Source organism: Tsuneonella sp. HG249 (assembly GCF_053819205.1).
Map to the genome: position 1 here is coordinate 892,792 of NZ_JBSOQY010000001.1, position 109,932 is coordinate 1,002,723.

Sequence of the window (109,932 nt, forward strand, 5' to 3'; positions counted from 1 at the left end):
AGCTTTCCGCGAAGACATCCGCGCGGCCGGCCCCGACTTGGCCGATTTGGCCGGGGCGCTGCCCGACTGGGAGCGCGTTTTTCTCCTGTCGGTTTCACTCGACCGATTGACCGAATGGAGCCGACCGGGATTGCTGGCCATCGGCGACGCGGCGCATGCGATGAGCCCAGTTGGTGGCATTGGGATCAATTTGGCCGTTCAGGACGCAATCGCCACCGCCAACCTGCTCGGGGCGCCGCTGGCCCGCGGAGATTCGGTCGATAGCCTGCTGCCTAAGGTGCAGCGGCGACGGCTATTCCCGACGCGATTGATCCAGTCCGCCCAGCGAACGGTTCACGAAAGCCTGCTGACGCCGGTGATTTCAGGCGTTCGCTCTTTGCCCGAGAAGCCGCCGCTACCGATGCGGTTGCTCGACCGCTACCCACTGCTGCGCCGCATTCCCGGCTGGTTCATCGGCCACGGTGTGCGGCAGGAGCACGTCCGCTCCCCTGTCGCCGGGAACGCCTAGCTCAGGCCGACGCGGCCATTTCCTTCTCGAGGTTCTCTACGATCGCCTCGAAGAACTGCTCGGTGGTCATCCACGCCTGCTCGGGCCCGATAAGAAGCGCCAAGTCCTTGGTCATCTTGCCGCTTTCGACGGTTTCGATGCACACCCGCTCAAGCGTTTCGGCGAACTTCTGCACTTCGGGCGTCCCGTCGAACTTGCCGCGGTAGTAAAGCCCCCGGGTCCAGGCGAAGATGCTGGCGATGGGATTGGTGCTGGTCGCCTTGCCCTGCTGGTGCTGGCGGTAGTGGCGGGTGACGGTGCCGTGCGCGGCTTCGGCCTCGACGGTCTTGCCGTCGGGCGTCAGCAGCACCGAAGTCATCAGGCCGAGCGACCCGAAGCCCTGGGCCACCTGGTCCGACTGCACGTCACCGTCGTAGTTCTTGCACGCCCAGACGAACTTGCCCGACCACTTGAGCGCCGATGCCACCATGTCGTCGATCAGGCGGTGCTCGTAGACGATGCCGGCGTCCTTGAACTTCTGCGCGAAGCCTTCGCGGTCGAACACTTCCTGGAACAGGTCCTTGAAGCGCCCGTCGTAGGCCTTGAGGATGGTGTTCTTGGTGCTGAGATAAACCGGCCAACCGAGGTTGAGGCCATAGTTGAACGACGAGCGGGCGAAGTCCCGGATCGAATCGTCGAGGTTGTACATCGCCATCGCGACGCCGCCGCCGTTGAAGTTGAACACCTCGCGGTCGATCACCTGGCCGTCGGCCCCTTCGAACACCAGCCGCAGCTTGCCGGGGCCGGGCACCACGAAGTCGGTCGCGCGGTACTGGTCGCCGAATGCATGACGGCCCACCACGATCGGATCGGTCCAGCCGGGGATCAGCCGCGGCACGTTCTGGATCACGATCGGCTCGCGGAAGATCGTGCCGCCGAGGATGTTGCGGATCGTCCCGTTGGGGCTCTTCCACATCGACTTTAGCTTGAATTCCTCGACCCGCGCCTCGTCGGGCGTGATGGTCGCGCACTTCACGGCCACGCCGTACTTCTTGGTCGCTTCGGCTGAATCGATCGTGATCTGGTCGTCGGTCTCGTCGCGTTTCTCGACCGAGAGGTCGTAATACTTCAGGTCGATGTCGAGGTAGGGCAGGATCAGCCGTTCGCGGATCCACTGCCAGATGATGCGGGTCATCTCGTCGCCGTCCATCTCGACGACGGGGTTCGCTACCTTGATCTTCGCCATTTTGGTCCTGCTGTGTCTTTGAGTTGGGCGCGCTTTAGCAGGGCGCGGCGGGGGTGCAAGGGAGCGGCCGCAAACGAAAAAGGCCCCGCCTAGCGGGGCCTTTCGATGGTGGGCGTAGCAAGGATTGAACTTGCGACCCCTACGATGTCAACATAGTGCTCTACCACTGAGCTATACGCCCACACCATCGAGCGGACGCGCATCTAGCGAGCGCGTTGCCGCTAGGCAAGAGCCTCAGACGCGGGCTGCCGCTTCCGAGTGAAACATACGGTCGACTTCCATCACCAAGTCCTTGAGATGGAAAGGCTTGGACAGGACCTTGGCGCGGGGTTGCTCGCGGCTCGCCTTTAGTGTGACCGCGGCGAACCCTGTGATGAACATGACCTTCGTGGTTGGGCTCACCTCGTTGCAGCGCTGGGCGAGCTCGATCCCGTCCATCTCCGGCATGACGATGTCCGACAGTAAAAGATCAAAGTGCTCGGATTCCAGCAGCGGCACCGCCGCCGTGCCCCGGTCGACCGCTGCCACGCTGTAGCCGGCATTCTCGAGCGCGCGCGCGAGATAGGTGCGCATGGCTTCCTCGTCTTCGGCGAGGAGAATGCGGATCGGTTGGTGCTCGTTCATCCCATTCCCATAGCGCAAGGCGCTTAAGAAATCTTTCGCGTTGTTCGCCGCGACCTGCTTTGACACAAGGGACTGCATGGTTACTCTGGCGTCCATGACGACAGGGTTGATCGAGGGCGAGCCAGGCGGTGAAATCCCCGGAAGCCGGGCGGCGGCCTTCACTATCCGCCGGCCGCCGGGCACTCCTGTGCCGGTGCTGATCGCGGCGCCGCACGGCGGGCGCGCCTACCCGCCGGAACTGCTCGGCCGAATGCGCGATGCGCCGTACGCCCAGTTGCGGCTGGAAGACCGCCACTGCGACGCCATGGCCGATGCGATCGCCGAACAGACGGGGGCTGGCGTGCTGGTCGCCCATGCGCCGCGCGCAATGCTCGACCTCAACCGGGCACCGGACGACATGGACTGGTCGATGGTTATCGACGGCGCGCCGCAGGGCGCCCGGCACTCGCTGGCCAACCGGCGCGCGCGCAGTGGCCTGGGCCTCGTCCCGCGGCGGCTGCCGGGGCTCGGGGAAGTGTGGAAGCACCGCATGACCCGCGCGGATCTCGACGCGCGCATCGTCGGTATCCACGCGCCCTATCACGCGGCTCTCGCCGCCGCGCTCGAGGACATACGGGATCGCTGGGGAGCTGCGCTACTTATCGACCTCCATTCGATGCCGCCCCTGCGTGCTCGCCACGCCGGGGAGCAGCCCGGCGAATTCGTGCTCGGCGACCGTTTCGGCGCAAGCTGCAATCCGCACCTGGTCGCGAGCGCGTTCGCCTGGTTCGAGGCGAACGGGCGGGTGGCGGTCCACAACCGGCCCTACGCGGGGGGATACGTACTCGATCGCCACGCCGCCCCGGCGCGGGGCATCCATGCGCTACAGGTGGAAGTCTGCCGCGCGACCTACCTCGACGCGCGCCTGGCGGAGCCCAGCGGCCGGTTCGCCGGGGTCGTGCGGGCCCTAGCCGGGCTCGTCCGCCTGCTGGCCGGCGAAGTGGCGCAGATGGGCGGCAGTCGGCTACCGCTCGCGGCCGAGTAAGAAAAAGCCACCTCGTGCAAACGCACGAGGTGGCCAAGGTTCAGGGAGGAGGTGCACCGAAGCGCACCAGCCCGATTCGGCCATGAGGGAAGCGCGAACCGGGTATTGCAAAGGTAGGACCGTGACAAATCGGTTTCAAGCCCCATCCGGTCGTGCGGAAGGGGCATTTTGTCGCGTTCAGGCGGCGGGTTCGGCCTGCGGTGCGGGCATCTTGCCCTGTGCGATTTGGCGTTCGAATACCACGCTCATACGGTCGAGGGAGAAGAGATGGGCGAACAGCAGCGCGAGCAGGCCGTTGCCGGTCCATTCCTTGACGACGTCACCGTCGAGCGCGCGAAGCTTCTCTTCGTTGACCATGCGGAAGCCACGATAGACGTAGGGCTTGTCGGGGTTCGCGCTCTGCGTGATCGCGACTTCGCCATCCATCAGCAAATCGTGCTTCTTGAGCTCTTCCAGGAACGCCTGGGTGCGGGCCCCGGCTTGCTCGAACTGCTCGCAGAACTGCAGCGCGGCTTCCACCGGGCCGGCGGGCTTACCGTCATCGCTGAACAGCGCTTCACCTTCGTCGAAGGCGCCGAGCAGGTCGGTGGTCGGATCGAAGCACAGCGAGAGCTCTTCCGCGTCCGGGTTCAGGCGGGCGAGCATGTACGGATACCGGCGCGCATACGCCGGCACGTAGAAAGTGCCGATCGGCTTGCCATCTACCTCGACGAAGGTGTTCACGCCCTCGTTAAGGCCCATCAGCGCGAGCGGAACGGGGTTGTCGCCGGCGCTGAAGACAATGGGATAGTCGCGCTGCGCCTGGATGAACTCCTCCGCTGTGAGGGGGACTGCGTGCTCTTTGGCCAGCCACTTGAGCGTGTCGGTCGGCTTGGTGCGCCACTTCGCGTGGTCGCGGCTGTTGAGCGGCATCAGGTCCTGATAGAAAAGGGGCAGGGTAGGTTGCGGCGCGCTGGCCATCGGTATCTCCGGTTAAGCGTGATCTGGGTCGCACTTCGGCCGGAGCCGGGCGCGGGAAGCGCGCGCTTTAGTTGCTGGAGTTCCCAGGCGCAAGCGCGAGCAGTTTCCCTGGGTTGAGGATGCCCAGCGGGTCCAGCGCGTCCTTCACGGCGCGCATCATTCCCAGCGCAACCGGGTCGCCCAATCGTTCCAGCGTGTCGCGCTTCAATTGCCCGATACCGTGCTCGGCACTGATCGAACCGTTCCAGTCGGTGACGATGCCGTAGACCTCGTCGCTGATCGCCTTGCCGTCGGTCACCTGCCAAGCGATGGGCTCGGCCCCGGGCGGGGCGATCACGTGGAAGTGCACGTTGCCATCGCCAAGATGACCGAAAGCGATCGCCCTGGTGCCAGGCCAGCTTCGTTCGATCTGCCCGACCGCTGCGCTGACGAAGGCGGGCATCCGTTCGACCGCGACCGAAATATCGTGCTGCACTGCGGGGCCCTTGGCGCGCTCGGCCGAAGCGATCGAATCGCGCAGCAACCAGAACGCCTCGGCCTGTGTTTCGTTGGCGGCGATTGCGGCGTCCTCGAGCAGATTCGCCTCGAGCGCGGTCGACAGCAGTTCCTCCGCCATTCCCGGCAGCCGCTCGGCCGAAGCCTTGTCCGCCACGAGTTCGATCAATGCATGCCACTCGTGTCGCTCTTCCAGTGGGGGGCGGGCGTTCGGCAGGTATTCGATCACATCGTCGAGGGTCTCCTGCGCGAGCACTTCGAAGCCCTCGAGGGCCGGCCCGGCTTTTGCCTCGGCGTGGAGCAGGAGCGCGCGGGCGGCTTCGAGGGAGGGCACCCCCACCCACAGCACTTGTCGGTCCGCGATCGCGGGAAGCAGCCGCAAGGTCGCGGCGGTGACGATGCCCAGCGTGCCCTCGGAGCCGATCAGCAACTGCTTGAGATCGAACCCGCGGTTGTCCTTCTTGAGCGGCGTCAACGCGGAATATACCTCGCCGGTCGCCACGACGGCCTCGAGGCCAAGCACCTGCGCGCGCATCGAGCCATGGCGCAGCACCTGGGTCCCGCCGGCATTCGTCGAGACGAGCCCGCCGACGGTCGCCGAGCCCTTCCCGCCGAGCGTGAGCGGAAACCGCAAGCCTTCAGCCTGTGCGGTCTCATGGAGTGTCTGGAGGACCACCCCCGCCTCGCACACTACTTGCCGCGCCTCGCTAACGAATGAGCGGACCGCGTTCATTCGCCGCAGCGACAGGAGTATGGCTCCGCCTTCTTCATCCGGCGTCGCCCCGCCGCACATGCCGCTGTTCCCTCCTTGCGGCACGATCGGGACCCGGTTGCGCGCGCACAGGGCTACGAGCGCGGCGACCTCGGCCGTCGAGGCCGGAGAAGCCATAGCCAGAGCGCGGCCGGTGAAACGGCCTCGCCAGTCGGTCAGCCAGGGCGACATCGCCTCGGCATCGGTGGTGAAACCCTTCGGGCCCAGCAGGTCGGCCGCTTCGCCAAGGAAAGAATCGCGCGCAGTCATCGGGCGCGGTTGATGCACGATGCGCCTTGCCGGGACCAGCGCTTGCGGCCTTTCCCGTTCGGATTAAGCCGCTATTCAAGCGTATGCGCTATCCGCGCTGCAACCGACGCCATGCATCCATCCCTAGCTCTTCTCGCGCCCCTCGCGTTGCTGGTCCCCACGCTGGGGGCAGACCGCACCGTGCCGGACGAAGCCGAGCTGCTGCCGCAGCCTTCTCCGGCCCCGGTCGCCGTCGGCGAGGCGCTGACGATGGTTGATCCAACGGAGGACCCGCTGGCGAACCAGGTGCGGATCGAGCAGCGGGTGACCATCCGCATCGCGCCCCGCGATCCGGCTATTCGGCCCTCGATGCTGCCGGAGATGTCGCTTACTGCTCCACCCCGGGTGATCGAGCGCAAGATCGGCAAGTGCGTGCCCGTCTCCGGGATTGCGGCCGTGCAGCCGGATGGCGGGCGCCTTCTGCTGTTCATGCGCGACCAGCGGCTGGTGGCTGCCAGTCTCGAAAAGGCCTGCAGGGCGCGCGATTTCTACAGAGGCTTCTATCTCGAGCGCACCGGCGATGGGCTGCTGTGCATCGAGCGGGACAAGCTCCATTCCCGCGCGGGCGCCAGTTGCGAGGTGAGCAAAATCCGCCAGCTCGTCAACGTCGACGACTGAGCGCGCCATTCCTTGACTTTTCGTGCGCTCGCGCGCAGGGGCGCGCGCGGAACGGGGAGGGGGCTTTCCTCGTTCAAACCGGGCTTTCCCAAGGCCCGCCTAACCCGGACATCGAAACCCGCATGACTTTTGCCGACCTCGGCCTCTCTCCCGAATTGCTCAAGGCGGTCGAAGCGGCCGGCTACACCGAGCCGACGCCGATCCAGGCGCAAGCGATCCCGCCGGTGCTGATGATGAAAGACATCGTCGGTATCGCCCAGACCGGCACCGGCAAGACGGCCAGCTTCGTGTTGCCGATGATCGACGTGCTCGCCCACGGCCGCCGCCGTGCGCTGATGCCGCGCTCGCTCATCCTCGAGCCCACGCGCGAGCTCGCGGCGCAGGTCGCCGAGAATTTCGAAAAGTACGGCACCAACCATAACCTCAAGATGGCGCTGCTCATCGGCGGCGTGCAGATGGGGGACCAGCTCAAGGCGCTTAGCGAAGGCGTCGACGTGCTGATTGCCACGCCCGGCCGGCTGATGGACCTGTTCGAGCGCGGCAAGATCCTCCTCAACGGTTGCGAGCTGCTGGTGATCGACGAGGCGGACCGGATGCTCGACATGGGATTCATCCCCGACATCGAGTTCATCTGCTCGAAGCTGCCAGAAACCCGCCAGACGATGCTGTTTTCGGCCACGATGCCCAAGCCGATCGAGAACCTCGCGAAGAAGTTCCTCAACAACCCCAAGCGGATCGAGGTCGGTCGCCGCGCGTCGAACAACGAGAACATCACCGCGTTCAAGGTTCCCGTGAAGTCACGCGACAAGCGCGACACCCTGCGCTGGTTCCTCAACAACGATCTCGTCGAAACTGCGATCATCTTCGCCAACCGCAAAACCACGGTTCGCGAGATTAACAAGAACCTGCAGAGCTACGGCTTCGCGAGCGCCGAGATACACGGCGACATGGATCAGGCGAGTCGGATCAAGGAGCTCGACCGCTTCAAGAAAGGCGAAGTCACCATTCTCGTCGCGTCGGACGTTGCCGCCCGAGGGCTCGACATCAAGGGCGTGAGCCACGTGTTCAACTTCGACACGCCCTGGCATCCCGACGATTACGTGCACCGTGTCGGCAGGACGGGCCGTGCCGGCGCGAAGGGACGCGCCTTCACTTTCGTGGCGGAGGACGACGCCGAGGCGATTTCGAACGTCGAGAAGCTGACCCAGTCGCCCATCCCGGTGTTCGGCAAGAACGACGTGCGCGTTGAGCTCAAGGCGGCGGAGCCGACGTCCGAAACACAACCGGAAGCCGCGCCGGCGCAGGCGGAGCGCGAGGAACGCCCGCGCCGTGCCCGCGAGCCGCGTGAAAGCCGCGAAGCGCGCCCGCCGCGCGAGCCACGTGAGCAGCGCGCCCCGCGCGAAGAGCGCCCGCGCCGCGACGAGCGGACCGAGCGCGAGCCTCCTGCTCCCCGGAATGTGGATGACGGCGCTCCAGCGGCACCGGGCGAGTGGAACGGCCCCGTGCCGGGCTTCCTCGGTTTGTCGGCCCTCTAGCGGCTGCGGTCAGCTTACTTCGATCGCCACGAACACCGCCCCGGTGTTTTGCTTGTCCTGTGCGACGTCGAATGCCTGGTTGATTTCATCGAGTTTGAAGTGGTGGGTAATCAGCTTGTTCACCGGCAGCTTACCTCTGGAGATAAGCTCGATCACCTCGCCCTGCTCGGCGTAAATCTCGCGATAAGCGAAACTCGCGGTCGGCACGAGCTGGATCTCGGACATCTGGATACGCTGCCATTCGAGCGGGATTGCGGTCTCCCCTTCGTCGAAGCCGCCGATGATCATCACTTTGCCGCCCCGCCGCACCATCTTGGTAGCCAGGGGTAGAGTGACCGGCATCGCCTCCCCGCCCGCGCATTCGAAGACGATGTCTGCGCCCCGACCCTCCGTCCACTCCATGGCCTTTTTAACAACGTCCTCGCCGGCGGGGTTGCAGACAACGTCGGCGCCGAGGTCTTTCGCCAGTTCGAGCGCGCTGTTGACCAAGTCGGTGATCATGACGTCGGCACCGCTGGCCTTCGCGAGCATGAGTTGGCCGAGGCCGATCGGTCCGGCTCCGATGATGCATATCTTGTCGTTGATCGTCAGACCGGAAAGATGCTGCGCGTGGAGGCAAACGGCGAGGGTGTCGACCAGCGTGGCGTCGTCGAAGCTCACGTTGTCGGGCAGGCGGTACATCTTCTCCGAAGGGCCCACGAGGTACTCGCCGTAGGCATGGTAGACGTACTTCATGCGCACGTCGTAGAGATGCTCACAGATGTTGTAGCGCTGGATGCGGCAGTAGGGGCAGACGCCGTCGCCCATTACGGTTTCCACCACTACGCGGTCGCCCGGCTTCACGTTGGTGACCGACTGCCCCACCGCCACCACTTCGCCGGCGACCTCGTGGCCCGTGATCTTGCCGCACAGCTTCTCGTCGGGCTGGCGCCAGTGCCGCAGGTCGGTGCCGCAGATGCCCGCCACCCGGACCTTGACCTTCACGAAGTCGCGGGTGAGGAGGACCGGCTCCTCGACCTCCTCGATCGCGAAGGTTCCCTCGGCAGTCTTAATCGCGGCCTTCATCGGCTATTCAGCTCCGTCAGCGGGATTTCGGGGGCAGCGCGGCCCTCCCTCCGATGGCCAACCGGGACCGAGCAGCGCGGTTCCGCTAACAACCTAGGTTAGGGCGACCTATAGTGACCCGGAGTTGTCGCCGCCCTTGCGATTTTCGCGGTCGCGGGCGTTCGACTTGTTCGGGTCGCGGCCTTCCATCTCTTGCTCGGCCTGGTTCGGCGCGCCGCTGCCGCGGTTCTCCTTACGCCCTTGCGCGTTGCCGGTTTCACTCGACATTCTTCTTCTCCTTCAGCCGGTCAACGAGTGGGCGCGGTGAGGTTTCCGATTCCCCGCGCGGCTCAGCCGCTGACGCGCGCCGAACGGAGGATGCGGCCCGCTGTGTTGGTGACCACCTCGTAAACGATGCCGTCCGCACCGCGCAGGCGCCGCACCGTTTCGCCCGTGGCATTGACCGTCTCGCCGACCACGGTCAGCCCGGTGCGGGCGATGTCGAGCACCGCGCCCGAGCGCAGCACGCCTTGGGTGAGGTCGCCGACGTTGCGCACCGTGCTATTCACCACGCCGCCGGTGGCATTGACCGCGTTGTCCACAGTGCCGGTCAGTTGGGTGATAATCTGAGGGTTGTTGTCCAGTGTCTGCAGGGTGCGCTCGATGATCGCTCGAACGTTGTCGAGCCGAACGATCAGCGCGGCTTGGGCCTGTACACCCTTGATATCGAGTTTGACCGAATCGAGCTTGGCATCCGCGCCCGCGGTGAGATGCAGCAGGCTGGCAAGCCTCGCGTCGAGCGCCACGTGGGCCTCGAGCCCTTGGACTTCGAGCGTGATCGATTCCACCGACAGGTTGGGAATGTCGAGCACTACGTCCGGTTGCTGATCGGCCGGGACCGCGGTGAGAATCGCCACCGCCGGGCTGCTACCGCTTGCTTGCGTGCGCGCTCGGTTCTGCGCCGCGGCGGGCTGGGCCAGCAGAGCCGCGGAAACGAATGCGGTAGCGACAATGCTAGGGCGGAGTGGCTTCATCTGTATTCCCCTGTTGCGTGGTATTGGGCGGCACGAACGGATCCGCGATGCGGACGGCCCCGCGGACCGTGATCGTGAGATTTCGATAGTTTTGGGCTCCGGCCGGCGCGGAGCGCTCGACCTCGACAGGTGGCGCAACGCCGGGCGATACACTAAGTGCCAGCGAAGCCCGACCTTGTTGCCGCACCGCGGCTTCACGTGCGCGCGCGCGAGCGGATACTTCGATGTCATGTGGAAAGGTGCCGGTTTGCGTTGTGGCAAGCTGGAGCAAGGCAAGTGCGAGGCCGGGCATTGACGCGTAAACGACGGTTATTGCAGGCAGTTCCGCGTCATTTGGTGATTATCGGCGGTTGCATGCTAGAGACGGAAAGCGGAACCTTTCGGGGGTCGACCGATCGTCGGGAAACCAACCAGGAATTTTCCCGTTGCTGCGTTCGAACTGAAGTCTAATTATTGGCAAGCAACGCTGGGTTAAGCCGCGCGCGGGCTCGGATGGTGAGCTTACAGAAAGGGGCCCGTGGACACTTCGATCGCCGATCAGACCGGTCAGACCGCTGGCCAGATTACCTTCCGGGAACTCGCCGACGCCATGCCGCAGATGGTCTGGTCGACGCTGCCCGACGGCGCTCACGATTACTACAACGCCCAGTGGTACTCGTTCACCGGGATGCCCGAGGGTTCGACCGACGGCGAGGGCTGGAACGACATGTTCCACCCCGATGACCAGGAACGAGCCTGGGCGGTGTGGCGCCATAGCCTCGCGACGGGCGACCCCTACGAGATCGAGTACCGCCTGCGCCATCATTCCGGCCAGTATCGCTGGACGCTCGGTCGTGCGTTGCCGGTGCGGGGTGAGGGCGGCCGGATCATCCGCTGGGTCGGCACCTGCACCGACATCCACGAGCACAAGGAAACCGCGCAGCAGAACGAGATTCTCAGCCGCGAACTCAGCCACCGGATCAAGAACATCTTCGCCGTGCTGAACGGCTTGATCGGCCTCTCGGCGCGCCAGTTTCCCGACATGAAAGAGTTTGCGCGCCAATTGCAGGCCCGCGTTGCCGCGCTGGGCCGGGCGCACGACTACGTCCGCCCGCACAGCGAGGAAAGCACGCCGCACGATGGGCCACGAACGCTGATCGAACTCTTGACGCGATTGCTGAAGCCCTATCCCGCGCTCGACGAGGGGCGCCTTACGATCGAGGGCGACGATATCGCGGTAGACGATCGCGGGGCCACGCCGATCGGGCTCGTCTTTCACGAACTCGCGACGAACTCTTCCAAGTACGGTGCCCTGTCCGCGCCCGAGGGAACGGTCCGCATACGGATCGACAATCACGCCGGGAAGGTCGTGGTCACTTGGGAAGAACTTGGCGGCCCGCCGATCGACGGGGAGCCCAGCTACAAGGGGTTCGGTGCGCGATTGACCGATCTCAGCATCACCGATCAGCTCGGCGGGAAGATCGAGCGAACGTGGGCGCCGGAAGGCCTGCGGGTCCGCGTGGAAGTCGCGGCCGACCGGGTCAGCCGCGGCTGATCAGCCGAAGCAGCGGATAAACGGCGGCGCTTCGACAGAGTCGCCCACCTTTCGGCGAAGACCGTACCGCACGGCCGACAAGAGCACGTTTTCATCGGTAGGCTTGGTGATTACCCCGATCGTGCCGGAAATGCCCTTGCCGAGGAGACGCGGGTTGGCAGTGACGAATAGCACCGCAGCGTCATGCTCCTTGGCGAGGCGCTCGCCGATCTCGGGCCCGGTGAGCCCGTCGCGCAAGTTGAGATCAACCAGAGCGAGATCTATGTTGCGGTTCGTGTAGGCGAGCGCGCCTTCGAGATCGGCGGCGATCCCCAACACGTCGTAGCCCTCGTCCTCGAGGATGCATTGCATCTCAAGTGCGACGAGGAACTCATCTTCCACGATCAGAATAGTCTTCGACATCACGGAGGAACGCGGAGGAACACCCTCGGTTCCACCGATTTCGCCTGAAATTAGTCCTTTGCGTCGAAGCGAGGTCGGCGGCTCAGGCGACAGACACGAAGCTGTCGATGACCCGCTTACGGCCAGCCTGCTCGAACTCGATCTCGAGCTTGTTACCTTCCTGGTCGACCACCTCCCCATAGCCGAACTTGTCGTGGAACACCCGCTGGCCGACCGCGATGTCGCCGCGCGGCTTGGCGGCGAAGCTGGCGGCGCTGCGGATATTCTCCTTCACCCGATGGGGTGTGGCGTCGTAGCCGGTGGTCAGAGCCCTCTGCCACCCCGGACCGCGCGTCAGGGTGCGCGCGGGCTGCGCCCGCGCGAGGTGGGCGAATGGGTCGTCGTGCTCGCTCATCTGCGCGCGCCACAGCGAAGCGCCGCCGGTGAGCGTGGTTTCTTCCGAGATGTTGTCGGCGGGCAGCTCTCCGACGAAGCGACTCGGGATCGAGCTGGTCCACTGCCCATAGATGCGGCGGTTGGCGGCGTGGAGGATCGTGCAGCGCCGCCGCGCGCGGGTGATCGCGACGTAGGCTAGGCGACGCTCTTCCTCGAGCGAGGCGAGGCCGCCCTCGTCGAGCGCGCGCTGGCTGGGGAAGACGCCTTCCTCCCAGCCGGGGAGGAAGAGGTGGTCGAACTCGAGGCCTTTGGCCGCGTGGATGGTCATGATGGTGACCTTCTCGCCCCCGTCGTTGCGGTCATTGTCCATTACCAGCGCGACGTGCTCGAGGAAATCGCCGAGGGTGTCGTATTCCTCCATCGCGCGGGCCAGCTCGGAGAGGTTTTCGAGTCGCCCGGCGGCCTCGGCGCTCTTTTCCGCTTTGAGCATCGCCTCGTAGCCGCTCTCGGCGAGCACCAGGCGGATGAGCTCGGCGGACGCGGTGGTCTCGGCCATGTCCCGCCAGCGAAGGAACTGGCCCATCAGCTGCGCGATCGTGCCGCGCGCGCGGGGTGGCAGCTCGTCGGAGTCCGCGAGCTGGAGCGAAGCGGCGGCAAGCGGCATCCCGGTGGCGCGGGCGTGGCGGTGCATCTGCTCGAGCGTCTTGGCGCCGAGGCCACGCTTGGGCTGGTTGTAGATACGCTCGAACGCGAGGTCGTCGGACGGGCTGGCGATCACCCGCAGGTAGGCAAGGGCATCGCGGATCTCGGTGCGCTCGTAGAAGCGGAAGCCGCCGATGATGCGGTAATTGAGGCCGATCTGGATGAAGCGGTCCTCGAACTCGCGCGTCTGGTATTGCGCGCGAACGAGGATGGCGACCTGGTCTAGGCCCGCGCCCTCGCGCTCGAGCCGCTCGATCTCCTCGCCGACGCGGCGCGCTTCCTCGGGCCCGTCCCAGACGCCGATCACGCGAACCTTTTCGCCCGCGGGAACCTCGGTCCACAGCGTCTTGCCGAGCCGTTCGCTGTTGGCGTTGATGAGGCCCGAGGCGGCAGCGAGGATGTGCGGGGTCGAGCGGTAGTTCTGTTCGAGCTTGATCACCGCCGCGCCGGGGAAATCCTTCTCGAACTTGAGGATGTTGGCGACCTCAGCACCGCGCCACGAGTAGATCGACTGGTCGTCGTCCCCCACCACGCAGATGTTCTTGCGCTCCTGCGCGAGCAGGCGGAGCCATAGGTACTGGACCTGGTTGGTGTCCTGGTATTCGTCGACGAGGATGTACTTGAAGCGCTGCTGGTAGTGCTGGAGCACCTCGCGGTTGCTGCGGAACACGTTGAGCATGTGGAGCAGCAGGTCGCCGAAGTCGCAGGCGTTCAATGCCTTCAGCCGGTCCTGGTAGAGCCGGTAGAATTGCTGCCCCTTGCCGTTAGCGTAGGCTTCGTTCTCGATCGCATCGAGGTCCTGCGGATTGAGCCCGCGGTTCTTCCACCGGTCGAGTAGCCCAGCGAGCTGGCGCGCGGGCCAGCGCTTTTCGTCGAGGCCTTCGGCGACGATCAGCGTCTTCAGAAGGCGTAGCTGATCGTCGGTGTCGATGATCGTGTAGTTCGATTGCAGTCCGACGAGCTCGGCGTGGCGGCGCAGCATCTTGGCGCCGATCGAGTGGAACGTGCCGAGCCAGGGCATTCCCTCGACCGCTGGGCCGATGTGCCGCCCGACACGCTCGCGCATCTCGCGGGCGGCCTTGTTGGTGAAGGTGACACAGAGGATCTCGCTGGGCCAAGCTCGCCGCGTCGCGACGAGGTGGGCGAGTCTTGCGGTGAGCGCCGCAGTCTTTCCGGTACCCGCGCCGGCTAACATAAGCACGGGGCCCTCGGTGGTCAGAACTGCCTCGCGCTGTGGCGCGTTAAGTCCTTGCGCATAGGCCGGAACTTGTTCGTCGGCGGGAGGCGCAGGGATGGCGGGATCGGACGTCATGGGGATGCGAACAGCTAGGGAACATCGCCCGTGGGCGCAACCCGCCGTCGGAACCTGCGGAATGTTTAGTGCGTAGTCAAAGGGACACCCCATCAGGAGAGAACCGATGAACAAGCTGATTTTCGCCGGCGCCGCCGCGCTGGCGCTGGCCATTCCGGCCGGAGCACAGGAACTCGCCGTCGCCGCTGACGGCGACGTGTATGTGCTGACCCCGACGCAGAAACCAGTCTACGACGCGTGGCCGCTCGAGCGACGCTCAGGCTACGACGCATGGTCGAACGACTTCAAAGTATATTACTGGACGCTCACGCCCACCCAGCAGGAAGGCTGGTGGATGCTAAACGACGAGCAACGCACTCGACTCTACGCGATGGCCCCAGAGGCGCGCGTCGCTGCTTGGGAATCGATCGCAAAGCAGATGGCGAGCCTCCCGTCGGCCAATGCCTCGGCTACCGCGCAAGTTGCTACCACAGCGGCGGCCGCGAATGCCGTCGCCGGCCGCGACCCGCAGATGGTCAGCAACGCAGTCACTCAGACCACCCCAGCGGCGACGGCGGGCGAATATCCGCTGTGCAGCGCGACCGTGACCGACAGCTGCATTAACCCGCGTGAAGCGGGCAAGAACTACGGCAACCGTCCGCTCAACTACTGGCCGGGACGGCCGGCCAGCGAGATCCCGGGCAAGAAGCCGCAGAAGTAATCCGTCCGGGTCGCAGAAACGGGGAGGGGCGCTCTGCGAGGGGCGCCCTTTGCCCATCTGGGCACCGTGTCGCCTAGCTAGCGAGGCGAAGCAGGGTGAGCTTGGCTTTGCCGACCTTCCTCTCCGCATCGACGGTCAGCCGGTCCACTTCGACCGCCTCCTTGCTTCCCGTTTCGGCTGCGATCCAGGTCGCGGGGCCGATCCAGCCCAATCGCAGTAATCGGTCGCAGGCAACCGCCGCCGCGCCGGTGCCGTATGGCGGGTCGAGCAGGATGAGGTCGAAGGGGGTCCCCACCGCGCCGAGCGCCATCACCGACCCGGCGCGCACATCAGCCCGGCCGCGCGCGCCGAACGCCGAAATGTTGGCGCGGATCGCATCGAGCGCGCTCTTGTCGCTGTCGGCGAACAGGCACGATGCCGCGCCGCGCGACAGCGCTTCCAGGCCGAGGGCTCCCGACCCGGCGAAGAGATCGGCGACCGCCAGCCCCTCCAAGCTGCCGACCCGGCTCGTGAGCATGTTGAACAGGGTTTCGCGCGTCCGGTCGGCCGTGGGCCGCGTTGCCTCTCCCTTGGGCGCGACGAGCTTGCGGCCGCGCCATTCGCCGGCGATTATCCTCATGCCTTGAGGCTCTTGCGCAGCCTCTCGACCTGCACTTGCGGAATTTCGGCAACCGTGCCGCGCGGCAGGTCACCGAGATTGAACGGGCCGTAGCCGACGCGCAGCAGGCGGCTGACCTGGAGCCCGAGATGTTCCAGCACGCGCCGCACCTCGCGGTTCTTCCCCTCGGTCAAGGTGAGCAGGATCCACCGGTTGCGCCCGGCACCGCGCTCGAGGTCGGCTTCGATCTTGCCGTAGCGCACGCCGTCGATTTCGACGCCTTCGATCAGCTCGTCGAGATCCGCCTGGCTGACATCGCCGAAAGTGCGGGCGCGATACGTGCGGGGCACGTTGGACGATGGCAGCTCGAGCGCACGCTTCAGGCCGCCGTCGTTGGTGAGGAGGAGCAGGCCCTCGGTATTGAGATCGAGCCGCCCGATCGGCATCACCCGGGGGGCATTGCGCGGCATGGCGTTGCGCAGCGCGGTGTAGATCGTCGGCCGGCCCGAGAAGTCGCGCTCGGCGGTGATCAGACCCGCCGGCTTGTGAAACGCGAACACCCGCGTGGGCTCGGCGCGTTCGACCGGCTTGCCGTCGACGGTGACGCCCTTGAGATCGGGCAGGATCGTTGCCGGCGTGTCGAGCACTTTGCCCGCAATCGACACGCGGCCCTCGGCGATCATCCGCTCGACCTCGCGCCGGCTGGCGACGCCCGCGCGCGCGAGCAGCTTGGCGATGCGTTCGCCTTCGGGTCGTGGGCTATCGGGCATGGCGGGGCGACTAGGCTTTCAGTTCGCCGCGCGCAACGCCTCGCTGACGGTCTGGTGGAAGCGCTGGATGCCGCCTTCGAGGGTGCCCAGCGTCAAGTGCGGAACCGCGCCGGTCGAGAGACCCTGTTGGCCGAGCTCGGCGGCGCGGAAGTCCTCGGCCGCGAACACCCCGCCGTCGAGCAGCGCCCAACTCCGTTCCCAGTGGTCGCGCGCCTTGTCGGTGGCGGGAGGCTCAGGGATCAGCATGAAATCCTCGACCAGCGTGCGGTCGTGCGAGGTGGGCCACAGCGCCATCACGTTGATGTAGTCGGGGCTGGGGATGATCACCGTCGCGGGGAGTAGCTGGTAGGCGAACGTCACCCGGCGACGCAGCGCGGCCATGTCGGTGAGGTCGATCCCGTCGAGTTCGTCCACTCGGCCAACGGCACTTCGGGCGTGCGGCCCGATCATGTCGCCGCTGGTCACCCCATCCTTGAAGAACGGCCCGATCGTCTTCGCGTGGAGGCGGGTGACGTGGTAGCTTTCAAGGAACGCGTCCATGATCAGCTTCCAGTTTCCACGTACCTCGTGCGTCTTGCGGCGAAAGTGGAAGTGGTCGGCCGCCCCGAACGCGTCCATGTCCTCGCCCAGCGTGCGGGCGAGTGTGAAGTCTGCTTCGTCTTTCGGAGAATACCAGATCAGCCCGCCTGCCTCGCAACTCGGCAGCTCGACGAGATGGTAATCGGCTTTGTCGAGGCCCGGAAACGCATCGGGCCGCGGCAACGCGAGAAGCGCGCCGTCGAGCCGATAGGTCCAAGCGTGGTAGGGGCACACCAGACGCGCGGCGCACTCCGCCTCGGTACCTTCGACCAGCCGCGTGCCGCGATGACGGCACACATTGAGGAACACGTGGGCTGCGCCCGCCTTGTCGCGAGTGACGAGCAGCGGCTTGCCGGTCAGGTCGTGCGGCACCGCCATGCCCGGTTCGGGCAGGAGCGCGCTGGGGCAGAGCACCTGCGGCAGTCGATCGAAAAGCGCTGCCTTCTCGCGCGCGAAATGGTCTGGGTCGGTGTAAACCGATGCGGGAACCTGCGTAATCCCGCTCGCGGGCCGCGTCTCGCCGCGCGCGAGGGCCTCGGCGAGCGCGAGCTGGCCGGCGGTGGGGCTTTTCCCCGGCGCGGTTACGGCCTCGTTCATGGCCATCTTCCCTATTCCTCTGCCGGCGCTAATTGTCGCACGAAACAACGATATCGGGAAGGACGCTAGGGAATGGCCGAAGCCGCTGCGAAGAAACCGGGGTTCCGCACGCTCGTGCGCGCATTGGGCAACCGCAAAGTCGGATTCATGGCGCTGTTCGGCTTTGCCAGCGGCCTGCCCTTCGCGCTGTTTCTCGGCACGCTCTATGCCTGGCTGACCGAGGCCGAGGTCGATCTCGAGACCATGGGCGTGTTCAGCCTGATCGGGCTTTCCTACGCCTTCCAGTTCCTGTGGTCGCCGCTGGTCGACCGGATCGACATCCCGTTCTTCCGCAAGCTCGGCAAGCGCAAGCAGTGGATCGTCCCGGCTCAGCTGGTCCTGGGCGGCGTGCTGGTGGTCATGAGCCTGCTCGACCCGCGCAGCGCCCTCGGGCTGTTCAGCCTGCTGGCGGCGATCGGCGCCTTCGCCAGCGCCACGCAGGACATCGCCATCAACGCCTGGCGTATCGACATCGCCGACGACGATGCGCCCCTCGACATCTTGTCGACCGTCTACCAAATGGGCTTTCGCCTCTCGTCGCTGGTGGGCGGCGCGCTGGCATTGATCCTGGCAGCGCGGATCGGCTGGCCGCAGACCTACCTGCTGATGGGCGGAATCCTGCTGGCGATCGGTATCGCTGGCCTGTTCGCGCCCGACGCCGACGTCGTTGCGCCTACGGCGGAGCAACAGGACGCGATGCTGGAGTTGCGCCGCAAGGGTCAGCTATCGCCGAAGGTCCGCATGCAGGCGTTGCTGGCGATCGGAACGCTGTGGGCCGCCGCGCTCACCACCGTGATCGTGTTCATGGTCATGTCGATGACCGCTGCGCCCGACGACCGGCCCGACCCGACCGCGTTCACCGCTACCGCCGGGCCGCTGATCGTCATCGCGACCATCGTTCTTCCCGCGCTGATCGCCGGCTGGCTGGTCGGCAAGCAACGCAACCCCGACCTGCTTTTGCAGGAGGACGTTCCGGTCGCCACTGGCGGTGCAGTGGTCGCCGACCATCTCTACCGCGCGCTGGTTCTCCCGTTGGTCGAGTTCGTCGGCCGGCTCGGCTGGTCGCTGGTACTGATCCTCGCGCTGGTGCTCACCTACCGCATCTGCGACGCGATCTGGGGCACGTTCGCTTACCCATTCTATCTCGGTGAGTTGAAGTACACCAACGACGAGGTGGCGCTGGCTTCCAAGTTCATCGGCGTGGGGGCGATCGTCGCGGGGCTCGCTATCGGCGGCACGCTGCTCACCACGATCGGCCGGATGGCGACACTCACTCTGGGTGCTGTGCTCGCCTCGCTAACCAACCTCCTCTACGCGGACCTCGCGGCGGGCGGGCATACGATGGGCGCGGTAAGCGACGGCGTGGGCTTGACCGCCATGGTGGAGAGCTTCGGCGCACGGCCCGAGCTTGCGAAGCTGATCATCACGATCGGCGCCGAGAACCTCGCCGTCGGCATCGCCGGGGCGGCGTTTGTTGCGTGGCTCTCGTCGATCGTCGCCAAGGGCTACAGCGCGGTGCAGTACGCGCTGTTGTCCTCCCTGACCCTGCTTGTCGGCACTCTCGGACGCGGTGCGCTGGGGCAGGCGATCGAGGAGCGTGGCTTCTACGACGTGTTCATCTTCACCACCGCCATCGGCGGGATCGCAGTGGTGCTCTGCCTGCTCGAATGGGCGCGCGAACGGCGCTCGGCCAATTCCGGAGTGGTAGCCCCCGAAGCGGCTTAGTCGGGGATCTCGCCGTTGGCGCGCAGCACTTCGCCGGCGAGGTAGAGCGACCCGCAGATCAGGATGGGTTTTCGGTCGGCGGGAACGCTGCGCAGTGCGTCATCCACGGTAGGGTAAGCGCGCGCGCGAGATCCGAATGCCTCGGCTGGATGGCTCTCGCTGCCTGGCACCGGGACTACGGCTATGCCGGCGATGCGATCGCCGAGCGGATCGACGATCGCCAGCGGGTTCTTGCTCGCCAGCATCCCGATGACGAGGTGCAACGGGCGATCGAAGTGCCGCGCGATCGCGGCGCCCGCATCGGGGTTGTGCCCGCCGTCGAGCCAGACCTCGGTGCCGGGAACGAGCGAGGTCAGCGGCCCCTCGCCGAGCCGTTGGAGCCGGGCGGGCCAGCGAGCGTCGGCGATACCTTCGGCCAGCGCTCGGGCGCTCACGGGTACGAAGTCCTGGTGGCGCAACATCGCTACCGCGAGCGCGGCGTTGTCGGCTTGGTGCGCTCCGGGCAGCGCGGGGTAGGGGAGTGCGAGGCGCCCATGCCGGTCCTCGTACTCGATTTCCTTGGCCAGATGCGCGGACCAATCCCGCCCGCGCATATGCAGCGGAGCGGCCGCGATAAGCGCGGCGCGCTCGATCTCGAGCTCGGCGGCCTCCGGATAGGCTTGCGTGATGAGCGGACGGCCGGAGCGGACTATGCCCGCCTTTTCAAAGGCGATACGGGCCAGCGGATCGTCGGGCGTGCCTTCCTCGGGGGCGAGCAGGAATGCTTCGTGGTCGATGCCGAGGCTGGCGATGCCGCAGGCCGCCGGATGCTGGATCACGTTGGTCGCGTCGAAGCGGCCACCGAGGCCGACCTCGATCACGCAGGCGTCGGCCGGGCTTGCCGCGAAAGCGAGGAAAGTGGCGGCCGTGGTGACCTCGAAAAAGCTCGGGCCGAGGTCTTCGCCCGCGTCGAGCACTTCCTGTAGGCGCGCGGCCAGCTCGGCGTCCGAGATCAGCGCGCCGGCGATCCGGATGCGCTCGTTATAGCGAACCAGGTGCGGCTTGGTGGCCGCGTGAACGGTCAGCCCCTCGGCCTCGAGGATCGCGCGCAAGTAGGCGCAGGTCGAGCCCTTACCGTTGGTGCCGGCGACGTGAAACACCGGCGGAACGCGGTCCTGCGGGTTGCCGACGCGGGCCAGCAGCGCGCGAATCGTCTCGAGCCCGAAGCGCCCTTGCGGCAGGGAGAGCTTGGCCAGCCGGTCGAGCTGCGCCTGGACCGCCGGATCGCCGGAGCGCGCGAAGTCCTTCAAGGCCGTGCCCTCAGGCTGCTTTGGAGGGCGCCAGGTAGTCGATCAGCGTCGCCAGTGTCGATCTGAGGTCTTTGCGCGCCACGACCATGTCGACCATGCCGTGCTTGTGGAGGTACTCGGCGCGCTGGAAGCCTTCGGGAAGTTGCTCACGGATGGTGTCCTGGATCACTCGCTGACCGGCAAATCCGATCAATGCGCCCGGCTCGGCAATGTGGACGTCGCCGAGCATGGCGTAGCTGGCGGTGACGCCGCCGGTGGTGGGGTCGGTCAGAACGACGATGTAGGGCAGTCCGGCTTCTCTGAGGCGGCGGGTCATCACCGTCGCCTTGGGCATCTGCATCAGGCTGAGGATGCCCTCCTGCATCCGCGCGCCGCCGGCCGCGGTGACGACGATGTAGGGGCAGCGGCGGCTGAGCGCCCGCTCGGCCCCGGCGCAGAAGGCGGTGCCCACTGCCATGCCCATGCTGCCCCCCATGAAGGTGAAATCCTGCACCCCGACGACGGCTGCGCGGCCGTCGATGCTTCCGGAGGCGACGCTGAACGCATCATGGTGCGGGTTCTTGGCGCGCGCCTTTTTGAGGCGGTCGGTGTACTTGGAAGTGTCCTTGAACTTGAGTGGGTCTTCGCGGACCGAAGGCTGGGGCAACAGGTCGAAGCCTGCATCCATCAGGATTGCAAGCCGCGTGTCGGCGTCGATCCGCCCGTGATGCTCGCAGCGCGGACAGACGTGGAGGTTCTCCTCGTATTCCTTGACGAACAGCATCTCCTGGCAGCTCGGGCACTTGACCCACAGGTTGTCGGGCGTCTCGCGTTTGGGCGCGAAGGGCAGCGCGTTGCGGACGCGGGTGATCCAGCTCATAGAAGTTCCTTCCGTGCGGCGTGGACGGCCTCGGCTAGCGAAGCGGTCAATGCTTGCAAGCGTTCCGGTGCGCCGGGCTGGGCGCACAGCTCGACCAGCGCTGAGCCCACGACCACGCCATCCGCGACCCGCGCGATGGCGCCGGCCTGCTCGGAGGTGCGGACGCCGAAGCCCACCGCGATCGGCAGGTCGGTGGCCACCTTCAGACGGGCAACCGCGCTTTCGATCGAACCGGTGGCAGCCTGCTGCAGACCAGTGATCCCGGCGACCGAGACGTAGTAGACGAACCCTGAGGAGCCTTCGAGCACCGTCGGCAGGCGTGCCGTGTCGGTGGTCGGGGTGGCGAGGCGGATGAGGTCGATGCCTGATGCGCGCAAGGCGGGGCCGAGCGAGTCGTCTTCCTCGGGTGGGATGTCGACGCAGATCACACCGTCGACCCCGCACCCCGCGGCCTCGGCGGCGAACCACTCGGGCCCGCGGCGGATCATCGGGTTGGCATAACCCATCAGCACGAGCGGAACATCCCGGTGGCGCTCGCGAAATTCGTTGGCGATCATCAGGACATCGCGCGTAGTCGTGCCGGAGGCTAGGCTGCGCAAGTTGGCCGCCTGGATCGCCGGCCCATCGGCCATCGGATCGGTGAACGGCATGCCCAACTCGATCACGTCCGCGCCCCCCGCGACCAGCGCGTCGAGATTGGCCGCAGTGTCACCGTCGCCTGCGGTGATGAAGCACACGAGCGCCGGGCGCCCCTTGGCGAAGGCGGCGGCGAGGCGGGTCACATCGCGACCCCGAGATGCTCGGCCACGGTGAATATGTCCTTGTCGCCGCGCCCACAAAGGTTGGCGAGGATGATCGCGTCGCGGTCCATCTCCTTCGCTCGCTTGGCGACCGCCGCGATGGCGTGGCTGGGTTCGAGCGCGGGGATGATGCCTTCGGTGCGGCAGAGGAGCTGGAAGGCGTCCAATGCTTCATCGTCGGTTATCGAGGTGTATTCGACCCGGCCGGTGTCCTTGAGCCAGGCATGCTCTGGGCCGATCCCGGGGTAGTCAAGGCCAGCGCTGATCGAGTGCGCCTCGGCGATCTGGCCGTCCTGGTCCTGCAGCAGGTAGGTCTTGTTGCCGTGAAGCACGCCGGGCGATCCGCCGGCGAGGCTGGCGGCGTGTTGCTTGTCGAGCCCGTGCCCTGCCGCCTCGACGCCGAGCATTTTCACATCCGCATCGTCGAGGAACGGGTGGAACAGCCCGATCGCGTTGCTTCCGCCGCCGATCGCCGCCACCAGCAGGTCGGGCAGGCGGCCGGTGCGATCGAGCATCTGCGCGCGGGCTTCCTTGCCGATCACCGACTGGAAGTCGCGCACCAGCTCGGGGTAAGGGTGTGGGCCTGCCGCGGTACCGATGATGTAGAACGTGTTCTCGACGTGGGCGACCCAGTGGCGCAGCGCCTCGTTCATCGCGTCCTTCAGCGTCGCCGCGCCGCTGGTGACCGGGATCACTTCGGCGCCCAAAAGCTTCATGCGGAACACATTGGGCTGCTGGCGGGCGACGTCGGTCGCACCCATGAAGATCGTGCAGGGCAGGCCGAACCGCGCGCAGACGGTGGCGGTGGCGACCCCGTGCTGGCCCGCGCCGGTTTCGGCGATGATCTTCTGCTTGCCCATGCGGATCGCGAGCAGGATCTGGCCGATGCAGTTGTTGATCTTGTGCGCGCCGGTGTGATTGAGCTCGTCGCGCTTGAACCACACCTGCGCGCCGCCCAGCGCCTCGGTCAGCCGCTCGGCGAAGTAGAGCGGGCTGGGGCGGCCGACGTAGTGCGCCATCAGGTCGTCGAACTGCGCCTGGAACGCCGGATCGGCCTGCGCCGCGCGGTAGGCCGCCTCGAGTTCGAGGATCAGCGGCATCAGCGTCTCGGCGACGTAGCGGCCGCCGTAGTCCCCGAAGTGACCCCGTTCGTCGGGCATGTTGCGATATGAATTGGGTGCGCTGTCCATCACTGCTCCCATTGGCCCGCCGCCTGAGTGAAGTCGAGACAGGATTGGTGCGTCAGGCCGCGCGGGCAGCTTGCACGAATGCACGAATGCGCCCGGCGTCCTTCACCCCCGGTGCAGTCTCGAGCCCGCTGGAGGCGTCGACCAGTGGGGCGTCGGTCACCCGGATAGCTTCAGCCACGTTGTCCGGCGTCAGCCCCCCTGCGAGGCCCCACGGAATCTGATGCTGGAAGCCCGCCAGCAGCGACCAGTCGATGGTCAGGCCGTTGCCGCCAGGCAGCGCGCCTTTGGCGGAATCGTAGAGTATGCGGTGCGCCGCGTCCTTGAACCGCAGCGTCTTGGTCAACGTCTCGGCATTGCGGAGGCCGACAGCCTTCCACAACTCGTGCGGCACCGCCTGGCGGAGCAGGCCGAGCCACTGCTCGGTCTCGCCACCATGGAACTGGACCACATCCGGCTTCACCGTGTCGACCGCTTGCGCCGTGGGGATCGGTTGCTGGTTGACCAGCAGCAGCACGACCTTGGTCGAGGGCGGCACGCGGGCCCGCAGCCGGGCACCCTGTTCAAGGGTGACGTGGCGCGGCGAAGATTCGAAATGAACCAGGCCGATGTAGTCCGCGCCCGCGTCGACCGCCGCGTCGACCGCTTCGGAGGTGTTGCACCCGCATACCTTGACCAGACGTCCGCTCATGGCCCGCGCAGATAGCGAGCCCACGCGGGACCGCAAGCGCTCAGCGGGGTGCGAGCTCGAACTGCATCGTGACGCTGGTTGTCATCTGCAGCTCGCCGGGCTGCACCGGCGCGGGCGGAGGCGGCGGGGCCGAACCGGTCACCATGATGTCGCGCGCGAACTGCACCTGCGGCGGGCCGTAATAGCCGCCCGATTCGTTGATCGAGAGGATGCGCACGATCCTGAGGCCCGTGGCGTTCGCATAGAGCTCACCGCGCGCGCGCGCCGTCTTCACCGCTTCGAGCCGCGCCTGGTCGAGTGCGGGATCGGGCTGGTCGAGCTGGAACATCGGCCCGCTGATCTGGTTCGCCCCGGCGCCGGCCAAGGTGTCGATCACGGTGCCGAACCGTTTGAGGTCGCGCTGGCGCACAGCAACGTTGTTGCTCGCCTGGTAGCCTATGATTTGCGGGATCCGCTGCTCGGGTGGCGGCGGAATGTAGGGCTGCCCGCTCATCCGCGAGGCCATGATCGCATCGCGGTTCGGGTCGGCGTAGACCGGCTGGATCGACAGGTTCGACGTCTGGATATCGCGCTCGGCGATGCCGGCGGCGCGCAGCGCGGCGATGACCCGTTCCATCGCGCGCGAGTTCTCCGCGAGCGCGGCAGCGGCGGTGGTGCCCTGCGTGGTCACTCCGGCGTTGAACACGGCGAGGTCGGGCTCGCGGATCGTTTTGCCTTCCGCGGTCACCGTTAGGACGCTGTTGCCGGGCGCGACTTCCAGCGGCCGCTGGGCGGGCTGGGCAGCTGCGGGTACGGCAAGCGCTGACAAGGCCAGGCTGGCAAGAAGTGCTGCGGTCCTCATAAACGTTTCTCCCACTTTACAGCGGGTAACGCCCGACAGGGCGTTCGGGTCCTAGAGCGTCGCCTCGATCGCGCGGGCGGCGGCGAGCGGGTCGTCCGCGCGGCTTATCGGGCGGCCGACGACGAGCACGCTGGCGCCGTCGTCGCGCGCCTTGCGCGGGGTGACGACGCGTTTCTGGTCGCCGACCCCGGCATCGGGCAGGCGCAGGCCCGGGACGACGAAAAAGCCGTCCTTCCACTGCTCGCGCACGGCCTTCACTTCGTGGCCGGAGCAGACGATCCCGTCCAGCCCCGCCGCGTGCGCCAGTTCCGCCAGCCGCATGACCTGGTCGTGGGAATTGCCCGCTACGCCGGTCCGCAGGAGGTCGCGCTCGTCGAGGCTGGTCAGCATCGTCACCGCGACGATCCTCGTTCCGTTGGCAGCGGCGGCCTTGGCATCCTCCATCATCGCCCGCCCCCCCGAGGCGTGGACCGTCACGATCGCCGGCTCGAGCACGTGAATCGCCTGCATCGCGCCGGCGACAGTATTGGGAATGTCGTGCAGCTTGAGGTCGAGGAAAATCGGCAGACCGACCCGCGCGATCTCGTGAACGCCGTGGTGTCCGTGGGCGCAGAAGAACTCGAGACCCAGCTTGAGCCCGCCGACGTGGGACTTGACCTTTTCCGCCAGCGCCCTCGCGGCGTCGAGCTTCGGAAGGTCGAGGGCCAGGTAGACGGGGTTGGTCATTTGAGGATTTCGTCGCGCGGCTTGGGCGCGCCATCGACCGGGGTCGCCGGCACGGGCGGTTCGGCGGTAGGCGTCGCTGCCACAGTAGTTGCCGTCGTGCTGGCGGGGGCCGCGGACGTCGGGACCGCCACGGCGGCGTTGCGCGCCGCTGTTTCGAGGTTCGAGATCCGCCGCTGCAAGCGCCACTTCGTGCCGCGGTGGATCATCCACATCGGGATGAGGCCGAGCAGGAAGGAGACGACCACCACCGCGGGCAGGCGGGTATCCCACACCAGCTCCGGCCAGATGTGAACGCTTAGCGCCTTGTCCCAATTGAGTACCGTGAAGGCGACGAACACGACCAGCAGGGCGACCCAGATGATGGTGCGGACGATTTGCATCTTGTCTCTCCCGATGTTTGTCCGAGGCTTAGGGCGGCCCGCCGGCAAAGTGAAGGGAGCTAGCCGCCGAACACGCGCGCGAAAATTGTGTCCACTTGCGCGTAGTGGTAGGCGAGGTCGAACTTGTCCTCGAGCTCATCCGGAGACAGCGCCGCGGTCACCTCCGGATCGGCCTTGAGCAGGTCGAGCAGCGAGAGCGCGCCGTCCGAATCCCACACTTTCATCGCGTTGCGCTGGACGAGGCGGTAGGCGTCTTCGCGGCTCACGCCGGCCTGGGTTAGCGCCAGCAGCACGCGCTGCGAGTGGACCAGCCCTCCCATCCGGTCGAGGTTCTTCCGCATCCGCTCGGGATAGACGAGCAGCTTGTCGACCACCCCGGTCAGGCGAGCGAGCGCAAAGTTGAGCGTGATCGTGGCATCGGGCCCGATGAAACGCTCCACCGAGGAGTGGCTGATGTCCCGCTCGTGCCACAAGGCGACGTTTTCCATAGCCGGGATGACTGCGCTGCGGACCATGCGCGCGAGCCCGGTGAGGTTCTCGGTCAGCACCGGGTTGCGCTTGTGCGGCATCGCCGAGCTGCCCTTCTGCCCAGGCGAGAAGTATTCCTCCGCCTCGAGCACTTCGGTCCGTTGCAGGTGGCGGATCTCGGTCGCGAGACGCTCAATCGAGCTCGCGATTACGCCCAGCACCGCGAAGAACATCGCGTGCCGGTCGCGCGGGATGACCTGGGTGGAGATCGGCTCGATCGCGAGACCGAGCTTGTCCGCGACATGGGCTTCCACCCGCGGATCGACATTGGCGAAGGTGCCGACCGCGCCGCTAATAGCGCAGGTAGCGATCTCCGCTCGCGCGGCGACCAGCCGCTCGCGGCAACGGGCGAATTCGGCATATGCTTGCGCAAGCTTCAAACCGAAGGTCACCGGCTCGGCATGGATGCCGTGGCTGCGGCCGATGGTGGGGGTGTACTTGTGCTCCTCGGCCCGCCGCTTGAGCGCCGCGAGCAGCTGGTCGAGGTCTTCGATCAGCAGGTCGCTCGCGCGGGCGAGCTGGACGCTGAGGGTGGTATCGAGCACGTCGGAGCTGGTCATGCCCTGGTGCATGAACCGGGCTTCGTCGCCCACCTGCTCGGCGACCCAGGTGAGGAAGGCGATAACGTCGTGTTTGGTCACCTCCTCTATCGCGTCGATCGCCTCGACGTCGATCTTGGGATCGGTCGACCACCAGTCCCACAGCGCCTTGGCCGCGCTTTCCGGCACCACGCCCAGCTCGCCGAGCTTTTCGGTCGCGTGCGCTTCGATCTCGAACCAGATGCGATAGCGCGCCTCGGCCTCCCAGATCGCGGTCATGGCTGGGCGGGCGTAACGGGGGACCATCGTCGACTCCGGTTGGGCAGTTGCGGCTGCGGCTAGGGGCCGCGCCGGGCTATATCAACCCCTTGGCCTTCAGGCTCACGTGCCCGTCGCGACCGACGATCACGTGGTCGTGGACGACGATGCCGAGGAGACGCCCGGCTTCGGCGATGCGGCGGGTGATGTCGATGTCGGCGCGGCTGGGTTCGGGGTTGCCGCTCGGATGGTTGTGGACGAGGATCATCGCGGTCGAACCGACGTCCATCGCCTTGCGGATGACCTCGCGCGGATGGATCGCCGCCTCGTCGATCGAACCGTCGCCGACGTGGTGATCCACGATCAGGCGGTTCCGCGTATCGAGATAGAGCACGCGCACGCGCTCGACCGTCAGGTGCGCCATGTCGATGGTGAGGTAGTCGAGCAGTGCCTGCCAACTACCGAGGACCGGCTTCTGAACGACTTCCCCGCGCGCCATCCGGCGGGCGGCGAGGGCGACGGCCTTGAGCGCGGCGGCGCCCGTCTCGCCGATGCGGGGCACCTGCGTCAGCGCGCCCGGTTCCGCGTTGAGGACCGCATTCAGCGAGCCGAACCGTTCGAGGAGCGCCTTGGCGAGCGGCTTGGTGTCGCCGCGGGGGTTGGCGGCAAACAGCAGGTATTCCAGCACCTCGTAGTCGGCGAGCGCCTCCGCCCCGCCGCCGAGCAGCCGCTGCCGCAGGCGGGACCGGTGTCCGGAATGGCCGGGCACGGCCCTTTCGTCTTCAGGCTGCGGCAACCTTTCCCCCGGCAACGCGTTGACCTTTCAGCGCCTTGCCCATGCCGGCCGATGCGCGCAAGTGGGGTGCATGGCGAACGCGCAAAGCGAGCCTGACGCGGAGATGGTCGTCGCCGAAAGCGCGCGCACGCGCCGCTTGTGGCCGCGCGTCCTTCTGACGCTCGGGCTGATTTTCCTGATAGCGATCGCCATCGTGTGGTTTTCGCGCGAGCGCATCGCGGGCAATTTCATCGAGGATCAACTCGAGACGTACGATATCCCGGCGACGTACGAGATCGAGAGTATCGCACCCGATCGCCAGGTGCTGACCGATATCGTAGTCGGCGACCCGCGTTCTCCGGACATGACCATCGAGCGCGCGGAAGTCGCCATCCTCTATCGGCTGGGCACCCCGCAACTCGGCCGCATTACGCTCGTCCGCCCCCGCCTCTATGGCACGCTGCGCGGTGGCAAGTTGAGCTTCGGGTCGCTCGACAAGGCCTTGTTCCGCGACACCCGCGAGCCGCCGGGCCTGCCGGAGCTCGATGTCCGACTGATCGACGGCCGCAGCCTGATCGAAAGCGATTGGGGGCGTTTGGGGATCAAGGTCGAGGGCGTCGGGCGGATCGATAGCGGCTTCGCCGGCATACTTGCGGTGGTGGCGCCCACGCTCGACGGCGGCGGCTGCGCGGCACAGGGGGCCTCGCTCTATGGCAAGGTCACCACCTCAGGCGGCAAGCCGACCATTGAAGGCCCACTGCGGCTGAAGGAGCTCGACTGCCGGGCGCAGGGCATAATGATGCGGGACGCCGCGATCACGCTCGATGCCACCGCCGACGCGGACTTCGGCGGCATTGAAGGTGACGGGCGGATCGCGACTGGCGCGCTCGCGGCAGCGGGGACCCGCGCCAATGGACTGACCGGCACGATGCGCGCGACCTGGCGCGATTCGGCCCTTACAGCGCGCTATTCGCTCGCCGCACGCGGGCTTGCCCATCCGCAGGCCCGCGCGGCGCTGCTGACCGCGGAAGGCTCGTTGCGCGGACGCGATGGATTGCAGGCGCTCGAACTGCAGGCAGACCTTGAAGGCAACGGGATCCGCATGGGCGATGGCCTCGACCGGGCGCTGGCGAGCGCGGCGGCTTCGACCGACGGGACCTTGCTGGCTCCGCTGCTGCGGCAGGCGCGCACCGCCCTGGCTCGAGAAGGTCGGGCGAGCAGCTTCGTCGGCAGCCTGTCCGCGCGCCGGACGGGAGACGTGCTCAGCCTGATCGTCCCCAAGGCTTCGCTGCGGGGAGGCAGCGGGGCGACCCTCCTCGCGCTCAGCCGCGCACAGATCAGCCAGGCGGGCAGTGGCGCGCCACGTTTCTCCGGCAACCTCGCGACGGGGGGTGCGGGGCTGCCGCGCTTCGTCGGGCGGATGGAGCGTTCGCCCGGCGGCAATGCTGTGCTGCGGCTGGCGATGGCCGAATACACCGCTGGTGGCAGCTCGCTCGCCATACCCGAACTGGTCCTCGCCCAAGGCGCGAACGGAGCTCTAGGATTTTCCGGCCGGGCAAGGGCGAGTGGTCCGCTGCCCGGGGGATCGACCCGCAATCTGGCCGTCCCCCTCAGCGGGAGCTGGTCGCCACGCGGCGGTCTCGCCTTGTGGAACCGCTGCATCGACGTCCGCTTCGATCGGCTCGCGGTCGCCTCGCTCACGCTCGAGCGGCGCGGGCTGACCTTATGTCCCAGTCGAGGTCAGGCGATAGTGCGGCAGGACGCTCGCGGGCTACGCATCGCCGCCGGGGCACCCTCGCTCGACCTTTCCGGACGGCTGGCCGACACGCCGATCCGGCTGCGCAGCGGCCCGGTCGGCTTTGCCTATCCGGGCGCGGTGAGCGCGCGCGCGGTCGACATCGCGCTCGGACCGGCCGCTACGGCGAGCACGTTCCGCATTTCCAACCTGACCGCCACGTTCGGCAGGGAGATCGCCGGCCGCTTCGAAGACGCGGACGTGCGCCTGTTCCAGGTTCCACTGAACCTCGTGAACACGTCGGGCGACTGGAACTACGCGGGCGGCGTCCTGCGCTTATCCGAGGCGTCTTTCCGTCTGGTCGACCGGCAAGCCGATCCACGCTTCAATCCGCTGGTGGCCGAGGGCGGTACGCTGACCTTGCGCGACAATGTCATCCGCGCGGAGGCGATCCTGCGCGAGCCCTCGACCCAACGCGAAGTGACCGACGTCGACATCGTCCACAACCTAGCCACGCAGGCAGGGCATGCCGATCTCGCTGTCGACGGCGTGCTGTTCGACCGCAGCCTGCAGCCCGACACGCTGCTGCCCCGCGCCAAGGGCGTCATCGCCAACGCGCGCGGAACGGTGCGCGGCACGGGGCGGATCGACTGGACCGAAGGCGGGGTGACGAGCCGCGGGAGCTTCTCCAGCGACAACTTCGATTTCGCCGCGGCCTTTGGGCCGGTTCGGGGCGCGAGCGGGACGGTCGAGTTCACCGACCTTCTCGGCCTGACGACCGCGCCTAACCAGCGCCTGCGCATCGGCTCGGTCAACCCGGGCATCGAAGTGCTCGAGGGCGAGCTGGTGTTCTCGCTACGCGGCGGTCAATTCCTGTCTGTCGAGGGCGCCACCTGGCCGTTCATGGGCGGAACCCTGACCTTGCGCTCCACCAGTCTCAATCTCGGCACCAGCGAAGAGCGGCGCTACGTCTTCGAGATCGAGGGCCTCGAAGCGGCGCAGTTCATCGAGCGCATGGAGTTGCCGAACATCGCCGCCACCGGCACATTCGACGGCACGCTGCCGATCATATTCGATACCAGTGGGAACGGGCGGATCGAAGGCGGCTTGCTGATCGCCCGGCCGCCCGGAGGCAACGTGTCATACGTTGGCGAGCTAAGCCGCGAAGACCTGGGCACGATGGCGAACTTCGCGTTCGACGCGCTTAAGTCGCTCGACTACCAGCAGATGTCGATTGCGATGGACGGCAACCTCACCGGCGAGATCGTCACCCGCGTGCGCTTCGACGGGGTCAAGCAGGGCGCGGGCGCCAAGCGCAACTTCATCACCAAGCGGTTCGAGAACCTGCCGCTGCGCTTCAACGTCAACATCAAGGCGCCGTTCTATCAGCTGATCACCTCGTTGAAGGCGATGTACGACCCCTCCTCGGTGCGCGACCCGCGCGAACTGGGTCTGCTGACCGACGACGGCCGCGTGCTCAAGCGCCAAACCACCGCGCCTCCCCCCGCCATCAAGCCCGACGACATCATTCCAGATGAAGCACCCGTTCAGACCTCGGAAAGCGAGAAAAGGCCATGATCCGAACCGAATTGACCCGGCCCCTCGGGCTTGCGACAATCATCTCGATGATGAGGCGTGAGCACAAGCGTGGATGGCGACGGGCGCTGCCGCTGGCGATGCTGGGCGCGGTTATGATCGGGGGGTGCGTCAATGTGACCGCACCCGACAAGCCGATCGTGATCGAGCTCAACGTCAACATCCGGCAGGAAGTGATCTACCGGCTCGCGGCCGACGCGGGCAATACGATCGAAGAAAACGAGGACATCTTCTGATGCGCAAGTTCCTGATCATCGCCGCTGCCGCAGGCCTGCTCGCGACCCCAGCGCTCGCCCAGCGGGATCCCGCTTACGACGCCGCGCGCGCGGCCGGCCAGGTCGGCGAGAAGATGGACGGCTATCTCGGGATCGTCGGCGCGAGCACGCCGGCTCTCCAGCAGATCGTCAACGACATCAACATCAAGCGCCGCGCCGTCTACGCCGCGAAGGCGACAAGCGCGAACGCGACGCTGGAGGAATACGCCCTCACCGCGGGCTGCCTGGCGATCGCACGCACCTCACCCGGCGAGAAATACCAGGCGCCGGACGGCAGCTGGCAGACGCGCACCAGCGCTCCCCCGATGCGGGACAGCCGCTGCCCGGCCTGATCCGGGATACTCTCAAGGTCTTGAGCCGTCGCGGCATCGCGCCGCGGCGGCTTTTTCGTGAGCTCAGCCGACCCAGTCGGCGACCTGGCCGGCCACTTCGTTGGCGGCCTGATTGAGCGCCGCGCCGATCGGCGCCGCTTCGGGCAGCACGCCGGGAACGGTGGCGGAGAAGCGCCTGGTGCGTACCTGCGTTCCGTTGACGTCGCGCACCGCGTCGTAGGTCACGACTACCGCCGAGCTGCGGGCATCGTAACCGAAGTCGATCAAGGTGCCGCGCAACTGGTTGGTCGGCGTGAGCGCCGGGTCGTCGTGGTCGATCACCAGTCGGTTGCCCTTGGCGCGGATCGTCTCGCCTAGCAGGCGGCGGAACAGGCGGCTGGGTTTGTCGACCCACATCGCGTCCTCGACGTAGGCGATGTTGGTGTCGTCCACCTGCACGGGCACGCGGTTGTTGGCGAGCTTGGCGGGCGTCTCCGGCTCTTCGACCGCGATCGCCTGCGCAATGTCGCCGTTGATCGTGGTGCCGGCGGCGACGGTCGACGTCGGGGTGAGGTTCAGCAGGCTCTCCGGGGTCTTCGGCCCGAAGCTGAGGCAGCCCGCGAGCAGTACGCTCGCGCCGAGGGCCAAGGCGATCCTGGTGCGTTTCATGGCGTCTCTCATGGCTTGTAGTCGGGGAGCTTGGGGCCGCCGAGCAATCCGCCCGCGCCCTCGCTCTCGAGGCGTTCGGTGACGCTGCGCAGCGCCTGGCTGGTCGCGCGCAGATCGCGCAGCGTCGCTTCGGCGGCCGGCAGGGTGCTCTCGGAGAGCTGGCGCGCCGCTGGGCGGGCATCGTCGAGCGTCGCCGACAGCGACTTGGCCGCGCCTTCCGCCGAGTTGAGAGTCTGCCGGAGCTGGGCGGCGAGGTTCTGGCCTTCCTGGTTGAGCAGGCGGTCGGTCGAGGCGGTGACCTTCTCGAACTGGTCGAGCGCCTCGCCCGCTTCCCGCAGCGTTACCTGCAGCTCGGCCATCGTGCGCTGGACCTGCGGGGTGGCCTGCGCGAGGTCGCCGGTCATCCGCTCGGTATTGGCGAGAATGCCCTGGATCGATTCCTGATTGCGGTCCGACAGCATCAGCGTCAGCCGTTCGGTCAGCGTCGCCAGCCGCTCCATCAGCAGCGGCGCGTTGGCGAGTAGCTCGCCCAGGCCGCCTGGCTTGGTCGGGATCACCGGCACGCCTTCGGGGCAAGCCGTCTTGCCGACGCCTTCGCCTTCGCACGTCAGCGCGGGCGCGTTGCGGCGCGCGCCGTCGAGCAGGATCGTCGAGACCCCGGTAAAGGAGCCCTGGATGGTGGCTGTGGTGCCGACGAGGATCGGCGTCGTCTCGTCGACCTTGATCCGCACGCGGACGAACTCGGGATCCTTGGGCCAGAGCTGGATCTGGGTCACCTGGCCAGAGGGTACGCCGGAGAAACTGACTTCGGACCCGTTGGCGAGGCCGGCGACCGACTGCTTGAAAAAGATATCGTATTCGTTCTGCTCGCCCTTGTTGAGCCCGGCAAGCCAGACGATGAACAGTGCAAGCGCGGCGAGCAGGGCCAGGGTGACCGCTCCGACCCAGACATGATTGGCCCGTGTTTCCATCGCCTTGCCCTATGCCTTGCCCGCTGGGGCGCTGTCCAACGATTTGGCGCGGTCCTGGCTCGCCCTGGCGGCGCGGCCGCGCGGCCCGTTGAAGTATTCCTCGATCCACGGGTGACCGGTCTCGAGCAGTTCGGGGATCGTCCCCACCGCCACCACCTTCCTGTCGGCCAGCACCGCCACCCGGTCGCAAATCTCGTACAGCGTATCGAGGTCGTGGGTGATCAGGAATACCGTGAGACCGAGCGTCTCCTGCAGCGCCTTGGTCAGCTCGTCGAACGCCGCGGCGCCGATCGGGTCGAGCCCCGCGGTGGGCTCGTCGAGGAACAGCAGCTCCGGGTCGAGCGCCAATGCGCGGGCGAGGCCGGCGCGCTTCTTCATTCCGCCCGACAGCTCGCTTGGGTACTTGGCGACAGCATCGGCGGGCAACCCCGTCAGCATCACCTTGTAGCGCGCGATCTCGTGCATCAGCTCGGGCGCGATGTCGGGATAGAACTGCTTCAGCGGCACTTCGACGTTCTCGCCCACTGTCAGCGTCGAGAACAGCGCGCCGCCCTGGAACAGCACGCCCCAACGATTGCGCACGCCGACCACTTCTTCCGGGTCGCCGTCGGTGATCGAGCGCCCGAACACCTCTATGTGGCCCTCGTCCGGGGTCTGCAGCCCGATGATCGAGCGCATCAGGACCGACTTGCCGGTGCCCGAGCCGCCGACCACGCCGATGATCTCGCCGCGGTTGACCTTCAACGACAACCCTTCGTGAATCACTGCCTCGCCGAAGCTGTTCTTGAGGCCATCGACAACGATCGGGTGCTCGCCCTTGAAGCGCTCGAACCGGCGGTTGACGTCGGGATCGCCGAACTCGGCTTCGCCATCCGCCACGCCTGCGACCGGCTGGCCTTCGTCGACCTCGTCGTCGGTCATGCCCAGCCCACGTTGGTGAAGAACACCGCGAAGAACGCATCGAGCACGATCACGGTGAAGATCGCGAACACCACCGCGTTGGTGGTCTTGAGGCCGACTTCCTCGGAATTGCCCTGGACCTTCATGCCCTGATAGCAGCCGGTCATGCCCACGATCAGGCCGAACACCGGCGCCTTCACGAGCCCTACCCACAAGTCGTAGATCGGCACCACTTCCTTGATCCGGGTGAGGAAGCTTCCGAACGGTATGCCGAGGGACAGCTCGCCGACCACCGCGCCCCCGATGATGGCCACCACGGAGGCATAGAAACCCAGCACGATCATCATGAAGGTCACCGCAAGCACGCGCGGGACCACCAGCGCCTCCATCGGCGAGATGCCGATCGTGCGCATCGCGTCGACTTCTTCAGTCAGCTTCATGGTGCCGATCTGCGCGGCAAACGCACTGCCCGAGCGGCCGGCGACCATGATCGCGGTCATCAGCACGCCAAGCTCGCGCAAGGTGATGCGCCCCACCAGGTTCACCGTCAGCGTCTCGGCGCCGAACTGGGCCAATTGGACCGAACCCTGCTGCGCGATAACGATGCCGATAAGAAAGCTCATCAGCCCAATGATACCGAGGGCGGAGACCCCCACCAGCTCCAGCTGGCGGACGAACGCCTTGGTGCGGAACCGGCGCGGATGGCGGACGATCATGCCGACTGCCATGATGAACTGGCCCATAAAGGCGATCGAGCCGACGGCACCGCGCCTTGCGCCGTCCATTCGCTCGCCGGTCGCTTCAAACACCCGCTCGAACAGCGGCGGGCGGTCGGGATGGACTTCGCCGCCCGACTCGGTTTCGCTCAGCGCTTCTATCAGCCGGGCCGCGCGCTCGTTGGCGCCGACGATCTTGCCGCCGGTCTCGCGCGAGAGCCGCAGCGCGATCCACGCGCCCACGGTATCGATCTCGCGCACACCCTTGAGGTCAATCTCGGCCAGATTCCCGTCGAGCGAAAGCAGCCGCTGGTCGATCGGGCCGATGGTCGAGACGAGGTAGTTGCCCGTCAGCACCAGCCGCCGGCCGCCCTGCCCGTCCTCGATCGCGAAGTCTGCCCCGTCGCTCATGCGCGGGAAGCTATGGGGCGAAACGCGTGAGCCTACAAGCCGATGCGTCATCTACATTGCACCTGCGAACAGGCGCTGGCATGGGCCTCGGCCTTATGACGAGCGAATTGCCCAAGACTTTCGACCCCGCCGAGATCGAGGCGCGATGGTACCCGCATTGGGAGGCGAACGGCTGCTTCCGGCCGGATCGGCCCGAGGCGCCGCCGTACACGATCGTCAATCCTCCGCCGAACGTGACGGGCAGCCTCCACATCGGCCACGCGCTCGACAACACGCTGCAGGACGTCGTGATCCGCTATGAGCGGATGCGCGGCAAGGACGCGATGTGGGTGGTTGGCATGGACCACGCCGGGATCGCCACTCAGATGGTGGTCGAGCGCAACCTCGCCAGCCAGGGCGTCAAGCGCACCGATATGTCTCGTGAGGCCTTCGTCGAGCACGTCTGGGAATGGAAGGAACAGTCCGGTGGCTCCATCACCCGCCAGCTCCGCCGGCTGGGCTGCTCGATGGACTGGAGCCGCGAGCAGTTCACCATGGACCCGCATTTCACCGGGGCCGTAGTGAAGGTATTCGTCGACCTCTACAACCAGGGGCTGATCTACCGCGACAAGCGGCTCGTGAACTGGGACCCGGCGCTCAAGACCGCGATCTCCGACCTCGAGGTCGAGAGCCGCGAGGTGCAGGGCCACATGTGGCACTTCAAGTACCCGCTCGCGGACGGGGAAACCTACACTTACGTCGAGCGCGATGCCGACGGGAACGTCGTTCTTGAAGAGACCCGCGACTACATCTCGATCGCTACCACCCGGCCAGAGACGATGCTCGGCGACGGCGCGGTCGCGGTGCACCCGAGCGATACCCGCTACGCCCCGATTGTGGGCAAGCTGTGCGAGATCCCGGTTGGGCCCAAGGAACATCGCCGTTTCATCCCGATCATCACCGACGATTATCCCGATCCCGATTTCGGGTCGGGCGCGGTCAAGATCACCGGCGCGCATGACGAGAACGACTACGGCGTCGCCCAGCGGAACGGCATCCCGATGTACCGGCTGATGGACGAAGTCGCCGCGATGCGGGCCGACGGCGTCCCCTATGCCGAAGCCTCGGCCCGCGCCCGCGAGATTGCCACGGGCGCTTCATTCGACGCCAAGGAGGTCGACGCACTCAACCTCGTCCCCGACGAATACCGCGGCCTCGACCGCTACGTCGCGCGCGAGCGGGTGGTGGCGGACATCGATGCAGAAGGCCTGATGATCGCAGTCGAGGACAAGGCGATCATGCAGCCGTTCGGAGACCGAGGCGGCGTGGTGATCGAGCCGATGCTCACCGACCAGTGGTATGTCGACGCCGCCACACTCGCCAAAGAGCCAATAGCGGCCGTCCGTGACGGGCGGATCGAGATCGTCCCCAAGACTTGGGAGAAAACCTTCTTCAACTGGATGGAGAACATCCAGCCGTGGTGCGTCAGCCGCCAACTGTGGTGGGGACACCGTATCCCGGCATGGTACGACGAGAATGGGAAGATCTACGTCGCCGAGACCGAGGCGAAGGCCTACGCGCTTGCCGGGCCCGGTGCTGTGCTTGCGCAAGACGACGACGTGCTCGACACGTGGTTCTCCTCCGCTCTGTGGCCCTTCGCCACGCTCGGCTGGCCCGAGCAGACCGACCTGCTCCAGCGCCACTACCCTAACGATCTGCTGATTTCCGGCTTCGACATTTTGTTCTTCTGGGACGCGCGGATGGCGATGCAGGGGATGCATCTGATGCATGAAGCTCCGTGGAAGCGGCTCTATCTCCACGGGCTGGTGCGCGCCGCCGACGGTCAGAAGATGTCCAAGTCGAAGGGCAATGTGGTCGATCCGCTGTTGCTGATCGACAAGTTCGGCGCCGATGCGCTGCGCTTCTTCATGTGTGCCATGGAAAGCCAGGGCCGCGACGTCAAAATGGACGAGAGCCGGGTCGAGGGATACCGCAACTTCGCCACTAAGCTGTGGAACGCGACCCGTTTCTGTCAGGCCAACGGGATCGGCGCATCGCAGCAGATCGCCGCGCCGAGCGCGACGCAGGCGGTCAATCGCTGGATCATCGGCGAGGTCGTCGCGACCCAGGCCGCGCTCGACAAGGCGATGGCCGAACTGCGCTTCGACGCCGCCGCGGGCGCGATCTACCGCTTCGCGTGGGACACGTTCTGCGACTGGTATCTCGAGCTCATCAAGGGCCAGATCGACGACGAAACCCGCGCGGTTGCCGGCTGGGCGCTCGACCAGATCCTGGTCATGCTCCATCCCTTCATGCCGTTCATCACCGAAGAGCTGTGGCACGCGCAGGGCGAGCGGCCCTATGAGCTGATCGTCGCCAAGTGGCCCGACCCGCGCGCCGAGGCCGATGCAGCGGCGAAGGCCGAGGTCGAGTGGCTGATCGATCTCACCCGCTCGCTGCGCACGGCCAAGAACGAGCTCGGTTTGCCGCCGGGTGCCAAGCTCGAAGCGTGGCTCGCCACCCCATCGGATACGGCTAGCAAGATGCTCTCGGGTAGCGCGGCGGCGATCGAACGCGTGGCGCGGCTCAGCGCCGTGCATGTCGCCCCCGCTCCTGAGGGCGCTGCGATGCAGATTGGCGCTGGTAGCGATGCGCTGGTCATCCCCCTGGAAGGGCTGATCGACATCGAGGCTGAAAAGGCCCGCCTGACCAAGGCGCTCGCCACTTCCGAAAAGGAAGCCTCCGCGCTTGCCGGACGGCTCGGCAACGCTTCATTCGTAGAGCGAGCCAAGACCGAGGCGGTGGAGAAGGCCCGCGCCGACCACGCGCACCACGCGGCCGAAGCCGAGCGGCTCAAGGCGGCGCTGGAACGACTGGGCTGACCGCATGAAGCTCGATCACCTGGTGATATTGGTGCGTTCGCTCGAGGCGAGCTTGCCGTGGTACGATAATTTACTTGGCCTGCTCGGCTTCACCAAGAGCCGCGATCACGTCTGGGGCAATTCCGACGGCGTCTTTGTTGATCTCAAACAGGCGAAGCCGGGCACCCGCGATTACGAGAGGTACGGGCCCGGCCTCAACCACCTCGGCTTTACTGCTGTCGACGAAGCCGATCTCGACCGGGTGCGCGATAGGATGTCGGCGGCCGGCTTCGAAGTACCGGAAAAGCAGCGGATCGGTAGCGAGCTGGCGACCTTCTTTCGCGATCCCGACGGGATGCGGATCGAGGTAACGGTCTACTGCTGACTGCTCCGCGTTTTCCTACAGCGGCGGATTATGCAAAGGCGGGCGAATGCGCGCTTTCGCCCCGGCCTGTCAGACGATTGAACCCGTACTACGGCTGGGCCTGATTCCTTCGCCAGAACAGTGTGCCATGTGTGCCAAGTCCTACAAGCCGTGCCGCTGATCCTCGCCACCGACGACTCGGGCGGACCGGAGATCTTCGCCTCGTTGCAGGGGGAGGGTCCCTCGGCGGGCCAGCCGTGCGCGTTCATCCGCCTGAGCCGCTGCAACCTCGCGTGCGTGTGGTGCGACACGGCCTACACCTGGCGCTTCGAGGGCGACAACCGCCCGCATCGCGACGGCGTGGCCTTTGATCGCCTGGCCAACCAGGTTTCGCTCTCGGCGCTTGAAGCGGCGCGCACGATCGACCGCTTGCCGCCGCGACGGCTGGTGGTCACCGGCGGCGAGCCGCTGCTCCAGGCAGGCCCGCTGGCCGAACTGGCCGCTCTGCTGCCCGAGCACACGATCGAGGTTGAAACGAACGGCACGGTGGAGCCGAGCGCCCGGTTCGACGCCTATGTCGAGCAGTACACCGTCAGCCCGAAGCTGGCACACAGCGGCAACCCGGCGAGCCTCGCACTGCCGCCCGAGCGCCTGCGCCAGTGGGCGGCCGAGCCGCGGGCCTTCTTCAAGTTCGTGATCGCCGCCCCGGGCGACGTGACCCAGATCCTGGCACTGCAGGCCGGCTTCGGCATCGCGCCGGGCCGGATCTACCTGATGCCCGAGGGCACCGACAGTGCCATTCTGCGGATGCGCGAGCAATGGCTCGCGCCGCTATGCGTCGAGCACGGCTTCCGGCTGTCGGATCGCCTCCACATCCACCTATACGGCGATACGCGGGGGACCTGACGGCGCCCCTACTTGCCCTGGGACCGCCAGCGCTGGACAATGCGGTGGACCCGCTCCTCCTCGCCGCCCGACTGGCGCCAGAGGTCGACGAAGCTCGGGTCTTCCGAGGCCGGCCGCTTCTGTTCCTCGAGCGCGTCGAAACTGACGCGAATGGGAATGGCGACACCCTCGCCGCAGATGATGCACTCGCGGTTGCGCAGCGCGGGGATGGAGTCGAGGAAGCCGCGCGCGCCTTCGGGCATGGCGGCCTTCACGAACGCCTGGTCGCGGTCGTTGTTGAGGCGCATCGAGATGATCGTGCCGCACTGCGACAGCACCCCTTCGGCGAGGTCCGACGGGCGCTGGGTGATGAGGCCCAGGCTGATGCCGTACTTGCGGCCTTCCTTGGCGATGCGGCTGAGGATCTTGCCGACCGAGGAACCGTCGGCGTTCTTCTCGTTCGGCACGTACCGGTGCGCCTCCTCGCAGACCAGCAGAATGGGACGGGTGCGTTCCTCGCGGCCCCAGATGGCGAAATCGAACACCAGCCGCGCGAGCACCGCGACCACCGTCGATGTGATGTCGCTGGGCACGCCCGAAACGTCGACGATCGCGATCGGCTTGCCGGCGCTCGGCATGCGGAAGATCTTGCTCAGGAAGTCCGCCATCGTGTCGCCGACCAGCATGCCCGAGAACATGAATTGGTAGCGGGGGTCGGCCTTAAGCTCGTCGAGCTTGGTCTTGAGCCGCTGGTAAGGCGCCGAGTTGGTCGCCTTGTCGAGCTTGCCCATCTCGTTCTGGATCTCGTTGGAGAGGTCGGAAAGGAGATAGGGGATCGGCGAATCGACCGTGATCTTGCCTTGCATCTCGGCGAGCCGGTTCTTGCCGCGCGCCTTGAGCAGACATTTGGCGAGAATGTCGGCATCGATCTGCCGGTCGTCTCCGTTGGCGGTCAGCAACACCTCGCAGTGTTCCTCGAAGTTCATCAGCCAGTACGGCATCTGCAGGTTGCCGACGTCGAGGATGAGCCCGGTATTGCGGAACGCAGCCGAATATTCGCCGTGGGGGTCGATCATCACGATGTGGCCGTCAGGCGCGGCATCGCAGATCCGGTGGAGGATCAACGCCGCGCTGGTCGACTTGCCGGTACCGGTCGAGCCAAGCAGGGCGAAGTGCTTGCCGAGCATCGCATCGATGTAGAGGCCGGCGCGGATGTCCTTGGTGGGATACACGGTACCAATCTGGATGTTGCTGCGCCCGTCGCTGGCGTAGATCTGGCGCAAGTCGGCGGTCGTGGCGGGGTAGATCAAGGCACCGGGCACAGGATAGCGCGTGACGCCGCGGCGGAAGCCGCTGATCCGTCCAGTAAGCTTTTCCTCGTCGCCCTCGCCGAGGAAGTCGATGTTGGCGATGACCCCGCTGCCGTTGCGGCGGTCCTGCTTCTGGTTGCGCACGCTGGCGAGCAGCCACTGGTTGCCGACGCGGATCTTCACCTGACTGCCGACCTGCCCGGCGAGCGCGACCGAGGGATCGTCGTCGGCCATGCATTCGTTGAGGCGTTGCAGGTCGAGCGCGATCTGCGAGCCCGAGCCGGCAATTTCGAGCACGACCCCGATGGGCTGCAGCGCATTGTCGGCCGGCGCGACGATAGCCTCGCCTGCCGGGATAGCCTGCGCAGAATCGAAACCCTGCCTGTCCATATCGCTCATCGTCGCGCTGTCTCCCTAGTCGATCCCGCGCGCACCCTGCGCTGGACGCGGTTAAGATCGGGTCAACGATAATGCGCGGCTTGCGCTCAAATGAGAGCGAACAGGCGCCCGGCGATCCACCCCATGCCGACCGACAACGCGACCGCAAGCAACCCGTAGAAGAGCGACTGCGACTGGGCGAACACTTCGACGAAGCGCTCGAAACCGACCTTGCGCACCTCTACCTCGGCGACGGCGGAGGACACCACCCGCCCGTCGGTCACCGCAAACGTCTCGGCGGTATAGGTTCCTGTCTGCACGTTCGACGGCAGCACCATGCGCGCCTGGTAGAGCACCCCCTCGCGGATCTGCACGCCGCGCATGTCCTCCTGATAAAGGCCTTGCCTTCGTTTGAGGTCGACCAGCCCGTTCGAGAACCGCCCCTGTTCGACAGGGTCGATCTCGCCGGTGGGGGAAAGCTGGATGAAGTCCGTTCCGAACTCGTAGATCGCCGCGGTCTTCTCGTCGACAATATCGGCGATGGGGCGCGAGGCCGCGACCGCGAAGTAGGACGGCGCCGAGCGGAAGTCCGTGCTGGCGACGTTGACCCACATGCCGCCGACTTTCTCCTTTTCCCGAAGGCGGATCGCCTGCGATGGCCCCTTCAGCACCACCACGACATCGTAACCGCGCGCAGACCGGGTGCCTGCCGGGTCGAGGATCACTCCGAAAAGCAGCAACTCGGTGCCGACGAAGCCCTGTCGGACCCGCACCTCGTGCTGGCTCACCTCGGGCACCAGTATGGGATCGCGTTGAGCCCCTGCTGGCTGGAGAGGCAGGAACGCCAGCAAGACCGTCAGCATGAGCAACCGCCTCATAGCGGGCTCACCGTGTAGATCTCGTCGGGGCGGACCCCGAGGCCGAACAGCATCCGCAGCGCCACCAGGAGGACGACCGTGGCCAGCACCAGGCGCAGGACTTCGGGCTTGGCTTTCTGAGCGAGCTGAGTGCCGTACTGAGCACCCATCACCGATCCCAGCAGGAGCAGGCCGGCGAGAACGATGTCGACCGCCTTTGTGGTCAACGCGTGCATCATGGTGGTGACCATCGTCACGAACAGGATGTTGAACAGGCTAGTGCCGACCACCACCCCCGCACTCATGCCCAGGATGTAGAGCATCGCCGGCACGAGTATGAATCCTCCGCCCACGCCCATGAGCATCGTCAGCGCGCCGACCCCGGCGCCGAGGATGAGGGGCGCGAGCGGGGAGATATAGAGACCGGACCGATAAAACCTCCACCGCCCCGGGAGCGCGGCGACCAGGGGGTGATGGCGGCGCTTTGCTGCTCTCTGACGCTCCCCCGCTTTGCCGGCCCGGATCGTCAGCCACGCTTCGCGCGCCATCAGCGTACCGATCGTCCCGAGCATGACCACGTAGAGGATCGAAATAACGGTATCTATCTGGCCCAACGCCTGGAAAAAACGGAACAACAGGGCGCCCACGCCGCTGCCAATCGCCCCGCCGACGACGGTAACCGCACCCATTCGATAATCGACGCCATTGCGGCGATTGTGTGCGAGCACGCCGGAGACGCTCGCTCCAGTTACCTGGGTGGAGGCCGACGCCGCGGCGACTGTGGGCGGAATGCCGTAGAAGATCAGCAAAGGCGTCGTCAGAAAGCCCCCGCCGACTCCGAAAAGACCGGACAGAATGCCGGTGAGCGCCCCCAGGGCGACGATCACCAGCCCGTTGACCGACAGGTTGGCGATCGGGAGGTAGACGTCCATGCAGCCGGTTCTAGGCAAAGGGCGACGGGGTGGGAAGGCGCGGGGACCTAGAAACCCGTCGAAAGCGTGACCGCCACCCCGCTCCCGGGACGTGCATCTCCGGCGACCTGATAGCGGTAGTCGACTGAGAGGCGGGCGGGAAACGCGCCTTCTCGCAAGTCGAGCGTGACCGTCGGCCCGATGTCGACTCGCTCGGCGAATTTCTGCGCACCCCCCCATGCCCCGACGCCGAGACGGATTTCCGCGGTACCATCCGCAATGACAGCCCGGTCAACACGGACCTGGCCGTCGGCGAAGCCGGTGGAATAACGGCCGCCGATCCATCCGGCCTGACCGTATCCCTCAGCTTGCAGACCTAACGGCAAGTCGAACACGGGCAATTCCGTTACCGCCAGAACCGAGGGACGCACTGCCGTGACCCCCGCCGACTGAGTGACGCGGCCCTCTGCCTGCAAGCGCACGGGGAGCCGCTCCAATGGCCTGACCCCAACCCCGAGGGCAAAATCGGCCTGACGTGGTCGCTCCGGTGCCCACACGGCGCGCAAGTAAGCCTGCGGACGTATCGCCGATGATCCCAGATCTAGCCTGGCGAGAATTCCGGCTTGCGATCCGCCATAACCCGCCGTGAGCGGCTGGCCCGGTGCGGCGAGCGGCAACCCGGTGCCTTGCCGCCAGGCAGACCAACCGTCGACACGCCATCGCTTCATTGCAGGCAATCGCTGCGTACTCGAGGACTGGGCGGCGAGGCTCGACGCTGGTCCCCCGATCTGCGCGCTCGAATTGGCCTGCGAGAGCAGTTCGCTCGAAGGCGCGGGAGGCGATGTCGAAGCATAGCTCTGCGCGGCCATTCGAAGACCATCGCGCCCGGGAGCGAGAGGACCGATCTTGGACGCCGGCGAGGTCAAATCGCCAACCGGCCCGGAAGGTGTGGTCTCGGAGACCAAGCGCGGGCCGCGCTCGGTGACGGCTGGAGCGGCGTTCGACCGCGGTAAAGGATTAGTTAGAGCGGGCGGCCAGGGCGATTGCCAGGCGAACGCGCGGATGGTGATCCAGCACAAGGCGATCGCGGCGAGAGCAAGCAGCGGCTCGCCGCGGCGGCGGACTTGCTCGCCAGGTCCGGTCACCGGGCGCCGCCGCTGTCGAGGGCAGGGTGTACCGTGTGGCGGGTCTTGTCCCATTGCGGGGCTCGGCCGAGCAAAGTCGCCAGATAGTCGCGCACAGCCCGTCGGCCCGCCATGATCGCGATAACGTTGGCAACCGGTATGCGCAGCACCGCACGCAGGCCTTCGCGCCAGCCATACTCACGCGCCGTGAAAGCAAAGCGCCACACTGCCCGCCAGGCGAAGCCGGCAAGGTTCACCGCCAACAGCACTGCGACCGTCGCGTCGACTGGCGCGCTCGGCAGGACCCCGGTCACATGCCCGAGCCAACCGAGCGACACGAGCACCAGCAACAGGTATCCCACTGCCAGCACCAGCGCCGTCAGGGGACCTCGACGGTCGCGCAGGCGCATCCATAAGTCCGCGGGGCGCGAACCCCAGCCGAGCCTGTCCCAAGATTGCAGGGCGATGCCATGCACCCAGCGAGTCTTCTGGCGGACTGCCCAGTCGAGCCGGGCAGGAAAGCATGCGCGGGTGGCCACCAGGCGCCCGTCGCGATGCCGCGCGCGGAGGAACCGCGTCCGCTTGCCCAGCATTGCCAGACCGATGCCCAGTTCGTAGTCTTCGGTCAGACTGTCAGCGTCGAATGGCCCTCCGCCACCGCGCCGCGCCGCCAGTTCGGCGAGCGCTCCGCGCGAGATGGCGCAGCCGACACCCGCGGTGGGGATGCCGGCGCGAAGCCAGTCGCGCACGACCATAGCTTTGCCGTGCGCTTCGGCAAATTCCTCGCAATAATGCGACGCGACCCATCTGGACTTCGCCATGGGCTCGGGCAGGACGGGCAATTGGGCGAGATCGACCTCGTCTAAGGCCGCGTCGAGCAACGACAGCGCGGCCGGATCGACCATGTCTTCGGCGTCATGGATCACCACCATGCGCACTTGGTCACCGGCATGACGTTCGTCCGCCTCGAGCGCGCGGTACAGGCAGTTCAGGCAATCGGCTTTGGTTGTCGGCCCGTGCCGGTCGTGCACCACGAGCCGCAAGCGGGGGTCCTCGCTGGCCGCGGCAAACGCGGCTTCGGCAGACTGGGGGTCGTTGCAGTATGTCCCCACGTAAAGACGCAAGTTGGCATGTGGCCACACCGAAAGGGCGTGACGCACGGTCGCGCCAATCACCGCCGCTTCGCGCCAAGCCGCGATGAAGACGGCTGCCTCGCCCTTCAACTGCGTGGGTGGCTCGATCGGCTCCGGCAACCAGGCTGTGCGGTGACGTCCCGTTAGCTTGAGCGCGGTCCAGATGAGGTCGACGGCGAGCTCGTCGATCGCGCCGATTAGAAAGAAAACGGCTGCGAACAGCAGCAGTTCGTGCTCGACGAGCACGAGCCATTCTCCAGGCGTGAATATCCCCCCAGGCACGTGCGACCCCGTTCTTGCCCGCCGGAGCGGTTAGCGGCGCAAATCCCACTTGGCAACGCGCAAGCTATTGAGAGACAAGGTTTCTGCGTGGTTACCGGGCTTGTCCGGCTAACCGGTAGCAGCGCGCGCGAACTCCGTGGCGCGCAGGAAATCGGCCTTGCGCCGTTCCCTGCGCTGTTCCGCTTCCCAGTCCGAGCCCCACAGTTCCATCTGCCAGGTCTCTTCGAGTTCGGCGGCCGCCCATAACTCATCGATGTCGGCCTCAGCGTCCAGTGCCGAGAGCGCGACGACAAGTGAAGCGCTTAGCGAGGCCATGGCCTCCAGCGGGGCAAGGACGAAGGCATCCATCGCTTCGAGCCGCAAGCGGATGGCTGCTAGCGTCGCAGGGGGCTGGGGCTTGTGGAGCACGCCGCTGACCCGTTCGAGCCGCACGCCTTCACGCTTCTCGAACGCGCTCACGATCGGCTCCCACGCGCTCCACTGGCGCTTGTGCAGCGGTTCGTCGGGATGGGCGCGATAGCAGAGAGTGTCGGTTTCGGCGAAGCGCAGCAGCTTGCCGATCGCGCCGGCGCGGTCGGCGGCGATCATGTCGATGGCATAGTCGGCCATGTCGCGCATCGGGAAGGCGGCTGGGTCGATCGTTTCGCCTTGCGACGACCACTCGCCCGCCAGCAGCTCGGCGAGCGCTCGGGTCGGCACTATTTGCTCTGCGCGGTTCTGGGTCTTGATCGCACGCCCGTCGAGCAGCACCCGCCAGCCGCCGTCAACCTGCTCGAGCGAAACTTCCTTCCAGAAGCGCCTCATTCGGGCGGGGTCCGCCATCGGCGCGCCAACACGCGCGGCATCACGAACACGTCGATCAGGCCGACGGCAAGGAACACCCATCCGACCACGTCGGGCCAGTCGACTTTCCCGTTGAGGATGAGCAGCCCGATAACGATGAGCGCGACGCCTGTAATGCGGGTAGCGCCGATGATGAAGAACCGCGCCCGCGCCGCGTCGGGAGCGGACGGGACGTGTTCGGGCGGTCGGCTAGCCATCGATGAGACCTCTCAGTTCGGCAACGTCGGCCGCTACCGCATGCGCTCCGGCGACGAGCAATTCCTGTGCGCCGTGATAGCCCCAGGCTACCCCGATGGCCCGCACTCCGGCCGCGCGCGCCATTGCCATGTCGAAACTGGTGTCGCCAATCATCACTGCTTGGTCTGGAGTGGCGCCAGTTTCCAGCATCGCCGCCTCGAGCATCGCCGGATGCGGCTTGGAGGGATGATCGTCCGCAGTCTGCAGCGAGCCAAAGCGATCGGCGATGCCATGCCCGGCGAGGCATGCGGAGAGCCCACGACTGGACTTGCCGGTCGCCACCGCGAGCGTCCAGCCGCTCGCCTGCAAGCCTTCGAGAAGGTCCGCGATGCCGTCGAACAGCGGCTCCTCGAGCCGACCCTCTTCGCGCGTGGCGCGAAAGGCGGTCTTGTAGGCCGCGACCGCCGCGGCCTGGCGTGGAGGGTCCGCCGCCGGCGCCAGGTGACGTACCGCCTGGGGCAGGCTCAGGCCCACGATGCGCCGTATCGCGTTGCGCTCGGGCCGGGGTAGCCCGGCCTCGGCGAAGGCGGCCTCCATGGCATCGCAAACAGCCGCCTGACCATCGACTAGAGTGCCGTCGCAATCGAACACCGCCAGCTTCATGCCTCGATAGTGCGCATCAGTTGCGCGAGCGCGGGCGATCCCGCTTCCTCGAGCCCGGCGGCGATCGAGGCGCGTTCGTGTGCCGACTTTTTCTGTGACAGCTTCAGTGTCGGCCGCCACGCCAGGACTTCGAGTTCGAAGCCGACGATCGCTGCGATCAGCTTGTCCCACAATTCGCGAGGGGTCTCGCTCGCCGCCCACTGATCGCCGCCGAGCCGCGCTTCGTGCTTTTCGATCAGGGTGTAAAGCAGCGGGTCGAGCCCATCGCGGTCCATCTTGCGCACTCGGCCTTCGAGTTCGAGGGAAACGTAGTCCCACGTCGGTACCGTTGCCCGGTCGGCGTACCATCGCGGGCTGATATAGGCATCGGGGCCGTTGACGGTGACAAGCGCGGTCGCCCCGTCGAGCCAACGGGTGATGCCGTTGCCCCGTGCGAGATGGAACTGCACCCCGCCGTCGCCCGTGGAAAGCAGCGGCGTATGCGCCACGCGAGGGCCATCGGGGGTGGTGAGAAACACCATACCGAAGCCGATCTCGTCGATCAGCGCCTCCAGCAGCGCGCGGTCGTCGCTGCGAAAGAGTGGGTTGGGATGCATCAGCGCTTGCCCCGGCCGGAGGGCTTCCCCGCGGGCTTGGCGGTCGCCCGGCCGCGGCGGGTGGGGCGGTCCTTGCGCGCCTGCTTGGCGTGCTGGCGCGCCGCCTGCTTCTTCTGTTCTTTCGAGGGCGGGGGCGGACCCTGCGTGGGCGATGCATCGCTGAGATTTTCGTCGAAGCCCAGTTGCACCATGCTGGCCGCGAAGTGCTCCGGCAGGGGCGCGGTCACGTCGAGCTTCTGCCCATCCGGGTGGTCGATTATCAGGCGGCGCGCGTGAAGATGCATTTTACGGCTTATGCTGCCGGTGAGGAACGCGTCGTGCCCGCCGTACTTGCCATCGCCGACGATAGGGTGGCCGATAGCGGCCATGTGTGCCCGGAGCTGGTGGGTCCGCCCCGTCAGGGGCTCCAGCTCGACCCAGGCGGCGGCATTGCCGGCGCGCTCGACCATGCGGTAGCGCGTCTTCGCGGGCTGCCCGTTCTCCTCGTCGACGTGCATTTTCTCGCCGCCGGTGCCCGGCTGCTTGGCGAGCGGCGCCTCGATCATCCCGTGCGCCACGTCGGGGACTCCGGCGACGAGGGCCCAGTAGACCTTCTTTGCGCTACGGCCGGAAAAACGCTTGGAGAAGAATGCCGCGCTGCCCGGCGTGCGGGCGATGAGAAGCACGCCCGAGGTATCCTTGTCGAGCCGGTGCACGAGCCGCGGACGCGGGTCCTGGCCGAACGCATCGAGCAGTCCGTCAACATGGCTATGCGTTTTGGTTCCGCCCTGCGTGGCCAGCCCAGGCGGCTTGTTGAGCACGATCGCGGCGTCGGTCTTGGTGAGGACCATTGCTTCGGCTTCCGCGATCTGATCGTCGCTGAGCTCGGCGCGCGGCTTGGCTGTCTTGGTCTTGGGAAGGTCGCCTCCGGGTGGAACCCGCAGCACCTGGCCCGCCGCGAGCCGATCTTCGGGCTTGGCGCGCTTGCCGTCGACCCGAATCTGGCCGGTGCGGGCCCAGCGGCTGACCGTGGCGAAGCCCACTTGCGGCAGATGGCGCTTAAACCAGCGATCGAGCCGAATGTCGTCGTCGTCGGGCGCGACCGTGAACTGGCGGACCTCGTCGCTCATGCCAGTCGCATCGCGATCAGGCCGATGTAGAGGCCGGTGAGGGCCGCTAGCACCGAGACCGCGGCATAGGCGAACGCGGTCCCCGGCTGACCCCGCTCGATAAGCAGCATCAACTCGAGGCTGAAGGCGGAGAAGGTGGTGAACCCGCCGAGCAGACCCACACCGAGGAACAAGCGCCAGTGTTCGCCGACAGCGCCGGATTTGGCCAGCCATCCGGCCAGAAGGCCCATCGCCAGGCTGCCGGAGACATTGACCGCCAACGTCGCCCAGGGGAACGCGCTCACGACCACCGGACCCAGCCATCCGGTCATCGCCCGCCCTACCTGGTGGCGCAGCACGGCGCCAATGCCGCCGCCGGCGAAGACGATCAGGCTGGCGGACATTGCGGAAGGGGTGCTCATCGAAGCGCGCCTTAGCGGCGGCGGTGTTACATGCAAAGCACGGCCTCGCGCTTGCAGAATCATGCCAACGGGGTTAAGGGCGCCCGGCTTGCGGGACATCCGGCATGGATGACTCGCCGTTTTTTCGTTATGTATCAAGGGTGCATCCCCGCCGAGGACGCGGGCTTTGTGCTTCTTGCAATGAGGTGTGAAGGCTACATGCAAATCATCGTTCGCGATAACAACGTCGACCAGGCTCTGCGCGCGCTCAAGAAGAAGCTGCAGCGCGAAGGCGTCTATCGCGAAATGAAGCTGCGCCGTCACTACGAGAAGCCGAGCGAAGTGCGCGCCCGCGAGAAGGCCGCCGCGGTGCGCCGCGCGCGGAAGATGGAACGCAAGCGGGCGGAGCGCGACGGCTCTAAGTAAGCCGCGCTTGCGCCTCGGCAGGCACTAAGGCATCGGGGCGCGGAGCAATCCGCGCCCTTTCCTTTTCACAGGAACCAGCATGACCGAGATCACCCGCGTTCCCCTTCAGCCGATCGCCAAGGGATCGCTCGCCAAGCTGTGGATCGGTCTCGCCGCCGGGGTGCTCGCCGCTGGCGGTCTTGCCTGGGCGAGCATGCCGGCAGGCGTCGAGGTCGAGACGCTGACCGCTGGGACAGGACCGAGCCCCAAGGCTTCCGACGTCGTGTTCGTGAAGTATGTCGGCAAGTTGGAGGACGGCACCGAGTTCGACCGCTCGAAGGACCTCCCGTTTCCCACCAACGGCCTGATCCCCGATGGAATGCCGATGCAGGTATCCGGCGTCGTCCCTGGTTTTGCCGAAGGGCTTCAGCAGATGCAGAAGGGCGGCAAGTACCGCCTCAACATCCCCGCCGACAAGGCATACGGCGCCACGCCCCCGCAGGGCGCGCCGATTCCGCCCAATGCCGATCTCGTGTTTGACGTCGAGCTGATCGACTTCATGACCGAGCAGGAAGCCCAGCAGCGCTTCCAGATGCTGCAACAGATGATGCAACAGCAGCAGGGCCAGCCGGGTCAACCTGGGCAGAACCCCGGCGCGCCGCAGCCCGGCCCACAGGCTGGGCCCGACGCGCGGCAGTAGGCTTTTCACCGATTGCTCACCGGCCGCTCATGCATTGCCTGGGCGAATAGACTAGTGCAACTCCTTGAAATCGAGGAGCACGCATGACCGAGCAAACGATCGATCAACACGAGTGGCCGATGCGCCCGTGGGTGCTTGCCGCGCTGCTCGGTGTTGCAGGGCTGCTCGTCCACTTCGCCAGCGGCGGCGATGGACCGGACACCAGGGACGGCTGGCGCGCGGCGCTGACTGCGCTGTTCTTCTTCGGGCCGGTCGCATTGGCGTTCACTCTCGATCGCGGCGCGTGGAAGGAGCCGCTGGCATTTGGGGCGATCGTGGGCCTGGTCATGGCGGGGCTCGCATGGCGCGCCGTGTCGGGCGCGGAAAGCTATGCCTCTCCCGAGTACGGTTTCATTGCCGGGTTGGTCGCCACCGCGATCGCTTTGCCCCTTTTCCAGTCGGGCTTCCACCGGACCCGCTTTGCAACGCCGTACCCGCTGATCCACGGCCACGCCTGGAGCGACGCCATCGGCGCGGCTGGAGCGCTCGCCTTCACCGGCGCCTCGTGGCTTCTGCTGCTCGTGCTCAGCGAGCTGTTTCGCCTGCTCAAGATAGATTTCCTGCGCGACCTCATGGGCGAGGGATGGTTCGGCTGGGCATGGTCGGGTGTGGCTTTCGGAGCGGCTCTCGGCGTGCTTCGCAACGAATCGAAGATTCTCGGCACGCTTCAGCGGGTGGTCATGGTCGTCATGTCCATCCTCGCAGTACCGCTTGCGGCCGGCCTTGCTGTGTTCCTAATCGCGATGATCGTGTCCGGTCCGCAAGTCCTGTGGGAAGCGACCCGCAGTGCGACACCGGTGCTGCTGCTCTGTGCAGGCGGAGCCTGGCTACTTGCCAACGCGATCGTGCGCGACAGCGACGAGGAAACTAGCGGCAACCGCCTGCTCCGTATTGCCGCTCTTGCTCTGACGGTCGCGGTCCTGCCGCTTACGGTATTCGCGGCGGTTTCGCTCGGTACGCGTATCGCGCAGCACGGCCTCAGTCCCGAGCGGGTATGGGGGTTGATCGCAATCGCTGTCGCCTGTGCCTACGGCGTTGCGTGGTTGGTGGCGGTGGCACGCGGCTGGCGCGGGCAAGCCTGGCGCGAGAACATGCGCCGGGCCAATCTCCACCTTGCGGTAACAATCAGCCTGATCGCTCTCTTGCTGGCGCTGCCGATCTTCGACTTCGGCGCGATTAGCGCGCGAAATCAGCTCGCCAGGCTCGACCGCGGCGCCGTGAGCGCGGACGAGTTCGACTATTCGGCTTTGCGGTGGGATTTCGGCGGCGCGGGTCGCCGTGCGCTCGCCCGACTGGAGAAGAGCGGCAACGCGACCGTCGCCAAGCTGGCGAAGGAAGCGGGCGAGGAAACGGCCAGGGTCTGGCGTGGTTATCCGGTGCCCGATGACGTGGATCTCCGCGTGCAGCCCGAGGATCCCGCCCTGCAACGTATGGTCAAAGCGTATCTCCGGGCCAATCCCTGGCCTTGTACGGACCGATGCGTCGCGCTCGAACTCGCGCGCTATCCGGACGGGCGGCGGCGTGTGGCGTTGATCCAGAGCAACAGCTACATCGACGTGACTCTTCCGACCGACAAGTCCTACGCCGAGGTCGCTCCCGCTCCGCGCAACGTGGTCCTGCTGCCGGACAGCAAGATCGAGGTCCGCACGCTCCCCAGGCGGTACATCACCGTGGATGGCGTGCCGGTCGGGCAGCCGCTCGACGATAGCCGGGTTGAAGGCGCGCCGCCCCCCCGCTAGGGCGCGCGCCATGTCCGTTTCCCGAAAGACCGTGGCCAAGGTCGGCAGCCTCGCGCGCATCAAGCTCGATGACGCGGCGCTCGACCACATGGTGCCCGAACTGAACAATATCCTCGCCTGGGTCGAGCAGCTGGCCGAGGTCGACACCAGCGGCGTGGAACCGATGACCGCGGTAATCCCCAACACGCTGCGCCTGCGCGACGATGTGGTCGATGCCGATCCGCTCACCGGCGGCGGCATCCGCGACAAGGTCCTGGCGAACGCGCCCGCGGCTGAGCACGGCTTCTTCGGCGTGCCCAAGGTGATCGAGTAATGGCCGACCTTACCGATCTGGGCGTCCAGGCGATCCGAGACGGGGTGGCCGGGGGCGAGTTCTCCGCGCGCGAGGTGGCCGAGGCGTTCAACGCCAACGTCGCCGCCGCGCAGAGCGCCCTCAATGCATTCATCGTCGCCACGCCTGAAAAGGCGCTCGAAGCCGCTGATGCGGTCGATGCTGCGCGGGCTAAAGGGGAAGCGCTCGGGAAAATGGCCGGCGTGCCGATCGGCATGAAGGACCTTTTCGCCACCCAAGGCGTGCAGACCACGGCCGCAAGCCACATCCTCGAAGGTTTCGTGCCGGAGTACGAGAGCACGGTTTCCGCCAACTTGTGGCGTGCGGGCGCGGGGATGCTGGGCAAGCTCAACCTCGACCAGTTCGCGATGGGTTCGTCGAACGAGACGAGCTATTTCGGCAACGTCATCTCCCCCTGGCGCAAGGCGGGCAGCAACGCCGGCCTCGCGCCCGGCGGCTCATCGGGCGGCAGTTCTACGGCGGTGGCCGCGCGGCTGTGCCCGGCGGCGACCGGGACCGATACAGGCGGCTCGATCCGCCAGCCGGCCGCGTTCACCGGCATTTCGGGCATCAAGCCGACCTATGGCCGCTGCAGCCGCTGGGGCGTGGTCGCCTTCGCCAGCAGCCTCGACCAGGCCGGGCCGATGGCGCGCGACGTCACCGACTGCGCGATCATGCTCGAGGCGATGGCCGGGTTCGATCCGAAAGACGCCACCAGCCTCGATATGCCGGTTCCTGAGTGGGAAGCGGGCCTGAACCCCGACATGCGCGGCAAACGCGTTGGCGTCCCGCGCGAATACCGGATGGACGGCACCGACCCCGAAATCCTCGCCAGCTGGGACCGCGGGATCGAGTGGCTCAAGGATGCCGGGGCCGAGGTGGTCGAGGTCAGCCTGCCACACACCAAGTACGCGCTCCCCGCGTACTACATCGTCGCCCCCGCCGAGGCCTCGAGCAACCTCGCCCGTTACGACGGGGTCCGCTACGGCTTGCGCGACTTGCCGCCGGGTGCGAACCTGCAGGACATGTACGCCGCCACCCGCGCCGCCGGGTTCGGTGACGAGGTCAAGCGCCGCATCCTCATCGGCACTTACGTTCTCTCGGCGGGCTTCTACGACGCCTACTACAACCAGGCGCAGAAGGTCCGCACGCTGATCGCGCGGGACTTCGACGAAGCCTTCACGCAGTCCGACGTGATCCTTGCGCCCACGACGCCAACCGCCAGCTTCCCGCTCGGTGACAAGGTCGACGATCCGCTGGCGATGTACCTCAACGACGTATTCGCCGTCCCCGCCAGCCTCGCCGGCCTTCCCGCGATGAGCGTCCCCTGCGGCCTCAACGGCGACGGCCTGCCGCTCGGCCTGCAGCTCATCGGCCGCGCTTTCGACGAGCAGGGCGTGCTCAACGCAGGGCTGGCCATCGAGCAGCGGGCGATGTTCAACGCCAGGCCGGAGAAATGGTGGTGAACATCGGGGCGATGGAGACGGTAGCGGGGATCGCTGTGGTAATCGTTCTGTCCATCATCCCGGCGATTGTCGCACGTCGGGTGAAGCACGGCGAGGCGCGCTTCGATAAGGATGGAAAGCTGATTGACGATGAGTAGCTACCGCATCCAAGGCGCCACCGGCGAATGGGAGGTCGTGATCGGCCTCGAGGTTCATGCGCAGGTGACCTCGAACGCCAAGCTGTTCTCGGGAGCCTCAACGACGTTCGGGGCCGAGCCCAACGCACAGGTCTCCCTCGTCGACGCTGCGATGCCGGGGATGCTGCCGGTGCCCAACCGCGAGTGCATCCGCCAGGCGGTGCGCACCGGGATGGCGATCGAGGCGCAGATCAATCGCTGGAGCCGGTTCGACCGCAAGAACTACTTCTACGCCGACCTGCCGCAGGGCTACCAGATCAGCCAGCTCTACCACCCGCTGGTGGGCGAGGGCGCGCTGTCGATCGAGGCGGACGAGAAGGCGGGCATCCCCACCGACAAGACCATCGGCATCGAGCGCATTCACGTCGAGCAGGACGCCGGCAAGCTGATGCACGACCAGCATCCGTCGATGTCCTACGTCGATCTCAACCGCAGCGGCGTGGCGCTGATGGAGATCGTCAGCAAGCCGGACATGCGCTCGCCCGCCGAGGCGGGGGCCTACGTGCGCAAGCTGCGCGCGATCCTGCGCTATGTCGGTAGCTGCGACGGCAACATGGAAGAAGGCTCGATGCGTGCCGACGTCAACGTCAGCGTACGCAAGCCGGGTGACGAATTCGGCACGCGTACCGAGACCAAGAACGTCAACTCGGTGCGCTTCGTCATGCAGACGATCGAGCACGAGGCGCGCCGCCAGGTCGATGTGCTGGAGGATGGTGGTTCGATCGTGCAGGAAACCCGTCTGTTCGATCCCGGTACCGGCACCACCCGCGCGATGCGCAGTAAGGAAGACGCGCACGATTACCGTTACTTCCCCGATCCGGACCTCCTGCCGCTGGAACTCGACGATGCGTTTCTGAGCGAGTGTCGCGAGAGCCTGCCCGAACTGCCCGACCCTAAGCGCCGGCGCTACGTCGAGGAACTAGGTTTGAGCGCCTACAATGCGGGCCAGCTGACTGCCGACGTCGAGGGCTTTCGCCGCTTCGAAGAGCTGCTCGAGGCCACCGCCACGGCGCTCGGCAAGCCGGGCAAGGAAATCGCCACGCAGGTCGCCAACTGGACGCTGTCGGTCGCTCCCGGGGTGCTCAACGCGCTCGGCGCCGAGGCGGACGAGGCGCACGCCACCGCCGATGCGCAAGCGGCGATCCTCAAGATGCAGGCCGCAGGCGAGATCAGCGGCGGCCAAGCCAAGGAAATCTACGAGATCGTCCTCAAGACCGGCCGCGACCCGGCCGAAATCGCCGACACCGAAGGCCTCAAGCAGCAGTCCGACACCGGCGCGATCGAAGCGGTGATCGACGAGGTGCTCGCCGCCAATGCCGACAAGGTCGAAGAATACCGCGGCGGCAAGGACAAGCTGTTCGGCTTCTTCGTCGGCCAGACGATGAAGGCGATGGCTGGCAAGGGTAATCCGGGGGTGGTCAACCAGCTGCTCAAGGCCAAGCTCGACGGATGAACGGGTTTTTCATGGCGCATTAAGCGCTTGCGATGCAATTTGGCGCCTTCCGTGACTGGGGGGTCGCACACCCGATGAAACCGATTCGACTGGCTCTGGCTTTGTCCGTGACCGCGGCGATCGTGCCGATCGCGCCGGCCCATGCCCAGTTTGGTGGAGGAGAATCCACCGCGGTGCAGGAAGGCTTTCGACTGCCCGCGGGCGAGGTGAAGATTCTCGTCTTCCGCCCCAACGTCGCCGTCGGCGAGCAAACCACCGGGGGGATGAATGAGCCAAGCGTCGAGTGGACCGAAGCGGCCAAGACCCATTTAATCGCCGCGCTTACCCGCCAGCAGGCCGCGCGCGGCACTAGCCTGGTGATGGTTCCCGAGCTCGAAGGGCCGCAAAACCAGCTCGTCTCGGACTATACCGCGCTGTTCCGCACGGTCGCGGAGGCGGCTTTCAACCACAAGATGTTCCCGGGCAACCGTCTGCCGACCAAGAAGAAGGAATTCGACTGGACGCTGGGTGACGAGGCCGCGCAGCTCAGGGCGCTGGGCGGCGACTACGGGTTGTTTTTCTACACTTACGACTCCTACGGCTCGACCGGCCGCAAGGTGGCGCAGATCCTCGGCGCGGTGATGGGCTTCGGCCTGATGCCGTCGGGCGTTCACGTCGGCTACGCGGGGCTCGTCGATCTCACCACCGGGGACCTCGTCTGGCTCAATGCCGACCTGGCCATGGGGGGCGACGTACGGACCCCCGACGGCGCCGACAAACGCGTCGCGCAGTTGCTCGAGGAGTTTCCCGCGAAGGCCACCGGTCCGGTGCTCGCCGCTCCGGAACCCGTCCCTGTCCCTGATCCGAAGGGAGCGGCCACGATCGAGTTGCCCGGCACCGGGACGGTCGAAGACAAGCAGGATGGGCCGAAGCCGGAGCCGAAACCGTGAAGGCGCGCCAACTCGTCGCCGCGCTGATGGCCGGTACGCTGGCCGCGCAACCACTCGCGGCCGCGGATACGGCTCCGAGCACCACGGGCTATCAGCCGAGCGACGAGCTCGAACGCGGGCTGTGGTACCAGATGGACGAAGCCGAACGCGAGCTGAAGACGAGCAAGTTCCTCGTCACCGACCCCGCGCTCAACCAATACGTGCGCGAGGTGCTGTGCCGGGCCGTGAGCGAGGAGCGGTGCCGCTCGGTGCGGCTCTACATCGTGCGCACGCCCTATTTCAACGCGAGCATGGCGCCTAACGGGCTGACCATCGTCAACACGGGCCTGCTCCTGCGCATGCGCAACGAAGCGCAGCTGGCCGCCGTGCTGGGACACGAGTTCACGCACTTCGAGAACCGTCATTCGCTGCGGCTGTTCAAGGATATCCGCAAGAAGACCGATGCGCTGAGCTGGCTGAGTTTCATCCCGATTCCGTACCTCGGGATGGCGAGCCAGATCGCACTCATCGGTAGCGTCTATTCCTTCAGCCGCGACATGGAGCGCGAGGCGGACGCCGGCTCGATCGACGAAATGGTGCGGGGCGGTTACGATCCGCGCGCGGCATCGGCGGTATGGTCGCAACTGGGCGCGGAGCTCGACGCGACGGCGGCGGCGCGCCATCACAAGAGCCAGAAGGACAAGACCGGCGGCATGTTCGCGACTCACCCGCGCTCGACGGAGCGGATGGGCACGCTAGCCAAGCTCGCCGAGGCCAAGGCAGGTGCCGACCCGGGGGAAACCCGTGCCGACGAATACAGGTCGGCGATCGGCCCATGGTGGGCCCGCCTGATCGACGATCAGATCTCGCTAGGCGATTTCGGCGGGACCGAATATCTGCTGGCGACGCTGGCGGGAACCGAGCCCTCCGGCTGGACCGGCGACCTGCTTTATGCCCGCGCCGAGCTCTACCGGGCGCGGGGCAAGGGTGATGACTTCGCCAAGGCGGCTGAATTCTACCGACAGGCGATCGCCAAGGGCGACGCCCCTGCGGAAAGCGGCCGCGGGCTGGGGCTTGCGCTGCTGCGAAGCGGCGACAAGGCGGGGGGGCAGGCGGCCCTGCGCGATTACCTGGTGCAGAACCCGGAAGCCTACGACTACGCGATGCTCAAGGCGATGGCGGGAGAAGGCGCATGAAGCGGATCCTCATGGCGCTCGCGCTCGCCAGCGCAGCAGTGTCCAGCCCCGCCGCCGCGCAGTGGCGGCTCGTCGAGTCGGGCACGCCGCGCGAGGTGGTGGGCGGCGCCCTCGTGGTGACGCCGCCCGATGATTGGAACCGCGCCACCGAGCGGCCCACCCGGCGCACCGAGATCTGGACCAAGGACGGGACGACGCTCGGCGAACTCGATTTCTGGCTCGGCGTGAGGGCGGGCGAGCCGCTGTTCAAGGAAAAGAGCAAGAAGAAGGCACCGCTCCCGAAGTTCGACCCGAAGATGCTGCCGACAGATTTGGTCGAATTCTTCGAGGATACCGCCCGCACGGTGCTGGGTGGATCGCTTTTCGAGGTGAACTACGTCCGTCCCGCCACGCTCGCCGGGCATCCGGGGGTGGAATTCGAGCATACCTTCACCGGGGCCGACGAAGTCGCCCGTAAGGGGCTGGTGCGCGGCGCGATCATCGGGGACCGCCTATACCTGATCAACTGGGACGCCCCCAAGTTGCACTACTTCGACGCGCATCTGGGGGAAGTCCGCGCGATCATGGATAGCGCGAAGCTCGGCAAAGCGGGGCGATAGCCCGGGCGGCCACGACGCCGCGATGCTAGTGCGCGCGAGCCCGCGGGAGAGCCCGCTCGACCCGGTTGCGGCCCCGCGATTTCGCCGCGAGGAGCGCCAGTTCCGCTTCCCGCAGCGTCGCATCGGCGGAGCCCGCGAACCGTGCGACCCCGGCACTGGCGGTGAGACGGGCCCGGCTCGCCCCTTCGTTGAGCTCCGTCATGGCCGCTATCACCCGCGCGCAGGCCGAGTGCGCCGTCGCTGCATCGACATCGGGCAGAAGCACGCCGAACGTGCCCCCACCCATCCGGCTGACGATGTCGTCGTCCCGCAGGAGGCTGCGGAGCAGGCGCGCGAATGCCACCAGCACCCGGTCGCCGCCGCTGTGGCCGTGATTGAGGTTGATGGTGCGGAAGTGATCGAGGTCGAACAGGCCCACATGCCCGGCAGTCCCGCTCTCCACCAAGTGCGAGAGCATGCGGTTGAAAGCCTCCCGATTCGAAAGGTGAGTGAGCGGATCGGTCATCGACGCGACGAACAGCCGATCCTCGAGCGCGCGGCGGTCGTCGATCGAGCGGAAGATGCCCAAAGCCCCGTCGTGATCGGGTAGCGCGCCGAGCTTCATCTCGAGCCAGCGATGGCCGCCGTCCTGCGCCAGTGCCAGCACTTCGAGCCAGCCGCTGCGCGCGTCACCGCCGACCGCCGCGGCATGCTCCGCCAGCACGATCTCCGAGTACGAGGGGTGCAGCAGTTCGAGCAAATGCCTGCCGACCGGGTCGCCCGCCAAGGCGAGACCGAGACCGGCGGTCGCCGGCGTGGCATGGACGATACGCCCCATGCGATCCGTCTTGAGCACAAGGTCGGTCGGGCTTTCCGCGACCAGCCGATAGAGCGCCGAGCATTCGCCCGGCGAAATATTGCCCCACATATTCAAATCGCCCCTGTTCGGCGCCCACACCAACCGATTCGCTGGTATGGAACTAACGAAGACCCCCAGTTGCGTGAGCCGAAACTAACGCAAAACGATCGAAAAGAGTATTGCCCCTCTGTCCGGTCAACAGTACACGTTAGAAGTCGTGTTAGCTTCGGCTAACGATTTGAGTTATCGACAGAAAAACGCGATTTGTTAACTACGTTTTCTTTTATCAGTTGGGGAAAACTTGCAAGGGGATTTTGACAATTGGGCCGTTGTCAGAGCTCGATCATGATCCGCACGCGCGACGGTTCGACGCCGTAGGCCTCGGCGATCTGGCGCCGGCCCCGCTCGACTGCCTGGGGGGAGCCCGCGGGTGCCGGCTCCAGGCCGCCCGGAGTGACCCCAAGTGCTTCGGCAAGGCCGGTGAGCCGCCGCTCGACCGGGCGCGACTTGCCATGCTCCCAGGCCCATACCGTGGGTTTGCTGACGCCGAGGCGGTCGGCGATGTCGGCCAGCGAGAGTCCGCGCTCGATGCGCAGGCGACGCAGCCGGGTGCCGAAGTCTTCGGCTGAGATCGCATCCTCAACCTCGCTGGGGCGGACCGCGCTTTGGAGTTGCGCGGCGCTCAGCGCACCCGAGGAAAGCGGTTCATCGAACCGGCATCCGTGCATCGGTACGTCGGACCAGACGACAATGGCGCTCCGTTCGCCCGCCAGTGGCAGGTCGACCGAAATCCGCTCGCCTTCGGCTAGGGGAGTCTCCGTTTCCAAAAGCAGGCCAGTGGCAGACAGGTTGTGCACGGTGACGTGGCCTTCGCCGCCGGTGCTGAAACGCCCGCTGACGCCAAGCTGCAGCGTGCGCCGCGCGGCTTGGCGCTCGTCCGCCGGACGTTCTTCGAAACGGGCCTGGATACTCAACCGCCGACTCCTTGCGCTGTGCCAACCGCACAGTCGCCGGACGGGGTTAAAGGCGAGTTAGCTCGCGACCGATTTCACCGCTGGCGCGGCTCGTTTCGCCGGATCATGCCTTCCTGCGCGACGCTGGCCACGAGCCGTCCGTCCTGGAATATCTGTCCCCGGTTGAAGCCCCGGCTGCCGCCGGACCACGGGCTGTCGCAGGTGTAGAGCAGCCATTCATCGGCGCGGAACGGTGCATGGAACCAGATCGCGTGGTCAAGGCTGGCGCTTTTCACCTCGCCGCGCATCCAGCTGAGGCCGTGAGGCATGATGCTGGTACCGAGCAGTTGCATGTCGCTGAGGTAGGCCAGCACCGCGCGGTGTATGCGTGGGTCGTCGGGCAGTGCACTGCGCGCGCGGAACCACGAGTTCTGCACCGGCTCCTGCGGGCCTTCGCTCAGCCAGTGGCGACTGGTGGTGGCCTTGATCTCGATCGGGCGCGGCTCGGTGAAGATGTGCCGCACGCGCTCGGGCATCTTGTCAGCGACGCGCAGGCGGAGGACTTCATCGCTTTCGAGATCATCCGGGCCAGGGACTTGCGGCGGCACCGCACGCTCGTGCTCGAGGCCGGGCTGGTGCTTCTGGAAGCTGGCCGCGAGATTGAGGATCGGCTGCATCGAGCCGTCCGGTCCCGGCTGGGCGGCGACGACGCGGCGGTTGGAAAAGCTGCCGCCGTCGAGTTGGCGGTCGACGGTGAGGTCGATCGGATGATCCTCGCTCCCGCCGCGCAGGAAGTACGCATGGAGCGAGTGCGCGGCGCGGTCCTCGTCGACGGTACGTTCCGCGGCGATAAGCGCCTGGGCGATCACCTGTCCGCCGAACACGCGGCCGACGCCACCCTTTTTGCGGGGCCCCTCGAAACGATCGTCGCCCAACGGGGTGGGATCGAGCAGGGTCAGGAGATCGGCGACTAGTTGTTCGTCGGTAGGCTTGTCGGTCATCGGCGCGGCATTGAGCCGCCTTTACGCGCCCGTCAACCGGCGCGAGATGCGCCAGGCGTAGGCTTTGCCCCGGTTGGTCGCGGGCCAGCGGCCGGGCGCGCGCGGGGTGAGGCCTGCCTTGCGCATCAGCCCGTTCCAGCAACGCGCGTCGGCTTCGGCGAACGACCAGTCGCTGCGCCAGGTGATCGACAGCGAGATCGAGCTTTGCGGCCCGTTCTTGACGTGATGCGGTGCCATCACCGGCACCATCAGCGCCTCGCCCGGGCCGAGCGCAAATGCGGTACCGCCTTCGGCGAGCTCGTCACGCCAGGTCAGCTCGCGCGGGCCGCCTGTGTGGTAGCCTTCGTGCAAGGTATCGGGCGCATATCGGTCCACGCCCGCGGGGAACTGGGTCATCACCTTGTTGCCGACGAGCTGGAGCAGGATGTTGTGCTCCGGATCGAAGTGGTACGGCGTCACCGCGTTCGGGCTTGAGATGAACACGAATCCCTGCGGCCGCAGCATGGCCCCGGTGCGCGCCTCGATGGTGGGCCTGAGCTCTTCCAGCAGCGACAACAGCAGCGCCTGGTATTCGGGCACCGCTTCGATGTTCTTGAGCACGGCCCAGCTATTGCTGGTGGCGATGTGGCGGATGGTGTCTTCGATCGAGATGCCGGTGGCGCCGGGCTTGCCATCGACCCCGATGGGGAGATCGCCGCGGTTGTACTCGATCGAGTGCTCGGGGAGCTGGGCAGCAAGGCCGGCGAGTGCGTCGAGCGTCAGCAGCGGGTGATCGCCGAGGCGTTGCGGAATGACTGCGGGCTTTTCCGGATATGCGGCGGCGAAGGCGATCCGCGCCTGCGGGCCGAATACCGCGTTGTCGAGGGCGGTGAAACCGGTGCGGGCGTCCATCTCTACAATCCTTCCAGCGGGCGGCGGGTTTCGGCGCGGAACAGCGCGGAGGCGGCCGCGCGGCGCAGAGGACCGCCGATGGCAATGCTGACCCGGACGATCCGCCGCTTCTCCCGCCAGATGCGTTCGATCATCGGGTGGTCGGCGGCGGCGCAGCTATCGGCCCATGCGATGTCCTCACGCGCGAGCAGGTCGAGATTTTCCCGCTGGAGCAGCACCCCGGGGGAAAACCGGGCGAAGCGCTCGTCGTAGGCAGTCTTGAAGCTGTAAGCGCCGGGTGGGGTAATGAAGTTCGCCAGCATCGCGATCGGCGCGCCGTCGAGGATGATGGCGAGCCGCTCGAGGCGGCCGTTGGCAGCCGCGCCCGCCAAGGCGTCATGGAAGAACGCCGTCTTGGCGGCGTCGGAGGCCAGCGCGGAGCCCTCCTTGCCTTTCCATCCCGCCGCTTCGAGTTCGAGAAACTGGTCCGCCCACGCGCGCAAACCGGTGGCGCCATGCCGCCGTTCGAACCGCACCTCGCCCTCTTCGGACAGGCGGGCAAACTGCCGGCGCAGCTCCTTGCGCTTCTTGGCACTGAGCGACGCGTTGAAGTATTCCTCCGGCGAAAGATCGGAAGCGAGCAACGCCCGCTCGGTGCGTTGCACGGCCGCGGCGGCGCGGCCCTCGGCGGCGCAGACGTCGCGCAGCGCGGTGTAGAGCGGACCGTCACCGGGTAGCTGTTCCAGATGCAGGAACAACGCAGCGCCCGCGTGACGGTCGCTCCACGAGAGGAGTTCGCGCCAGAACGCGTGCTCGTGCCCGCTCGCGACGAGCGGGGCGCCGCAGAAGGCGTTGGCGTGGCCCCAGTTGCCGAGGTGAGGGAAGGGGTACTGCTCGTAGCGCCATGAGCGCTCGAGCGGAATCACTCCGGCAAGCTCTCCCTCGACCGTAAGGGCGGCAAGGCTGACCTGGGGACCAAATGCATTGAGGCCCGCTTCGAGGCACCAGCGCTCGGCGAACGGGTTGGGCTCGGTCGCCCGCCTCGCCAGCGCATCCCAACCGGCAGGGTCGGCGAACTCACGCCACGGCACCACCGACAGCGTCGCGTCGCCGGCGAGCGAATGGTCAAAGGCGAGCGGCTGTTCCAACTCCTCCGCGCGTAGCGCAACGCGCTGGAAGAAGGCTTAACGCGGGCAGCAAAAACCCCGCCCCGTCCGGAAACGGGGCGGGGTCTGCTGATCCCGTTAACGGTGAAGCGTAGGCTTAGCCCGCGCCCCCCGCCGCCAACGCCGCGAGCAGCAGCAGCGCGACGATGTTGGTGATCTTGATCATCGGGTTCACGGCCGGGCCGGCGGTGTCCTTGTAGGGATCGCCGACCGTGTCGCCGGTCACCGCGGCCTTGTGGGCTTCGGAGCCCTTGCCGCCGTGGTGGCCGTCCTCGATGTACTTCTTGGCGTTGTCCCACGCACCGCCGCCGGCGGTCATCGAGATCGCCACGAACAGCCCGCCGACGATCACGCCGAGGAGCAGCGCGCCGAGCGCAGCGAAGCCGTTGGCCTGCCCCGCGATCGCGGCGATCACGAAGTAGACCACGATCGGCGCGGCGACCGGCAGCAGCGAGGGGACGATCATCTCCCGGATCGCCGCCTTGGTCACGAGGTCGACCGTGCGCGCGTAGTTCGGCTTGGACTCGAACGTCATGATGCCCGGGTCCTTGGCGAACTGGTCGCGCACGTCCTTGACCACCTCGCCCGCCGCGCGGCCGACGGCGGTCATGCCCATCGACCCGAACAGGTAGGGCAGCAGCGCGCCGAGCAGCAGCCCGACGATCACGTACGGGTTCTCGAGGCTGAAATCGACCGTCAGGTTCGGGAAGAACTCGCGCAAGTCGGTGGTGTAGGCGGCGAACAGCACCAGCGCGGCAAGGCCGGCCGATCCGATCGCGTAGCCCTTGGTCACCGCCTTGGTCGTGTTGCCCACCGCGTCGAGCAGGTCGGTCTTCTCGCGCACGCTGTCGTCGAGGCCCGCCATCTCGGCGATGCCGCCGGCGTTGTCGGTGACAGGACCGTAAGCGTCGAGCGCGACGACCATGCCGGCGAGCGCCAGCATCGCGGTCGCCGCGTAGGCGATGCCCATCAGCCCGGCGAGCTGGTAGGCGATGATGATCCCCGCCACGATCACCAGCGTCGGCAGCGCAGTGGCTTCCATGCTGATGGCGAGGCCCTGGATCACGTTGGTGCCGTGGCCCGTTTCCGAAGCCTTGGCGATCGAGCGCACCGGGCGGTAGTTGGTGCCGGTGTAGTACTCGGTGATCCAGATGATCAGCCCGGTGATGACCAGGCCGAGGATCGCGCACAGGAACAAGTCCCACCCGGTGAACGCGCCGGTGAGGCTCTCGGTCACAGTGCCGTCAGCATTGGCGGTGAAGGCCTGGGTGCCACCGATGGTGGCGCCAAGGTCGTCGCCGAGCGCGAGGGTCATGGCGAACCAGATCGCCGGAACCGCGAGCACAGCCGAGACAAGGAAGCCCTTGTACATCGCGCCCATCACGTTCTTGCCCCCGCCGAGACGGACGAAGTAGGTGCCGATGATCGAAGTGACGATGCACACGCCGCCGATCAGCAGCGGTAGGCTCATCATCGGCATCAGCAGGTCGCCGAGGCCCTTCATGAGCAGCGCGGTAAGCACCATCGTGGCGCCCACGGTGACGACGTAGGTCTCGAACAAGTCGGCGGCCATGCCGGCGCAGTCGCCGACGTTGTCGCCCACGTTGTCGGCGATCACCGCCGGGTTGCGTGGATCGTCTTCCGGAATGCCTGCCTCGACTTTGCCGACGAGGTCGGCGCCGACGTCGGCCGCCTTGGTGAAGATCCCGCCGCCGAGACGCGCGAAGATCGAGATCAGCGAAGCGCCGAAAGCGAGCGCGACCAGCGCGTCGATCACTTCGCGGCTGTTGGGCGCCTTGTCCATCGGCCCGGTGAGGACCCAGAAGAACACGGCGATGGCGAGCAGCGCGAGGCCGGCGACCAGCATCCCGGTGATCGCGCCGGCGCGGAAGGCGAGGGTCAGCCCCTCCTGCAGCCCGACCGAAGCGGCCTGCGCGGTCCGCACGTTCGAGCGCACCGAGATGTTCATCCCGATGAAGCCCGCCACGCCCGAGAGGATCGCGCCCAGCACGAAGCCGGCGGCGCTGATCTCGCCGAGGAAGGCGAAGACGATGACGGCGACGACCACGCCGACGATGGCGATGGTGGTGTACTGCCGGCGCAGATAGGCCTGCGCCCCTTCCTGGATCGCCGCGGCGATCTCCTGCATCTTTGCACTGCCGGGCGACGAGCGCAGCACCTGCATGCTGGTGAGCCAGCCGTAAACCACGGCGAGCGCGCCCAAAGCTATCGAAATAAGAACCAAGTCCACGGGTAAGTCCCCTCCTGCTTAACCTGGAAAAGCCGCATCTCCCGCGCGGCATGGAGCGGCGAGCTATAGGGCCGCGACTCGGGCGCGCAAGCCTGAAACCGCCCGTTTTCCGCCGTCAGGCGCCGTGCGAGTAGCCAAGCCGGTCGCCCGGTGCGGGCGGTTCGCCGTCGACCAGCAGCGGTTGCTCGCCGCGCTCGAGGACGATGCCGATCCGTTGGGCAGTCACCCGAGGCCGGCAGCCCGCCGGAGCCGTGAACAGCAGGGCGTAATCATCGCCCCACCGCAGGGCTTCGGCGCGCCGATCTTCCGGTGCGGCAACGGGCACCGCGCGGGTGTCGATATCGAGCGTGACCCCGCTCGCGGCGGCGATCCGCGAGGCATCGAGCAGCACCCCGTCCGACACGTCCATCATCGCGCTGACGTGCGGCGCCAGCGCTCGGCCTTCGGCCAGCAACGGGCAGGGGCGGCGATAGGCCATGCTGTCGCCGCCGCCGCCGTCGCGCACGGCCTCGAACCCGAGCATTGCCGCGCCCACCTGGCCGGCCAGCCAAACGCCATCTCCTGCCTGCGCGCCGGCTCGCGAGGGCACAGGTAGGTGCGTCGCCCGCCCTATAGCGGTCAGGCCCAGCGTCCGCGCTCCGCAACCGGCCACGGTATCGCCGCCCAGCAGCGGTACATCGTATGCGCGCAGCGCTTCCTGGAGCCCGGCAATGAACCGCTCGTCGCCTTCGCCAAGCGTGTGGCCGAGCAGGACGCCGGCCGGCTCCGCCCCCTTCGCCGCGAGATCCGACAGGTTCACCGCCACCAGCTTCCACGCCACGTCGGCCATGTCCTGGCCCGGCAGCCAGTGGACCCCCTCGACCATCGTGTCGTGCGTCAGGACGAGCGTCTCGCTGCCGAAGGCGAGAACCGCGCAGTCGTCTGCCAGACCGCGAGCGGCGGGATGGGTCGCCAGGCGGCGCAGGGCTTCGATGAAGGCGGCCTCGCCGCTCAGCGCACGCTCTTGGCGACGGCGTCCAGCACGCCGTTGACGAACCTGGCCTCGCGGTCGTCGAAGAAGGCCTTCGCTACATCGACCCATTCGCTGATCGCCGCGGCAACCGGCACGTCGGGGCGGGCGAGCAGTTCGTAGGCGCCGGCGCGGAGGATTTGCAGCATCGTCTTGTCGAGCCGGGCGAGAGTCCAGCCTTCGGCGAGGCGTGCGGTGAGCAGGTCGTCGATCTCGTCACGCCGCGCGAGGGCGCCCTTGACCAGGTCGTCGAAGAAATCAACTTCGGCATCGGCGAACTCGGTATCGCCCTCGTCGTCGGTCATGCCGAGGCGGTGGCGGTGGAACTCGTCGAGCAGGCGCGCTTCGCCTGTGCCTTCCATGTGCTGTTGGTAGAGCGCCTGGACGGCGGCGAGGCGGGCGGCCGAACGGGCCTGGCTGCGGGGATTGCTCATTTAAGTCTCATCTCGATCGACAGCGCGTGCGCCGGAAGCCCCTCGGCGTGCGCCAGGGCGGCGGCGGCGGGCCCGATGGCGCCGAGCGCATCGGCGCCGAGCTCGATGAAGCTAGTCCGCTTCATGAAGTCGAGCACCGACAATCCGCTGGAGAACCGCGCGCGGCGTCCGGTGGGCAGGACATGGTTGGGGCCGGCGACGTAATCGCCCACCGCTTCGGGTGCGAGACGGCCGATGAACACGCTGCCGGCGTGGCGAATGCCGTCGAGGAACGGTTCGGGGTCCGCGACCGCGAGTTCGACGTGCTCGGCGGCCAGCGCGTTGGCGAGGGGGATGGCCTGCTCGAGCCGCTCGACCACGATGATCACGCCGTGGTCGTCCCAGCTCTGGCGCGCGACCTTGCGAGTCGAGAGCATGGCGCACTGAACGTCCAGGCGGTCCTCGACCTGTTCGGCGAACATCGCGTCGTCGGTGATCAGGATCGACTGCGCGTCGGGATCGTGCTCGGCCTGGCTCAGGAGGTCGGCGGCAATCCAGTCGGGATCGTTGGCATTGTCGGCGATGACGAGAATCTCGCTCGGGCCGGCCACCATGTCGATGCCTACCACGCCGAATAGCTGGCGCTTGGCTTCGGCGACCCAGGCATTGCCCGGGCCGGTGACGACGTCGACCCGGTGGATGCGCTTGGTGCCGTAGGCGAGCGCCGCGATCGCCTGCGCCCCGCCGATGCGCCAGACTTCGTCGACCCCGGCGATGTGCGCGGCGGCCAGCACCAGCGGGTTGGTCTTGCCGCCCGGCGTGGGGGTAACCACAGCGAGTCGCTCGACCCCGGCTACCTTGGCCGGAATGGCGTTCATCAGCAGCGAGGAGGGATACGCAGCCCGCCCGCCCGGCACGTAGAGCCCGGCGGAATCGACCGGGCGCCAGCGCGCCCCGAGGCGAACCCCCGCGGCGTCGGTCTCGTCGCGGTCGGTAGGAAGCTGCCTTTCGTGGAAAGCCCGGATGCGGTCCGCCGCGAGGTTCAGGGCATCGCGAATGTTGGGATCCAGCGCGTCGAATGCCGCCCGGCAATCGGCCAGCTCGATGCGCCAGTCGCCTTCTTCGGTCAGCTGGTGGTCGTCGAACCGCTGGGTGTATTCGCTGAGCGCGGCGTCGCCGTTGTTTCTGACCCGCTCGATAATGTCGGCGACATCGGAGGCGACGTCGTCGTCACTCTCCCTGCGATTGTCCACCAGGCGCTGGAACGCCTTTTGAAACGCTGCATCGCTGGCGATCAAGCGCTTCATTGCACGTTTCCACGGAAGCGCTCGACCAGCGCGGCGACGCGCGGATCGGTCTTGAGCGCGGCGCGATTGACGATCAGCCGGGCGGTAATCTCCATGATCGTCGCCGTCTCCACGAGGCCGTTGTCCTTCAGCGTCTGCCCGCTCGAAACGAGGTCGACGATGCGCCCCGCCAGCCCGAGCGCGGGCGCGATCTCCATCGCCCCGTTGAGCTTCACGCACTCGGCCTGCACCCCTCGCGCCTCGAAATGGCGGCGGGTGAGATTGGGATACTTGGTCGCCACCCGCACGTGGCTGGCGCCGTCGATCGAAGCCGCGCCCGCGGCCGGTTCCGCGACGGAAAGGCGGCAGTGGCCGATGCCGAGATCGACCGGCGCGTAGAGATCGGAGTAGTCGAATTCCTCGATCACGTCGGCGCCGACAATCCCGGCCTGGGCGGCACCGTGGGCGACGAAGGTCGCGACGTCGAACGCCCGCACCCGGATAATTCGCGCCTCGCTTCCTTCGCAATCGAACGCCAAACGCCGGTCGCCCTTGTCGTGGAAAGCGGCTTCGGGCACCACACCCGCGCGCGCCATCAGCGGCAGCGCCTCGTCGAGGATGCGCCCCTTGGGCACGGCGAAGGTGAGCGGCTGGCGCATGGCGGCGCGCTTAGGGCGCACTATGCGAAAGGGCAACGCAAGATGGCCGAAGGCGCCGACAAGCCGAAGTACCAACCGATCGACATGCATGCACAGGGCGGCGGGGCGGTCGCGACCGCGTTCGCCAACCAGGTCGCCTACTGCTCCCACGCCGACGCCCCGATCACCGCGCGAGTGGTGTCAGCGGTCGGCACATTGCTCGCGAGCGACACTCAGGGCGAATTTCTCGGTCGCATCCGTGATTGGCAGGGCGCTCCGCTCGCCGATGCCCTACCACTGCGGGTCGCGGGCGGCATCCACTCGCTCCACCTTTCGGATGCGGAACCGTCGCTCGGGGCGATCTATCGAGGCGAGGAAGCGGATGACCTTGCGCTGATCGCCGCAGCGATCGAGCGCCACGAGGCGGCGCTGCTGCCGTGGCTCGATGGCCCACCCCAGACCAACGAGGCGGGGCGTTCGAGCAATTTCGCTGCGGCCATGCTGTGGCTGGCGGGCCGGGGGTTGCCCCCGTGCTTCGAGTGCCTTGAAATCGGCTCGTCGGCGGGGATCAACCTGATGATGGACCGCTATGCTTACGATCTTTGCGGGGTGCTGGTCGGTCCGGAGCGGCCGGTGATGGCGTTCAAGCCCCATTGGAAGGGCAATCCGCCGCCCGCGGCCGATGTCGAGATTGTCAGCCTCAAGGGCTGCGACGTCGCCCCGGTCGACCTTACCGACCCTGCGCAGGCGTTGCGGTTGACGGCCTACGTCTGGCCCGAGCACACGGTCCGCTTCGGGCGGATCGAGGCGGCCGTCGCGGCTGCCCGCGCGCAAGCGCCCGGCTTGGTGCAAATGAACGCGGCCGATTTCGTCGAGGCAGCGCTGGCCAGGCCGCAGGCGGAGGGGATCACCCGCGTGCTAATGCATTCGATCGTGTGGCAGTACGTGCCCCACGACCAGCAGGCGCGGGTGACGGCTGCGATGGAAGCGGCCGGCGCCCGGGCAACCAGTGAACGGCCGCTCGCATGGATCGCGCTCGAAGCGAACCGAGACACCCATCGCCACGAAATGGTCGTGCGCTATTGGCCCAGCGGGGGTGAGGGATTGCCGCTATCCGAAGCCCATCCACACGGCGCGTGGATCAAGTGGCTGGGCTAGACCGTTTTCCTACACGGCTTGAGTGCGCTATCGCTACGCCCTGCTCTTTGACATCGGCGGTTGAACCCAGCCTAGCTCGGTTGAGGCTGTTGGAGATCCAAAGGTCACAAATGCGACGATACCACTGGGGAATAATTATCTGATTGGAAAGATAATTTAACGCAGCGCGGTATTTTGAAATCACCCCGCTTCAGTGTCCCACCTATTCAGCTCGTGCGATCCAGGAACTCACCGATTGCCTTATTGACCGCATCGGGCGCCTCCCACGGCACGAAATGTCCGCTTCCGGGCACTTCGACCACGTCAAGGTCGTCGATGATCGCGTCGAGCCCCTCGAGGTTCTCGGGCGGTAGCGCGAGGTCGTCCATGCCCCAGATCACGAGCGTCGGGATGGTCAGGTTCGGGAGCGGCGGCGGAGCCCAGCCGTCGGGCACCTCGTAAGGCGCATCGAGCGGCGGGATATCGATCGGGCTGGCGCGGTACCAGTTGAGCATCGCGAACGCTGCGTCGCGGTCCTGCCAGTCGGCGAAGAGCTGCGCGCGCTCTTCCGGCTCCATGGCGTCGGCCCGGTCCCACTTGATCTCCTGCAGCAGGATGCCGGCTAGGCCGTGCTCGCGCACCAGCGCATCGTTCTTCGGGTCGCGGAAGCCGCGCATGTACTGGCTGGACTCGCGTTGATGCGGGTTGGTGTAGAGCAGCTTCTGGAAGATCGCCGGGTGCGGCGCGTTGGCGACCACCGCGCGGGTGACGCGGCCGTTCATTTGCCCGGCGATGGCGGTTCCCCACGCGATGGCGCCGCCCCAGTCGTGGCCGAGGATGGTGAACCGCTCGATCCCCAGCGCGTCGGCGAGCTGGAAGATGTCGCCGATCAGCTTGTCGGGCGTGTAGTCGGACACCTCGGGCGGCTTGGACGACCCGCGATAGCCGCGCTGGTCGGGCGCGATGCAGCGGTAGCGGTCGGAAAAATGCGCAATCTGGTGCCGCCACGTGCGGTGGCTTTCCGGAAAGCCATGCAGGAAGATTAGCGCGGGTGCGTCGGTGGGACCCTCATCGATGGTGTCGAGCTCGATCCCGCTCGCGAGTTTGACGCGCTTCATCGCTTATCCTTCCCTGAGCCGTTCCATGTAACCTGCGGCGACCATCGCCGCGACCTGATCGAACAGCGCATCCGGCGTGCGCCGAGCCTCGCCCATCGCGAGTTCGGGCCCGCGGGCGACGATGATCTCGCGCTGACCCGCTGCGATCGCATCGAGCATCGTATTCGCCGCCTCGTCCGGGTCGATCCCTTCGTCGATCGCCTTGTCGCTCTTGCCGCGCACCGATCCATCGGCGGTCAGCGCATTGCGGCTCACGTCGGTGCGGATCGAACCCGGATAGATCGCGTGGACGCTGACCCCGCTTTGGGACAACTCACCGCGCAAGGCATCGGCGTAGCCGGCAAGCCCGAACTTGGCGGCGCTGTAGGCGGTGCGCATGGGCACCCCGACCTTGCCCGCGATCGACGATATGAAAGCAAGCGCCCCGCTGCCTCGAGCGGTCATCGGCCGGACCAGGCTTTGCGAGAAGGCGATCTGCGCGACGAGGTCGACCTCGATGATCTCGCGGTAAACGCGCATGTCGGTATCGACCGCTGCCGAGCGCTGCGAGATGCCCGCGTTGGCCACCGCGAGATCGACCCCGCCCTTCCATTGAAGCGCCTTGGCGGCCGCAGTAGCGAGACCTGGTTCATCGCGAACGTCGAAAGGCAGCACCAGCGCCTCGGTTGGCAATCCCTCGGCCACGGCCTGCAGTCGCTCGACATCGCGGCTCGACAGCACCGCATGACCGCCGCGCCCCGCCCATTGTCGCGCCAGCGCCGCCCCGATGCCGCTCGAGGCGCCGGTGATCCAGGCGACTTTGCCGCCGAAGTTCATGGGTAGCTTACCGTGTTAGGCTGGTCGGGAATGGGAATGAATTCCTCGCTGTCGCCGGGGACCAGTGGGAAACGGCCCGCGCGCCAGTCGTCCTTAGCCTGGTTGATGCGGTCGCGGCTCGAGCTGACGAAGTTCCACCAAACATGCCGCTTGGTCCCGAACGCCTCGCCGCCCAGCAACATCACCCGGCCGCCGCGATCCGAGCGCAGCGCCATGCTTGCGCCGGGCGACAGCACTGTCAGCACGTAGGTATCGAGCGGATGGCCATCAAGCGAGGCCTCGCCGCCGACCAGCATAACCGCGCGCTCGTCGGCGTCGGGATCGACAGGGACAAGGCCGCCGGGGCCAAGGTTGATCTCGGCGTAGATGGTCTGCGAATGGCAAGTAGTGGGCGCGGTCTTGCCCCATAGCGTGCCCATGATGATCTGCGCGCTGCTGCACTCGTCGTCGAGAAAGGGCAGATCGGTCCGTGCTTCGAAGGCCGGGTCGATCTCTTCCGCGCCATCGGGCAGCGCGAGCCAGGTCTGCATGCCGTAGAGCTTGCCGCCATTTCGCTCTTCTTGCGGACTGCGCTCCGAATGGACGATCCCGCGCCCCGCGGTCATCAAGTTCACTTGCCCCGGACGAATCGTCGCCAATGTGCCCAGGCTGTCCCGGTGATCGATCGCCCCTTCGAACAGCCAGGTGACGGTGGCGAGGTTGATGTGCGGGTGCGGGCGCACGTCCATTCCCGTTCCGATTTCGAGCTGTGCGGGCCCGAACTCGTCGACGAAGATGAACGGGCCGACCATCGTCCGCCCGCGAGAAGGCAGTACTCGGCGCACCTGGAACTGGCCGAGGTCGTGGGTTACCGGCTGGATCGTGTCGGTTACACTCAAGGCGCATCTCCCGGAGCAAATGCCCGAATGGCCAGAGCGTGGACGCGGTTGCCCGGAATGTCGCCCAGCGCGGCATTGATCATGCGTTGGCGTTCGAGCCGCGACTTGTCCTTGAAGGCAGCGCTCTCGACGACGACCGTGAAATGGGATTCGCCGCTACCGTCGTCGCCCGAATGACCGCGGTGCTGGGCGCTGTCGTTGATCACTTGAAGGCGGCTCGGCGCAAACGCGGCGGTGAGCAGCGATTCGATTTCGCTCTGCAACTGGCCTGGCATGGGCGTTTTCTGGGGGTTGCGAGGCTGCTTGTCCATGCCCACTTCGCCTCCGATGCGGTCGATGCGATTTCACGGGCGGCACGAGGACCGCGTTCAGGAATGCCAGGCACCCGGGTGCGACGAAGCGGGCCAGTTCCGTGCTCCCGGATTGCGCACTGCGGGGTTCGACGGGCCGGGCGAGAGCCTGTGGTTCTGTCTCGATCACGTGCGCGAGTTCAACGCCGCGTACAACTGGTTCGACGGAATGAGCGCGGACGAAATCGTCGCCGCGCAACACCCGGCGGCCGGCTGGGCCAACTCGAGTACTACGCGGGCCTTTCGCGCAGATGCCGGAGTGGGCGGGGCGCCGCGCTGGGCCGACTTCGACGATCCGCTCGAAGCCATCGGCGCCCGGGCGAGCGATATCCGCAAGCGAGCCCAAGGCAGGGCGCAGGCGAGCCGGTTCACACGCGACGAGCAGGACGCGCTGACCACATTGGACCTGACCGCCGAGGTCGACCGCCATTCACTGCGGCGACGATACTATGAACTCGTTCGCCGTTATCACCCCGATCGCAATGGCGGCGACCGGAGGCATGAGGATCGGTTGACGAAGGTCGTCGAAGCCTACCAACTGCTACGGAAGAGCACCGCGCTGGCCTAGTTCTTGGCCTGCGCTTCGGCGATCAGGTTGCCGTCGATTGCCTTGGCCGCTTTATAGGCTTCGCGTTGGCGCAAGCGAGCGGCATACGCTTCGAACGAAGGTCGGGTAGGGATAGAGCCGAATTGAAGGCCCCAGTCGATCTGGCTGCCGACGTAAACGTCGGCCATCGTGAACCGTTCACCGCACACGTAGTCGTTGCTTGCCAGCCACCCTTCGATTGCGTCGATCGTCCGGTCGAAGTTGCCGAAGCCGGCCATTACTTCGCGATCCTTGGCGACCTCCCATCCCATCGACTTTGCCACCACGGCCTGTTCGAACGGCCCCGCCGCGAAGAAAAGCCAGCGGAAGTAGCTCGCCCTCTCGTGGTCATCGGGAAGAAGGGCGGGCGCGGTCGCCTCGGCAAGGTAATGGCAAATGGCCGCCGCCTCGCTCACCACGTGATCGTGCCCTCCGTGATGGTGGACGATCGTCGGTACCTTGCCCATCGGGTTGGCGTTCAGAAAGGCAGCGGGCTTGGCCTGCCAGTCGACCAGCACGGTTTCGTAGTCGGCAGCCGCCTCGTGGAGCGCCCACCGGGCAATCTGCCCCCGGCTCATGGGGTTATGATAGAAGGTGTAGTCTGGCATCTCGAGTCTTCCCTCTGCAGAACGGCAAGTAACTTGCACCATCAATCGCGGTCGGGCGCCCCCGGCGGGAAGTAGGAGCGGTACGGACGCGCATCGTCGACGCAGCGAACGACCGCCGGCAGCGCGAGCAGCTCTGCCCGCAATCCCGCCAGGCGCCGATGATCGACTGGGATCGGCTCAACCCAATCGGCATAAAACAACGACGGCGCCGCGGCGCAGGTAACCAGGCTGACTTGCGCGGGCAGGGCGTTTCGCTCCAGCCAATCTTCCAGCCACCGGTAGACGCGGCGCAGACCTTCCTTGCCGCTCGCGATCTCGGACCGATCGGGGTTCTGCCCGCCCGCGATGTGCGCGAAGACGACTCGGTTCATATTGTGCATCACGTAATTGTCGAACACCCGGTCGAGCATTCGCGCCGTCGCTGCTTCGGCGGGATCGCTTGGAATAAGCGGAGCGGCGCCGGCATGATGAAGCGCCAGATACTCGACGATCGAGGTGGCCTCGACGATGGTTTCATCGCCATCCACCAGCACCGGAAACTTGCCCGCCGGGTGGGCCGCGGCGACGAAAGCGCTGTTGTCGGGCCGATCTGGGCCCACCATGCGAAATTCGAATGGGGTGCCGTTGGCGTAAAGCGGGATCAGGCCCTTCCAAGTGTAGCTGGAGAAAGGGTGCCCATAGAGAGCGAGGCTCACCAGGTACCGTCCTTCATTCTTTGCTGGCGGACCTTCTCGCGCTCGCTATTCGCTCCGATCGGGCCCTCGGGCGGGTAGGGCGGCAGCTCACCACCGGGGCGATACTTGGTGATCACGGTGCCTTTTTCCGTGACTCTGTGATCGGTCATTTCGAGCTTTTCGACCGGCGCTTCATCGCCGAACAGCCGCTTGCCGGCGCCCAGGATGACCGGGAACGTCATCAAGATAAGCTCATCGATCAAACCTGCTTTCAGCAGCGCAGGATAGATCGTGCTCGAGCCTTGGATGATGATGTCCGATCCCATCTGAGCCTTGATCGTCGCTACGTCTTCAACGGATGAAAGCCGATGGCTGTTCTGCCATTCGAGAGGCTGGTCGCCTCGGGTGAGCACATACTTGTTCGCTCGGTCGAAGGCCTCGCTCATCGGCCTATTTTCGGGTTCCTCGGCATAAGGCCAGAAGGCGGCGAAAATGTCGTAGGTACGGCGGCCGAGCAGAAGGTCGTAATCGCCGGAGAAAAGCGAGCCCAGCGTCTCCTCGATGCCCGGGTCCCAAATCTTGAACATCCAGCCGCCTTCTTCGAAGCCTCCTTGGGTGTCCTCGGTCGGCCCGCCGGGCGCCTGCATCACGCCGTCGAGCGAGAGAAATGCGGCTCCAGTGATCTTACGTGCCATTGTCTCAGGCCCCCCGCCGGGCGGCGTCGATCGCCGCGACGTCGATCTTCTTCATGTCCATCATGGCGGCAAACGCGCGCTTGGCCTCCTCGCCGCCGGCTTCCATCGCTTCGGTAAGCGTGCGCGGAGTGATCTGCCAGTTGACGCCCCATCGGTCCTTGCACCAGCCGCACATGCTTTCCACCCCGCCGTTGCCGACGATGGCGTGCCAATAGCGGTCAGTCTCTTCCTGATCCTCGGTCATGATCTGGAAACTGAAGGCTTCAGTCTGGGGGAACTGGGGTCCCCCATTGAGGCCCAGACAGGGGATGCCGCAGACCGTAAACTCGACGGTGAGTTCGTCGCCCTGCTTGCCGTCTGGGAAGTCGCCGGGTGCGATGTGGACCGCGGTCACTTCGCTGTCAGGAAAGACCGAGGAGTAGAACTCGGCCGCCTCGCGAGCGCCTTTGTCGTACCATACGCAAATCGTGTTCTTGTGCGCCATCGCGTCCTCCTATTGCCCGCCGACGAGCGAGAACATCGCGCCTTGCGGGTCGATGCCCTGGACGATCCAGCCGCCGCCCGGGACCTCCATCGGGCCGTTGACTACCTGGCCGCCACTCGCCTCGATCCGGTCTTTTGCTGCAGCGATGCTCGGCACCCAAAAGTAGTGGTTCCACATCGGCTGAGGCGCACCTGGCATGGTTCCCATGATCGCGCCAACGGTCACGTCATCGTGGGCAATGAACTGGTATTTGCCCATCTCGCCCATATCCATCGGCTCAGGCAGCGACCATCCGAACAGGCCGGTGTAAAATTCGGTTTCGCGCGCCGCGTCGGCTGCCATCAGTTCGTTCCAACCGCAGTGGCCGCAATTGATGTCCGCCTGAAAGGCGGTACTCTCGCCGCCTTCCGAGCCCTCCGGAGGGCGAGCGGTCATGATGTAGAAGGGCGCGCCGCCCGGGTCGGCGACGATTGCGATGCGTCCGGCCATTTCGACATCGCGCGCAGGCATCAACGCCTTCCCGTCTTTGGCCTCGATATCGGCCAGCGCGGTGTCGACATGTTCGACTCCGATGTAACCGAGCCATCCCGACTTTGCGCCGTGCGCCGTCATCTCGCTCGTAAGCCGCAACAGCCCGCCGACCATGTTGCCGTCCGGCGCCGTCAGGAATCCGTAATCATCGGTATCACCGTGGCCGGTGGTCATCTGCCAGCCGACGACAGGCTCGTAGAAGGCTTTCGCGCCCTCTGGGTCGGTCGTCATCAGTTCGTACCAGACCCAACTACCTTGCAACGAGGCCATCACTTGCCTCCCAGCTCGACGACCGGCTCGAACCCGCCCCAGACCATGCGCTTGCCGTCGAAAGGCATCTCGAACCCTTCGGGCATCTGCATGGCGGGGTCGTTTTGCATCTTCTCGGCTGCCGCATCGCACACCGCGCGGTTGGGCCAGGTCATGTAGCTGAAGACGACCTTTTCGCCCGGCTCTGCCTTCACCCCGCGGTAGAAGTCTGTCTGCTTGCCTTCCGGCACGTCGTCACCCCATGCCTCGACCACGCTGGTTGCTCCATAGCCCTTGAACATGTCCCAGGCCTCGTCGGCCATCTTGCGATAGGCCTCTTTCTTTTCTTCAGGGACGGGGATCATGAAGCCCTGGACGTACTCGCCGGTCGAGGCCTGGCCATGGCTCACTATCGGCTGGAAACCGCCGAAGATCATGCGCTTGCCGTCGAACGGCATCGGGTTCCTTTCGGGATCCATCCGCTCGTCCTTGAAGTCCGGCGCCATGATCTTGCTCATGCAGGCGTCTCGCGTGGCCTTGTCCGGCCACTCGATCCAGCTGAAGACGATCGTTTCATCCTCCTTCGCTTCGACTGCTCCCTGGAAGTCCGTGGTGTGGCCCTTCTTCACATCGGCGCCCCAGGCTTCCAGGATGCGCGTCGCGCCGTGGTCGAGGAACACGCTGTCGCCCTTGTTGGCGTGGGCGATGAATTCGACCTTCCTCGCGGTGGGTACCGCGATGACGAAGCCGTCGAGGTAAGTCATGACATCTCTCCTTAGTGTGTTTGTTCGAGCTCAGGACGCTCGCTCGTGAACGGTGCTTTCATCACCCACCGGCACCTGCGACATGTCCATCCAGAACGCTTCCCAGACGTGCCCATCGGGATCGAGGAAGTCCCGGCCGTACATGAACCCATGGTCCTGCTTTGGATTGACGTCCGGAGTGCCGCCGGCGGGCCCCGAGGCGTCGGTAATCCGGTCGACCTCCTTCCGGCTGTCGAACGAGATCGCCAGCATCACTTCGCTCGAGCCTGGATCGGGGATTGGCCGAGACGTGAACTCAGCCCACTTGGGATGGGTCAACAGCATCACATAGATCGTTTCGGACCAGACCATGCATGCCGCCGTGGCGTCAGTGAAATTGGGCTCGTTAACGAACCCGAGGGCCGCATAAAACGCCTTCGCGCGGTCAAGATTGGCGACCGGAAGGTTCACGAAAATCTGCTTGGCCATCGGGACTTCCTCTCATCTTTTCGGCGGCTTGCGAATCAGCTCTTGCCCTTGGTTACCGCATAAGTTACAAAACACAACTGTGAAGTTACAAAAAGAAACTAAACCGGATAGGCAGAGTCACGGTCGTTGGTATGCGGACGCTTGCGGAACTGCGTTCGCGATGGAAATGATCGGCGAGCGGTGGACGTTGCTCATCGTAAGAGAACTTATGTTAGGAGCGCGGCGGTTTTCAGACCTTCGCGTCAGCCTGCCCGGAATCAGCGCCAAAACGCTGACCGAGCGCCTGCTCGCGCTTGAGGAGAGCAGGATCGTCAAGCGTCGCGAGCTGCCGCCTCCGGGCAAGGCGCAAGTCTACGAATTGACCGAATGGGGCTACGCCGCGGAACCGCTCATCCAGGAGGCAGGTCGCTGGGCAGCCCAATCGAGTGCACACGATCCGACCTTGCCACTGTCGCCTGTCTCTTTGATGATGTCGCTGCGGACGATGGTCCCGCACCAGCGTCTGCCCCAGTTCGCCAGGCGCACCTTTGGGTTCGCCATCGGCGAGGATGAGTTCGTGGCCGAACCGACAGCGCGAGAATTGCCGATCCGCCGTGGGTCGGTGCGCCTCGCCGAAGCAGTGATGCGCGCGCCGGATGCGTCCGTCATTGCCGGTGGTATCTATGCGGGCGTGCCGTGGACAGATCTCGAACGCGACGCTGGGTTGACGATCGAAGGTAACCGCGAGCTCGCCCTTCGCTTTGCTTCAATATTCAAACTTCCGGCAAAGCTAACCTAGCGCTGCCGAAAGGCCCATCGCAACGCCTCGGACATTGTCCGCGTGGCTAGTCGCGCGGGCATCGCGGTGGCTGTCGGCCGTGACAGGCCCAGCATCATCCTCGCGTAAGGAGGCAGCAGGTCGACCGCCGCCGTGCCGAGCGTGCGCTGGATGGCGACGGGCGCACCCTCTGGCCGTTGGGTGAGAACGAGGTCCGCAACCTCCCGCGCGGCTTCGCTGGCAGAGAGATCGTCCCGAAGTTCTGCCGAGATCGCATCGGCCTCGACGCGCGTCAGGGGGACCGGATCCGCCCCCAGCGCGCGGGCGATCACTGCAAACTGGCGGAAGTACTCATCCTGCTCCTTAAGAGGCATGTCCGGCCGCACATAGGCGAGATACGCTTCGAGGAAGCTTGTCGCCTCGGCTACGTGTACCCAGGCCAGCGTACGCGGATCGGTTGCCGCGTAAGGAGTCCCGTCGGGTAGGGTGCCGGTGACCTTGGTATGGATGCGATTGACCCGCTCGATGGCGGTCATTGCCTCGTCGCGATGGGCGAACGTCGTCAATGCAATGAACCGGGCGGTTCGTCGCAGTCGGCCATGCATGTCGGCCCGGAAATCCGAGTGATCGAGCACTCCCTGCAACGCGTGCGGGTGAAGCATCTGCAGCAGCAGCGAGCGAATCCCGCCGACCATCATCGAGACGACGCCAGAATGGACCATGCGGATCGGCGAGTCGCGCTCGAACAACGCGTTGTCGCTTATTGCAACGGGTCGTTCTCCCGAAGCGACATCGTTGAACACGCCGCGCACCTTGCCGACCAGGCGTCGGCGGAAAAATTCGGCTGGTGAAGGCGGTAGCATCGTGAGCTGATATCGGAGCAAGATAAGTTGCTAGCAAGGACGCTTGCGGGGTCCGGTCCCCGCGTATAGGCGTTCCGCCGAAATGAACGACATGACCGACCATCTCGACACTGCGCAGCGCACCCTGCTCGCCGCGCCGGACACCACTGTCAGCGCCCGCGAAACGTTCGGCGTAGATGTCGACTGGCAGGTACCGGCCTTCAGCAAGGCCGATGCGCGCGTTCCCGACATAGACGAAAGCTACGTGTTCGATCCGGACACCACGCTGGCGATCCTTTCGGGCTTCGCATTCAACCGCCGGGTGATGGTGCAGGGATATCACGGCACCGGCAAATCGACTCACATCGAACAGGTCGCGGCGCGGCTCAATTGGCCGTGCATCCGCATCAATCTCGACGCACACATCAGCCGCATCGACCTTGTCGGGCGCGATGCCATCGTGCTTCGCGATGGCCTGCAGGTGACCGAGTTCCGCGAAGGACTGTTGCCATGGGCTCTGCAGCATCCGGTTGCGCTTGTATTCGACGAGTACGACGCCGGGCGCCCGGATGTTATGTTCGTCATCCAGCGCGTCCTAGAGCAGCAGGGTAAGCTGACCCTGCTCGACCAGAACCGCGTTATCCGGCCCGATCCGCATTTCCGCCTCTTCGCCACTGCAAACACCGTGGGCCTCGGTGACACCAGCGGGCTCTATCACGGCACACAGGCGATCAATCAGGGCCAGATGGACCGGTGGAACATGGTCGTGGCGCTGAACTACCTGCCGGCAAAAACCGAGCAGGAGATCGTCGCGGCCAAGAGCCCGGGCACGGACCGAAAGGTCATCGCCGACATGGTCAAGGTGGCCGACATGACTCGGCAGGGCTTCATGGGTGGTGACATTTCCACCGTGATGAGCCCGCGCACCGTGATCACTTGGGCGCAAAATGCATCGATCTTTGGCGATGTCGGATTCGCTTTCCGCCTGACCTTTCTCAACAAGTGCGACGAGGCGGAGCGGGTGCTGGTGGCTGAGTACTATCAGCGCGTGTTCGGTGTCGATCTGCCCGAGAGCGTCGTCGGCAAGAACTGAGATTTGTTGCTGAATGTTCAGCAGAGCGCAGCTAGTCATTGCTGTATTGAGCTGATAACACACCGCTAATGTCGTCGCCCTGGTTTCGCCGAAAACCGGCATCCGGATCCGCCCCCCATGGCGGCTATTTCGCGTTGCACGATCGAGCTGCCGAATGGCCGGAAAAATCGCACGACATTGACGGCCGGTTTGACGAATGGGATCGCCAGCTCGACAGCATTGAGCCGGCCCGGAAGCGGACCTGGTTCGGCCGGCGTAAGCGCTGGTGGATTGTACGGGGCGCGGCGGTCCTCATTGGCTTGTTCATTCTGATCGTGGTCTGGCTCGCGGTTACGGCACCTCTATCGAAATCGCTGGCCCCGATCGCTCCTCCCCAACTGACGTTGCTGGCCGCCGACGGCACCCCGATCGCGCGCAACGGGGCGGTGATCGACAAGCCGGTCGAGGTGGAAAAGCTCCCGGATCATGTGGTCGAGGCCTTCCTGGCGATCGAGGATCGCCGCTTCTATTCCCACTGGGGCATCGATCCCCGCGGCCTCGCCCGCGCCGCCTGGACCGGGTACGGCGGAGGTTCAACGATCACCCAGCAGCTTGCCAAGTTCACCTTCCTCACCCCCGAGCAGACCCTCACGCGCAAAGCCCGGGAGATGCTCATCGCCTTCTGGCTGGAAGCGTGGCTGACGAAGGACGAGATCCTCGAGCGATACCTGTCGAACGCGTACTTCGGCGATAACGTATACGGCTTGAGGGCGGCGAGCCTGCACTATTTCTATCGCCAGCCCGAGCGGTTGAAGCCGGAGCAGGCGGCGATGCTGGCGGGTTTGGTCCAGGCACCTTCGCGTTTGGCACCGACCAAGCATTACGACCGCGCGCTCAAGCGCATGGCATTGGTCAAGGGCTCCATGGTCGACGCAGGTTACCTCACCAAGGCTGAGGCCGCCGCCATGCGCGCGCCGAAGCTCGACGTGCGACCGGCACCGAGCCTGCCCACCGGCACGTACTTCGCCGACTGGGCCCTTCCGCAGGGACGCCGGCTGGCGGAAGCGGGTTACGGAGGGCAAACGCTGACGACCACGCTCGACTCTCGGCTTCAGGCGATCGCCCGCCAGGTCACCGCACGCGCCCCGGGCAAGGCCCAGGTCGCGCTGGTGGCGATGCGGCCCAACGGAGAAGTGGTGGCGATGATCGGGGGCACCGACTACGCCAAATCGCCCTTTAATCGCGCAACTCAGGCGCGCCGCCAACCGGGCTCGACGTTCAAGCTGTTCGTCTATCTCGCCGCTCTAAAGGCAGGCATGAGTCCGGCCGACCGAATAGACAACCGGCCGATTGTGGCAGGTGGCTACCGTCCCAAGAACGCGGGCGGCAGTTACTCCGAAAGCATTACGCTTGAGGAGGCCTTCGCACGATCGAGTAATGTCGCTGCGGTACGTCTCTTGCAGACGGTCGGCAGCGACAAGGTAATCGCCACCGCTCGCGGTCTCGGGGTCCAGTCTCCGCTTGAGGAAGGCGATCCGAGCTTGGCGCTCGGCACTTCGACGATGACGCTGCTCGAACTCACGGCTGCATATGCCGGGATCGCGGCGAACGATTTTCCGGTCATGCCAAGAGCATTCGCCCAAGCGGACCAGGGCTGGCTCGCCCAGGCTTGGGATTGGAGCAAGCGCGAGCGGCTTTCCGGACGTACGCAGGCCAACATGGAGCGCATGCTCCGCGCGGCGATAAATCGGGGCACTGGGCGTGCCGCCGCGCTGCCCGTCGCGAACTACGGTAAAACGGGCACCAGCCAGGATTATCGCGATGCCTTGTTCGTGGGCTATGCGGGGGACCTCGTGGTCGGCGTATGGGTCGGCAACGACGACAATACGCCTTTGAACGGTATCACCGGTGGCAGTGTGCCGGCGCGAATCTGGCGCGACTTCATGATCCAGGCACTCGGTCGAGGTGCCAGCCAGCCGGCACCGGCGCCTGATGTGCAAGAGGATCCCGGCACGCCGATAGAACCCATGGACATGCCAAATCCTGATGCCATCCCGACCGCCGAGTTTCCGCTCGACGAGCGTTCACGAGTACGCATCGGAGGAGAGGGGGTGACCGTCACAACTGATGTCGGAGGGGTCCCGTTCGATATGCAGGTTGGCCGTAACGGGCTGCGGGTAGAGCCCGCGCAGCCCCCGCCGCGCCCTACTCCGTCACCTTCGCAGTAGGTTCTGCAGAGCCTTCCTCTTCGACCATCAGCACATTCATGACGGCGGTGGCGATCGGCCGACCGGGGTCGTCCTGCCATGCTTCGACCGCGAGATTCGCGTTGCGCCGGCCGAGGCGGATGATCCGCGCCCTTGCGTGGGTCGTGCGGGTCTTCCCGGTCGAAAGATACTGCACGGTGACGTTGATCGGCTTGAGAAAGGGCCTGCGCCCTCTGCTCGACAGCTCGGTCCGCAAGGCAGCGTAGGCAGCCGTCTCCAGCAGTCCCGCGATCGCACCACCGTGCCAGGCGCCGGGTCTTCCTTCGAGGTGGTGTTCGAACGCCAAGGACAAAACGGGCGCACTGTCCGTCGCGTCTTCCTGCGCGAAGATGCCCAACGACCGGGCGTATGCGGTCAGGTGCTCGTTCACGACGCGACCATTCGCGAAGGATCGAGAACCATGAATACGCCCGTCGTTTCAGCCACCGGATTGCCGGGATCGCCATCATGCGCGCTTCCGCGCACGAAAGCCGCGGATCGGGTCTGGCGATAGCACGTCACGCGGCCGATTACCGACGACCGTTCTCTTGCTGGGCGCAGGTAATCGACTCGCAGGTCGAGCGTCGCCACCGGGCGAAAGTTGCCATTAGAGACCCAGATCGCCATTCCGGCGGCCATGTCCAGCATGCTGACGATTGGGCCGGAGGCAAGGGCAGGAAGCCCAGCTTCGCCGACGAGGTCAGACCGCCACGATAGCTCGAGTTCGCACCAGTTCGTCCCGTGATCCCGATACCGCAGCCCGAGCCATCCGGGATGAGCGCGAGTCAGAACGTAGCGCGACAGAACCTCGGGATCGAACTTGCCTTGGAAGATTTCCGCCTCGGATTGCTTGCGAGATTGGGGATTTGGACGTCATGCAACTTCGCCGAACGCTTGCGAAGGGCAAAAAAAACGGGGCCGAAGCCCCGTTTTCAATTCAAGAAGACGACATCGGCCTTACGGGCTGACGGCATCGTCCTCGTTACCGGTGGCGACGATGATCGCAGCGATGAAAGCGGCAAGAGCGAGCACGCCGAGAATCCATCCCGAACCGCCCATCTCGCTACCTTCTTCGGTCGGAGCAGCGGCGCGCTGCGGAGCGGCCTGAGCGGCGACCGGGGCTGCCGTGAACGACAGAGCTGCGGCGGCAGCGGCAAGAGTGCGGAACTTCATACGATATCTCCTCGAAACCTTAGTCTTTAATTCATTCCGTCCCGGTCGCCCTAAGCGAAGCCGATAACGGATTCAACCCAGATTTTGGCCGGATTGTGCGAAAATTACAGGCGTTTGCCCACAAGGATTGAATGTGCTGCCTTTCGGCAACGGTCACCATTTTTGTCGCTAACCCGAACGCAGCCAACGGTTTTCAACCTCAGTGGTTCCCCGCGTCGGGAAGTCCCTCAGAGATTGGAAACTTTCGACGCTCTCGCATGACAAAGGTTGAGAACGGATTAACGACCGACGGCGGAAAGACCTTCGTCAGCCAAGAACACCCGCTCGCCGCCTATCCAGGTCTGCAGAACTTGCGCGCCACGCAGGCTCTCCGGAGAGGCCATCAGCGGGTCCCGATCGATGACGACGAAATCCGCGCGCAGGCCCGGCTTGAGTTCGCCGAAGCGCGATTCTCCGAAGCCCGCATAGGCACCTGCGACCGTGTAAGCGGCGAGCGCACCTTCGCGGGATACTGTTTCTCCAGGAAACCAGCCGCCGAAGGGTTGGCCGCTGGGGTCGGTGCGGCTGATTGCGGTGGCAAGGCCGGCAAACGGATCGGGCGATTCGACGGGAGCGTCGGTGCCAAAGGCGAGAGTTGCACCGGCGTTGGCGACAGTCCGCCACGCGTAGGCTCCTGATAACCGTGACGGGCCAAGCCGGGCTTCGGCCATATTCCGATCTGAGGTTTGATGGACCGGCTGGAACGAGGCAATGATGCCGTGACTGCCGAAAGCGGAGATGTCCGCGGGATCGATGATCTGGGCATGTTCGATGCGCCAGCGTCTATCGCCCTGGTATGTTTGGGCGAGTTCTTCGATGGCGCCGAGTGCTTCGGCGTTAGCGGCATCGCCGATGGCGTGAACGGCGACTTGAAACTTGTCGAGAGCCGCCCTGCTCATCACGTTGCGAAGCTGGGTAGCGCTCATCAGCGGAAGGCCCGTGTTGCGTGGATCATCGGCGTATGGGGCCTTGAGCCACGCACCCCGCGATCCCAGTGCGCCATCCAGATAGAGCTTCAAGCCGCCCATCCGCAGCCTGTCGTCGTACAACCAGGGGGTCGGTCCCGGGCCGCCGATCACTTCCATTGCTTCGGGGCCGGCCGCATAAGACATGATCCGCAGCCGAAGCCAGCCGGCATCCCCCGCACGGCGATAGGCTTGCCAGGCCTCGATCGTGGTGCCCATGTCGGCGACGGCGGTGACACCCTGTTTGAGCAGTATTTCCTGCGCTTTGCCCAGCGCCAAGTCCCAGTCATCCGGCCGGGGTGCCGGCACGACCCGCTGAACGAGGTCGGTCGCTTTGTCGACGAAGACGCCCGAGGGCGTCCGCGACCCGGAAAGCCGCTCGATCCGGCCCCCCGCCGGATCAGCGGTGGAAGCAGTTATCCCTGCAGCCCGAATGGCAACCGTGTTGGCCCACGATGCGTGGCCGTCGACCCGTTCGAGCAGCACCGGTCGATCGGCCACGGCCGCGTCCAGTTCTGCTGCAGTCGGAAAGCGTCCGAGGCCCCATGTTTCCTGGTTCCAGCCGCGCCCGATGATCCATTTGCGGTCGGGAAATTGTGCGGCGTAAGCGCGGATCGCCGCTTGGGCTTCGGCAAGCGAGCGAGTGGCAGACAAGTCGAGCGTCAGCGCCCCGAAACCGAGAGGCATGACGTGGAGGTGTGAATCGATGAGCCCGGGAATGACAAATGCCCCTTTGCCATCGACGGCGAAGTCGGTCCGCTGCGGCCGCCTGTCTTTGCGCTCGAGAAGCTGCTTCACCCGCCCTTCGTCATCGATCCACAGCCCGGTGAAGCGCGTGACTTTGCCTTGGCGGTCGACAGAGACGCCCTGGACATTGTCCACCAAAGTGTCGGCGAACGCGGGAGATGCGAGGCACAAGGCCAGTGTAGCGACGATGATGTTTGTCTTCATGCGCTATCGCCTAAGCAAGATTCGCTGTGATGCAAATGAACAAGCTGCAGTTTCCCCGCGTCTTCAATTGGCCTAGGGCCCCTCGAATGAGCCAGACCAAGACCATGCCCGGCGAACAGGTCGCTGCGCTACCGCTGACCATTGACGACATTCACGCCGCGGCGAAGCGAATCGAAGGGGCGGTGGTGCGCACGCCCACGCTGCATTCGCAGACTCTTTCGGCTATCGCGGGCACCCAAATTTGGCTCAAGTTCGAGAACCTGCAGTTCACCGCCGCATACAAAGAGCGCGGGGCGCTCAACGCTTTGATCCAGCTCTCTGATGAACAGCGCGCGCGCGGCGTGATCGCGGCCTCGGCGGGCAACCATTCGCAAGGATTGAGCTATCACGGGACCCGGCTCAACGTGCCGGTCACGATCGTGATGCCGCGCACGACCCCTAGTGTAAAAATCATGCAGACTGAAAGCGTCGGCGGGAAGGTTGTTCTCGAAGGCGAAACTTTCGACGATGCCTACGCGCATGCCCGCAAGCTTGAGGGCGAGCTTGGGCTGACTTTCGTCCACCCTTTCGACGATCCACACGTCGCAGCCGGAGCGGGGACCGTAGCCCTCGAAATGTTGGCCGACGCGCCGCAGATCGACTGTCTCGTGGTGCCGATCGGCGGCGGGGGACTCATCTCCGGCATGTCGACGGTGGCCAAGTCTCGCGATCCGGCCATCGAGGTCGTCGGGGTCGAAGCTGCCCTGTTCCCATCGATGTACGCACGAATCAATGGCCGTTCGATGACCTGCGGTGGAGACACCCTGGCCGAGGGCATCGCGGTCAAGGAGCCTGGTGAATTCACCTCCCGCGTGATCGCCGAGCGCGTCGACGACATATTGCTGGTCGAGGAAGACGCGCTCGAGCGGGCCGTCAGCTTGCTGCTGCAGATCGAAAAGACGGTCGTCGAAGGCGCCGGCGCCGCCGGGTTGGCTGCAGTGCTTGCACACCCGGGACGTTTTGCCGGCCGGACGCTAGGTCTCGTTCTTTGCGGGGGCAACATCGACACGCGACTGCTGGCCAACGTACTGCTGCGCGACCTGGCCCGGTCCGGTCGCCTCGCTCGCTTGCGAGTCACTCTGCAGGACAGGCCGGGTGCCCTCTACAAGGTGATGCGTGAATTCGACGAGCACTCGGTCAACATCATCGAGATTTACCACCAGCGCATCTTCACGACCTTGCCGGCCAAGGGGCTGATCACCGACATCGAGTGCGAAGCGCGCGACAAGGAGCAGATCGACGCCCTGGTTACGGCGCTGCGAGCAAATGGGTATTCTGTGAGTTTGGTGGACGTGAACTGACCGGCCGTCGCCGCTGGAAACTACTTCGCAACTGTGCAAACTAAGTTTCCGTTAACCGAGATAGATGGTTAAAGGTATTTTACCGACGGCCTGCTGCGGGCATACGTCGGTAGAAATCGCGACCCGACTCAACCCGCGCGAAGAAGAGGAACCTGGCAAAGCCGTGACGGCACCCGTTCGCTTCCCCCGCTTTTTTGTTACGAGCCCCGCGCCGTGCCCTTATCTGCCGGGCCGAAGCGAGCGGAAGGTCTTCACGGAACTCAAGGGTCCGCATGCCGACCAGTTGAACGAAGCGCTCGGCCGGATCGGTTTCCGCCGCAGCCAGACGGTTGCCTACCGGCCAAGCTGCTTAGAGTGTCAGGCATGCGTTTCGGTTCGTGTCCCGGTCGGCGAGTTCTCGCCGTCGACGACGCAGAAGCGCAACCTGCGCCGCAATTCGGACCTCGTGGCGAGCGAATGCCGCCCGTGGGCCACCGGCGAGCAATTCGATCTCCTTCGCAAGTATCTCGGCACTCGCCATCCGGGCGGCGGAATGGCCGCGATGGACGAGATTGACTACGCCGACATGGTGGAACACACCCCGGTAACAAGCTATGTTATTGAATATCGGGAGCCCTCCGAGGGATTAACACCGGGCCGCCTGGTTGGCGCATGTCTGACAGACCGGCAGGGTGACGGGTTGTCGATGATCTATTCTTTCTACGACCCAGAACATGAGGCGCGGACGGGTCTTGGCAACTACATCATCCTCGATCACATCCGGCGGGCTGCTGCCGACGGACTCGGGTACGTCTATCTCGGCTATTGGGTCGAGGGGTCTGACCGCATGCAGTACAAGATCCGCTATCGGCCAATCGAGCTTCTCGGGCGGGACGGATGGCGCCGGGTTTCGCCCGAGCGGCATGAGGCTCTCATCGCCTCCGCAGCCAACGCCAGAACGGGTCCACGCCCCAGTGCCAGTCCTGCCAAGGACGCCGCGCTGCCTCAATTCGGTCTCGCCGAGTAGCCGGGCTCTTCTGGCGCTTGCCTGTGCGGCTTTCGCGCTCGCGCCCGCATCAGCTTACGCGCAAGATCGGTCGGCGCCGCTATCGCTTGAAGATCTGATACCGGATGCAGCGGTAGAGAACCCGGAGCAATGGGCGCAGCAGGGGGCCCCCGCGGCACCCGAGGAAGACGCTGCAGCCGAGGCGGCGCTGGCCGAGGAAGTCGATCCCAATTCACCGCTGGCCGATCTGCCGCCGATCGACGTCCCTTGGCCCGACCCGCTCGAACTGCCGCTGCTCGCTCCGCTCGAACCGGATGACAGCATCCAGTTCGCCGACGCCGAAGATGATGGCGGGACCCAGCCCGGCCTCGCCGATGCGGACGTCGTACAGATAACCCCGGAACTTGCGCTCGCCTTCCCCCCCGAAGAGGAAGCGTTCCCGCAGCGTGAGGAATTCGCAGAGCGCTTCGAGCAGCTCTCGACCATCGCCGAGCTCGACAGCGACGAAGACAACATCGCCCAGATCGCCGCGCGTGCGAAATCGGACCAGGATCTGCTGGGGACGATGCTTCGGGTCTACGGCTATTACGACGGCCAGGTCATCCGTACGGTAGGAGGAGGCATCCCCGGCGAGGAGCCGGGCGCCGAGCAACCGGTGGTGCGCTTCGACCTGATCCCTGGAACGCGCTACCGCTTCGGCGCAATCGACCTCGGCGAACTGTTGAGTGCCGTCGACGGGTCGGTGTTGCGCTCGGTGTTCGAAATCGAGAGCGGCGATCCGATCTCAAGCGACACCATCGTTACCGAGCAGTTCGATCTCGATCGTGCGCTCGGCGAGACGGGCTATGCCTTCGCCGAGATCGACGAGCCGGAGCTCCTGATCGACCATGCGCGAAGCGAAGGCGATCTGACGCTCAAGGTGAGGCCGAATGGCAAGTTCGCCTTCGGCGAAGTCGTCTCGAACCTGCCTGATTTCATGTCGGGGAAGCATCTGGCGACGATTGCCCGATTCGAGCCCGGCGACGTTTACCAGCGCAGTCTGGAATACGACCTGAGGCGAGCGATCATCTCGACAGGGCTCGTTTCCTCGGTGACGGTCACTCCCCGGAAGGTAACCGAACCTTCCGCCGACCGGCCGGGTGAAGTGGCGCTGGACGTCGAGATGACAAAGGCCAAGCTACGCACGATTGCCGGCGCCATCGGTTACGGAACGGGCGAAGGATTCCGCGCTGAAGCAAGCTGGGAGCACCGTAACCTGTTCCCGCCAGAAGGCATGCTGCGCGTGCGGGGAATTGCCGGCACGCAACAACAACTTGCCGGGGTGACGTTCCGCAAGAACAACTTCCGCGGACGCGATAAGGTCCTGACAGTGGACGCTTTCGCCTCCACCATCTCGAGCGACGCGTACGACGCACGCACGCTGTCGATGATCGGCACGTACGAACGACTGTCCACTTTGCTGTTCCAGAAGCCGTTCGGCTGGTCCGTCGGTCTGGAAGCGGTCGCCACGTCGGAGCGACCCCAGCCAGTGAATGGCCTCGAGCAGCCGCGCGAGACCTTCTTCGTGGGAGCGATCCCGCTCTACGCGCTCGTCGATACCACCGACAGCCTGCTCGATCCGACCAAGGGCTTTCGCGCCGGCACCCGGCTATCCCCCGAAGTCTCACGCAATGAAGGCATGGAGAGCTTCTATCTGCGCGGCCAGTTTGATGCCTCGTACTATCAGCAGGTCACCGACCGTGTGGTTGTGGCGGGCAGGGTACGATTGGGCGCCATTCCCGGGACCGAGCTAAACAACATCGCGCCGTCGCGGCGCCTCTATTCGGGCGGCGGCGGGTCCGTGCGTGGATATGGCTATCAGGCGATCGGCCCGCGTGACGCGGGTGGCAACCCCACGGGTGGCCGCTCGCTGGTCGAAGGTGCCATCGAAGCGCGGATCGGAACGAAGTTCTTCGATGGCGCGCTGTCGGTCGTACCGTTCCTGGATGCCGGGACCGTGAGCCAGTCGGTTACTCCCGACTTCGACGTCGTTCGCTTCGGCGCCGGCGTGGGCGTGCGATACAACACCGGGTTCGGCCCCTTGCGGTTCGACGTCGCGACACCGATCAACCCGGGCCCGCAGGATAGCCGCATCGCGGTGTACGTCTCGCTCGGACAGGCATTCTGATGGCCGACGACGCGGCAACCACGGCAAGTCCCGAAGGGACGGCACCAGTGCGCCGCAGGTTTCACCGCGCTCGAAAAGCGAGCAAGTGGCTCGTCGGCATCGTCGGCGGTCTGTTGCTTTTGGCAGTCGCTGCACTGGCCCTTTTGAACAGCCCCATCGGGCAGCGCTGGGTGGTCGATCAGATTGCCCAGGTGTCGCCTGCCTCGGGGCTCGAGGTCTCGATCGGCCGCATCGACGGCAATCTTTATGGCAAGGCGCGTCTGCACGACGTGACGCTGTCGGATCCCAAGGGGCGTTTTCTCACCATCCCGCTTGTCGAGCTGGACTGGCGCCCGATGAGTTGGTTCGCTCGCGGTCTCGATGTGCGCGAACTCACCACGCACCGCGGCACACTCAATCGCCTACCGCAGCTTAACCCGGGAGACCCGGACGCCCCGATCCTGCCTAATTTCGACATCAGGATCGATAAACTGCAGATCCGCGACCTCACGATAGCCAAGGGCGTTGCCGGTCCCACCGCGCAGAAGGCGAACCTGCTTGCCAACGCCGATATCCGGGACGGTAAAGTGCTTGTCCGGGCCGACGCACGCCTGGGCCGCTTCGATCGGTTGCGCGCGCTGGTGGATGCCGAGCCCGATGGAGACAAGTTCGATCTCGAACTCGACTATCTCGCGCCGAAGGGCGGCGTGATCGCAGGACTGGTCGGGACCAAGGCCGGATTCCGCGCACGTTTGTTCGGCGATGGCAGGTGGAGCCGTTGGAACGGGGGCGGGTATGTCACGCGCGACGGCGCGAATTTCGCTGCGTTCCGGGTGACCAATGCCGCAGGTCGCTACACCATCCTCGGCCAGGCACGTCCGCAGCCGGCACTCGAAGCGGGCCTGCTGCGCGACGCGCTGGGAACGCTGGTGTCCTACAAGGCGACTGGCACTTTGGAGGACAGCGTGATGGAGGGCTCCGTCCGGCTTGTGGGACGCGGCGTAGCGGGATCGGCACGCGGGTCGCTCGACCTCGGCGAGAATGTCGCGGGGCTCCAAGTCACCGGGCGGATCAAGAACCCCGAGCTGTTCGGTCCCGGAACCCGCGTGGAAGGTGCGCGGGTCTCGGCAACCATCGACGGGGCGTTTCGCGACCTCACGATCGATCATCGTCTGCAGCTCGCCCGGTTCGTCACCGGGACTACGCAGGTCGTCGGACTGACCCAGCAGGGGGTCGCCAACTATGACGGAACTCGCTGGACGCTCCCGATCGCCGCGAAAGTGGCGCGTGTGGTGACAGGCATTGCTCAGGTCGACCCCCGACTGTTGAACGGTACCGCAACCGGCACCTTGATCTATCAGGGGACCCGGCTGGCTTCCGACGGAATATCCATCGCATTTCCCAATGCCACCGCGCGGCTCGCAGTGGCCGGCGATACGGCGGCCGGTGACTACCGCGTTTCCGGACCCGTCACGGCCAATGGCCTCACCCTTGCCAATATCGGCACCGTCAACGGCGGGGCGACAATCGCCGCAACATTCGGCAGGAACCCGTGGACGCTGACCGCGGACTTCCGAGGACGCATCCCGCGCGTGACGAATGCCACTCTCGCCAACCTCGCGGGGCCCGCCATCGCCTTCAGCGGCGGCATCACCACTGGGGGCGCGCGGCCGCTCGACTTCCGCGGCGTGCGGATCGATGCGGCGAAGCTCGATCTGGTACTCGACGGCATGATCAGGCCCGGGCGCACGAGCGTTGCCGGCCGGGGGCGACACATCGATTACGGGCCGTTCACGGTCGAGGGGGCGTACACTGCGCGGGGTCCGGAGGCGGTCCTTGTTTTCGCTGATCCGCTTCCATCAGCGGGCCTCAAGAATGTCCGCGTCGCGATTGCCCCGATCGACGATGGCTTCGCGATAGAGACCCGGGGCCAGTCGCTACTCGGGCCGTTCAACGGCAATATCGACCTGTTCGCCCCGGCGCGCGGGGCGACCCGGCTGGTGATCCGCAAGCTCGACGTTTGGAAGACCTCGGTCGCGGGCGAGTTGACGCTCGGAACAGGCGCGGTCGCCGGCACGCTGGCGCTCAATGGCGGCGGGCTCGATGGAACCATCGCACTGGCACCGCGCGCCGGCGGGCAGGCGTTCGACGTCAACCTCACCGCGCGCGAGGCGACCTTCGGCGGCGAAACGCCGATCTCGATCGGCCGCGCCGACATCGAGGCCAGCGGCTTGCTGGTCGACGGGCGCAGCACGATCGGTGGCAATGTCTTCGCGCAAGGCATTTCCTACGGCAGGCTGTTCATTGGACGGCTCGCCGCGCGCGCCGACCTCGAGAACGGCAGCGGTATCGTCACCGCCTCGATCGCCGGGCGGCGCGGCGGGCGGTTTGCGCTTCAACTGAATGCTAACGTCGCACCCAACCGTGTGGCAGTGGCGGCTCGCGGTGAGTTCGCCGGGCGCGCGATCTCGATGCCCCGCCGTGCCGTGCTGGTGAAGCAGCGCGACGGCGGCTGGCAGCTCGAACCGACGCAAGTCAACTTCGCAGGCGGCTCGCTCATCGGCTCCGGCGAGTTCGGCGGGGGACGCACGGTCGCGCGGGTGCAGATGGCCGACATGCCGCTGTCGGTCGTCGATATCTTCACCGATCTCGGCCTCGGCGGCAAGATTTCCGGGGTCGTTGACTATGCGAGCGTCGCCGGCCGCGTGCCAACCGGCGAAGCCCGTGTAAAGGTCGCCGGCCTATCCCGCTCCGGCTTGGTGCTTACGTCGCGGCCGATGGACTTGGCGCTGGTGCTCCGGCTGACTCCCGACCGGCTGGAAACCCGCGCGGTGATCGACGAAGGGGGGCAGCGCCGGGGCCGCCTTCAAGGGCGTATCGCCGGCCTGCCCGCCTCGGGCGCGCTGATGGACAGGCTCCGCGCGGGCGACCTGTTCGCGCAGCTGCGCTACAACGGCCCGGCCGATGCTCTTTGGCGCCTGGCGGCGATCGACACCTTCGACCTTACGGGGCCGCTCTCAGTGGCTGCCGACGTCACCGGGACGCTGGCCAACCCGCGGGTTCGCGGCTCGCTCGCGAGCAACGATCTCCGCCTGCGCTCGAGCCTGTCGGGCACGGACCTGCGCAATGTGCAAGCCCGCGGAACCTTCTCGGGTTCGCGCCTGCGCATCACGAGCTTCCGCGGAATGACCCCCAACGATGGGGCGGTAAGCGGCAGCGGCACCGTCGTGCTGGAGAATCTCGGCCAGCGGGGGGCCCAACTCGACATCCGCATTGCCGCCCGCAATGCGCGCCTGCTTGACGCCAACGGGTTGAGCGCGACGGTCACGGGCCCCATGAGGATCGTGTCCGACGGGATCGGCGGAACCATCGCCGGGCGCCTGCTCGTCGACCGGGCGAGTTGGCGCCTGGGCACGGCGGCGGCCGACCAGCGGCTGCCGCAGATCAAGACGCGCGAGATCAACCTGCCTTATGATGTCGCGCCGCGCGCCGTTGCCAGCCAGCCCTGGCGTTACCTGATCGACGCGCGGGCGCCGGCCCGGGTCGACGTCGACGGCATGGGCCTGGAGAGCGAATGGGCCGCCGACGTGCTCATTCGCGGCACCACCGAGAACCCCCGCATCGGCGGCGAGGCGCGCGTTGTTCGCGGCGACTATTCGTTTGCCGGGACCCGCTTCGAACTGACACGCGGCGTCATTCGCTTCGACGAGAACACGCCGATCGATCCCCGCCTCGACATCGTCGCCGAGACCGAGGAGGACGGCCTCGACGTGACGGTCAAGGTGCAGGGCAGCGCGCTGCAGCCAGAGATCACCTTCGCCTCGAACCCCGGTTTGCCCGAAGAGGAAATCCTCGCCCGCCTGCTGTTCGGGGGCTCGATCACCGAACTTTCGGCGACCGACGTCCTCCAGCTCGGCTCGGCCGCCGCGTCGCTGCGCGGGGGCGGGGGAATGGACCCCATCAACCGCCTGCGCACGGCCATCGGGCTGGACCGGCTACGGATCGTCAGCGCGGACCCAGCGCTCGGCCGAGGCACCTCGATCGCGCTGGGCAAAAACATCGGCCGCCGCTTCTATGTCGAAATCATCACCGATGGGCGAGGCTACAGCGCGACCGAGGCGGAATTCCGCATCACCTCGTGGCTGTCGATCCTCGGCAGCATCTCGACGATCGGCCGCGAGTCGATCGAGGTCGAGGCCAGCCGCGACTACTAGCACCGCGCAAAACGCCCGGGCAGCCGAAGCTGCCCGGGCGTCTCGCTGGAAACCTAGGAGCGATTATCCGGCGGGCGCCGACGGCACCTGCTTGATCAGCCCGTCGAGGGGCAGGACAACGCCGTTGCTGGCGACCACCGGCTCTCCATTGATGGTGGCCTTGGAGCCGTCGGCGGCCGTGACGGTGATGGCATCGCCCGCCGCGCTGAAGGTTACCTCGGCATCGGCGAGGGTAGTCATCGTGACCGGTCCCTTCTTGTCGGCGATCGCCTTCTTGATGGCAGCGGGTGTCAGGTGCCCGGGCAGGACATGCCCGCGCAAGATGGCGACGAGTTCGGCCCGCCGCGCGGGAGCGGTCAATGCCTCGCGGCCTTCCCCGAGCTTGGCAAAGGCGTCGTCGTCGGGCGCGAGCACCGTATAGCTACCGGGCCCGTCGAACACACTGGCGAGGCCGGCCTCGGACAAGGCGCCCGCGATGGTGGTCAGCCCGGGCGCCTCGCCGATGGCCGCCGCGAGCGTCTGGTCGCCCGCGTCGGTTGCGTTCGCGGTTTCCTCGGTCGTCGCCGCCTTCTCGCCGCAAGCCGCGAGTGGGACGACGGCGGCGAGCAGCGCGGCAGCGGTAAGCCGGCGAACGTTGCGCAACCCAGTCATACCAGCAACTCGATGATCGCCTGGATCAACTGGGTCTGCGGATCGACCTGGTACACGTAGCCGTCGGCATATCGGTAGTTGGCATCGACGCTGTCGTAGTAGCGATCCTGGTACCCGTAGGGCACGTTGTAAACATCGTAGCCCCGCGGAAGCGGCTGACCGACCGCGAACGAGTCCCCGGTCAGGAGGGCGGCGATGGAATCGATCACCCCGCTCTGCGGATCGACGCGATAGAGCACGTCGTCGGCATAGCGATAGCCGTTGTCCGGTCCGAGATTGTAGTAATCGACGTAGTAATCGGGGACCGATACCGGTTGGTAGTAGCTCGGCCAGGGGTTGCCGACCGACAGCGCGCCACCGAGCAACGGGATATACCCAAGGACCGAATTGTTGCTGCCCATGCGGAACAGGTAACCGTCGTCGTAGAAGTAGCGCCCGTCGCCGAGACGATCGTAGCCCCACCACGACGGCTGGTAATACGGATTGCGGCCGTCGAACCCGCGCTGCTTGGCGAGCCCCGGCGGCATGCAGCCGTTGTTCTTCTTGGCGAGGCCCGGGGGACACCCGTCGATCAGCCCGCGACGCCCGTCGTCGAAGGCTACGCGGCGGACGTCGCGGATGCGGACGCCGTCGTCGTCGAAATGGTCGACCTGGCGGTCGATGCGAACGTCGCGATCCACCCGGCGCTCTTGGCGATCTTCCTTGAACTGGCCGCCGCCGCGATTGTCGCCCTTGTCCGCGCGGGCCTCGTTACCGCGGTCGGCCTTGCGCTCGGCGCTCATCGAGGGGCCGCGGTCGGGCTTGGCGGCTTTTGCTTCGCGAACGGCGGGGCCTCGTTCGGCCTTGGCCTCCCGCATTGCTGGGCCCTTGGCGGGCTTGCCACCGCCGTGGTTCATCCCAGCGTGTTCCTTGCCGCTGCCTTTGTCGCCGCCGCCTCCCTTGCCGGGATCGGCGATCGCGCCCGTGGCAGCCATGGCGATTGCGGCAGCGCCAATCAGAAAGTTGCGCATTGTGTATCTCCTTCGCGCTGAGGAACGGCGTCGTCGCCCACTAGGTTCCATGAACGTCGGTTAAGGCATTAACATGGATTACCTTGACCGGTAGAGGTGCGCTTCGGCCGCACGCCGTCGAACGAGCCCCGCAAGGACCCGCCCCCCGCCGCGGTTCCATCGTCCGAACTCGCGCTGGGCCGCGGCGTAGTCGCCTTCGCAGTGCCGACGGGTGAGCGTTGCGCGGGCGATCGCCCCGGTATTGTAGTGGAAGCTGACGAGCGCATCGAATTGCCCCTGGGTAGTCGGCGCATCGCCGACGGCGCGGACGACATCGGCCGCGTGCCGCGCGACGTCGGCAGCGAGCCGCTCGTCGCATTCCTCGGGGGTCCAGACCGTGTCAGGCCCGATGTCCGGGCCGGTGGCCCCCCATCCGATCGTCCACGGCAGGCCGCCGGTGCCGGGGTCGGGGTAGGCTTCAACCAGTCCGTCAGGGCGGAGGCGGGCGCAACCTTCGAACTGCTTGATCAGGGCCAGGCCACGCCGCGAAACGGCCAGCGGGCTCGCTGTTGGATTTGGAACGCATGGTGCACAGTCCAGACAATCAAACTCCGGGGCCGGCGTGGTGCTATCGATGGCCCGGTCGAGTGTGCGCACCTCAGCCTGGGTGAACCCCCGGCCGAGGATGCGTCGAATAGCGTCGAACAGTGTCTTGCGGTGCATGCGGGGGGCCTCCGAGGAAATCGAGGCCGGGCAAGTAAGCCGGATTGCCCGCTGTAGGAAAATGGTTTTTTTGGGGCGCCGGTCAGAGCGCCGCGAGACTGGCCGCAAGGTCGAGGTTGCGGAACGGTTTGCCGAGGCGCGCGAACCCGCTGGCGATCTCGCTGTTGTCGGCATAGCCCGTGACCAGCAGGATCCGGCACGAAGGAAAGTCCTGCCTCACCCGGCGCGCCAGTTCGGTGCCCGAAATGCCGGGCATCATGTGATCGGTCACCAGGAACTGCGGCTTGAGCCCATCAGCCAGCAGCTCGATCGCCTGCTCGGCCGAGCCGGCTTCGACCACCTCGTAGCCGAGGTCGCTCAGCATGTCGGCGGTACTCATGCGCACGAGCACCTCGTCCTCGACCAACAGGACGGTCCCCTGGCCGGGCGCCCACTCCTGTGCCTGGCTGGCGGTCGCTTCCGCCACCTCGCTCCCGCCCTCCGGCAGCCAGACCTCGACCGTGGTTCCTTCGCCGGGCGCACTGCGAATTTTCACCGTGCCGCCGAGCTGCGAGGCAAGGCCGTGGACCATCGATAAGCCGAGCCCGGTGCCCTTGCCGATCCCCTTGGTCGAGAAGAACGGTTCGGTTGCGCGGGCGAGGGTCGCCTCGTCCATGCCCATGCCGTCGTCGGCGATGCACAGCCGGACGTATCGACCCGGAGCCAGCTCCCCCGGGCTTTCGCGGTCGACCTCAGCCGCTGCCGCCGCGATGGTGAGCCTGCCGCCGCCGGGCATGGCATCGCGCGCATTCACCGCGAGGTTGAGGATCGCCATTTCGAGCTGGTTGGGATCGACGTGCGCGGTTGGAATGTTCTCGCCCACCTTCACCTCGATGCGAATTCGCGAGCCGATCGTGCCGGCGATCAGCTCGGCCATGCCTTCGATCAGCGGACCGACGTCGACCTGCTGCAACTGCAGCGGCTGCCGCCGGGCGAAGGCCAGCAGGCGCTGGACCAGCGTCGCAGCGCGTTCGGCCGATTTGATGGCTCCGTTGAGCAGCCGTTGCTCGCGCTCGCCGCCCACGCCCCGGCGCTGGAGGACGTCGAGCGCGCCGACGATCGGAGTGAGCAGGTTGTTGAAGTCGTGCGCCACCCCCCCGGTAAGCTGGCCGATCGCTTCCATCTTCTGCGACTGGCGCAGCGCCTCTTCGGCGAGCACCTGCCGCGACACATTGCGGCTTGAGCCGATCAATCGCACGATCCGTCCGCTGTCGTCGCGCATCGGAACCAGCGCGGTATCCCAGTGCTCGGGCACGCCGTTGAGGTCGAACACTTCGCGGTACTGCAGCATCGTGCCGGTCTCGGCGACCTGCCGGTACGTTTCGATGACCCGCGCAGCAATCGGCTCGGGAAGAATCTCATCGACGCGCCGCCCCTGCATGTCGGCGAGCTTCATGCCGAGGCCGGCCTCGTGTGCGGCGTTGGTTTCCTCGACGACGAATGAGCCGTCAGGCTGGACGCCGATTACGAACAGCGCCTCGGGCGTGTTCTCGAAATAAGCGCGGTAGAGCGCGTCGGCTTCCCTGCGGGCCGCATCGATCTCGGCGCGGTCGGCCAGCGCCTGCTCGATCCGCTGCTCCAGCACCTGCTCGGCGGCTTTGCGCTCGTGGATGTCGATCACCGAGCCGATGTAGCCGAGGAATTGGCCGTCGGACGCGAAGCGCGGGGCGGCGGCGTCGATCGCCCAGCGATATTCGCCATCGTGCCGCCGAAGCCGGTGTTCCAGCTCGAATGCTTCTTGCCGCACGTTTGCCGCCAGGAAGGCCTCGCCCGACCACTGGCGATCGTCCGGATGCACCGCATCGAGCCAGCCGAACCCCTCGGCTTGCTCGCGCCTCTGACCTGTGAACGCGTACCAGGCGCGGTTGAGATAAGTGCAGGCCCCCTCGTGATCGGTCACCCACATCATCACCGGTGCGTGGTCGGCCATGTTGCGGAACCGCTGTTCCGATTCCTGCAGCGCGTTCTCCGCCGCCTTGGTCTGCGTGGTCTCCTCCGCCGAGAGGACGACGCCGACGATCTCGCCTTCCGCATCGCGCCGGGGCAGCCAGTTGGAGTGCCAGGTGCGCACCACGCCCGGCTGGGCAGGAGTGACCCCGGCGAACTCCAGCCCCCAGATCTTCTCACCTCGGAGCACCCCCTCCATGGCAGCGACGGCCTGATCGTTGAGATCGGGCACCACTTCGTGGATGGTGCGGCCGATATGCGCCTCGACCGGAATGCCGTTGATCTCGGCCAGCCGCTCGTTGACGCGCAAGTAGCGCAAGTCGCGGTCCAGCACGCCGAGGCCGACCGGGGCGGAATCGTAAAGCGACGCCAGCTCGTCGGCCTGCGCGCGGGCTACCGCCTCGCTCGCGGCGAGGGCGCTTTCGGCGCGCTTTTGATCGGTGATGTCGGACACCAGGACATAGAACCCCATGACCTCGCCGGAGGGCGCGAGGCGAGGAACGTAAGTCCCGTCGATGAACCGCTCACCGCCATCACGGTAAGGCGTGAGCGCCTGGAACTTGACGGTGTGGCCCGCCAGTACCGATTCGATCCGCCCGCGCAGGACCTCGTGGGCGGGCTCGCCCAGCACTTCGCGCATCGTCCGGCCAAGGATGTCCTGGCGCTGCACCCCGAACCACTCGGTGTAGGCGCGATTGACGAAGCGATAGCGCTGCTCGCCGTCGACATAGGAGACGAGCACCGGAAGCGAATTCGCGATCAGCCGCAGCTCGGCCTCGTTATCCTCAAAGCGGGCGTCCACGCGGGGGGACCCGGAAATTCGATCCGACAAACTGCGCTCCGCCGTACCCTCGAAGGCCGTGTTAGCGAGGGAAAGCGCGCGCCGCTAGTCGCAGTAACCGGCGGGCGCGGCCGGCTTCTCCGTCCGGTACCGGGCCTCAACGCGTAACGATTGGTTGATGGTGCGCGGCTAAGGCGGGCTCATGGAGGATTTGCCCTTCCTGCCACAGGCCTGGCGTTTGGTGATCGAAAGCGGACAAAGCGCCGCTGGCGCCTTCGCGAAGATGCTGCTTTCGGCGGGGTCGAGCTATTCATTGCTCGCGCTGGGGGTGACGCTCGCCATCGCCGCCGCATGGACGCTGCACGGCCGGCGCGCAGACCGCCCCGTTCGCACGGGCGCATTATGGCGGGCGCTCGTCCCGCGACGGATCTGGCGCAGCCCGTCGGGGCGGACGGATGCCGCCTTCGCCGTGTTCAACATCGGCCTCGGCATGATCCTGTTCGGATGGCTGGTGGTCGGCCAGGCGGCGGTGTCGTCATGGGTCGGGCTGGCGCTCGATCAGGTATTCGGGGAAGTTGATGGCCCCCCGCTCCCGGCGGCGGTCCTCGCGACGGTCGCCACCGTGGCGATCTTCTTCGCCTACGAGTTCGCCTACTGGCTCGACCATTTCCTCAGCCACAAGTTGCCCGTCCTATGGCAGTTCCATCAGGTCCACCACAGCGCCGAGAGCCTGTCGCTGGCGACCAATTTCCGGGTGCACCCGGTGGACACGATCGTGTTCTACAATATCGCCGCGGCGTTCACCGGCCTGGCGACGGGGCTGTGCGACTATCTTGCCGGCGGAGCCGCTCGGCCGTTCACGATCGCCGGAACCAATGTGCTGCTGCTGGGCTCGGCGGTCCTGCTGACGCATCTCCATCACACGCACTTCTGGATCGGCTTCGGCGAGCGCTGGGGCCGCGTCTTCCTGAGCCCGGCTCATCACCAGGTGCACCATTCGGCAGATCCCGCGCATTACGACCGGAACTTCGGCAACAGCCTGGCGATCTTCGATCGCTTGTTCGGGACGCTCTACGTGCCCGGGGCCCGGCCCGAGGTGCACCGCTTCGGGGTGCCCGACCTGCCGTACAGTCCGCACAGCTTCGTGCGAAGCATGGCCAAGCCGTTCGCCGGAGCGGGCGGGATCCTCCTCCGTCGCTTGAGAAGCCGCCGCCCTTCGCCCCCGGCTGCGGCCCCGGCGAGCGCCACCGCCGTGACCTGAGCAAGCAAAAGGGCGCCCGGATCGCTCCGGACGCCCGCTTTTGTCGCCCTGTCGCTTCGCTGCTTGATGGCGTGCTTTACGCGCTGAAGTACATGTCGTACTCGACCGCGCTTGGGGTCGTTTCCCAGCGGCTGACGTCGTTCCACAGCAGTTCCGCGTAAGCGTCGATCTGGTCCTTGGTGAACACGTCGCCCTTCAAGAGGAAGTCGTGGTCGGCCTCGAGGCTCTCGAGCGCCTCTCGCAAGGAACCGCACACGGTCGGCACTTCGGCGAGCTCGGCCGGGGGCAGGTCGTAAAGGTTCTTGTCCATCGCGTCGCCGGGGTGGATCTTGTTCTGGATCCCGTCGAGCCCCGCCATCAGCATCGCCGCGTAGCACAGGTACGGGTTGGCCATCGCATCGGGGAAGCGGAACTCGACCCGCTTGGCCTTCTCGCCCGCGCCGTAAGGGATGCGGCAGCTCGCCGAGCGGTTGCGAGCCGAGTACGCCAGCAGCACCGGCGCCTCGAACCCCGGGACCAGCCGCTTGTAGCTGTTGGTGGTGGGATTGGTGAACGCGTTCAATGCCTTGGCGTGCTTGATGACGCCGCCGATGAAGTAGAGGCACATGTCGCTGAGGCCGGCGTAACCGTTGCCGGCGAACAGCGGCTTGCCGCCGTCCCAGATCGACATGTGGGTGTGCATGCCGCTGCCGTTATCGTCCTTGATCGGCTTGGGCATGAAGGTCGCCGTCTTGCCGTAGGCGTGGGCAACCTGGTGGACGACGTACTTGTAGATCTGCATCCGGTCGGCGGTCTCGACCAGGGTGCCGAAGGTGAGGCCGAGCTCGTGCTGCGCGGCGGCGACCTCGTGGTGGTGCTTGTCGCACGGCAGGCCCATCTCGATCATCGTCGCGACCATCTCGCCGCGGATGTCGACCGCGCTGTCGACCGGGGCGACCGGGAAATAGCCGCCCTTGGCGCGCGGGCGGTGCGCCATGTTGCCCGCCTCGTATTCGCGGCCGGTGTTGGTCGGCAGCTCGATATCGTCGATGCGATAGCCGCTCGCGGAGTAACCGTCCTCGAAGCGGACGTCGTCGAACATGAAGAACTCGGCTTCCGGGCCGACGTAGACGGTGTCGCCGAGGCCGGTGGACTTGAGGAAGTTCTCCGCGCGCTTGGCGGTCGAGCGCGGGTCGCGGGCGTACCACTCGCCGGTCGAGGGCTCGACGATGTCGCAGAAGATGATCATCATCGGCGTGGCGCTGAACGGATCGACGTAGACCGCGCCGAGGTCCGGCTTCAGGATCATGTCGCTCTCGTTGATCGCCTTCCACCCGCCGATCGACGAGCCGTCGAACATCAGGCCGTCCTCGAGCTGGTCCTCGTCGAGAGTCGAGCTGACCATCGTGAGGTGCTGCCACTTGCCGCGCGGATCGGTGAAGCGCAGGTCGACCCACTCGATCTCCTGCTCCTTGATCTGGCTGAGGACTTCCTTGGCGTTCGACATTTCACTTCCTCTTTGGTGTCCGCTCCCGTCCGGGGAGAGGGAGTTTAACTAGATGGCGGCATCGTCCTTCTCGCCGGTGCGGATGCGCAGGGCGGAATCGATAGTGGAGACGAAGATCTTGCCGTCGCCGATGCGGCCGGTCTGCGCGGCGGCGGCGATCGCCTCGACCACGCGCTCGGCCTGGCTATCGGGAACGACGACTTCGAGCTTCACCTTGGGCAGGAAGTCGACGACGTATTCGGCGCCGCGATAAAGCTCGGTATGGCCCTTCTGGCGCCCAAAGCCCTTGGCCTCGGTGACGGTGATGCCCGAGACACCAACTTCGTGCAGCGCTTCCTTCACCTCGTCGAGCTTGAACGGTTTGATGATCGCTTCGATCTTTTTCACGTGACCCCCGAATGCGCACAATGGCGCGCGTCGAGCCGGTCGCGCCCCGTGCCGCAGCACCGGACGCCCGGCGGTGGTTGAAATCCCTACGGCTTGAGTATCAAGAATCGTGCCAAGGGAGCTCGCGAGTGGCTAGGCCATCGCGCTTGCGGATTAAAGGCGCTTTCAGGCGAAATCGAACCGCCGACCGGCCCCCGCGCGAAAGATTCTTCCGCCCGCCAAACCGGCCTGCGCATTGCTAAGGCAACTGCTGCCTAAATTTAGGGCAGCCGCAGCCCTGCGGTCTCGTCGAGACCGGCCATCAGGTTGAGCGATTGGACCGCCGCGCCGCTGGCTCCCTTGCCGAGGTTGTCGAGCACCGCGACCAGCCGGGCCTGCGCGCCATCCGCCGAGGCGAAGACGTGCAGTTCCATCGTGTCCGATGGCCGGCGCGAGCGGCGAAGGAGGATTTCGCCTTCGGGCTCGGCGCCAATGCGGACGACGACGCCGCCGGCGTAGTGATCGGACAGGGCGGCGCGCAATTCGGCCGGACTCGCCGCTCCAGCCATCGCGGCGAGGGGAAGCGGCACTTCGACCACCATGCCCCGGTGAGCCGGCACCACGGCGGGGGAGAACAGCGGCGGTTGCGCGAGACCGCAATGGGCCTGCATCTCGGGCACGTGCTTGTGGCCGAGTTCGAGGGCGTACCCGCGCCAGGCAATGTCCAGGTCCTGCTCGAAGCGGGCGATAAGGCTTTTGCCGCCGCCCGAATATCCGGACACGGCATGGCAGGTGTAGGGCCAGTCGGCCGGCAGCAATTCGGCGGCTACCAGCGGGGCGACGAGCGCGATGAAGCCGGTGGAATAGCAGCCCGGGTTGGACACCCGCACCGCGCCCGCCACGACATCGCGGCCGACGATTTCCGGAAAGCCGAAGGTCCAGCCTTCGCTGACCCGGTGCGCCGAGCTGGCGTCGATCAGCCGCACTTTGCTGGCCGGATCGATCAGCGCCACCGCTTCGCGCGCGGCGTCGTCGGGCAGGCAGAGGATGGCGAAATCAGCGGCGTTGAGCGCATCGGCCCGCGCGGTAGGATCCTTGCGCCGGGCATCGTCCAGCACGAAGAGCGTGAACTCGCTGCGGCCCGCGAGCCGGTCGGCTATCTCGAGCCCGGTCGTTCCGACCGCGCCGTCGATGAAGACGGTCGCCGCCATCGTATCAGTCCTCGGGCTCGAGCTCGGTCGTGTAGAGATAGCCGGACGGTCCTTCCGGCGCGAGGCAGCCCCAGCACCAGGGGCCGGCGTAATCGAGCGCCTCGAATGGAGTTCCTGCGGCGAGCCGGATCACCTCGTCCGACCCCTCGCGCGGCTGGCACAGCAGCACGGCGCCCTCCGATCCGATCGCGCGCACTTGGGGCACCACGTAGTGGGCACACAAATACCGCTGCGCGAGCGCGATGTGCGCCAGATCGCCGCGGATGGCGATCGTTCCGACAGCTGGCCGCGCAACCGGTCCGGAAAGCGACAGCTGGCCTTGCGGCAACGGGTACTGGCCGGCGTCGGTCACGATTCAGGATAAGCCTCGAGGTGCACGCCGGCGCGCTTATAGTGCGCAGTCCTTATCGGCAAGTTTACCCGTAGCGCGCCTGCAACATGTGCCACGCGGCGCGCAGGCCCAGCGCGGCACCGCCCTTGGGCCGGCCCGGTTTGGCGCTCGGACGCCAGGCGAACGTGTCGAAGTGCGCCCAGTCGATGCCGTCGCCGACGAAGCGGTCGAGAAACAGCCCGGCGACGCTGGCGCCCGCGAAGGCGTTGGTGTGGCTGTTGTTGAGGTCTGCCGTGTCGGACTTCAGCCATTCGCGATAGCTTTCAGGCAGCGGCAGGCGCCAGACAGGGTCGTCCACCGCCTTGCCCGCGGTCGTCAGCGCCTCGGCGGTTTCGTCCCGCCTGGTCATCAGCGCGGGGAGATCCGGGCCCAACGCCACCCGGGCCGCCCCGGTGAGGGTCGCGAAGTCGAGGATCAGGTCCGGCTTCTCTTCGCTGGCGCGGGTCAGCGCGTCGCCGAGGATCAAGCGGCCTTCGGCATCGGTGTTGCCGATCTCCACCGACAGGCCCTTGCGGCTGCGCAATACGTCGCCCGGGCGGAAGGCGTTGCTGGAGATCGCGTTCTCGACCGCGGGCACGAGCAGGTGCAGCCGGACCTTGAGACCTGCGCCCATTACCAGGCCGGCGAGCGCCAGCGCGTGCGCGGCGCCGCCCATGTCCTTCTTCATCAGCAGCATGCCGCTCGCCGGCTTGATGTCGAGCCCGCCGCTGTCGAAGCATACGCCCTTGCCGACAATCGCCAGCACCGGGTGTTTTTCGTTGCCCCATACGAGATGCATCAGCCGCGGGGCATGCTCCCGCGAGGCGGCGCGCCCGACCGCGTGGACCATCGGGTATTCGCGCTCCAGCGCCTCGCCCTTGGTCACCGACAGCTTGGCCTTGTAGGCCTTGGCGAGCGCCTCGGCCTCCGCCTCCAGCGCGGCGGGGCCCATGTCCTCGGCCGCGGTGTTGACGAGCGTGGCGACTTTCATGCTCGCCTGCGCTTCGGCCACCATCGGCTCGATCGCCTTCACATCCTTCGTCAGCAGCACGCGCGGACCCGGGGCGTCCTTGTCCTCGCGATAGCGGACGAAGCGGTACTGGGCGGTCTGCCAGCCGAACAGCGCGGGGCCGGGCTCGCCGCTCGCCAGGCGGTACGTGCCGGCCGGCAGCGCCTCGGCGAGCTTGGCCATGCACCAGCTCGACAGCGAGGCCGGATCGGCCACCCCGCCCACGGCGAACCATCCGTCGCCGTCCGGAACGATTCCCACCTGGTAGCCGCCGCCGTCGAACTTCTGCGCGGCGAGAGCCGCCTTCTGGCCGGTGCCCAACGGCTTGGCCCAGGTGGCGAAATTGTCCTTGTTGACCAGATGGATCGCGATGGCCGCCTGGCCGCGATCGGGCTGGATTAGCTCGACGGGTTTGCTCATACGTGGTTTCCTAGCGCCTCGCCGGAGAATGCCAATGGATTGTCGCCCGCTGGTCGTGATGTTGCTGGCGGCCTGTTCGTCGCCCGCCGAAGTGGCCGAGCGGACCGGCCAGCGCGACCCTTCGGCGCAATCGACCGCCTCGGCATCCGCGATTTCATCGACCGCGCAGGGCAAGAAGGTCGCCGAGGATAGCGACCTCTTCAGCTTCGAACTGTCCTACCCGGCCGCCGTGGCGCGCATCCCGGTACTCGCCAGGCGGATCGAGGGCGATGCGACGAAGGTGAAGGACGAGATGACTGCCGAAGCCCGTTCTGCGCGTGCTGATGCCCAGGCCAACGGCTATCCCTTCAATCCGCACAGCTACGGCGAGGAATGGGAGGTCGTCGCCGACTTGCCCGGTTATCTGAGCCTGTCCAACGCGTTCCACAACTACTCGGGCGGCGCGCACGGAATGTACGGCCTGGAAGGGCTGGTGTGGGACAGAGCGAAAGGCCGGGCCTTGTCATCGGCCGAGCTGTTCCTCTCGCCACGGCACCTCGGAAGCGCGATGGGCGATGCCCTCTGCACCGAGCTCGGCAGGGCGCGGGTGGAGAAGGGCATGGAGCCCGCCGGCGGCGGCTCGGTGTTCCCGGAGTGTCCGGGCCTCGACGAAGCGACCGTGCTGGTGGGCTCGTCCAACGGCAAGACGTTCGACAGGATAACGGTCTGGTTCGGGCCCTATGTCGCCGGATCCTACGCCGAAGGCGCCTACGAGCTCGACTTTCCGATCACCGCGGCGATGCTCGAAGCGGTCAAACCGGCTTATCGAGCGGCTTTCAGCAAGCAATCATAATACTCCGGGTCGCAATCGAGCGCTTCATTCGCTATCTGACGGCGCATGACACAGTACCAGGTCGTCACCGGCGACGAGACCGTCATCCGCGACGGCACGATCAAACTGCACGGCCCGGCGGGCTTCGAAGGCATGCGCAAGGCCGGGCGACTGGCCGCCGAAATCCTCGACGCGCTGGCGCCGATGGTCCAGCCCGGCGTGACCACCGGCGAGCTCGACGACGTGGTGCGGCAGATGACGCTCGACGGCGGCGCGGTGCCGGCGACGCTCGGCTACCGCGGTTACACCCACTCGTGCTGCATCTCGATCAACCACGTCGTGTGCCACGGCATCCCCGGCGACAAGGCGCTGCGCGACGGCGATATCGTCAACATCGACGTGACCCCGCTGCTCGGCGGCTGGCACGGCGACAGCAGCCGGATGTACCTCGTCGGCGACGTGCCGCTGAAGGCCAAGCGGCTGGTCGAAGTCACGTACGAATGTCTTATGCTCGGGATCGAGCAGGCGAAGCCCGGCAACCGCCTCGGCGACATCGGCGCGGCGATCCAGGCGCATGCCGAGAAGCAGCGTTATGGAGTGGTGCGCGAGTTCTGCGGCCACGGCCTCGGCCGCCTGTTTCACGACGCGCCCGAAGTGGTCCACGCCGCCAAGGCCGGTACCGGGCCGGAACTGCGCCCCGGCATGTTCATGACCATCGAACCCATGATCAACCTCGGCCGGCCATGGGTGAAGCTCCTCAACGACGGCTGGACCGCGGTGACGCGCGACAAGAGCCTTTCCGCCCAGTTCGAACACTCGATCGGGATTACCGAAGACGGCTGCGAAATCTTCACCCTGAGCCCGACGGGCAGGCACAAGCCGCCCTACGACTAGTGTTCGCGCGCTGCTCTCACCGCAGCGCCGGCCGCGAACGGAGCCACCGCGCACAGCGCCAAACTGATCGCGCCGCACAGCGCGAGGCCCGCGTTATCGGGCCGGGCGAGGGCGCCTGCGCCGAAGATCAGGATCGGCACGGCCAGCGGAATGAGCAGCATGCCGCCCAATGCCGCCCCGCCTCGCACGCTTGCTGTCAGCGCCGCGATGACCAGGCCGATCGCGGCGAGCCCGGGCGTGCCGAGCGCGAGCCCTAGCAGCAACGTCTCCGTCGCTTCCCATGGAACCCCTAGCAGCGCCGTTGCGGGCACCGTGGCAATCAGGAGCAAGGGGCCGAAGCTCAGCCAATGAGCCAAAAGGCGCACGAAGAGGACCAGTTCCTCCGAAATGCCGCGCAAGGCCAACTGATCGAATGTGCCGCTCTCGATATCGGGTGCGACCAACCGGTCGATGGGAAGGATCGCGGCCAGCAGCGCGGCGATCCACAGCACCCCGCCGCCGGTCCGCGCGAGGAGCGGCGCGTCAGGCCCGACCGCGAACGGAAACAGCACCGCCACGGCGACGAAGAACAGCGTCGGCAGCCACGGCCCGCCGCGTCCACCGCCGAACGCTTGGCCGAGGTCGCGGCGGAGCAAGGCGGCGAATGCGCTCACGCGGCGAAGTCCCTCAACTCGATCCGGCGCGCGCCACCCGGCAGCGCCATCGGCTGGTGCGAGGCGACCACGCAGATGCCGCCGCCCCCGCAATGCAGCGCGACCAGCGCCTCGACCTTGGCGCGGGCGGTGTCGTCGAGCCCGTTCAAGGGCTCGTCGAGTAGCCAGATGTCGCGCAGCGCATCGAGCAGCCGGGCGAACGCGAGCCGCTTACGCTGGCCGGTCGACAGGAAGCGGACCGGCACGTCGGCGAGGCTTTGCAGCTCCATTGCGCTGAGCGGCATGGTGGGATCGGTACAACCGTCGAGCCGCTCCCAGAATCGCATCGCCGCGCTGAGCGGCAGGTGCTCGTCCATCGCCAGCCGCTCGTCGATCAGGCCGACGCTGCCCGATAGACCGACGGTGCCCTCGAACGTGCGCGAGAGCCCCGCGAGCAAGCGGAGGAGGCTAGACTTCCCCACCCCGTTCGCGCCCGCGACGTGGAGCACATCTCCGGCCCTGAGATCGAACGACAGCCCCCGGAACAGCACCCGGTCGCCGCGGCGGCAGGCGAGGTCTTGCACGGTCAGGCGCGGCTGCATCGGCGCGGGCATAGGGGCGGCGACGAAGTGTGCCAAGCAATCGCTTGCCCGCTAACGCGATGCGGGGCACACCGGTCCCCGGTCGCGCTCCGGGGGGAAGCGCCATGAAGTCTCACGCCAATCACTTGCTGCGCGTACTGGGGCTGGCGTTCGGGCTGGCCGCAGTGGTCGGCAGCGTCGTCGGCCAGGGCATCCTGCGCTCGCCGGGAATCGTCGCGCAGGCGAGCGGGTCGGAGGCGGTGCTGATCGGCCTGTGGGCACTCGGCGCCGCGCTGGCTATTCTCGCCGCGCTGCCCCTTGCCGAGCTGGCTGCGGCGATCCCGCGGGCAGGAGGCCCGATCGCGTTCGCCGAGCGCGCGTTCGGCCACCCCATGCGCGCGGTGACCGCATACACGATGGTGTTGCTCAACCTCGCGTCGGTCGCATTGCTGGCGTTCGTCACCGGC

General features: G+C 66.3%; 110 protein-coding genes and 1 tRNA gene (2 of these 111 cut by a window edge). 36 read left to right on the top strand and 75 right to left on the bottom strand.

Features of this window, described 5'->3' with window-relative positions; genetic code table 11:
- On the top strand, positions 1–508 hold the final stretch of the coding sequence (locus ACWPM1_RS04385; protein ID WP_455693619.1) for an FAD-dependent oxidoreductase. It extends 737 nt beyond the left edge of the window; the window shows 508 of its 1,245 coding nt (coding positions 738–1,245); the start codon falls outside the window, past its left edge; its stop codon occupies positions 506–508.
- Position 509: 1 nt separating this feature from the next.
- On the opposite strand, the gene ACWPM1_RS04390 is transcribed toward ACWPM1_RS04385, so the two are convergent.
- The 3 genes from ACWPM1_RS04390 to cpdR all read right to left on the bottom strand — a co-directional run bounded on the left by ACWPM1_RS04390 (position 510) and on the right by cpdR (position 2,357).
- The gene (locus tag ACWPM1_RS04390) at positions 510–1,733 is read right to left on the bottom strand and encodes an NADP-dependent isocitrate dehydrogenase (RefSeq protein ID WP_455693620.1); all 1,224 of its coding nucleotides are present in this window, start codon (positions 1,731–1,733) and stop codon (positions 510–512) included.
- Positions 1,734–1,839: 106 nt separating this feature from the next.
- Positions 1,840–1,914 (bottom strand) — tRNA-Val (locus ACWPM1_RS04395).
- A 53-nt stretch (positions 1,915–1,967) separates the two neighbouring features.
- A complete protein-coding gene (cpdR, locus tag ACWPM1_RS04400; RefSeq protein WP_455693621.1) occupies positions 1,968–2,357 on the bottom strand; it encodes a cell cycle two-component system response regulator CpdR in 390 nt (129 codons plus the stop codon).
- A gap of 94 nt (positions 2,358–2,451) precedes the next feature.
- Here cpdR and ACWPM1_RS04405 point away from each other — a divergent pair, with 94 nt between their 5' ends.
- Positions 2,452–3,381, top strand: coding sequence for an N-formylglutamate amidohydrolase (locus ACWPM1_RS04405; RefSeq protein ID WP_455693622.1), 930 nt, complete (start codon positions 2,452–2,454; stop codon positions 3,379–3,381).
- 177 nt (positions 3,382–3,558) lie between these two features.
- On the opposite strand, the gene ACWPM1_RS04410 is transcribed toward ACWPM1_RS04405, so the two are convergent.
- Together ACWPM1_RS04410 and ACWPM1_RS04415 are read right to left on the bottom strand one after the other, a co-directional pair.
- The gene (locus ACWPM1_RS04410) at positions 3,559–4,341 is read right to left on the bottom strand and encodes a SapC family protein (protein ID WP_455693623.1); all 783 of its coding nucleotides are present in this window, start codon (positions 4,339–4,341) and stop codon (positions 3,559–3,561) included.
- Positions 4,342–4,408: 67 nt separating this feature from the next.
- Positions 4,409–5,857, bottom strand: a complete 1,449-nt coding sequence (locus tag ACWPM1_RS04415; protein ID WP_455693624.1) for an FAD-binding oxidoreductase — start codon at positions 5,855–5,857, stop codon at positions 4,409–4,411.
- 111 nt (positions 5,858–5,968) lie between these two features.
- On the opposite strand from ACWPM1_RS04415, the gene ACWPM1_RS04420 reads away from it, so the two are divergent.
- Entirely contained in the window at positions 5,969–6,514 is a 546-nt protein-coding gene (locus ACWPM1_RS04420) for a hypothetical protein (protein ID WP_455693625.1), read from the top strand.
- Positions 6,515–6,636: 122 nt separating this feature from the next.
- Complete coding sequence (locus tag ACWPM1_RS04425; protein WP_455693626.1) at positions 6,637–8,049, top strand: DEAD/DEAH box helicase; 1,413 nt, start codon at positions 6,637–6,639, stop codon at positions 8,047–8,049.
- 9 nt (positions 8,050–8,058) lie between these two features.
- Here the strand turns inward: ACWPM1_RS04425 and ACWPM1_RS04430 are convergent, their stop codons facing one another.
- From ACWPM1_RS04430 to ACWPM1_RS04440, 3 genes are all read right to left on the bottom strand, one after another.
- Positions 8,059–9,114, bottom strand: a complete 1,056-nt coding sequence (locus ACWPM1_RS04430) for a zinc-dependent alcohol dehydrogenase (protein ID WP_455693627.1) — start codon at positions 9,112–9,114, stop codon at positions 8,059–8,061.
- 108 nt (positions 9,115–9,222) lie between these two features.
- Positions 9,223–9,381 carry a hypothetical protein gene (locus tag ACWPM1_RS04435; RefSeq protein ID WP_455693628.1) on the bottom strand — a complete coding sequence of 53 codons (159 nt, stop codon included), beginning with the start codon at positions 9,379–9,381 and terminating at the stop codon, positions 9,223–9,225.
- Between the two features lie 62 nt (positions 9,382–9,443).
- On the bottom strand, positions 9,444–10,127 hold the full coding sequence (locus ACWPM1_RS04440; protein WP_455693629.1) for a hypothetical protein: 684 nt from the start codon (positions 10,125–10,127) through the stop codon (positions 9,444–9,446).
- A gap of 517 nt (positions 10,128–10,644) precedes the next feature.
- Between ACWPM1_RS04440 and ACWPM1_RS04445 the strand changes: the two genes are divergently transcribed.
- Positions 10,645–11,661: a PAS domain-containing protein gene (locus ACWPM1_RS04445; RefSeq protein WP_455693630.1), complete on the top strand. Its 1,017-nt coding sequence runs from the start codon at positions 10,645–10,647 to the stop codon at positions 11,659–11,661.
- Here the strand turns inward: ACWPM1_RS04445 and ACWPM1_RS04450 are convergent, their stop codons facing one another.
- Positions 11,662–12,063, bottom strand: a complete 402-nt coding sequence (locus tag ACWPM1_RS04450; RefSeq protein WP_455693631.1) for a response regulator — start codon at positions 12,061–12,063, stop codon at positions 11,662–11,664.
- Positions 12,064–12,145: 82 nt separating this feature from the next.
- Positions 12,146–14,452, bottom strand: a complete 2,307-nt coding sequence (locus ACWPM1_RS04455) for an ATP-dependent helicase (protein ID WP_455693632.1) — start codon at positions 14,450–14,452, stop codon at positions 12,146–12,148.
- Between the two features lie 106 nt (positions 14,453–14,558).
- Here ACWPM1_RS04455 and ACWPM1_RS04460 point away from each other — a divergent pair, with 106 nt between their 5' ends.
- On the top strand, positions 14,559–15,152 hold the full coding sequence (locus tag ACWPM1_RS04460) for a hypothetical protein (protein ID WP_455693633.1): 594 nt from the start codon (positions 14,559–14,561) through the stop codon (positions 15,150–15,152).
- A 73-nt stretch (positions 15,153–15,225) separates the two neighbouring features.
- Here the strand turns inward: ACWPM1_RS04460 and rsmD are convergent, their stop codons facing one another.
- The 3 genes from rsmD to ACWPM1_RS04475 are packed head-to-tail and all read right to left on the bottom strand — an operon-like array spanning position 15,226 to position 17,696.
- Positions 15,226–15,771, bottom strand: coding sequence for a 16S rRNA (guanine(966)-N(2))-methyltransferase RsmD (gene rsmD, locus ACWPM1_RS04465; protein WP_455693634.1), 546 nt, complete (start codon positions 15,769–15,771; stop codon positions 15,226–15,228).
- A complete protein-coding gene (locus ACWPM1_RS04470; protein ID WP_455693635.1) occupies positions 15,768–16,520 on the bottom strand; it encodes a pseudouridine synthase in 753 nt (250 codons plus the stop codon). Before ACWPM1_RS04470 ends, rsmD begins: the two co-directional genes overlap by 4 nt.
- An 18-nt stretch (positions 16,521–16,538) precedes the next feature.
- Positions 16,539–17,696: an aromatic ring-hydroxylating oxygenase subunit alpha gene (locus tag ACWPM1_RS04475; protein WP_455693636.1), complete on the bottom strand. Its 1,158-nt coding sequence runs from the start codon at positions 17,694–17,696 to the stop codon at positions 16,539–16,541.
- Between the two features lie 72 nt (positions 17,697–17,768).
- On the opposite strand from ACWPM1_RS04475, the gene ACWPM1_RS04480 reads away from it, so the two are divergent.
- Entirely contained in the window at positions 17,769–19,460 is a 1,692-nt protein-coding gene (locus ACWPM1_RS04480) for an AmpG family muropeptide MFS transporter (protein WP_455693637.1), read from the top strand.
- On the opposite strand, the gene ACWPM1_RS04485 is transcribed toward ACWPM1_RS04480, so the two are convergent.
- The 10 genes from ACWPM1_RS04485 to radC are packed head-to-tail and all read right to left on the bottom strand — an operon-like array spanning position 19,457 to position 28,327.
- Positions 19,457–20,749 carry a bifunctional folylpolyglutamate synthase/dihydrofolate synthase gene (locus ACWPM1_RS04485; RefSeq protein ID WP_455693638.1) on the bottom strand — a complete coding sequence of 431 codons (1,293 nt, stop codon included), beginning with the start codon at positions 20,747–20,749 and terminating at the stop codon, positions 19,457–19,459. The two genes, ACWPM1_RS04480 and ACWPM1_RS04485, sit on opposite strands and share 4 nt — an antisense overlap.
- Positions 20,750–20,759: 10 nt before the next feature.
- A complete protein-coding gene (gene accD, locus ACWPM1_RS04490; protein WP_455693639.1) occupies positions 20,760–21,608 on the bottom strand; it encodes an acetyl-CoA carboxylase, carboxyltransferase subunit beta in 849 nt (282 codons plus the stop codon).
- Positions 21,605–22,390 (bottom strand): tryptophan synthase subunit alpha, encoded by a 786-nt coding sequence (gene trpA / locus ACWPM1_RS04495; protein ID WP_455693640.1) that lies wholly within the window; start codon positions 22,388–22,390, stop codon positions 21,605–21,607. Before trpA ends, accD begins: the two co-directional genes overlap by 4 nt.
- Positions 22,387–23,598 (bottom strand): tryptophan synthase subunit beta, encoded by a 1,212-nt coding sequence (gene trpB, locus ACWPM1_RS04500; RefSeq protein WP_455693641.1) that lies wholly within the window; start codon positions 23,596–23,598, stop codon positions 22,387–22,389. The genes trpA and trpB overlap by 4 nt, the downstream gene beginning before the upstream one ends.
- A gap of 52 nt (positions 23,599–23,650) precedes the next feature.
- The gene (locus ACWPM1_RS04505; protein WP_455693642.1) at positions 23,651–24,286 is read right to left on the bottom strand and encodes a phosphoribosylanthranilate isomerase; all 636 of its coding nucleotides are present in this window, start codon (positions 24,284–24,286) and stop codon (positions 23,651–23,653) included.
- A 40-nt stretch (positions 24,287–24,326) separates the two neighbouring features.
- Complete coding sequence (locus tag ACWPM1_RS04510; RefSeq protein ID WP_455693643.1) at positions 24,327–25,127, bottom strand: SIMPL domain-containing protein; 801 nt, start codon at positions 25,125–25,127, stop codon at positions 24,327–24,329.
- Positions 25,128–25,178: 51 nt separating this feature from the next.
- The gene (gene pyrF, locus ACWPM1_RS04515; RefSeq protein ID WP_455693644.1) at positions 25,179–25,853 is read right to left on the bottom strand and encodes an orotidine-5'-phosphate decarboxylase; all 675 of its coding nucleotides are present in this window, start codon (positions 25,851–25,853) and stop codon (positions 25,179–25,181) included.
- Positions 25,850–26,233, bottom strand: coding sequence for a DUF1049 domain-containing protein (locus ACWPM1_RS04520; protein ID WP_455693645.1), 384 nt, complete (start codon positions 26,231–26,233; stop codon positions 25,850–25,852). The genes pyrF and ACWPM1_RS04520 overlap by 4 nt, the downstream gene beginning before the upstream one ends.
- Before the next feature lie 59 nt (positions 26,234–26,292).
- On the bottom strand, positions 26,293–27,606 hold the full coding sequence (gene purB / locus ACWPM1_RS04525) for an adenylosuccinate lyase (protein ID WP_455693646.1): 1,314 nt from the start codon (positions 27,604–27,606) through the stop codon (positions 26,293–26,295).
- 49 nt (positions 27,607–27,655) lie between these two features.
- Positions 27,656–28,327, bottom strand: a complete 672-nt coding sequence (radC, locus tag ACWPM1_RS04530) for a RadC family protein (RefSeq protein ID WP_455693647.1) — start codon at positions 28,325–28,327, stop codon at positions 27,656–27,658.
- Between the two features lie 97 nt (positions 28,328–28,424).
- Here radC and ACWPM1_RS04535 point away from each other — a divergent pair, with 97 nt between their 5' ends.
- The 3 genes from ACWPM1_RS04535 to ACWPM1_RS04545 are packed head-to-tail and all read left to right on the top strand — an operon-like array spanning position 28,425 to position 32,271.
- Complete coding sequence (locus tag ACWPM1_RS04535) at positions 28,425–31,646, top strand: intermembrane phospholipid transport protein YdbH family protein (RefSeq protein ID WP_455693648.1); 3,222 nt, start codon at positions 28,425–28,427, stop codon at positions 31,644–31,646.
- Positions 31,647–31,696: 50 nt separating this feature from the next.
- Positions 31,697–31,900 carry a YnbE family lipoprotein gene (locus tag ACWPM1_RS04540; RefSeq protein WP_455693649.1) on the top strand — a complete coding sequence of 68 codons (204 nt, stop codon included), beginning with the start codon at positions 31,697–31,699 and terminating at the stop codon, positions 31,898–31,900.
- Complete coding sequence (locus tag ACWPM1_RS04545; RefSeq protein WP_455693650.1) at positions 31,900–32,271, top strand: YdbL family protein; 372 nt, start codon at positions 31,900–31,902, stop codon at positions 32,269–32,271. Before ACWPM1_RS04540 ends, ACWPM1_RS04545 begins: the two co-directional genes overlap by 1 nt.
- 63 nt (positions 32,272–32,334) lie before the next feature.
- Here the strand turns inward: ACWPM1_RS04545 and ACWPM1_RS04550 are convergent, their stop codons facing one another.
- From ACWPM1_RS04550 to ACWPM1_RS04565, 4 genes are read right to left on the bottom strand one after another with little or no spacing between them, the layout of a single operon-like run.
- Positions 32,335–32,919 carry an ABC-type transport auxiliary lipoprotein family protein gene (locus ACWPM1_RS04550; protein ID WP_455693651.1) on the bottom strand — a complete coding sequence of 195 codons (585 nt, stop codon included), beginning with the start codon at positions 32,917–32,919 and terminating at the stop codon, positions 32,335–32,337.
- Positions 32,920–32,927: 8 nt separating this feature from the next.
- Positions 32,928–33,890, bottom strand: a complete 963-nt coding sequence (locus ACWPM1_RS04555) for an MlaD family protein (RefSeq protein ID WP_455693652.1) — start codon at positions 33,888–33,890, stop codon at positions 32,928–32,930.
- Between the two features lie 9 nt (positions 33,891–33,899).
- Entirely contained in the window at positions 33,900–34,811 is a 912-nt protein-coding gene (locus ACWPM1_RS04560) for an ABC transporter ATP-binding protein (RefSeq protein ID WP_455693653.1), read from the bottom strand.
- Positions 34,808–35,917, bottom strand: a complete 1,110-nt coding sequence (locus ACWPM1_RS04565; protein WP_455693654.1) for an MlaE family lipid ABC transporter permease subunit — start codon at positions 35,915–35,917, stop codon at positions 34,808–34,810. Before ACWPM1_RS04565 ends, ACWPM1_RS04560 begins: the two co-directional genes overlap by 4 nt.
- A gap of 80 nt (positions 35,918–35,997) precedes the next feature.
- Between ACWPM1_RS04565 and ACWPM1_RS04570 the strand changes: the two genes are divergently transcribed.
- From ACWPM1_RS04570 to ACWPM1_RS04580, 3 genes are all read left to right on the top strand, one after another.
- The gene (locus ACWPM1_RS04570) at positions 35,998–38,778 is read left to right on the top strand and encodes a valine--tRNA ligase (protein WP_455693655.1); all 2,781 of its coding nucleotides are present in this window, start codon (positions 35,998–36,000) and stop codon (positions 38,776–38,778) included.
- 4 nt (positions 38,779–38,782) lie between these two features.
- Positions 38,783–39,142, top strand: coding sequence for a VOC family protein (locus tag ACWPM1_RS04575; RefSeq protein WP_455693656.1), 360 nt, complete (start codon positions 38,783–38,785; stop codon positions 39,140–39,142).
- Between the two features lie 150 nt (positions 39,143–39,292).
- Positions 39,293–40,027: a 7-carboxy-7-deazaguanine synthase QueE gene (locus ACWPM1_RS04580; protein WP_455693657.1), complete on the top strand. Its 735-nt coding sequence runs from the start codon at positions 39,293–39,295 to the stop codon at positions 40,025–40,027.
- A gap of 8 nt (positions 40,028–40,035) precedes the next feature.
- On the opposite strand, the gene ACWPM1_RS04585 is transcribed toward ACWPM1_RS04580, so the two are convergent.
- The 11 genes from ACWPM1_RS04585 to crcB form a co-directional block, all read right to left on the bottom strand.
- Complete coding sequence (locus tag ACWPM1_RS04585) at positions 40,036–41,715, bottom strand: ATP-binding protein (protein ID WP_455693658.1); 1,680 nt, start codon at positions 41,713–41,715, stop codon at positions 40,036–40,038.
- An 86-nt stretch (positions 41,716–41,801) separates the two neighbouring features.
- Positions 41,802–42,572 carry a TIGR02186 family protein gene (locus ACWPM1_RS04590; RefSeq protein WP_455693659.1) on the bottom strand — a complete coding sequence of 257 codons (771 nt, stop codon included), beginning with the start codon at positions 42,570–42,572 and terminating at the stop codon, positions 41,802–41,804.
- Positions 42,569–43,483, bottom strand: coding sequence for a sulfite exporter TauE/SafE family protein (locus tag ACWPM1_RS04595; protein WP_455693660.1), 915 nt, complete (start codon positions 43,481–43,483; stop codon positions 42,569–42,571). Before ACWPM1_RS04595 ends, ACWPM1_RS04590 begins: the two co-directional genes overlap by 4 nt.
- Before the next feature lie 47 nt (positions 43,484–43,530).
- Positions 43,531–44,607, bottom strand: coding sequence for a hypothetical protein (locus tag ACWPM1_RS04600; protein WP_455693661.1), 1,077 nt, complete (start codon positions 44,605–44,607; stop codon positions 43,531–43,533).
- Positions 44,604–46,001 (bottom strand): glycosyl transferase family protein, encoded by a 1,398-nt coding sequence (locus ACWPM1_RS04605; protein WP_455693662.1) that lies wholly within the window; start codon positions 45,999–46,001, stop codon positions 44,604–44,606. The genes ACWPM1_RS04600 and ACWPM1_RS04605 overlap by 4 nt, the downstream gene beginning before the upstream one ends.
- Positions 46,002–46,109: 108 nt before the next feature.
- Complete coding sequence (locus ACWPM1_RS04610) at positions 46,110–46,805, bottom strand: ATP12 family chaperone protein (RefSeq protein ID WP_455693663.1); 696 nt, start codon at positions 46,803–46,805, stop codon at positions 46,110–46,112.
- The gene (locus ACWPM1_RS04615) at positions 46,802–47,041 is read right to left on the bottom strand and encodes a hypothetical protein (protein WP_455693664.1); all 240 of its coding nucleotides are present in this window, start codon (positions 47,039–47,041) and stop codon (positions 46,802–46,804) included. Before ACWPM1_RS04615 ends, ACWPM1_RS04610 begins: the two co-directional genes overlap by 4 nt.
- Positions 47,034–47,684: an HAD-IA family hydrolase gene (locus tag ACWPM1_RS04620; RefSeq protein WP_455693665.1), complete on the bottom strand. Its 651-nt coding sequence runs from the start codon at positions 47,682–47,684 to the stop codon at positions 47,034–47,036. The genes ACWPM1_RS04615 and ACWPM1_RS04620 overlap by 8 nt, the downstream gene beginning before the upstream one ends.
- The gene (locus tag ACWPM1_RS04625) at positions 47,681–48,280 is read right to left on the bottom strand and encodes an FMN-binding negative transcriptional regulator (protein WP_455693666.1); all 600 of its coding nucleotides are present in this window, start codon (positions 48,278–48,280) and stop codon (positions 47,681–47,683) included. Before ACWPM1_RS04625 ends, ACWPM1_RS04620 begins: the two co-directional genes overlap by 4 nt.
- Positions 48,280–49,389, bottom strand: a complete 1,110-nt coding sequence (locus ACWPM1_RS04630; protein ID WP_455693667.1) for an RluA family pseudouridine synthase — start codon at positions 49,387–49,389, stop codon at positions 48,280–48,282. The genes ACWPM1_RS04625 and ACWPM1_RS04630 overlap by 1 nt, the downstream gene beginning before the upstream one ends.
- Entirely contained in the window at positions 49,386–49,790 is a 405-nt protein-coding gene (gene crcB / locus ACWPM1_RS04635) for a fluoride efflux transporter CrcB (protein ID WP_455693668.1), read from the bottom strand. The genes ACWPM1_RS04630 and crcB overlap by 4 nt, the downstream gene beginning before the upstream one ends.
- Before the next feature lie 198 nt (positions 49,791–49,988).
- Between crcB and rpsU the strand changes: the two genes are divergently transcribed.
- The 10 genes from rpsU (at position 49,989) to ACWPM1_RS04685 (ending at position 58,781) form a co-directional block, all read left to right on the top strand.
- The gene (rpsU, locus tag ACWPM1_RS04640; protein WP_455693669.1) at positions 49,989–50,195 is read left to right on the top strand and encodes a 30S ribosomal protein S21; all 207 of its coding nucleotides are present in this window, start codon (positions 49,989–49,991) and stop codon (positions 50,193–50,195) included.
- Between the two features lie 79 nt (positions 50,196–50,274).
- Positions 50,275–50,874 (top strand): FKBP-type peptidyl-prolyl cis-trans isomerase, encoded by a 600-nt coding sequence (locus tag ACWPM1_RS04645; RefSeq protein WP_455693670.1) that lies wholly within the window; start codon positions 50,275–50,277, stop codon positions 50,872–50,874.
- A gap of 83 nt (positions 50,875–50,957) precedes the next feature.
- Complete coding sequence (locus ACWPM1_RS04650) at positions 50,958–52,652, top strand: DUF4153 domain-containing protein (RefSeq protein ID WP_455693671.1); 1,695 nt, start codon at positions 50,958–50,960, stop codon at positions 52,650–52,652.
- A gap of 10 nt (positions 52,653–52,662) precedes the next feature.
- Complete coding sequence (gatC, locus tag ACWPM1_RS04655) at positions 52,663–52,965, top strand: Asp-tRNA(Asn)/Glu-tRNA(Gln) amidotransferase subunit GatC (RefSeq protein WP_455693672.1); 303 nt, start codon at positions 52,663–52,665, stop codon at positions 52,963–52,965.
- The gene (gene gatA, locus ACWPM1_RS04660) at positions 52,965–54,449 is read left to right on the top strand and encodes an Asp-tRNA(Asn)/Glu-tRNA(Gln) amidotransferase subunit GatA (protein ID WP_455693673.1); all 1,485 of its coding nucleotides are present in this window, start codon (positions 52,965–52,967) and stop codon (positions 54,447–54,449) included. The genes gatC and gatA overlap by 1 nt, the downstream gene beginning before the upstream one ends.
- Positions 54,446–54,586 carry a hypothetical protein gene (locus ACWPM1_RS04665; protein WP_455693674.1) on the top strand — a complete coding sequence of 47 codons (141 nt, stop codon included), beginning with the start codon at positions 54,446–54,448 and terminating at the stop codon, positions 54,584–54,586. The genes gatA and ACWPM1_RS04665 overlap by 4 nt, the downstream gene beginning before the upstream one ends.
- Complete coding sequence (gatB, locus tag ACWPM1_RS04670; RefSeq protein ID WP_455693675.1) at positions 54,579–56,078, top strand: Asp-tRNA(Asn)/Glu-tRNA(Gln) amidotransferase subunit GatB; 1,500 nt, start codon at positions 54,579–54,581, stop codon at positions 56,076–56,078. The genes ACWPM1_RS04665 and gatB overlap by 8 nt, the downstream gene beginning before the upstream one ends.
- A gap of 74 nt (positions 56,079–56,152) precedes the next feature.
- The gene (locus ACWPM1_RS04675) at positions 56,153–57,007 is read left to right on the top strand and encodes a hypothetical protein (RefSeq protein ID WP_455693676.1); all 855 of its coding nucleotides are present in this window, start codon (positions 56,153–56,155) and stop codon (positions 57,005–57,007) included.
- A complete protein-coding gene (locus ACWPM1_RS04680; protein WP_455693677.1) occupies positions 57,004–58,182 on the top strand; it encodes a M48 family metalloprotease in 1,179 nt (392 codons plus the stop codon). The genes ACWPM1_RS04675 and ACWPM1_RS04680 overlap by 4 nt, the downstream gene beginning before the upstream one ends.
- Positions 58,179–58,781 carry a hypothetical protein gene (locus tag ACWPM1_RS04685; protein ID WP_455693678.1) on the top strand — a complete coding sequence of 201 codons (603 nt, stop codon included), beginning with the start codon at positions 58,179–58,181 and terminating at the stop codon, positions 58,779–58,781. The genes ACWPM1_RS04680 and ACWPM1_RS04685 overlap by 4 nt, the downstream gene beginning before the upstream one ends.
- 25 nt (positions 58,782–58,806) lie before the next feature.
- Here ACWPM1_RS04685 and ACWPM1_RS04690 read toward each other — a convergent pair whose 3' ends face one another.
- The 10 genes from ACWPM1_RS04690 to hisG all read right to left on the bottom strand — a co-directional run bounded on the left by ACWPM1_RS04690 (position 58,807) and on the right by hisG (position 69,227).
- Positions 58,807–59,688, bottom strand: coding sequence for a diguanylate cyclase domain-containing protein (locus ACWPM1_RS04690; RefSeq protein WP_455693679.1), 882 nt, complete (start codon positions 59,686–59,688; stop codon positions 58,807–58,809).
- 263 nt (positions 59,689–59,951) lie between these two features.
- Complete coding sequence (locus ACWPM1_RS04695) at positions 59,952–60,593, bottom strand: helix-turn-helix domain-containing protein (protein WP_455693680.1); 642 nt, start codon at positions 60,591–60,593, stop codon at positions 59,952–59,954.
- Positions 60,594–60,667: 74 nt separating this feature from the next.
- Positions 60,668–61,573, bottom strand: coding sequence for an acyl-CoA thioesterase (locus ACWPM1_RS04700; protein ID WP_455693681.1), 906 nt, complete (start codon positions 61,571–61,573; stop codon positions 60,668–60,670).
- A gap of 21 nt (positions 61,574–61,594) precedes the next feature.
- On the bottom strand, positions 61,595–62,464 hold the full coding sequence (locus ACWPM1_RS04705) for a transcriptional regulator (protein ID WP_455693682.1): 870 nt from the start codon (positions 62,462–62,464) through the stop codon (positions 61,595–61,597).
- 2 nt (positions 62,465–62,466) lie between these two features.
- Positions 62,467–63,591 (bottom strand): GNAT family N-acetyltransferase, encoded by a 1,125-nt coding sequence (locus ACWPM1_RS04710; RefSeq protein WP_455693683.1) that lies wholly within the window; start codon positions 63,589–63,591, stop codon positions 62,467–62,469.
- Between the two features lie 115 nt (positions 63,592–63,706).
- Positions 63,707–65,794: a sodium-translocating pyrophosphatase gene (locus tag ACWPM1_RS04715; RefSeq protein WP_455695122.1), complete on the bottom strand. Its 2,088-nt coding sequence runs from the start codon at positions 65,792–65,794 to the stop codon at positions 63,707–63,709.
- A gap of 181 nt (positions 65,795–65,975) precedes the next feature.
- Entirely contained in the window at positions 65,976–66,854 is an 879-nt protein-coding gene (thiL, locus tag ACWPM1_RS04720; RefSeq protein WP_455695123.1) for a thiamine-phosphate kinase, read from the bottom strand.
- Positions 66,851–67,303: a transcription antitermination factor NusB gene (gene nusB, locus ACWPM1_RS04725; RefSeq protein WP_455693684.1), complete on the bottom strand. Its 453-nt coding sequence runs from the start codon at positions 67,301–67,303 to the stop codon at positions 66,851–66,853. The genes thiL and nusB overlap by 4 nt, the downstream gene beginning before the upstream one ends.
- Complete coding sequence (gene hisD / locus ACWPM1_RS04730) at positions 67,300–68,589, bottom strand: histidinol dehydrogenase (RefSeq protein WP_455693685.1); 1,290 nt, start codon at positions 68,587–68,589, stop codon at positions 67,300–67,302. The genes nusB and hisD overlap by 4 nt, the downstream gene beginning before the upstream one ends.
- Positions 68,586–69,227: an ATP phosphoribosyltransferase gene (gene hisG, locus ACWPM1_RS04735; RefSeq protein ID WP_455693686.1), complete on the bottom strand. Its 642-nt coding sequence runs from the start codon at positions 69,225–69,227 to the stop codon at positions 68,586–68,588. Before hisG ends, hisD begins: the two co-directional genes overlap by 4 nt.
- Positions 69,228–69,269: 42 nt before the next feature.
- Between hisG and ACWPM1_RS04740 the strand changes: the two genes are divergently transcribed.
- On the top strand, positions 69,270–70,364 hold the full coding sequence (locus tag ACWPM1_RS04740) for a DUF2332 domain-containing protein (RefSeq protein WP_455693687.1): 1,095 nt from the start codon (positions 69,270–69,272) through the stop codon (positions 70,362–70,364).
- Positions 70,365–70,570: 206 nt separating this feature from the next.
- On the opposite strand, the gene ACWPM1_RS04745 is transcribed toward ACWPM1_RS04740, so the two are convergent.
- Genes ACWPM1_RS04745 through ACWPM1_RS04760 form a run of 4 tightly spaced genes read right to left on the bottom strand, consistent with a single transcriptional unit; the run spans position 70,571 to position 73,430 of the window.
- On the bottom strand, positions 70,571–71,461 hold the full coding sequence (locus ACWPM1_RS04745; RefSeq protein WP_455693688.1) for an alpha/beta fold hydrolase: 891 nt from the start codon (positions 71,459–71,461) through the stop codon (positions 70,571–70,573).
- A 3-nt stretch (positions 71,462–71,464) separates the two neighbouring features.
- Positions 71,465–72,277 carry an SDR family NAD(P)-dependent oxidoreductase gene (locus tag ACWPM1_RS04750; RefSeq protein WP_455693689.1) on the bottom strand — a complete coding sequence of 271 codons (813 nt, stop codon included), beginning with the start codon at positions 72,275–72,277 and terminating at the stop codon, positions 71,465–71,467.
- Positions 72,274–73,155 (bottom strand): pirin family protein, encoded by an 882-nt coding sequence (locus ACWPM1_RS04755; RefSeq protein ID WP_455693690.1) that lies wholly within the window; start codon positions 73,153–73,155, stop codon positions 72,274–72,276. Before ACWPM1_RS04755 ends, ACWPM1_RS04750 begins: the two co-directional genes overlap by 4 nt.
- The gene (locus ACWPM1_RS04760; protein ID WP_455695124.1) at positions 73,152–73,430 is read right to left on the bottom strand and encodes a BolA family protein; all 279 of its coding nucleotides are present in this window, start codon (positions 73,428–73,430) and stop codon (positions 73,152–73,154) included. The genes ACWPM1_RS04755 and ACWPM1_RS04760 overlap by 4 nt, the downstream gene beginning before the upstream one ends.
- A 52-nt stretch (positions 73,431–73,482) precedes the next feature.
- On the opposite strand from ACWPM1_RS04760, the gene ACWPM1_RS04765 reads away from it, so the two are divergent.
- Positions 73,483–74,073 (top strand): J domain-containing protein, encoded by a 591-nt coding sequence (locus tag ACWPM1_RS04765; RefSeq protein ID WP_455693691.1) that lies wholly within the window; start codon positions 73,483–73,485, stop codon positions 74,071–74,073.
- Here ACWPM1_RS04765 and ACWPM1_RS04770 read toward each other — a convergent pair.
- Genes ACWPM1_RS04770 through ACWPM1_RS04800 form a run of 7 tightly spaced genes read right to left on the bottom strand, consistent with a single transcriptional unit; the run spans position 74,070 to position 78,564 of the window.
- On the bottom strand, positions 74,070–74,699 hold the full coding sequence (locus tag ACWPM1_RS04770; RefSeq protein WP_455693692.1) for a glutathione S-transferase family protein: 630 nt from the start codon (positions 74,697–74,699) through the stop codon (positions 74,070–74,072). The two genes, ACWPM1_RS04765 and ACWPM1_RS04770, sit on opposite strands and share 4 nt — an antisense overlap.
- A gap of 41 nt (positions 74,700–74,740) precedes the next feature.
- The gene (locus ACWPM1_RS04775) at positions 74,741–75,394 is read right to left on the bottom strand and encodes a glutathione S-transferase family protein (protein ID WP_455693693.1); all 654 of its coding nucleotides are present in this window, start codon (positions 75,392–75,394) and stop codon (positions 74,741–74,743) included.
- Positions 75,391–76,068 carry a dihydrofolate reductase family protein gene (locus tag ACWPM1_RS04780; RefSeq protein ID WP_455693694.1) on the bottom strand — a complete coding sequence of 226 codons (678 nt, stop codon included), beginning with the start codon at positions 76,066–76,068 and terminating at the stop codon, positions 75,391–75,393. The genes ACWPM1_RS04775 and ACWPM1_RS04780 overlap by 4 nt, the downstream gene beginning before the upstream one ends.
- 4 nt (positions 76,069–76,072) lie before the next feature.
- Positions 76,073–76,552: a VOC family protein gene (locus tag ACWPM1_RS04785; RefSeq protein ID WP_455693695.1), complete on the bottom strand. Its 480-nt coding sequence runs from the start codon at positions 76,550–76,552 to the stop codon at positions 76,073–76,075.
- Positions 76,553–76,561: 9 nt separating this feature from the next.
- Entirely contained in the window at positions 76,562–77,353 is a 792-nt protein-coding gene (locus ACWPM1_RS04790; protein WP_455693696.1) for a VOC family protein, read from the bottom strand.
- On the bottom strand, positions 77,353–78,096 hold the full coding sequence (locus ACWPM1_RS04795) for a DUF1428 domain-containing protein (protein ID WP_455693697.1): 744 nt from the start codon (positions 78,094–78,096) through the stop codon (positions 77,353–77,355). Before ACWPM1_RS04795 ends, ACWPM1_RS04790 begins: the two co-directional genes overlap by 1 nt.
- 30 nt (positions 78,097–78,126) lie before the next feature.
- On the bottom strand, positions 78,127–78,564 hold the full coding sequence (locus ACWPM1_RS04800; RefSeq protein WP_455693698.1) for a VOC family protein: 438 nt from the start codon (positions 78,562–78,564) through the stop codon (positions 78,127–78,129).
- A 160-nt stretch (positions 78,565–78,724) separates the two neighbouring features.
- On the opposite strand from ACWPM1_RS04800, the gene ACWPM1_RS04805 reads away from it, so the two are divergent.
- Complete coding sequence (locus ACWPM1_RS04805; RefSeq protein WP_455693699.1) at positions 78,725–79,342, top strand: winged helix-turn-helix transcriptional regulator; 618 nt, start codon at positions 78,725–78,727, stop codon at positions 79,340–79,342.
- On the opposite strand, the gene ACWPM1_RS04810 is transcribed toward ACWPM1_RS04805, so the two are convergent.
- Positions 79,339–80,184: an oxygenase MpaB family protein gene (locus ACWPM1_RS04810; RefSeq protein WP_455693700.1), complete on the bottom strand. Its 846-nt coding sequence runs from the start codon at positions 80,182–80,184 to the stop codon at positions 79,339–79,341. The two genes, ACWPM1_RS04805 and ACWPM1_RS04810, sit on opposite strands and share 4 nt — an antisense overlap.
- Positions 80,185–80,266: 82 nt before the next feature.
- Here ACWPM1_RS04810 and cobS point away from each other — a divergent pair, with 82 nt between their 5' ends.
- Together cobS and ACWPM1_RS04820 are read left to right on the top strand one after the other, a co-directional pair.
- Positions 80,267–81,256 carry a cobaltochelatase subunit CobS gene (gene cobS / locus ACWPM1_RS04815; protein WP_455693701.1) on the top strand — a complete coding sequence of 330 codons (990 nt, stop codon included), beginning with the start codon at positions 80,267–80,269 and terminating at the stop codon, positions 81,254–81,256.
- A 68-nt stretch (positions 81,257–81,324) separates the two neighbouring features.
- The gene (locus ACWPM1_RS04820; RefSeq protein ID WP_455693702.1) at positions 81,325–83,463 is read left to right on the top strand and encodes a transglycosylase domain-containing protein; all 2,139 of its coding nucleotides are present in this window, start codon (positions 81,325–81,327) and stop codon (positions 83,461–83,463) included.
- Here ACWPM1_RS04820 and ACWPM1_RS04825 read toward each other — a convergent pair.
- From ACWPM1_RS04825 to ACWPM1_RS04840, 4 genes are all read right to left on the bottom strand, one after another.
- Complete coding sequence (locus ACWPM1_RS04825; RefSeq protein ID WP_455693703.1) at positions 83,441–83,872, bottom strand: PaaI family thioesterase; 432 nt, start codon at positions 83,870–83,872, stop codon at positions 83,441–83,443. The two genes, ACWPM1_RS04820 and ACWPM1_RS04825, sit on opposite strands and share 23 nt — an antisense overlap.
- Positions 83,869–84,129, bottom strand: a complete 261-nt coding sequence (locus ACWPM1_RS04830) for a PaaI family thioesterase (protein ID WP_455693704.1) — start codon at positions 84,127–84,129, stop codon at positions 83,869–83,871. Before ACWPM1_RS04830 ends, ACWPM1_RS04825 begins: the two co-directional genes overlap by 4 nt.
- Positions 84,130–84,438: 309 nt before the next feature.
- Positions 84,439–84,654, bottom strand: a complete 216-nt coding sequence (locus ACWPM1_RS04835; protein WP_455693705.1) for a hypothetical protein — start codon at positions 84,652–84,654, stop codon at positions 84,439–84,441.
- A gap of 278 nt (positions 84,655–84,932) precedes the next feature.
- Entirely contained in the window at positions 84,933–86,609 is a 1,677-nt protein-coding gene (locus tag ACWPM1_RS04840) for an amidohydrolase (protein ID WP_455693706.1), read from the bottom strand.
- 86 nt (positions 86,610–86,695) lie between these two features.
- On the opposite strand from ACWPM1_RS04840, the gene ACWPM1_RS04845 reads away from it, so the two are divergent.
- From ACWPM1_RS04845 to ACWPM1_RS04860, 4 genes are all read left to right on the top strand, one after another.
- The gene (locus ACWPM1_RS04845; protein WP_455693707.1) at positions 86,696–87,949 is read left to right on the top strand and encodes a threonine ammonia-lyase; all 1,254 of its coding nucleotides are present in this window, start codon (positions 86,696–86,698) and stop codon (positions 87,947–87,949) included.
- 163 nt (positions 87,950–88,112) lie between these two features.
- Complete coding sequence (locus tag ACWPM1_RS04850) at positions 88,113–88,955, top strand: arginyltransferase (protein WP_455693708.1); 843 nt, start codon at positions 88,113–88,115, stop codon at positions 88,953–88,955.
- Positions 88,903–91,101, top strand: a complete 2,199-nt coding sequence (locus ACWPM1_RS04855) for an autotransporter assembly complex protein TamA (protein ID WP_455693709.1) — start codon at positions 88,903–88,905, stop codon at positions 91,099–91,101. The genes ACWPM1_RS04850 and ACWPM1_RS04855 overlap by 53 nt, the downstream gene beginning before the upstream one ends.
- A complete protein-coding gene (locus tag ACWPM1_RS04860) occupies positions 91,101–95,294 on the top strand; it encodes a translocation/assembly module TamB domain-containing protein (protein WP_455693710.1) in 4,194 nt (1,397 codons plus the stop codon). The genes ACWPM1_RS04855 and ACWPM1_RS04860 overlap by 1 nt, the downstream gene beginning before the upstream one ends.
- A 63-nt stretch (positions 95,295–95,357) precedes the next feature.
- On the opposite strand, the gene ACWPM1_RS04865 is transcribed toward ACWPM1_RS04860, so the two are convergent.
- The 4 genes from ACWPM1_RS04865 to ACWPM1_RS04880 all read right to left on the bottom strand — a co-directional run bounded on the left by ACWPM1_RS04865 (position 95,358) and on the right by ACWPM1_RS04880 (position 100,445).
- A complete protein-coding gene (locus ACWPM1_RS04865) occupies positions 95,358–95,945 on the bottom strand; it encodes a fasciclin domain-containing protein (protein WP_455693711.1) in 588 nt (195 codons plus the stop codon).
- Entirely contained in the window at positions 95,942–96,955 is a 1,014-nt protein-coding gene (locus ACWPM1_RS04870) for a hypothetical protein (RefSeq protein ID WP_455693712.1), read from the bottom strand. The genes ACWPM1_RS04865 and ACWPM1_RS04870 overlap by 4 nt, the downstream gene beginning before the upstream one ends.
- Before the next feature lie 78 nt (positions 96,956–97,033).
- Complete coding sequence (locus tag ACWPM1_RS04875; protein ID WP_455693713.1) at positions 97,034–97,657, bottom strand: lysozyme; 624 nt, start codon at positions 97,655–97,657, stop codon at positions 97,034–97,036.
- A gap of 82 nt (positions 97,658–97,739) precedes the next feature.
- Positions 97,740–100,445, bottom strand: a complete 2,706-nt coding sequence (locus ACWPM1_RS04880; RefSeq protein ID WP_455693714.1) for a PAS domain-containing protein — start codon at positions 100,443–100,445, stop codon at positions 97,740–97,742.
- Positions 100,446–100,626: 181 nt separating this feature from the next.
- On the opposite strand from ACWPM1_RS04880, the gene ACWPM1_RS04885 reads away from it, so the two are divergent.
- A complete protein-coding gene (locus ACWPM1_RS04885; RefSeq protein ID WP_455693715.1) occupies positions 100,627–101,685 on the top strand; it encodes a sterol desaturase family protein in 1,059 nt (352 codons plus the stop codon).
- Between the two features lie 76 nt (positions 101,686–101,761).
- Here the strand turns inward: ACWPM1_RS04885 and glnA are convergent, their stop codons facing one another.
- From glnA to ACWPM1_RS04910, 5 genes are all read right to left on the bottom strand, one after another.
- Entirely contained in the window at positions 101,762–103,171 is a 1,410-nt protein-coding gene (gene glnA, locus ACWPM1_RS04890) for a type I glutamate--ammonia ligase (RefSeq protein ID WP_455693716.1), read from the bottom strand.
- 48 nt (positions 103,172–103,219) lie between these two features.
- Complete coding sequence (locus ACWPM1_RS04895) at positions 103,220–103,558, bottom strand: P-II family nitrogen regulator (RefSeq protein WP_455693717.1); 339 nt, start codon at positions 103,556–103,558, stop codon at positions 103,220–103,222.
- A gap of 260 nt (positions 103,559–103,818) precedes the next feature.
- Positions 103,819–104,748 (bottom strand): N-acetyl-gamma-glutamyl-phosphate reductase, encoded by a 930-nt coding sequence (argC, locus tag ACWPM1_RS04900; RefSeq protein WP_455693718.1) that lies wholly within the window; start codon positions 104,746–104,748, stop codon positions 103,819–103,821.
- A 4-nt stretch (positions 104,749–104,752) separates the two neighbouring features.
- Entirely contained in the window at positions 104,753–105,100 is a 348-nt protein-coding gene (locus tag ACWPM1_RS04905) for a hypothetical protein (protein ID WP_455693719.1), read from the bottom strand.
- Between the two features lie 64 nt (positions 105,101–105,164).
- Entirely contained in the window at positions 105,165–106,547 is a 1,383-nt protein-coding gene (locus ACWPM1_RS04910) for a leucyl aminopeptidase family protein (RefSeq protein ID WP_455693720.1), read from the bottom strand.
- Between the two features lie 34 nt (positions 106,548–106,581).
- On the opposite strand from ACWPM1_RS04910, the gene ACWPM1_RS04915 reads away from it, so the two are divergent.
- Together ACWPM1_RS04915 and map are read left to right on the top strand one after the other, a co-directional pair.
- Positions 106,582–107,379: a DUF4163 domain-containing protein gene (locus tag ACWPM1_RS04915; protein WP_455693721.1), complete on the top strand. Its 798-nt coding sequence runs from the start codon at positions 106,582–106,584 to the stop codon at positions 107,377–107,379.
- A 45-nt stretch (positions 107,380–107,424) separates the two neighbouring features.
- Complete coding sequence (gene map / locus ACWPM1_RS04920; RefSeq protein ID WP_455693722.1) at positions 107,425–108,252, top strand: type I methionyl aminopeptidase; 828 nt, start codon at positions 107,425–107,427, stop codon at positions 108,250–108,252.
- On the opposite strand, the gene ACWPM1_RS04925 is transcribed toward map, so the two are convergent.
- Positions 108,249–108,905 carry a heme exporter protein CcmB gene (locus tag ACWPM1_RS04925; protein ID WP_455693723.1) on the bottom strand — a complete coding sequence of 219 codons (657 nt, stop codon included), beginning with the start codon at positions 108,903–108,905 and terminating at the stop codon, positions 108,249–108,251. The two genes, map and ACWPM1_RS04925, sit on opposite strands and share 4 nt — an antisense overlap.
- The gene (gene ccmA, locus ACWPM1_RS04930) at positions 108,902–109,486 is read right to left on the bottom strand and encodes a heme ABC exporter ATP-binding protein CcmA (protein ID WP_455693724.1); all 585 of its coding nucleotides are present in this window, start codon (positions 109,484–109,486) and stop codon (positions 108,902–108,904) included. The genes ACWPM1_RS04925 and ccmA overlap by 4 nt, the downstream gene beginning before the upstream one ends.
- A gap of 104 nt (positions 109,487–109,590) precedes the next feature.
- Here ccmA and ACWPM1_RS04935 point away from each other — a divergent pair, with 104 nt between their 5' ends.
- Positions 109,591–109,932: the 5' portion of an APC family permease gene (locus ACWPM1_RS04935; RefSeq protein ID WP_455693725.1), read on the top strand. It continues 1,005 nt past the right edge of the window; 342 of the gene's 1,347 nt are visible here — the first part of the coding sequence; it begins with the start codon at positions 109,591–109,593; the stop codon falls past the right edge of the window.

What these genes read in the sequence shown, in the direction of transcription:
- ACWPM1_RS04835 (WP_455693705.1), bottom strand. Translation starts at nt 84,654, where the DNA reads ATGAAGTTCCGCACTCTTGCCGCTGCCGCCGCAGCTCTGTCGTTCACG.
- rsmD (WP_455693634.1), bottom strand. Translation starts at nt 15,771, where the DNA reads ATGAGGATAATCGCCGGCGAATGGCGCGGCCGCAAGCTCGTCGCGCCC.
- ACWPM1_RS04425 (WP_455693626.1), top strand. Translation starts at nt 6,637, where the DNA reads ATGACTTTTGCCGACCTCGGCCTCTCTCCCGAATTGCTCAAGGCGGTC.
- gatC (WP_455693672.1), top strand. Translation starts at nt 52,663, where the DNA reads ATGTCCGTTTCCCGAAAGACCGTGGCCAAGGTCGGCAGCCTCGCGCGC.
- ACWPM1_RS04690 (WP_455693679.1), bottom strand. Translation starts at nt 59,688, where the DNA reads ATGTGGGGCAATATTTCGCCGGGCGAATGCTCGGCGCTCTATCGGCTG.
- ACWPM1_RS04510 (WP_455693643.1), bottom strand. Translation starts at nt 25,127, where the DNA reads ATGAGGACCGCAGCACTTCTTGCCAGCCTGGCCTTGTCAGCGCTTGCC.
- ACWPM1_RS04705 (WP_455693682.1), bottom strand. Translation starts at nt 62,464, where the DNA reads ATGGACGCCCGCACCGGTTTCACCGCCCTCGACAACGCGGTATTCGGC.
- nusB (WP_455693684.1), bottom strand. Translation starts at nt 67,303, where the DNA reads ATGAGCAATCCCCGCAGCCAGGCCCGTTCGGCCGCCCGCCTCGCCGCC.
- ACWPM1_RS04610 (WP_455693663.1), bottom strand. Translation starts at nt 46,805, where the DNA reads ATGAGGCGCTTCTGGAAGGAAGTTTCGCTCGAGCAGGTTGACGGCGGC.
- ACWPM1_RS04455 (WP_455693632.1), bottom strand. Translation starts at nt 14,452, where the DNA reads ATGACGTCCGATCCCGCCATCCCTGCGCCTCCCGCCGACGAACAAGTT.
- cobS (WP_455693701.1), top strand. Translation starts at nt 80,267, where the DNA reads ATGAACGACATGACCGACCATCTCGACACTGCGCAGCGCACCCTGCTC.
- ACWPM1_RS04555 (WP_455693652.1), bottom strand. Translation starts at nt 33,890, where the DNA reads ATGGAAACACGGGCCAATCATGTCTGGGTCGGAGCGGTCACCCTGGCC.
- ACWPM1_RS04675 (WP_455693676.1), top strand. Translation starts at nt 56,153, where the DNA reads ATGAAACCGATTCGACTGGCTCTGGCTTTGTCCGTGACCGCGGCGATC.
- ACWPM1_RS04915 (WP_455693721.1), top strand. Translation starts at nt 106,582, where the DNA reads ATGGATTGTCGCCCGCTGGTCGTGATGTTGCTGGCGGCCTGTTCGTCG.
- ACWPM1_RS04585 (WP_455693658.1), bottom strand. Translation starts at nt 41,715, where the DNA reads ATGAGCGATATGGACAGGCAGGGTTTCGATTCTGCGCAGGCTATCCCG.
- ACWPM1_RS04620 (WP_455693665.1), bottom strand. Translation starts at nt 47,684, where the DNA reads ATGAAGCTGGCGGTGTTCGATTGCGACGGCACTCTAGTCGATGGTCAG.
- hisD (WP_455693685.1), bottom strand. Translation starts at nt 68,589, where the DNA reads ATGAAGCGCTTGATCGCCAGCGATGCAGCGTTTCAAAAGGCGTTCCAG.
- ACWPM1_RS04595 (WP_455693660.1), bottom strand. Translation starts at nt 43,483, where the DNA reads ATGGACGTCTACCTCCCGATCGCCAACCTGTCGGTCAACGGGCTGGTG.
- ccmA (WP_455693724.1), bottom strand. Translation starts at nt 109,486, where the DNA reads ATGCAGCCGCGCCTGACCGTGCAAGACCTCGCCTGCCGCCGCGGCGAC.
- ACWPM1_RS04810 (WP_455693700.1), bottom strand. Translation starts at nt 80,184, where the DNA reads ATGCTACCGCCTTCACCAGCCGAATTTTTCCGCCGACGCCTGGTCGGC.
- accD (WP_455693639.1), bottom strand. Translation starts at nt 21,608, where the DNA reads ATGAGCTGGATCACCCGCGTCCGCAACGCGCTGCCCTTCGCGCCCAAA.
- ACWPM1_RS04770 (WP_455693692.1), bottom strand. Translation starts at nt 74,699, where the DNA reads ATGCCAGACTACACCTTCTATCATAACCCCATGAGCCGGGGGCAGATT.
- ACWPM1_RS04780 (WP_455693694.1), bottom strand. Translation starts at nt 76,068, where the DNA reads ATGGCACGTAAGATCACTGGAGCCGCATTTCTCTCGCTCGACGGCGTG.
- ACWPM1_RS04760 (WP_455695124.1), bottom strand. Translation starts at nt 73,430, where the DNA reads ATGCCAGGCCAGTTGCAGAGCGAAATCGAATCGCTGCTCACCGCCGCG.
- cpdR (WP_455693621.1), bottom strand. Translation starts at nt 2,357, where the DNA reads ATGAACGAGCACCAACCGATCCGCATTCTCCTCGCCGAAGACGAGGAA.
- ACWPM1_RS04790 (WP_455693696.1), bottom strand. Translation starts at nt 77,353, where the DNA reads ATGGCCTCGTTGCAAGGTAGTTGGGTCTGGTACGAACTGATGACGACC.
- ACWPM1_RS04820 (WP_455693702.1), top strand. Translation starts at nt 81,325, where the DNA reads ATGTCGTCGCCCTGGTTTCGCCGAAAACCGGCATCCGGATCCGCCCCC.
- ACWPM1_RS04475 (WP_455693636.1), bottom strand. Translation starts at nt 17,696, where the DNA reads ATGAACGAGGCCGTAACCGCGCCGGGGAAAAGCCCCACCGCCGGCCAG.
- ACWPM1_RS04570 (WP_455693655.1), top strand. Translation starts at nt 35,998, where the DNA reads ATGGGCCTCGGCCTTATGACGAGCGAATTGCCCAAGACTTTCGACCCC.
- ACWPM1_RS04505 (WP_455693642.1), bottom strand. Translation starts at nt 24,286, where the DNA reads ATGAGCGGACGTCTGGTCAAGGTATGCGGGTGCAACACCTCCGAAGCG.
- ACWPM1_RS04440 (WP_455693629.1), bottom strand. Translation starts at nt 10,127, where the DNA reads ATGAAGCCACTCCGCCCTAGCATTGTCGCTACCGCATTCGTTTCCGCG.
- ACWPM1_RS04840 (WP_455693706.1), bottom strand. Translation starts at nt 86,609, where the DNA reads ATGAAGACAAACATCATCGTCGCTACACTGGCCTTGTGCCTCGCATCT.
- crcB (WP_455693668.1), bottom strand. Translation starts at nt 49,790, where the DNA reads ATGAGCACCCCTTCCGCAATGTCCGCCAGCCTGATCGTCTTCGCCGGC.
- ACWPM1_RS04765 (WP_455693691.1), top strand. Translation starts at nt 73,483, where the DNA reads ATGCGGTCGATGCGATTTCACGGGCGGCACGAGGACCGCGTTCAGGAA.
- ACWPM1_RS04645 (WP_455693670.1), top strand. Translation starts at nt 50,275, where the DNA reads ATGACCGAGATCACCCGCGTTCCCCTTCAGCCGATCGCCAAGGGATCG.
- ACWPM1_RS04560 (WP_455693653.1), bottom strand. Translation starts at nt 34,811, where the DNA reads ATGACCGACGACGAGGTCGACGAAGGCCAGCCGGTCGCAGGCGTGGCG.
- ACWPM1_RS04785 (WP_455693695.1), bottom strand. Translation starts at nt 76,552, where the DNA reads ATGGCGCACAAGAACACGATTTGCGTATGGTACGACAAAGGCGCTCGC.
- ACWPM1_RS04535 (WP_455693648.1), top strand. Translation starts at nt 28,425, where the DNA reads ATGGCGAACGCGCAAAGCGAGCCTGACGCGGAGATGGTCGTCGCCGAA.
- ACWPM1_RS04865 (WP_455693711.1), bottom strand. Translation starts at nt 95,945, where the DNA reads ATGACTGGGTTGCGCAACGTTCGCCGGCTTACCGCTGCCGCGCTGCTC.
- purB (WP_455693646.1), bottom strand. Translation starts at nt 27,606, where the DNA reads ATGGTCCCCCGTTACGCCCGCCCAGCCATGACCGCGATCTGGGAGGCC.
- ACWPM1_RS04745 (WP_455693688.1), bottom strand. Translation starts at nt 71,461, where the DNA reads ATGAAGCGCGTCAAACTCGCGAGCGGGATCGAGCTCGACACCATCGAT.
- ACWPM1_RS04615 (WP_455693664.1), bottom strand. Translation starts at nt 47,041, where the DNA reads ATGGCTAGCCGACCGCCCGAACACGTCCCGTCCGCTCCCGACGCGGCG.
- ACWPM1_RS04845 (WP_455693707.1), top strand. Translation starts at nt 86,696, where the DNA reads ATGAGCCAGACCAAGACCATGCCCGGCGAACAGGTCGCTGCGCTACCG.
- ACWPM1_RS04550 (WP_455693651.1), bottom strand. Translation starts at nt 32,919, where the DNA reads ATGAAACGCACCAGGATCGCCTTGGCCCTCGGCGCGAGCGTACTGCTC.
- ACWPM1_RS04450 (WP_455693631.1), bottom strand. Translation starts at nt 12,063, where the DNA reads ATGTCGAAGACTATTCTGATCGTGGAAGATGAGTTCCTCGTCGCACTT.
- ACWPM1_RS04405 (WP_455693622.1), top strand. Translation starts at nt 2,452, where the DNA reads ATGACGACAGGGTTGATCGAGGGCGAGCCAGGCGGTGAAATCCCCGGA.
- ACWPM1_RS04430 (WP_455693627.1), bottom strand. Translation starts at nt 9,114, where the DNA reads ATGAAGGCCGCGATTAAGACTGCCGAGGGAACCTTCGCGATCGAGGAG.
- ACWPM1_RS04700 (WP_455693681.1), bottom strand. Translation starts at nt 61,573, where the DNA reads ATGACCGACAAGCCTACCGACGAACAACTAGTCGCCGATCTCCTGACC.
- ACWPM1_RS04545 (WP_455693650.1), top strand. Translation starts at nt 31,900, where the DNA reads ATGCGCAAGTTCCTGATCATCGCCGCTGCCGCAGGCCTGCTCGCGACC.
- ACWPM1_RS04540 (WP_455693649.1), top strand. Translation starts at nt 31,697, where the DNA reads ATGAGGCGTGAGCACAAGCGTGGATGGCGACGGGCGCTGCCGCTGGCG.
- ACWPM1_RS04715 (WP_455695122.1), bottom strand. Translation starts at nt 65,794, where the DNA reads ATGCAGGTGCTGCGCTCGTCGCCCGGCAGTGCAAAGATGCAGGAGATC.
- ACWPM1_RS04480 (WP_455693637.1), top strand. Translation starts at nt 17,769, where the DNA reads ATGGCCGAAGCCGCTGCGAAGAAACCGGGGTTCCGCACGCTCGTGCGC.
- ACWPM1_RS04750 (WP_455693689.1), bottom strand. Translation starts at nt 72,277, where the DNA reads ATGAACTTCGGCGGCAAAGTCGCCTGGATCACCGGCGCCTCGAGCGGC.
- ACWPM1_RS04420 (WP_455693625.1), top strand. Translation starts at nt 5,969, where the DNA reads ATGCATCCATCCCTAGCTCTTCTCGCGCCCCTCGCGTTGCTGGTCCCC.
- ACWPM1_RS04830 (WP_455693704.1), bottom strand. Translation starts at nt 84,129, where the DNA reads ATGCTGGACATGGCCGCCGGAATGGCGATCTGGGTCTCTAATGGCAAC.
- ACWPM1_RS04390 (WP_455693620.1), bottom strand. Translation starts at nt 1,733, where the DNA reads ATGGCGAAGATCAAGGTAGCGAACCCCGTCGTCGAGATGGACGGCGAC.
- ACWPM1_RS04460 (WP_455693633.1), top strand. Translation starts at nt 14,559, where the DNA reads ATGAACAAGCTGATTTTCGCCGGCGCCGCCGCGCTGGCGCTGGCCATT.
- ACWPM1_RS04805 (WP_455693699.1), top strand. Translation starts at nt 78,725, where the DNA reads ATGGAAATGATCGGCGAGCGGTGGACGTTGCTCATCGTAAGAGAACTT.
- ACWPM1_RS04910 (WP_455693720.1), bottom strand. Translation starts at nt 106,547, where the DNA reads ATGAGCAAACCCGTCGAGCTAATCCAGCCCGATCGCGGCCAGGCGGCC.
- ACWPM1_RS04625 (WP_455693666.1), bottom strand. Translation starts at nt 48,280, where the DNA reads ATGCATCCCAACCCACTCTTTCGCAGCGACGACCGCGCGCTGCTGGAG.
- trpB (WP_455693641.1), bottom strand. Translation starts at nt 23,598, where the DNA reads ATGGACAGCGCACCCAATTCATATCGCAACATGCCCGACGAACGGGGT.
- ACWPM1_RS04740 (WP_455693687.1), top strand. Translation starts at nt 69,270, where the DNA reads ATGGCCGAAGGCGCCGACAAGCCGAAGTACCAACCGATCGACATGCAT.
- ACWPM1_RS04630 (WP_455693667.1), bottom strand. Translation starts at nt 49,389, where the DNA reads ATGAGCGACGAGGTCCGCCAGTTCACGGTCGCGCCCGACGACGACGAC.
- gatA (WP_455693673.1), top strand. Translation starts at nt 52,965, where the DNA reads ATGGCCGACCTTACCGATCTGGGCGTCCAGGCGATCCGAGACGGGGTG.
- pyrF (WP_455693644.1), bottom strand. Translation starts at nt 25,853, where the DNA reads ATGACCAACCCCGTCTACCTGGCCCTCGACCTTCCGAAGCTCGACGCC.
- ACWPM1_RS04520 (WP_455693645.1), bottom strand. Translation starts at nt 26,233, where the DNA reads ATGCAAATCGTCCGCACCATCATCTGGGTCGCCCTGCTGGTCGTGTTC.
- ACWPM1_RS04470 (WP_455693635.1), bottom strand. Translation starts at nt 16,520, where the DNA reads ATGCCCGATAGCCCACGACCCGAAGGCGAACGCATCGCCAAGCTGCTC.
- ACWPM1_RS04875 (WP_455693713.1), bottom strand. Translation starts at nt 97,657, where the DNA reads ATGCACCGCAAGACACTGTTCGACGCTATTCGACGCATCCTCGGCCGG.
- ACWPM1_RS04800 (WP_455693698.1), bottom strand. Translation starts at nt 78,564, where the DNA reads ATGGCCAAGCAGATTTTCGTGAACCTTCCGGTCGCCAATCTTGACCGC.
- glnA (WP_455693716.1), bottom strand. Translation starts at nt 103,171, where the DNA reads ATGTCGAACGCCAAGGAAGTCCTCAGCCAGATCAAGGAGCAGGAGATC.
- gatB (WP_455693675.1), top strand. Translation starts at nt 54,579, where the DNA reads ATGAGTAGCTACCGCATCCAAGGCGCCACCGGCGAATGGGAGGTCGTG.
- hisG (WP_455693686.1), bottom strand. Translation starts at nt 69,227, where the DNA reads ATGCGCCAGCCGCTCACCTTCGCCGTGCCCAAGGGGCGCATCCTCGAC.
- ACWPM1_RS04795 (WP_455693697.1), bottom strand. Translation starts at nt 78,096, where the DNA reads ATGACTTACCTCGACGGCTTCGTCATCGCGGTACCCACCGCGAGGAAG.
- ACWPM1_RS04565 (WP_455693654.1), bottom strand. Translation starts at nt 35,917, where the DNA reads ATGAGCGACGGGGCAGACTTCGCGATCGAGGACGGGCAGGGCGGCCGG.
- map (WP_455693722.1), top strand. Translation starts at nt 107,425, where the DNA reads ATGACACAGTACCAGGTCGTCACCGGCGACGAGACCGTCATCCGCGAC.
- ACWPM1_RS04885 (WP_455693715.1), top strand. Translation starts at nt 100,627, where the DNA reads ATGGAGGATTTGCCCTTCCTGCCACAGGCCTGGCGTTTGGTGATCGAA.
- ACWPM1_RS04685 (WP_455693678.1), top strand. Translation starts at nt 58,179, where the DNA reads ATGAAGCGGATCCTCATGGCGCTCGCGCTCGCCAGCGCAGCAGTGTCC.
- argC (WP_455693718.1), bottom strand. Translation starts at nt 104,748, where the DNA reads ATGGCGGCGACCGTCTTCATCGACGGCGCGGTCGGAACGACCGGGCTC.
- ACWPM1_RS04650 (WP_455693671.1), top strand. Translation starts at nt 50,958, where the DNA reads ATGACCGAGCAAACGATCGATCAACACGAGTGGCCGATGCGCCCGTGG.
- ACWPM1_RS04860 (WP_455693710.1), top strand. Translation starts at nt 91,101, where the DNA reads ATGGCCGACGACGCGGCAACCACGGCAAGTCCCGAAGGGACGGCACCA.
- ACWPM1_RS04870 (WP_455693712.1), bottom strand. Translation starts at nt 96,955, where the DNA reads ATGCGCAACTTTCTGATTGGCGCTGCCGCAATCGCCATGGCTGCCACG.
- ACWPM1_RS04435 (WP_455693628.1), bottom strand. Translation starts at nt 9,381, where the DNA reads ATGTCGAGTGAAACCGGCAACGCGCAAGGGCGTAAGGAGAACCGCGGC.
- ACWPM1_RS04590 (WP_455693659.1), bottom strand. Translation starts at nt 42,572, where the DNA reads ATGAGGCGGTTGCTCATGCTGACGGTCTTGCTGGCGTTCCTGCCTCTC.
- ACWPM1_RS04410 (WP_455693623.1), bottom strand. Translation starts at nt 4,341, where the DNA reads ATGGCCAGCGCGCCGCAACCTACCCTGCCCCTTTTCTATCAGGACCTG.
- ACWPM1_RS04575 (WP_455693656.1), top strand. Translation starts at nt 38,783, where the DNA reads ATGAAGCTCGATCACCTGGTGATATTGGTGCGTTCGCTCGAGGCGAGC.
- ACWPM1_RS04415 (WP_455693624.1), bottom strand. Translation starts at nt 5,857, where the DNA reads ATGACTGCGCGCGATTCTTTCCTTGGCGAAGCGGCCGACCTGCTGGGC.
- rpsU (WP_455693669.1), top strand. Translation starts at nt 49,989, where the DNA reads ATGCAAATCATCGTTCGCGATAACAACGTCGACCAGGCTCTGCGCGCG.